A 114,988-nucleotide genomic window follows, 5' to 3' on the forward strand; every position below is an offset into this window, starting at 1 on the left:
GACAGTGGAAAATATGGCTCAATCCGCCGCATCTGCGCCGGCGACAACCAAAACAAATCACTCATAGCAACGCCTCCTGACGTCGCCATTGAATCAACTCACCACTCGTCATGCAACCAATTTAATAGGTCCTGAGCCTAGATAGTTTTACAAAATATAATAGATACAACAAATTTTTAACCTGCAGTATAAATGACAGAGAATTTAAAAATTTAAACTTTTTTTTCGCTCAATAAATATTATCGGATGTGGTTTATCAACACTAACCCCGCCCTCTGCATTTATAGCAACAATTATAACATCTATTTGTTATGTTACAAATTATTACAAAGACAAAGATTCTAAAAATATTGAAAATACCAATGTAGCAATAGAAATTTTTAAAATACCATTATTTATTATTTCCTTGATTATAGTCATCTTAGGAACAATATATGATAAATGTTCGTCTTATTACAAAAATGCGGCTGCTAAAGTCGAAAAACATACCGATTTATTGATAAGCCTGATAGAAGAGCGATTAAAATTAATAAAAGAAATAAGCGAATTGAGAAAAAAATTAACTAAAAACGATAAACTTTACCAAAATTCTCGTGGAAACAATCTGATAAAGAGTTTTTTTGAAAGAATAAAAAGCCTGTCAAATTACAACTCCATAAAACTTCCAAATTTAAAAGATATAAATAAGGATCACTGTAGCCACGATTATCTTAATATACCGTGGCAACTTGCCGGCCAAATTGAAGATATTTGCAATGACTTTGTAAATCACAGCAATGACTTTGTAGATCACGCTGGAAGTTCACACACATTAGAACATAAGCCTTTACGGCGAAGGCGAGGATCCTGGTAATGAAAAAACTTGCCGGAAAACCGGATGCTTTTATTTGCGCAGGCTTTTCGCCTGATCAATCAGCCGCACAGCATCCTGGCCTGCCCAATCCGCAGGGCCATTCATCGCGGCAATCTGGCAACCGGTTTCATCAATCAACAAGGTCACAGGCAGGCCGAATGCCAGATTTTTGCGTTTCAAGGCATTGAAAACACCCATGGTTGCATCACGGTAATAGCTTAAATTCTTCACCCCGATTTCCTGCAGAAAACCTTTGGGTTTTGCATCATCGCCCGTATCAATATTAATGGCGATAACTTCAAAATCATTACTGCCCTGTGCAGCCTGCAATTGATCCAGTGCCGGCATTTCCTCGCGGCAAGGCGCACACCAGCTTGCCCAGAGATTTACCAGCAAGGTCTTGCCCTTTTTATCGCCAAGGCTGATTTTACTGCCATCAGGCGCATTAAACTGCAATCCGGAAAGCAACAAAGGGCTGTCTGCAGGCTGCATGGCAGCCACTGCCCCCGTTGCTGCCTGGCTGAGCGCGGCCAATTGCTCTTTATTCAAAGCGCATTGCCCGCTGCCTGTATTGTCGGAATTGGCTGTTTGTGGCGCAACCACATTGCCAGAAGGCGGTTCCATCACGTATACCGCAACAGCACCGGCCAGAAGTCCGGCGACACCGGCAAACAAAATCATCTTACGACTGATTGCACTTTCCGGTTTTGTCTTCTTATTATCTTCGGCCATAATATCGTTCTTTTTACTCAAAGTTCCGGCTCAGGTATGCGCGCATGACAACAGAAAAATCCAGCAACCAGATGTGGGGCGGCCGCTTCGCCTCAGGCCCCTCTGCCATCATGGAAGAAATTAATGCCTCAATCGGCTATGACCGCAAGCTTTACGCACAGGATATAGCCGGATCGCTGGCGCATGCTGCGATGCTCGCCAAAACCGGCATCATCTCTGCCGACGATCATAAGCAGATCTCCGATGGTCTCAATACCATATTAGCCGAGATCGAAAATGGCAAATTTACTTTCTCGCGCAAGCTTGAAGATATTCATATGAATGTTGAGGCACGCCTTGCCGAACTGATCGGCGCCGCTGCCGGCCGTCTGCACACCGCACGTTCGCGCAATGATCAGGTGGCGCTGGACTTCCGTCTCTGGGTAAAGAATGAACTGGAAAAAACCGCTGCGGCGCTGAAAATCCTGATTGAGGCTTTTCTCACCCGCGCAGAGGAGCATGCTTCCACCGTAATGCCGGGCTTCACCCATTTGCAAACCGCACAGCCGGTCACTTTCGGCCATCATTGCATGGCCTATGTGGAAATGTTCGGCCGCGATCTCTCCCGCGTGCGTGATGCGATTGAACGCATGAATGAAAGCCCGCTCGGTGCTGCCGCCCTTGCCGGCACCGGCTTCCCGATTGACCGCCACATGACAGCAACAGCACTTGGCTTTCGTGAACCGACCCGCAATTCAATCGACAGTGTTTCCGACCGCGATTATGCGCTGGAATTCCTGTCGCTGGCGGCTATTTGCGCCACGCATCTGTCACGTCTGGCTGAAGAAATTGTGATCTGGTCAACCTCGCAATTCAACTTCATCCGCCTGTCTGATTCTTTTTCCACCGGCTCATCCATCATGCCGCAGAAGAAAAACCCCGATGCCGCAGAACTGGTACGTGCCAAATCCGGCCGCATCACCGGCTCGCTTGTCGGCCTGCTCACCGTGATGAAAGGGCTGCCGCTGGCCTATTCCAAAGATATGCAGGAAGACAAGGAAGCGGTGTTTGACGCGGCAGAGACTCTGGAACTGGCATTGGCAGCCATGAGCGGCATGATTGCAGATATGACAATTAATGAAACCGCAATGAAAAAAGCAGCCGGCTCCGGCTATTCCACGGCAACAGATCTTGCCGACTGGCTGGTGCGTGAACTGGGCCTGCCGTTCCGCGAGGCACATCATGTTACAGGCCGCGCCGTGGCTCTGGCAGAATCAAAAAAGCTTGATCTCTCCAAACTGACTTTGGAAGATTTACAATCCATCCATCCGCAGATCAATGATGCGGTTTTCGGTTTTCTCACAGTGGATAAATCCGTAAAAAGCCGCCAGTCTTACGGTGGCACAGCACCGCAGGAAGTGCGCCGTCAGATAAGATATTGGAAAAAACGCCTGATCAAAGCCTGATCATTCAAATCAGGCCGGCGCAACAATGGCTCCGGCCTGTTCATATTTAAAAAAGATGTTTGCAATAGTGCATTTGCGTTACCGTATATTTCAGCTAGAACTGTCAGCGGATATTCCCGCATAATTTATGCGGTGCATCAGGCTCAAACCAGTTTCAGGATATTATTTTATGAATAGCCGCCTGTTCATGACTTCTGTAATCATGCTTGTTGCCATTGGCAGTATTGTATCCGGCTGCGGCCGCCGCGGCGCACTGGAAGCTCCGCCCAATGCTACAGTGCATGATGACTGGCGCAAGCCAGATAAAAAATCCGTCGAAGAAAAGCCATTTATTCTGGATAAGCTTATTTAGAGCATTTCATCGCATTTATAAAAGCTGAAATGCTCCGCAAGTGCAGTTTTTGCTGTTGAGATGGCTCTTGCCCGTTAACTGTGCGGCAAATGTTCCGCCATTTATTTGCGCCTTACCTGACGGGAGCCTTTGCAGATTTTGCATAGAATGCTCCCAGATTTTACCAGTAACAGCCGGGTCTTTTATGCCAGAAGCTGATATCAAAACTGCCCGTCACAAAAACAGCAAGCTCTTGCGCCTGCGTGTCAAAGCGGCATTGATATTATGTTTCGAAAATCTGTGGCCGCTGTTGCTGCCGGTTCTTCTGCTGGCAGCCCTGCTTGCCAGCATGGCCTGGCTCGGGCTGTTTCCGCTCATGCCACGCTGGCTGCATCTTGGCATCAACAGCGCATTTGCATTGGCGCTGTGCTGTGCGCTGTGGCGTTTCCGGCATTTCAGACTGCCGGATAACCACAGCGTTAACAGCCGCATCGAGCGTGAAAACGGCCTGCAGCACAATCCGCTGCAAGTTTCAGATGATAAGATTGCCGGTAACAGCACGGATCCGCTGGCGCAGGCACTATGGCAGGAACACCGCAACCGTATGGCAGCCATAACCGGCAGCTTGCGCGGTTTCCTGCCCCATCCCGATATTCCCCGCCGCGATCCTTACGGCCTGCGTGCGGTTATCATTTTGCTTTTTACCGCAACTGCCGCCTATTCAGTCAGCCCGTCATCGGGAGCAATCAGGGATATCTGGACAATTGCACCGGCCTATACCGGACCCAAAGGACGCATTGATGCATGGATTACCCCGCCGGCCTATACCGGAAAAGCACCTCTCTTCCTGACCTTTGCAACCGGTCAGGAGGTAAAAACCATCAATGTGCCGCAGGGCAGTCTTTTAAATATCCGGATCAATGGCAGCAGCAAGAACCGCCTCACTTTAAAAACAACAGGCCAAAAGGCTGAGACCATCACAGCCGCCCCTACCGGAAATACTGCGGATGACGGCGCATATTATGAACTGCTTCTGGTCAGAAATGCCGAGGCGCAGTTACAGGCCGGCGCATATTATCAGACATGGCAGCTCAATGTCATTCCTGATCAGCCGCCTGTTGTGGAACTGACCGGAAATCCAACCTATGCCCTTAATGGCACGCTGGAACTTCACTATAAAATTGCCGATGATTACGGCATCGCCAAACTGCAGGCCATTCTCACACTTCTGGAAAAGCCTGCCAATGCGGCAGCAGCAAAATCATTGGCAGATGCGCCGAAACTGCGCCTTCCTTTGCCAAAACGCGGGCAAAAAGAAGCTGACGAAATTACCGCGCTGCAGGATCTCACCATGCATCCATGGGCAGGCAGATATGTCGCCCTGCAATTAAAGGTAACCGATGATGCCGGCCAGACAACACAAAGCAAGGAAATTCGCTTTGTGCTGCCGCAACGCCCTTTTATTAACCCTCTGGCACGCGCACTTGTTGAACAGCGCCAGATATTGGCTCTGGACAAAACACAGAAAAACACCGTCTTGCAGATGCTGGATGCGCTGACCATGCATCCGCAAACAACAATTGCCAATGTCAGCCATTTTCTTGGCATGCGTTCTGTGCGTGAACGGTTGAAACTGGCGCGCAATGATGATGATCTGCGCAATATTGTGGATTATATGTGGAATGTAGCGCGCGGTATTGAGGACGGCCGGCTTTCTGATGCGGAAAAAGCCCTGCGCGCAGCACAGGAGGCACTCAATCAGGCGTTGCAGAATAATGCCTCGCCGGATGAGATTGCCCGGCTGACAAAAGAACTGCGTGAAGCCATGAACCGCTATTTACAGGAAATGGCACGCCGTCAGCAGACCAGCCCCGCCCCCAATAGCCGTAATAATGCGAATGTTCGCGTGCTCAGCCAGCGCGATATTGAGCGGATGATGCAGCAGATTGAAGATCTTGCACGCTCCGGCAATCACGCGCAGGCGCAGCAAATGCTGGCACAATTGCAGGAAATGCTCAATAATCTGCAACCCGGGCAAAGAGCAAATCAAGGGCAAGGCCAGGGGCAGGGTCAAGGTCAGGGCAATAATCCACAGCAACAGCTGAACCAGCTTGGCGATTTGATGCGCCGCCAGCAGGAACTGATGAATGAGACCTACAAGCTGGATCAGAAGCTGCAGCAACAGACCGATGATTTTAACTATAATGACGACGGTGATGGCAGCGCACCGCAAAACGGGCAGTCAACACAGGAAACCGAACAGGCGCTGAAAGATCTGGGGCAGCAGCAGCGTGATTTGCAAAATGAGTTGAGCAGGCTCACAGATCAGTTAAAAAAACAGGGGCTTGAAGCCCCGAAAGATATGGAACAGGCACAGAATTTTATGGATCGTGCCGGACGCCTGCTCGGGCACGGGGAAAGCGGCTCTGCAACAGACCGGCAGGCAGAGGCGCTGGATGCCCTGCGCCGCGGTGCCCGTGAAATGATGAAACAAATGCAGCAGGCGCAAGGTCAGGCTGATGGGCAGGGACAGCAAAATGGCGAGGGGCGCGATCCGTTGGGGCGTGAATCCGGTCAGGGCAGCTCTGAAGGCGCCGGCAACCAGTTGCCAAACCAGATTGATATTCAGAAAGCCCGCCGGATTCTTGATGAAATTCGCAAAAAACTTGGCGATGCCTTAAGCCCGCAACAGGAAAAAGACTATCTGGAGCGTCTGTTAAAAAACGAGCCTTAGACCATTTTCCGCAACGCAGCCTGCGCAACTGACACATCTGTGCATTGCAGGCAGAAATTACTCTTCTGCATCCAGAACACGTGCCACATAAGGCAATTGGCGGAACGAATGCGCCACATCCATGCCATAGCCCACCACAAAATAATCCGGACATTCAAAAGCGGTGAAATCGGCATTCAAATCCAGCTTGCGATGGCCTGGCTTGTCCAGAAGCACGGCAATGCTCACACTGCGCGCCCCGCGCGACAGCATCAGTTCACGGACAAAATTAAGAGTCTTTCCGGATTCAAGAATATCATCAATCAGCAAGATATCGCGTCCGGCCACATCACTGTCAATATCGCGCACCAAACGGATATCACCGCCTTTGGTGCCTGATCCATAGCTTGATACGGTAATAAATTCCACATCAGGCTCTATTCCGGCATCATGCATGGCGCGGATCAGATCTGCCGCAAAGATAAACGATCCCTTGAGGATAGAAACCGCCAGCGGGCGCTCCAGATGGCGGGCAGCAATTTGCTGCGCCAATTCACGGTTACGCCTGGCAATCTCTTCGGCGCTGAACAAAATTTCAAGATTTCTGCCACCAATATAAGGCATAAATACATCTCCGCTTCTCATCCGCTCCCAGCCCTCAAAGAATCTGCAACGAAAACGTAGCTGTTACAGTACTCCGTCTTTTCCGGAAAGGGCAGTTTTTCATTATTTGTATCTGCCTGCCCGCAAACTTATATTTTCTGTGGCTGGTATCTCTCCTTCCCGCAATAATCTGCAAAAAAATCCTGTTCTTTTTTCAACCTCAAAATGCCAAACTTATATGCAGGTTAACGCAAGATTAACCACATAGGGCAATGTTCGGCAGACACAGGAAAACCGGCCGGTAACAAGCAGGAAAATAACCAGTGATTCGTTTTGAAAATGTAGGTTTGCGTTACGGTATGGGATCGGAAATCCTGCGGGATGTCTCCTTTCACATACCACCGCGCTCCTTTCAGTTTCTCACCGGGCCTTCAGGAGCCGGTAAAACAACGCTGATGCGCCTTCTTTTCATGGCCTTGAAACCAACACGCGGGCTGATTACCATTTTCGGCAGGGATATTTCCACCATGGAGCGCAGTGAGATTCCGCTGCTGCGCCGCCGTATCGGCATTGTGTTTCAGGATTTCCGCCTGCTTGATCATATGACAACCTATGAAAATGTGGCGCTGCCCTTGCGCGTGCGCGGCAAGGAAGAGGCAACATACCGCCATGAAGTGCAGGAATTATTGCACTGGGTCGGACTTGGTGATCGCATGCATGTACTGCCGCCGGTGCTCTCCGGCGGTGAAAAACAACGTGCCGCCATTGCCCGCTCGCTGATAGATCAGCCGGAAATCCTGCTTGCCGACGAACCGACCGGTAATGTCGATCCGCCGCTGGCGCGCCGCCTGTTGCGGTTATTTGCAGAGCTCAACCGCTCAGGCACAGCCGTTATCATTGCCACCCATGATCTGACTTTGATGGATCAGGTGGATGCGCGCCGTATGATACTTGATCAGGGGAGGCTGGATATTTATGGCTGACCTGCGCGCAACACTTGACCATTATCACGGGATTTTTCTGGAGCTTATCGGCAAGCGCAAGCGTGAACAACGCGGGCCGACGCCAATTGTGCCGCCTGTCAGCGTTGCCGGCACCACGCTGATCACCGTTATCGCCATTATGACCTTTCTTGCCTGTCTCACCATTGGCGGCGTCAGCCTTGTGCGCGCCTCTGCGGCGCAGTGGCAAAGCCAGATTTCCCGCGAGGCGACAATCCAGATCCGCCCTGTGGACGGGCAGGATATGGAAGCCGCCCTTGCGCAGGCTGAAAAGATTGCCCGCGGCTTTGCCGGCGTGAACAGCACACATATTATTGACCGCGCAGCCACCGCCCGCCTGCTGGAACCATGGCTTGGCACCGGACTGGATATTGATGAACTGCCCGTGCCCCGCCTTGTGGTTGTGACTATTGATGAGAAAAATCCGCCGGATTTTGCAGCATTACGCGCTCAATTGCAGCAAAATATTCCTGGTGCCAGTTTTGATGATCACCGCACATGGGTTGATCGTCTGGTCTCCATGGCACATACAACGGTGCTGATCGGCATGGGGGTGCTGTTTCTGATGCTCTCGGCAACGGTTCTCACGGTTATTTTCGCCACACGCGGTGCAATGTCCGGAAACAGCCATATTATTGAAGTGCTGCATTTTATCGGCGCGGAAGCCCGTTTTGTCGCCCGTGAATTTGAATGGCATTTCTTCCGCACAGCGCTCAAGGGCGCCTGTTTCGGCGGTGCGGCTGCTCTTCTGGTCTTTTTGCTTGTCTCCTGGTGGACAAGCCGTAATCTTGCCACACCTGAAGGCGATCAGGCAGCAGCATTATTCGGTGATTTTGCAATCGGCAAAGATGGCTATATCGGTATCGGCATCACAATCATTACCGTTAGTATTCTGACCATGCTTACCAGCCGGCTGACAGTTATCCGCCAGTTAAAAACCATGGACAGTATCAGCGGCAGTCAGGACTAAACAAAAATAAGATTGAGGGTGAAACAACAAGCTCCGTTTTGCACTGAACGAAAGCTTATACTAATATACATAAACTCTCAAATCGGAATGACATCCGATAAAGCGATGACAAATCAACCTGAATGTACAATTTTATAAATCTGTACTGAAACCTGAACAGGCCAAATGGCAATGCATGTGCAAGACAATGCTTCTGATCCTGCTAAAAACCAGCGGCAGGACAATGCACAACCGGCAAAGCATGCCAGTGCGCAGGCTTGTGAAACTGCGCGCGCAGAGGGTTTTATCCGCCATTGGCTGAAACGTCTGCGCCGCCGCATTCCGCCTGTTGCGGTTGCCCTTTTTGCACTGATTATTGCCCTTGGTGTCGGCTTTATCATTTTCAGCGAACATATCAGCAATATGCAAAAACCGGCTGCTACTGAAAAAGCCGATGCGATTATTGTGCTCACCGGCGGCAAATCCCGTATTGAGATGGCTGTAGAATTGCTGGCTGCAAGACGCGGTGAACGTTTGCTGATCAGTGGCGTGCATCCTTCCACCAAACGCGAGGCACTGCAACGCATCACCGGCACGGATCCTGTATTATTTAACTGTTGTGTTGATCTTGACCGCTCTGCCCTCAACACAATCGGCAATGCGGTTGAGAGCGCCAAATGGATCCGTGCACATCAATATAAACGTATCTTCATTGTCACCAATAATTATCATATGCCGCGCAGTATTCTTGAACTGTCGCGTCAGGTCTCTGATGTGGAGCTGATCCCCTATCCGGTGATTAATACAGATCTGAAAAACAAGAACTGGATTCGCCAGAGCGATACGCTGCGTGTGCTTTTGACCGAATATATCAAATATATCGGTGCGCTCGCCCATATCAATCTCGATCATATTACACAAAAATGGCACGATTTTTTTCCGGATCTGTCTTGAAAAACAGGATAAACAATAATCTTTTGGCTTTGCGCACCTTCTCTGATCACCGGACGTTTACAACTTTACCCGTGACCTGAATTGATAAGCGTTTAAAATTCTTCTATTTGAGAAATCATTCCGGTTTTAACCGCAAATATTCAATCCGTATCGTGCTTTTAAAAGGCTGACACCTATTATGCTCACAGTCATCCGGTCAGTGCTGTTCAATCTGGCTTTCTATATCAGCCTGATCATCCAGATGATCCTGTTTTTACCCCTCACATTATCATTGCCACGCAAGAAGGCATGGATTGTGCCCAAATTCTGGGCGCGCACCAATCTTTTTCTGCAAAAACATATTGCCGGCACGGATTTTATTGTTGAGGGCGCTGAGAATCTGCCCGAAGGCGCTTATATCTGCGCGCCCAAACATCAGTCTTTCTGGGATGTTTATGCCTTCCTGTCCTATACGCCGGATCCTGTCTATATTCTCAAGCGCGATCTTATGCGTATTCCGCTCTTTGGCTGGTATCTGAAGAAAATGCAGATGATTCCTGTTGACCGCGGCACCGGTATCAAGGCTTTAAACTCAATCTCGGGCGGCACCAGACAGGCGATTGCGGATGAACGCCAGATCATGATCTATCCGGAGGGCACACGCCGCGCGCCGGGGGCAGCACCGGCTTATAAATATGGTGTTGTACATCTTTACATGAATCTCGGCCTGCCTGTTGTACCCATTGCCCATAATGCCGGTCTTTATTGGCCGCGCCGGAAATTCATGCGCTATCCCGGCACTATCCGCTGCCGCATTCTGCCACCAATCCAGCCCGGCCTTGAAAAGGAAGCTTTCCTGAAAAAGCTTATTGAGGTGACCGAAACAGCCTGTGATGAATTGCTGCTGCAGGCTGCAGAAGACAAGAACCCGCCGCCAATGCCGCCCACAGCCAGACAACGCCTTGCCGAACTGCGTGAAGCTGAAAAATCTCCCGCATGACAATAAGCCGCTTTATCTGAAATTGCGTTTTTGTTGCGCAGGTTTGTGAAAACCGTTATCAGACGCCAAATGAAAGGACACGCCCATGAATATTGATGCTATTTCCATCGGCTCCAACCCTCCTGAAGATGTCAATGTAATCATTGAAGTACCGGTTGGCGGACATCCGATTAAATATGAGATGGACAAAGAGGCCGGCGCGCTGATGGTAGACCGCTTCCTCTATACACCAATGACCTATCCAGGCAATTACGGCTTTGTTCCGCATACCTTGTCTGAAGATGGTGACCCGATTGACGTTCTCGTTTGCAATACCCGTCCGCTTATTCCGGGCTGCGTGATCAATGTCCGCCCTATCGGCGTGCTGATTATGGAAGACAATGCCGGCAAGGATGAGAAAATCATTGCGGTTCCGTCTCCGAAGCTGACGCGCCGTTATGAAAAAGTTCATAATTACACAGATCTTCCCGAAATCACGCTGCAGCAAATCGCACATTTCTTTGAACATTACAAAGATCTGGAACCTGGCAAATGGGTCAAGGTCGGCGACTGGGGTGATGAAGATTACGCCCGCAAATTCATCGTTGAAGCGATTGAGCGCGCTAAAAACGCCAAATAATCCGCAAACCTTGAATAATCCCCCAAGCCTTGAATAATCATTAAGGCTGCGGCCAGTCTCCCAAGTGGTTTTGCAGTCTTGTTATAAAAGGTTTTTTTAAATACGCTTTTTGACCTCTCAAAACATTTACGGCCAAAAGCATGAGACGGTTTTGCGCGCCAATAAAGCGATAAAACCAATAGTGAGAACGGTTCCGGTGATTCTGTTTTAACCGGAACCGCTCTTAAACCGGATCAATATCCGGTTTAAGATATACAGCGCATGCCGGGCTTTATTGCCATTTTACCCGAGCAATAAAGGCGCCAAAGTCGTCCATATAAATTGACGAATAAAGAAAATAATCAGCAGAAGAATAACCGGCGAAATATCGATACCGCCAAAATCCGGTAAGATCCGGCGGATCGGCCGCAAAGCAGGCTCTGTTACTTTATACAAGAACTCACCAATAGAGGCCACAAAACTATTGCGGGAATTGACCACATTAAAAGCATAAAGCCAGGAGAATACTGCACTGGCAATAATAATCCAGGTATAAATATCCAGCGCCAGATCAACGGTACGCAAAATTGCGAGCATATATGTCTCCTCATCAACCGGATGTCCGCTGTTCCGGCAGCATCAATGCACACCGGCAAACAGGATGAGTCTCATTTAAACAGCAGCATGACCATTCACAAGATCAAAGCGCGGAAAAAACACGATTTTACGCCAGCACGTTATAAGATTTGTGCAGATAGAATCAATATGGCTATTGGCCAAGCAATCGCACAATAGTATCGAGACGTTCATCACGTATATTCATCGCCTGCAAATGATGCACGGTATTGATCACATAATCACGATTTGCGCCGGCCTGCCCGCAGGCAAGGCCAACCATTCTGGCCTTTGCCTGTTCACTTAAAAAACCCGCATATTGCTCATGTGCCGGATCAGCCACATAGACCAGCGCCTCAACCTGACGGCCGTCAATGAGCTCCACAGTAAGATATTTCTCAATATAAACGCCGGTCACCTGCTCGCGCTCACGCAAATAATCCAGCACCGGCTCTTTATACATACCGGCAACACGAAAAGCCTGCCCGTGGCAAAAACCGCCGCGATCAAGCCCCAGCACCAGACCGGGCTTCTCCGGCGTGCCACGGTAAATATGAGAATAGATGCACAAGGATCTTTTATAACCGCGCAGCAAGGCCGGCAGGCTTTCCTCGCTTTCAAAGCCGGGACGCCACATCAGCGATCCATAGCCAAATACCCATAAATCCGCCTGCGCATCTGCCAGCCTTTGCTGTGGGGCAGTATTTCCGAAGCTGTGGTTAACTGTAGTCATGTGTTTGCTTTTGCTTATGATGTGAAATTCGTATAGTGCATTATCCGGTTAAATATACAGATTACCGATGATATGCAGAATAACCAAACAGCAGCATATTTTTTTCACTCTCAGACTGAGAAAAAACATGCTTTGATTTTGCTGTTTTTCAGAAACTATATGCTATGAAAATTATTTTACATTCATCGGAATGCGTAAAATAAACGCTTTGGTCTGAAATTTCATCTGCAAATGCTTTGTCAATCAAGAGGCCTGTTCATGACGGCAAAACCACACCGCTCTTCACAAAATGCAAAACGCATGCAGAAGGGCATATTCATCTTTCTGATTATTGTGGTTTTATACACGACTGGCTGGTTTTATCTCGCCTCCCTTGCCAAAGATCGCGTACGTAATGAACTGGCACAACAGGGCGATACTATCACATGCCAGAACTTATCTGCCCGCGGCTATCCGTTTTCCCTCTATATCAGCTGTCAGGGCATAACTTACAGCGCGCCGCAACATCTGATTAATTTTGCAGCCAATACGCTGGATATCGGTACATCCATATTCTCACCACACAGAGTGCAAGCCCGTCTGACCAGCCCTGCCACACTGGCCGCAGGCAATTCAGGTGCGCTCAAGGCTGAATGGAAGCAGCTTCACACCTCTGCCCGCATAAACGGCCACTCTGCCCGCAATATCAGCCTGAAAGCTGAAGACCTGCATATTCAGGAAATAATCAGCGGTGATGACACTCGCATGGCTTCCGGTATTGATCTTGCCGGCCTGCAATTTGACCTCAATGCTATTGAAGAACCATTGCAGATAAAAACCACATTCGACAAATTGCGCCTGACAGGCAACACGCCCCTCACCGCCATTCCTGAACTGGATGGCCTGATTGATATCAGCTCGCCGTTCAGCCTTGCCTCTTTCAGCAAAGATAATGATCAGGACAGCCGTTTGCGCGGTAAATCCATACAGCTTAACCAGTTGCTGCTGCTTCTGCCAACAGGTGCCAATATCAGCATCAGCGGCCCGTTATCGGTTGATGAACAGGGGCTGGCCAATGCAGACTTAAAAATCCGCCTCACCAATCCGGCTGCCATTGGTGCGGTTTTGCAGGCTGCCTTTCCTGATCAGGGAAAAAATATCAATACAGCGGTTTTTGCCCTCGCTTCCATGCCCAAGGATGAAGCCGGAGCAACCATCGTGCCCGTCATTATCAAAAACGGTAAAATCAGTGCAGGCTTTATCCCTTTGGGGCGCCTGCCACGTCTTTAAAGCCTTTGCGAGCCAAAATGGCAAAACGGTTTTGGCTCGCACATATAACCGGTCAAAATTGCGACCTGCCTGCAACTTCGCTTTATTTAACTTGCTTGCTTGCAGCTTCGCGGCCGAAATTCGGCACATCCACTTCCTGACCAGCCTCAATAATACCACGGCGAATTGCACGCGTACGGGTAAACAAATCAAATAACGCATCCCCGTCACTCCAGCGGATTGCCCGCTGAAGCGAAGCCAGATCTTCTGAAAAACGCCCCAGCATTTCCAGAATAGCATCCTTGTTATGCAGGCACACATCACGCCACATAGTCGGATCAGAAGCCGCCAAACGGGTAAAATCACGAAAACCGGAAGCAGAATATTTGATGACTTCCGATTCCGTCACCTTTTCCAGATCATTGGCCGTACCAACAATATTATAGGCGATAATATGTGGCAGATGCGAAACAATAGCCAGCACCAGATCATGATGTTGCGGATCCATCTGGTCTGTTTTGGAGCCACAGGCCTCCCAGAAGGCGTTAAGCTTTGCCAAAGCGCCGGCATCAGTGCCGGCAAGAGGCGTTAAAATACACCAGCGGTTGATAAACAAATCAGCAAAGCCCGCATCAGGGCCAGAATATTCGGTACCGGCAATCGGATGGCCAGGAATAAAATGCACATGATCCGGCAATTCCGGCTGCATTTGTGCAATAACCGATGCTTTGGTGGAACCCACATCCGTCACGATCGCACCGGCTTTAAGATTGCCTGCAATCTGGCGCGCAACAAGACCCGATGAGCCAACCGGAACCGACACAATCACCAGATCCGCATCGCGCACCGCTTCAGCATTATCGGTAGTATAGCTGTCCCCAAGCCCCAGTTCCCGTGCACGTTCAAGCGTCTTTGCACTGCGTGTGGCAATTGCAATATGATCTGCCAGTTTTTCACGGCGGATCACACGGGCCAGCGACGAGCCAATCAGGCCGATACCGATCAGCGCGACTTTTTTAAAATGATTATCTGACATGTTACGACTTCAAAAATTCCGTTAGGGCGGCAACCACACCGCGATTGGCTTCTTCCGAACCGACGCTCATCCGCAAAGCTTCAGGAAAGCCATAGGATGTTACCCGGCGCAAAATATAACCTCTGGCCTGCAAATATTCGTCTGCTTTTGCGGCAGATTTATTCTGTGTATCCGGAAAATGCACCAGAAGAAAATTGGTCACAGACGGTGTCACTTTCAGCCCAAGTCTGGTGAATTCTTCCGTCAGCCAGGCAACCCATTGCGCATTAAATTCACAGGCAACGCGCACATGATCACGATCGCGGATAGCTGCACTCCCTGCAGCAATTGCCGCACTGTTCATATTAAACGGCCCGCGTATACGGTTTACCGCATCTGTCACATGCAAAGGCGCATACATCCAGCCAATGCGCAGCGCAGGCAAGCCGTAAATTTTCGAGAAAGTGCGGGTCATCACCACATTTTCATTATTGGAAACCAGCGCCACACCGGCATCATAATCATTTTTTCGCACATATTCTGCATAGGCTGCATCCAGCACCAAAAGCACGTTTTTAGGCAGGCCGGCATGCAGGCGCTTTACCTCATCAAAAGGCAGATAAGTGCCGGTTGGATTGCCCGGATTGGTAATAAAAACAATTCTGGTTTTTTCTGTTACTGCGGCAAGCACCGCATCCACATCAATCACCGTGTCATTTTCTTTCACAATCACCGGTTTTGCACCGGCAGCAAGTGTCTGGATTTTATAGACCAGAAAACCATGATCCGTTAAAATTGCCTCATCCCCCGGTGCCAGATAAGTCTGGCACAACAGGCCGAGCAATTCATCAGAACCATTGCCGCACAAAATATTTTCAATATTCAGCCCTTGCGTTTCAGCAATAGCCTGACGCAGCGCCCTGACATCACCATCAGGATAGATGCTCAAATGATGACCGGTTGCACGATAAGCTTCAACAGCATGCGGGCTTGCACCCAGCGGGCTTTCATTTGCAGACAACTTATATACTTTGCTGACACCGGCAACACTGGCCTTGCCAGGTACATAAGCGGCAATATCCATAACACCTGCTTTAGGTGTCGGGCGTTGAGCTTTCGCGAAATCGTTCATCATGATGATCCAATATTCAAGAGCCTGTCTTTATGTTGAGAAAAACTGTCTTTGAAATCAGCCTTCCGGAATATCCGGCCGGTCTGATCCGGACAGAGACTCCCAAAAAACACTGAATAACCAAAGCGGCATAAACCGCATTGCACAACAAGTCGAGAGAAACCTTGACTTTAAACCCCTATAGCCCCTAGCTACTATAAAAATTCAGAAACATATATAGTTTATGACAACATCATCCGACACTGACTTCCTCACCGACAGCCGTATTCAGGAAGCTGTTAATCCCAGCAGTCCTGTGCTGCATTTTGGTGCGGATAAACCATTGCAACTAGATAGCGGTTCGGTTCTGAGCCCGTTTCAGATTGCCTATCAGGCTTATGGCACGCTCAATCATGACAAAAGCAATGCCATACTCATCTGCCATGCCCTCACCGGCGATCAGCATGTTGCCAATACCAATCCGATTACCGGTAAAGACGGCTGGTGGTCAACGCTGGTGGGCCCCGGCAAACCGATTGATACAGACCGCTTTTTTGTACTCTGTTCCAATGTGATCGGCAGTTGCATGGGGTCAACAGGGCCAGCCTCCATCAATCCGGTAAGCGGCAAACCCTATGCGCTTGATCTGCCAATTATCACAATCGCTGATATGGTACGCGCACAGGCCATGCTTGTTGAGCATTTCGGGATTGAAAAATTGCTGGCCGTTGTCGGCGGTTCGGTTGGCGGCATGCAGGTGCTGCAATGGGCATCAAGCTATCCGGACAAGGTATTTTCCGCGGTTGTATTAGCAAGCGGCGCACGTTTATCGGCGCAGAATATCGCCTTTAACGAAGTTGGCCGCCAGGCTGTAATGGCCGATCCCAATTGGCTGAATGGCCAATATCTCACCCGCTCCGATAAAGTGCCGCGCAAGGGGTTATCAGTTGCGCGTATGGCCGCCCATATCACCTATCTGTCAGAAGCCGCATTGCACCGTAAATTCGGCCGCAATCTGCAGGATCGCGCCAATATTACTTTTGGTTTTGAAGCCGATTTTCAGATTGAGAGCTATCTGCGCTATCAGGGCAACAGCTTTGTTGACCGTTTTGATGCCAATTCCTATCTCTATCTTACCCGCGCCATGGATTATTTCGATATGGCCGCAGAACATGACGGCTTGCTGGCATCCGCATTTGCCGGCACAAAAACCCGCTTTTTTGTCGCCTCTTTCTCCAGCGACTGGCTGTTTCCAACTTCTGAAAGCCGGCTGGTTGTTCATGCGCTTAATGCAGCCGGAGCCTCGGTTTCCTTTGTCGAGATTGAAACAGATCGCGGCCATGATGCGTTCCTGCTGGATGAGCCGGTTTTGTCTTCAACAATCGATGGCTTTATCCGTTCAGCGGCACGGGCAAGAGGTCTTTAATCAATGAATGACACCAAACCCGCTTTTTCTTCTCATGAGCAAACCAAGCTGCATATTCATAATCGTGTCGATTTTGACATAATCGCCTCGCTGGTGCGTCCCGGAACACGGGTGCTTGATGTGGGATGCAGTGATGGTGAATTGCTGCAATTGCTGCGCGATACCCGCAATGTGGATGGCCGCGGTGTGGAATTATCGCAAGGCGGCGTCAACCAGTGCCTGATGCGCGGCCTGTCGGTTATTCAGGGCGATGCCGATCGCGATCTGGTCTATTATCCGGATTCAAGTTTTGATTATGTGGTGCTGTCGCAAACATTGCAGGCCACACAAAACCCGAAAAAAGTTTTAAGTGAATTGCTGCGTATTGGCGAACGCGCCATCGTTTCCATTCCCAATTTCGGCTATTGGCGGGTGCGTGGCTCCCTGCTGTTTCACGGGCGTATGCCAGTGACCAAAGAACTGCCTTTCAGCTGGTATGACACACCGAATATCCATTTCTGCACCATTCGCGATTTTGTGGATATGACAAAGGAAATCGGAGCAACCGTTGAAGATGCGGTGGCACTCAACCGCAATGGCGAGCGCATGTCCTTCAATCTGCCATGGGGGTTCTGGAATCTGCTTGGTCAGCAGGCGGTTTTTCTGCTCAAACGCTGAAATAAACAGGTCTTCCCGGCCACTCACAAAAAGCCGGTATCCTCCTTGTGGCGTGCCGTTCCCTGCGGTGTTAATACCGGCACGAAAACCCGCCGCGATGCACGTTTGAGCACCGGCAGCCCCTGATACAGGCGTTTATACGCCTCCCCGATCACCACCCCGCCAAAAAGCGGCCACATACGGTTGCCAAGACTTTCCATCAATCCGGCTGATTGCTGCAACCAGCGCCAGCGTGTGGGCGGCACATGCAAGGCATTTACAATTCTGCCCGGCGTAAAATTTGCCTCGCGAAAGGCCTGCAAAAGCTGCCCGCGGCTAAACGGCCGGCCACTGCCAAAAGGCGTGTGTTCCATACGCGCCCAAACACCGCGCCTGTTCGGTGCCACGACAATCAATTGCCCGTTCGGCGATAAAACACGCCACATTTCTTTAAGTGTTTCAGAGCTGCTTTCTGAAAATTCCAGCGCATGAACCAGCAAAATACGGTCAACCGAACTATCCGGTAACGGCAGTTCTTCATCATAGACCAAGGCCGTGCTCAATGCCTCATCACAAGGCCAGCCTGTCGCCCCCTGCCGCGCGGGCATGAATGCAAATGTGCGCTCAGCCCGCGGAGCATAATGATCAAGATAAGGCAGGGTATAGCCAATACCAACCAGCCGCTCTTGCGGCATTGGCAACCAAAGCGGATCCAGAGCCGCAGATATAGAGGAGACTGCCAGCCTGCCAAGTACGGTTGAATAAAATGACTGCAGCTCAATAATATCCAGATGCATCATTTATCCTGAACAGGTCTTGCCCTGCATGAAGCACACCACCAAACCAGCCTTGCAAAGAACCCGATTATTCCCAACAGCCAAGATTTTTGCCCTTGAGATTATGGGAATCGATTTCCATAATCAGCGCCGGATCCTGACGCATCAAAGCATAATAAGAACGTTGCTTAAGATTGATTTTCTGCCAACCGGCACATTCCTTGGGCAATTCGACTTTTTCAATCGTTACTTTTTCAGTCCAGGCTGCTGCTGTTCCTGTGCAGCCGGCTATCACAGCCAGCAATGGTAAAGACAGAAATCTGCAATGCAGGAACTTACGATTCTTAATCATATCCATCAATGCCGACACCCCGAAAACCTTAAAGCAAAGCCAGATATTATGACCGCGCTATGACCTGTTTATAAAGACAAGGCTACAATAGTTTAAAACATAGCAACAGCCTGAAAATTGGTTACAATTGTAAACCTGCCTGTTTCACACATAAATCACAAATTCACCTGCCAGAAAAAAGCAACAAACCGCTGCTTTTCTGTTACATCAGCAAAACAGGTTTTCCCCACGAATAATACCCGTTTTTCACGTCGGGAAAAACGTCTGTTTTCGCAGGCGGAATAAAAAACACGCGCTTTTCCTGAAAATAAAAACCCTGTCCATTGTGCGCTAATTGTAATTCCAAACAGAATATTTCTTTTTAAGACAAATATTTACATAAATTGTGTTCAAAAAAAGACTATCAAATCTTATAAAATATGCCCATAGTCATGATGCAGTATACCCCTCACTCAGACTTTCATTTTATTTAAGAATTCAGGAGCATAACATGAAAGACACTCCTTCCACATTAAATAAATTATCAGCAGAATGTTTTGGAACATTCTGGCTGGTATTTGGCGGTTGCGGCAGTGCTGTTCTCGCAGCAGCCTATCCTGAACTGGGCATCGGCTTTGCCGGTGTTGCGCTTGCTTTTGGTCTGACAGTGCTGACCATGGCTTATGCGGTTGGCGGAATTTCCGGCGGGCATTTCAACCCTGCTGTTACACTGGGTCTCACCCTTGGCGGCCGCTTTGAAGCCAAAAACCTGATCCCTTACTGGATTGCACAACTTATCGGAGGTATTGTTGCTGCGGCCGTGCTGTATTTTATCGCCAGCGGTAAGGCAGATTTCAGTGCCGGCGGCTTTGCCTCCAATGGCTATGGTGAGTTATCTCCCGGCAAATACAGCCTTGGCGCGGCATTGGTGATTGAAATTGTGCTGACGGCCTTTTTCCTTATCATCATTCTCGGCTCCACCTCATCAAGCGCACCGGCAGGTTTTGGCCCGCTTGCCATTGGTCTGGGGCTTACCCTTATCCACCTGATCTCCATCCCGGTCACCAACACATCCGTCAACCCTGCCCGCTCCACCGCAGCAGCCCTGTTTGCTGATACTGCTGCCCTCAGCCAATTGTGGCTGTTCTGGGTTGCTCCGTTGATTGGTGCAGCTCTTGGCGCAATCATCTGGAAAGGCCTGATCGGCAAGGACTAAAAATCCGCATAAATAACTAAAGGCCGTCAAAGACGGCCTTTAGCCGATTTGCAAATTTGCAAACCGAACCATATCAGTTTTTTCACTTAATCAATGCACCCGACAAATGCTCAGGCCTGCCGCAGCTGTTCTGCCCTGTTAAAAGCTACTCTGCCTTGCCGCATTTGATATTCTGCTTTGCAACAGCCTGCGAAAGCGGCACGGCCTCACAATTTTGTACACGCGCGGCAACCCGCAATTTAAGCCCGATACGTTGCTGCTGCTCCACACCAATCAGCTCTGCAATACGCCACATAATATTATCTTCAATCTCGCCGACTTCACCATCGGCATAGACCATTTCCCACATCAGCTCGATAAAGCGCAAACGGGCCGGCATATCAAGATGCCGCTTCAAAACACTGGTAAAACGATAAAGATCAATTGATTCCTGATCTGCAATTTCTGCAGCCTTAATCAGTGCCTGCAGGGCTTCTCCCTGCAGATCATAGGCCTGCGACAGCAATTCAGACAAGCGCGCCCGTTCTTTTTCATGCTGTTCACCGTCAGCCTCAATAATATGAAACATCAAGGCTGCCGCAGCAAGACGCGGATCTTCGTCAGAAAATGCCTGTTTTTTCCTGACTGATTCCAGCCCCGGCAATTCTTTGAAAAAACTGAAAAGACGCTCAAACATATATGCTCCAGTGCTTTTTACAGCTTTTGACAGGCTATCATAATCAACCTGTATTTATCGGCAGGGCACAATTCATAATCCGCTATAAACCGGCAGCCAGACACATGAGACTTTTTGATTTTTCCCCCATAAGACTGCAACAAAAAACAGTTTCAAAATAATTTAAAACCGCTGTTTTTCGTCGTCTTTTCATCAGTGTCAGCCACAACACCCGGATCATCAACAATAAACTGATAGTGTTCAGCTTCCTTTTGCTTTGTTTGAGCTGCTTTTTCATTATCGGCAAGGTGCAGAGGATTATCACCGGTTTCCGGCAGGATACGAACCTTTGCCCTGTCAGCTGAGGTCCTGTCTTGCCTTGCCGGCTCTGTCTCTGCCTTTGTTACGTTTCTTGCTGCTGGCGTCACAGTTTCCGCATCTTCAATGTCACCATCATCTGCGGTTTTATGAATTGCAGGCAATTCCAGTGTCCGGCTGTTCTCGCCGTGCTCCGGCACAACCGAGAACAAATCATCAGCCACATCCTCACTTTCAAGAACCGGCGCTCCGTTCAATGCCATATCAGCCAGCGGCACTTTCCATTCAAAGGCATTCAGCTTTCCGCTCACAGGCGATACCGGCGCCCATTGGCTGGAAACCATACCATCTGCGGTCCATGCCGGATCACGCGGTGCTTTCACTGCACGCGCCAGCCATTCGCGCACACGCCCCTGATCGCCGGTTTGTGCCTCTTCAATATCGGCCATCAGCAGATAGGTACTTTCACGCGGGTCAAGCTTAAGCGCTGCTTCCGCCTGATTGCGCGCCAGCGTCAATTCACCCGCTTCCAGTGCCGCACGCGCCACAATAGCGCAAGACAGGGCATTATTGCTGCGCAATGCAGCAAGATGGCGCGCCTTTTTCAACCGGTCGAGCGCCGTATCACCACTGCGGCCATGAAGATAAATATCCGCAATCTCTTGATGTGGCTCACGTTTCCACGCTGCTTCAAGAATACGATTGGCTTTGCGGATATGGCCGTCCCGCAACAGGCAGCGGGCGGCAATCATAGCCGCAGGTATCATTTCCGGTTCCAGTTTCAACGCTTCCATCGCAGCTGTGCGGGATGCAGCGGCATCCTTTTCAAAACCGGCCATCGCCTGTGCCGTCAACAGCACGGCACGATTGGTCTTTAATGCATCACGTGCAGCCCTGCCATCCTTGCCAAAAGGAATCACAGCTTTACGTGCCTCAAGCACCTGCAATGCAGCCGGAATATCCCCCTCAAGCACTTTATGGCCAAGAACCGCATTGGTTGCCCATTCCAGCTGTGGTGCCATTGTGCTGGCTTCCTGCGCATATTGAAAAGCCGCTTCCCGCGCACCTTCGCGTGTTGCCTCCAGATAAAGCCCGCGCAACCCCAGCAATTTAGTTTCCGGATCAGCAATCATCGCCTCAAAATGCCGGTGCACATCATGTTTGCGCCCTTCCAGCAGCGCGGTCTGCACATCAAGAAGATGAAGAAGCGGCTCCTGATCCGCCCGCAGTAATTTGGCAGCCTGTTTGCTCATCCGGCGGGCAGCTTCCGCATCCCCTGCACCGGCAGCAATCAAACCGGTTGAAAGCGACTGATAGCCACGATCACGCTTACGCGCGCGAAAATGGCGCTGCAGGATATAGGGGGAACGGATCAGGTTTTTAACAAACCACCATACCAGCATCACTGCTGCAATGGCCGCAACAATCATACTGGCGGCAACCATAACTGAAATATTGTGCCGCTCTCCGGCAAAGGTAAACACCAGATCACCCGGACGGTCTGCAAGCCAGCCAAAACCCAGCGCCAATGCCCCGACCACAACAACAAACAGGATTACCCGTATCATACCGTTCTCCCTTCCTGCCTGTTATTGTGCAGCCGGTTCTGGCTGTGCAGGCGCATCCTGCAATGTCGCGGCAATCAAGCGGGTCAAAAGCGCATCAGCGTCCCGCCTTGCAACCAGCGCCTGATAAAAATGCTGCCCCACCTGTTTTGCCGTTTCCGGCAATTGCGCCCATTCCGTAACAGCACGCTGCACATCGCCATTTTGCAATGCAAATTCAATCCGCGCCGTTACTGCACCCGCATCAGAACCGGCAACATCACCAACCGGACGGGAGCGGATCAGCCCTTTGGCGCTGCCCGTCAGCTGCGCCCAGATTCCCGCATCCGCCGCAGGCCTGTTCACAGCTGCAACCATATCATCCGCAAGCGATGAAAACTGCGTATTCATCTGGCTCAGTGTCGGCACACCCTTTGCCGCCAGCGCCTCAAGGCCGCTGGCCACCCCTTTTTGCTGCGGGGCAAGCGACAAATAAGTCTGCAACTCATTTTTAAAAGAGCCGCCGCGATCGACAGCTGTTTTCAAAGCATTGGCAGCAATAATAGCAGCCATATCCGGCTGTGTTGCCTGCTTGTCCACTTTTGTCTGCATAGCAGCAAGCTGCTGTTTAAGGCTGCGGATCATATCTGTATCATTATTTGCGGCTGCGGCAGTCTGTTCAGCCTGCGAACCTATCGTCTTAAGCCGCTCCTCCAAACGATCCAGACGTTCACCCACATCATCAGGCAATGCGGCAGCTGCAGATGGTGCACGGCTTTCAAGCGCCTTCAACTGCTCCTGCAAGGCAGCCATTTCAGCACGCAAACCACGATCATCAGACGCTGTTTGCGCTGTGCCTGCCTGCACCAGTTCAGCAAGCTGCTGTTGTGCCTGTGTTGCCGCCTTCTCCGCATTTTCCAGCCGCGTCAGCAATTCCGCATCGGGCTTTGCCGGTGCTGTTTTTATTGCCGCAATCTGTTGCTGCAAATTAGCAATCTGTGCGGCTGAAGCCTGCAAGGCACCGGTATCAGAAGCAGGTTGTGGCGCAAAAGGCAAAAAGCCGGACCATTGCAAGGCTGCGGCACCAAGCAGGGCAATCACGCCGCCTGCAATGCCGGAAAGCCACGCAGAGCCTGTGTTTTTTGGTTGTGAAACAGTCCCGCCGGCAGTATTCATGGTTTTTCCCGATGCATAAGGATTTGGCCCGGATCGGCCGGAAGACGATGCAGCCTGTGATGAAGATTGCGATCCTGCCTGAAATGGTGCCTGAGATCCGGATTGCGGCTTATCGGCCTTTTCACCCTGTGGCTTTTCACCCTGTGACTTTACGGGCGAAGCTGTACCAGTTTCTAGTGACGGCTTGACATAATCCCCCACCGGCTCGGCATCCGGTACAGATTTTGCCGCTGATTTTTGTATTTTGGGATGCGCAGTCCTGCCGGCCGGTTTTACTTCCGATGCCTCAAGGTCAATCATCGCGGGTTTGCGGGGTGTCTTGCTATGCCTCGTTACGGTGGATTTAGCCATAAGTCCTCTCGCCGAAATTTCTATGCCTCACAGGGTAAATCACGGAATTGAACAAATCGTTGCATCTATACCGCAAAATCCCAGCCTGAACCGCTTGCGCCGGTTTTGCCCTCAAACCTATCCGTTATCCGCAAACAAACGCAATAAAGCCTCTTCATCCGGTGTTTCGCTGATACGCAGCTTTGCTGCACAAGCTTCCGGCAATTCTGCAGCAATACGGCGTGAAAGACAAAAAATATATTTTGCGCCCTGAAGAAAAGCCCCCTGAATCTGTGCATCAAGCGCCATAAACTGTCTGGCAGCCACAGCAGAATATAACAAGATAACCTCTGGCGCCCCACCGGATAATATGCTGCTTAATTGCGTCTGATCATAGCTGACAGGGCATGTATCATAGGTTTCTGCCACAGTCAGGTGAATATCGGCAGCGTTTAATTGTGCCTCAAAATCCGGACGCCTGACCTTTCCAGTCAGATAAAGCACGTGGCTGCCTGCCTGCAAATCAGCGGCAACATAGCGCCCCAGATGCAAACCCCAGCCATCACCGGCATAGATTTTTTCAAAGCCTGCCTGCCTCGCAGCGGCGGCCGTTTTATCGCCCACCGCATAAAGCTGCAAATGCCGGTAAGGGGCAAGTTTCTCGTGCCCGATATGGCGCAGGGCATTGGCACTGGTCACCGCTACGGCATCAAAATCACCGTATGGCAGGGCAATATTTGTAGCAACAGTTTCACTCACCGGCAGGCAAACAGGCCAACAGCCTGCAGACTCAAGCCTTGCAGCAGTCAAAGCGGCATCAGGTTGCGGGCGTGTGACCAGAACCTTGCGCATTTTCAGACCCAGCTTTTGAAAAAATCAGCACCGGCTTCTGCGCGGATTTTTGCTGCAGCTTCTGCGCCGAGCGCACTTGCATCACCCGCAGCGCCCTCACTGAACACGCGATGCAAACGTGAACCATCAGGTGTTAAAATCATGCCGGAAAACCGCAACTTTCCATCCTCAACCTCGGCCAAAGCGGCAATCGGCGTGCGACAGGAGCCATCAAGGCGCGCCAGAAATGCCCGTTCGCAGGCCAGACGAACAAATGTTTCCTCATGATTAAGCGGCTTGAGCAGCGCATCCACACGCGCATCTCCCACACGGCTTTCAATTGTGATTGCTCCCTGCCCCGGTGCCGGCAAAAACCGCTCGGTATCCATAAGCTCCGTCACCACATGGGCTAGGCCGAGGCGCTTCAACCCCGCATAAGCCAGAAATGTACCATCCACCTGACCTTCCTCAAGCTTGCGCAAACGCGAATTCACATTACCGCGAAAGGTAATAACATTGAGATCCGGCCGGATATTGCGGATCTGCGCCTGCCGCCGCAAGCTGGAAGAACCAACAATTGCCCCTTGCGGCAAATCCGTCAGTCTGGCGCTGGTTTTGCCCACAAAGGCATCCCGCGGGTCTTCCCGCTCCAGATAAGTTGAAAGATGCAGCCCTTCCGGCAAAATTGTTGGCATATCCTTGGTGGAATGAACGGCAATATCAATACGCCCCTGCAGCAATGCATCTTCAATTTCCTGAGTAAACAGGCCTTTGCCGCCAATTTCCGACAAGGCACGATCCTGAATACGATCGCCCTGTGTGGACATAGGTACAATTTCAATATCCGCTTCGCTCAAATCATGGGCTGCCATAAGACGGGTTCGTGTTTCAACCGCCTGCGCCATGGCTAAGGCGCTGGAACGTGTTCCGATTTTTAAACGTGGTGTTTGCATCTGGCTCTGTCCGTGATACGCGAATTCATGAGCTTTTCTAACTGTCTTTCACTTGCAGGGCAAATTCATGACTGTCATATCATGAAGATTATGCCTATATCCGGTGCAGGACAAAAAGATCAGCACACAATGTTTATTGGATAAATTGCGTGATGCAAAACCGTTCTGAACTTTTGCCGGCAATGTTTATATACGGGTCTAATCGCTTATGCGCGTGCTTGGAATAGAGACAAGTTGCGACGAAACAGCCGCAGCCATTATTGAACGCACTGAAAATGATCAGGGTGATATATCCTCACGCATCCTTTCCAATGTTGTTCTAAGCCAGATTGCCGAGCATGAACCCTATGGCGGGGTGGTGCCGGAAATTGCCGCCCGCGCCCATGTGACAGCGCTGGACAGCCTTATCGCCAAAGCCCTTGATGATGCGGATATGGAAATTGCTGATGTCGATGCCATTGCCGCAACCGCAGGCCCCGGCCTGATCGGCGGCCTGATTGTCGGCTTAATGACCGCCAAGGCCATAGCCTTTGCCGCCGGCAAACCCTTTTATGCAATCAACCATCTGGAGGGGCACGCCCTCACAGCCCGCCTGACCAACGGGCTGGCTTTTCCCTATTTGCTGCTTCTGGTATCCGGCGGGCATACGCAGGTTATTCTTGTTCATGATCTTGGAAATTATCAGCGCCTTGGCACTACAATTGACGATGCGCTGGGTGAAGCCTTTGACAAGACAGCAAAACTTCTGGGTTTGCCTTATCCCGGCGGCCCTGCGGTTGAGCAGGCCGCACGCAACGGCAATGCCGCACGGTTTGATCTGCCCCGCCCGCTCAAGGGTGAGGCGCGGCTTGATTTCTCCTTTTCCGGCCTTAAAACAGCCGTGCGCCAGACTGCAACCGCATTGGTGCCGCTTACTGATCAGGATGTGGCTGATATCTGCGCCTCCTTTCAGGCCGCAGTTGCTGATACATTGAATGACCGTGTCAAACGCTCCCTGCAGAAATTTCTTGAAACCTATCCGGAAAAAAACAATCCGGCGCTGGTGGTTGCCGGCGGCGTTGCCGCCAATAAAGTGCTGCGGCAAGGGCTGGAGCAATTATGCGTGCAACATGGTTTCAGCTTTATTGCGCCGCCGCATATTCTGTGCACCGATAATGCAGCAATGATTGCATGGGCAGGTGCGGAACATGCGGCCCGCAAAGCACCCGATAAACTTGATTTTGCGCCACGCTCGCGCTGGCCGCTTGACAGCAGCGCCGCACCGCTGATCGGTTCCGGACGCAGGGGAGCAAAAGCATGAATAAAAAAATTGCTGTTCTTGGCTCTTCCGATCAAAACGCCGGTCTCAGCAATTCTAAGAAAATTGCTGTTCTTGGCGGGGGAGCCTGGGGCACGGCATTGGGCTGTATGGCGGCACAGAAAAACCATCAGGTTGTGCTTTATGCCCGCGATCAGGCAACGGTTGATGATATTAATCACAACCACACAAACCGCCGCTATCTGGGTGATATTTTGCTGCATCACAAGTTGTGCGCCACTACAAATGCTGCCGAAGCGTTACGTGATGCCGATACGGTGCTGGCAGTGATTCCGGCGCAATCCATGGCGGCTGCCTTGCAAAATCTTAAATCCCTTATCCCCGGTCAATGCCCTGTTGTTCTTTGCGCCAAAGGTATAGAGCGCTCCACCGGAAGGCTGATGTCGCAGATTATTGCCGATATTCTGCCCGATCATCCGATTGCCGCTTTATCAGGCCCGAGTTTTGCCAGCGATGTGGCGCGCGGCCTGCCGACAGCGGTAACAATCGCCTGTAAAAATCTTGCCATTGCCGATAATCTGGCCGCACAATTTTCTGGCAGCACATTCCGTTGCTATTCCACCGATGACCTGACCGGTGTTGAAATTGGCGGCGCGTTAAAAAATGTGGTGGCTGTAGCCGCCGGTGCCACTATTGGCAAGGGGTTGGGCGCATCGGCACAGGCAGCCCTTGTAACCCGCGCCTTTGCTGAATTGCGCCGTATTGCCGTTGCTTTTGGCGGCAGGCCTGAGACCCTGATGGGGCTGTCTGGTCTGGGTGATCTGATGCTCTCATGCTCTTCACCACAATCACGCAATTACTCTTATGGCCTTGCACTCGGTCGTGGCGCTTCTCTGGAGGGATTATTATTGGCAGAAGGTGTGGCCACCGCACCGATTATAGCTGAAATCTGTGCCGAGCGGCAGATTTATGCACCGGTCATCACCACAATTGCGGCACTGCTCAATGGCAGCATTACCATTGATGCGGCCGTTGCAGGCCTCTTATCCCGTCCTTTGAAAAATGAAGACTGAACAATCATAATCACCGCACAGCTTTTATAAAAACCGCTTACTGATACTGCAACACACTCTGAAACAGGAACTTGAACTTATGCTGTTCGCCATTCTCTGCAATGACAAAGCCGATCATTTGCAACTGCGTCTTGATACCCGCCCCGCCCATCTCGATTATTTAAAAAGCCTTGGCGGCAAGATCAAATTCGGTGGCCCGTTTCTGGCAGATGCCGGTCAAAAACCTGTGGGGAGCATGCTGGTTGTTGAGGCTGAAACAATTGAAGAAGCCAGAGCCATTGCTGCAGCAGATCCTTATGCGCTCGCAGGCCTGTTTGAGACGGTCAGCGTGCGCCCGTGGAACTGGGTGATTAATAAACCTGCTGAATAAATAATTTTCCTTATAAATCTGATCCGGAGGTTTCAGTGGCATATTGGCTGTTTAAATCCGAACCGTTCAAATGGTCGTGGGAAATGCAGAAGGCAAAAGGCGCTGCCGGTGAACAATGGGACGGTGTGCGCAATTATCAGGCGCGCAACAATATGCGTGCCATGCAGCTCGGCGATAAAGGCTTTTTCTATCATTCCAATGAAGGGCTGGAAGTGGTTGGCATTGTGGAAGTCTGCGCACTTGCCCACCCCGACAGCACCACTGATGATCCGCGCTGGGAATGTGTGGATATTCGCGCTGTCTGCGATATGCCAAAACCGGTCACGCTCAAAGCTGTTAAGGCCAATCCGCTTTTGAGTGATATGGCACTGGTCACCTCCATGCGTCTTTCCGTGCAACCGGTCAGGGAAGATGAGTGGATTGAGGTATGCCGCATGGGCGGACTGGATCATACAAAAATCTAAAGACAGATAAATGCAGAACGCAACACAATATAACATGGAAAAGCGTTCTGCTTTTGCAATCGCTTATCCTTTGCTTGATCCGGAGCGCCTATGCCCTTCCTGATCACCGACACACAACGCGCGACAGATTTTATCCTCGCCAATACCGGCCTGCATCATCCGCCCCATGTGCCGGAAATAAGCCTGTATCTTGCCGATGAAGCGCATGAACTGTGGCATAAAACCGAGGAAGAACTTGCAAAAATCGGGTTGCCGCCACCTTACTGGGCCTTTGCCTGGGCTGGCGGGCAAGGTGTTGCCCGTTATATTCTCGACCATCCGCACTTGGTAAAAAACAAGCATGTGCTGGATTTTGCCTCAGGTTCGGGACTGGTCGCCATTGCCGCAGCCATGAGTGGCGCAACCAGCGTTACCGCCAATGATATTGACCCCTTTGCCCGCCACGCTATTAAGCTCAACAGTGATTTGAACAATATATGCTGTCTCTTCAGCGATGCTGATCTTATTGGTCAGGATATCAGCAGCACAACAGACATAGTGCTTGCCGGTGATGTCTTTTATGACAAGTCCATGGCCGGCCGGCTGATCCCGTGGTTTGATGATCTTACAGCCAAAGGCGTGCAGATTATCACCGGAGATCCGGGGCGCTCCTATCTGCCGCGTCATCGCCTGAGCGAGCTGGAGGTCTATAGCGTAGCCGTCACCCGCGCATTGGAAGATGCGGATGTAAAACGCACCACTGTCTGGCATTACGGTTCTGCAAATCAGCTATAATATTTCCCTGTCCGTGAAAAACTGAAGTTCCGGATAAAAGATAACCTGCCCTGCGATAAACTTTGTTTCATCAGACCGCTCTTTTGTTTTTGATCGTTAAATGTCATAAATCAGCTATCTTGCTGATATTCAGCTCCAGTTTATGAAACCGCATGAGGCAGAGATGATCGCCCATACTATTTTGATCGTTGATGATGATGAAGATCTTCGCTCAATCCTGATCGACCAGTTGTCCCTTCACCCTGAATTTCAGATTCTTCAGGAAGACACGGCTGAAAAGGCTATCCAGACAGCAAGGGCAAATAATATCAGCCTGCTCATCATGGATGTCGGCTTACCGGATATGGATGGCCGTCAGGCTGTCAGGCAATTGCGGGCAGGCGGCTTTACCGCACCAATCATTATGCTGACCGGCCATGATACCGACAGCGATACTATTCTTGGTTTTGAATCGGGCGCCAATGATTACGTGACCAAGCCATTCCGTTTTGCGGTGTTACTCGCGCGCATCCGTGCACAATTACGCCAGCATGAACAAAGCGAGGATGCTACCTTTATCGTTGGCCCCTACACTTTCAAACCAAGCCAGAAACTGCTGCTTGACCAGAAGGGGGATAAAATCCGGCTGACAGAAAAAGAAGCCGCAATTATCAAATTCCTCTATCGCGCCGGCAGTGTTGTTGGCCGTGATGTGTTGCTGGAGGAGGTTTGGGGCTATAATTCCGGTGTCACCACCCACACTTTGGAGACCCATGTCTACCGCCTGCGGCAAAAGATTGAACCGGATCCTTCCAATGCCAGCTTACTTATCACCGAAAGCGGCGGCTACAGGCTGGTTCCCTGAACAATATCCTGCAAACGGCCGGGATAAATATCCTGGCCGTTCTGTCTTTTAAATATCTTATATTTTCAATGATCGTGCGGCTTCACTTGCCGATATGAAAATGATCATGCACTGAATAAAGCGGTATCTTATCGAAAATTTTATATATTTTTTGGTAATTTGGTCTACAGCATAAGATTCCGGGGTAAACCCCTCCGGCAGCAAAATTATGCAGAAGAAAGAGGCAAATGGCACTCGACGATGATATTCAGTTCCTGAGCACAATCAGTCTTTTTAAGGCTTTTTCAGCTCAGCACCTGCGGCTGCTCGCTTTTGGCGCAGAGCGCATGGTACTGCGCCGCGGCAGGGAGCTGTTTCAGGAAGGGCAAAGTGCCGATTGCGCCTATATTATCGTTAGCGGCACCATCACCCTGTTTCATCACAGCAAACAAGGGCGGATTAACCTGCGCAGCATTGGCAGCGGCGCTATTCTTGGTGAAATGGCGCTGATTTCCCAGACCAACCGCCCCACCGGCGCGGTTGCCGATACTGAAACGGAAGTAATCCGCCTCAGCCGTGCTATTTTCCATCGTATTCTGGAGGAATATCCGGAGCTTGCCGCCGCTCTCTACCAACATATCAGCCATAATCTGAATGAGATGGTAGAAGAGATCGACAAAATTTCCGGCCAGTTTAAAACTTAATCCGGCCGGCAAAATTATTTCCACCTGATTCGTTTTAGCAAATTCCGGCTTTTGCCCTCAAAAACAGGGCTTCATACAAGATCAAAACGGGCAATAACCGGCACATGATCAGACGGACGCTCCCAGCCACGGGCATCGCGCAGAATCTGCAACTCTTTCATATGCGGCTCCAGATCTTTGGAGCCCCAGATATGATCAAGACGGCGGCCACGATCCGATAAATCCCAATCCTTGGCGCGATAACTCCACCAGGTATAGATTTTTTGATCTGCTGAAATCATTTGCCGCATCAAATCGCTCCAGCCGCCTTTAATACGCAGATCTTCCAGTGTTTCGGTTTCCACCGGCGTATGGCTGACAATTTTCAGCATTTGTTTATGCGACCATACGTCATTTTCCAGCGGTGCAATATTAAGATCTCCCACCAGAAGAGAGGAACAACCATCACCACGATCAGCGGTTACCGCGCGCATTTCTTCAAGAAATGCCAGTTTATGTGCAAATTTCGGGTTAATGGCGGCATCCGGCTCATCGCCACCGGCAGGCACATAAAAATTATGGATGCGAATGGATTTTCCGCCAGCCTGCACTACGCTGCTTAAATGGCGGCAATCGCCCATATCACAGAAACCGATCACTTCCCTCTGTTCCAGCGGCCGGCGCGACAAGGTCGCCACACCATGATAGCCCTTCTGCCCGCTCACAGCGATATGTTCATAACCGGCCTTGCGCAGCTCCTTCACAGGGAACTGGTTATCCGGACATTTGGTCTCCTGCAGGCACAGGACATCAGGCGCATATTGATCAAGGAAATCCAGTACCAGCGGCAAGCGCAGACGGACAGAATTGATGTTCCAGGTAGCGACAGAAAAACTCATAAAACGGCTCAACAGGCTGGGAAATAATCAGGCTTGCACAGCATATGCCCTGCAATGTGCCACACCATAAGCTCCCTTGGCAGGATGTGCAAATACAGAACTCAAAAAAATACCACGCAGATTATTGCGTGGTATTTTAATTATAATGATCAAAACTCAATGATTTTTACGTTTCATCGCCATGCGCTGATAGTCGATTTTAAACATATTATCGGTAAAGCGCACATTCTGACGTATGTTGAAAATCATCACGGTTGTATCTTTGCGCTGTGCATCGGTAATTGTCCATTGTTTCAGCTCGGCATTGGCCGGATCAAACATCAGGGAAATTGTGGCATCAGCAAAAACCGATTTGTCACCCAAAACCATTGTTATTGCATCCGGCTCATTTTTCAAACCACGCAGACGCCCGCCACCAAGATCCACATGATCACTCAAAAGCAGCTTCAGCGGGGTCTTCGACAACGGATACAAATCCCATGTATCAAGCTTTTTATTATTCACCACCACGGATTCACCGTCTGAAATCACTGTGATTGGTGATTTGTCATAATTGAAGCGGATTTTACCCGGGCGCTCAATATAGAATTTTCCGCCTGTCTGATCACCTTTGGGGCCGAATTGCACAAATTCGCCGGTCATGGTTTTCACGCTGGTAAATTGATTGGCAATCGCCTGCGCCTGAGCCACATTATTGGCGGTTTGTGCCTGCGCCAAAGTTGCAGACAATAAAACAGCCAGAGCAAGACCTGCAGCCGTAAGATATTTTGCAGCCATAAATGGCAATTTCAGTTTCATCAAAGAAATAGGCTCCATATCCGTCCCGCGGTTTTTAACCCTGTTAATCTAAATCTTGTATAATCATGCAGTTTGGCCTGACTATGGCAGAGAACAATCAGTATTCATCATCCTGTGTCGGCACCAGAATTTCGCGTTTTCCGGCATGATTGGCAGGGCTCACAATTCCTTCTTCTTCCATGCGCTCAATAATCGAGGCGGCGCGGTTATAACCAATGCCAAGCCGGCGCTGAATATAGCTGGTTGATGCTTTTTTATCGCGCAGCACAACAGCCACAGCCTGATCATAAGGATCATCAGAATTTTCCAGACCGGAGGTGCCTGATGATGCTAAGCCCCCCTCATCCTCGTCATCTTCGGTAATGGCATCCAGATATTCAGGCACACCCTGACTTTTAAGATGCTGCACCACCTGTTCCACCTCATCATCACCGACAAAAGGCCCGTGAACACGCTGTATGCGGCCGCCACCAGCCATAAACAACATATCCCCCATGCCAAGCAATTGTTCTGCGCCCTGCTCGCCAAGCACAGTACGGCTGTCGATTTTGGAAGTGACCTGAAAGGAGATACGGGTCGGGAAATTGGCCTTGATCGTACCGGTAATCACATCCACCGACGGGCGCTGCGTGGCCATAATCACATGAATACCCGCCGCACGCGCCATCTGTGCCAGACGCTGCACCGCTCCTTCAATATCCTTGCCGGCCACCATCATCAAATCGGCCATTTCATCAATAATCACGACAATATATGGCATCGGAGCAAGATCCAGCTCTTCGGTTTCATAAACCGCCTCACCGGTATTGCGGTCAAAACCGGTCTGTACCGTACGTGAAATCTGCTCGCCTTTTTTCTCGGCCTGAGCGATACGGGCATTAAATCCGTCAATATTACGCACACCGACTTTCGACATTTTGCGATAGCGGTCTTCCATTTCACGCACCGCCCATTTCAGCGCCACCACCGCTTTTTTCGGATCGGTAACAACAGGGGTGAGCAAATGCGGAATCCCGTCATAAACGGAAAGTTCCAGCATTTTCGGATCAATCATGATCAACCGGCATTCCTGCGGCGTCATACGATAAACCAGTGACAGGATCATGGTATTGATCGCCACAGATTTACCGGAACCGGTGGTGCCGGCCACCAGAACATGCGGCATTTTTGCCAGATCAGCAATCACCGGCTCGCCGTTAATGGTTTTGCCCAATGCCAGCGCCAGTTTTGTTTTGGTTTGCATAAAATCGCGGCTTGCCAGCATTTCGCGCAAAAATACCATTTCCCGCTTGGGATTAGGCAGCTCTATGCCTATTGCATTGCGCCCGGGCACCACAGCCACACGGGCAGAAATGGCACTCATGGAACGGGCAATATCATCAGCCAGACCAATAACGCGGGAGGATTTAATGCCGGGGGCAGGCTCCAGTTCATACAAGGTCACAACAGGCCCGGGTTTTACCTGAATAATCTCGCCGCGCACGCCAAAATCTTCCAGAACACCTTCCAGAACACGGGCATTCTGCTCCAGCGCCTCCTTGGAAAGGGAAGGATCACGTGCCATCACCTTAGGCTCGCTCAGATAGTTCAGATCGGGCAACAAAAAGCGGCCATTATTTTGAACCGGACGACTTGTTTGAGCCGCATGATTTGGCGCGCGCATTTTCTTGCGTGCTGCCGGCATTTGCGCCGCATAGTGTGCCTGCCGGTCATCAAAACCGTCATCAAAATCTGCATTATCCCCGACCGGTTCTGCATGATCAAAGCCCGGTTCAAAACGCATATCCGCCTGTCTGTTACGCTTTGGAAGGCTGATATCTGCAAACGGATCATCATCACGGTTCCGTTTGTGCCGGGAAGAAGAGTTGATGCCCGATAAACGCCGCAGCCATGCCCTGATGCTGAGCATCCAATGCGAAACAGCGCCCAGAGTTGTGGCACTGAATCTGGACAGGAAGCCAATATTATTTTCCGCATCCTCATCAAAATCTTCGTCAGGATTGCGCGGTCTTGCAACAACCGGACGGCTGGTTTTCTCCCGCCCGATCAGACCGCAGGCAAAGGCGCCCAGCCACAAAGCCGGAACAGACAGAAAAATCGCAATACCAAGGGCAATGATACCGGTTGGAAACTCACCCAAAAAAACCCCCGGCACTTTCAGCATCATATCGCCCAGCACGCCACCAAGCCCGATAGGTAACGGCCAGCCTTGCTGCATTGGGATACAACCGGCAATTGCGGCAAAAAGCAGTGCGGCAAAAAACCATGCAAACAGACGCCGCGCCAGACGGTCAATACGGCCGCGAGCGACCAGAAAAACGCCCCAAAACACCAGCGGCAACAGCGCAACAACACTGGCAAGACCATAAAACTGCATGGCGAGATCGGCAAAAACCGCACCCGGATAACCTGCAGCATTGGTCACTTCATTGGCGGTTGCATGGCTGAAACTTGGATCAGCCACATTCCATGTGGCAAGCGCAGCCACGGCACAAGCAACCAGAACCAACAGCAACAGGCCGGAAAGAATATCAATCTGACGGCGCAGCAAAGTGCCAAGCCGCAGGCGCTCTCCGCGCATTTCCTGATTTTCAGAGCCATAGGAGGGTGAATAGCCTTGCCGCATAAAACTGCCTCAGTTTTTTCACCTGCCTGCATTGCGCAAAATTATGCCGGAACAGGTAAATTTTATGAATCGCGTCCGATCATAGAATAGGGGTAGTTAAGACAGCATTAACCATGCCGGACATACTTTTTGCAAAAGGCCAAAAATAAAAAACGCGCCTGCTATCAGGCGCGTTCGCAGAAATTTTCATACAAATAACTCAGTTAAATGCCTCAGTCACGCACGCGGATGAGCCCTTCCTGTGCGGTTGAAGCAACCAGCAAACCATCGCGGGTAAAAATCGAGCCACGGTTAAAACCACGTGCACCGGTGGCCATCGGGCTGTCCTGGCTATAAAGCAGCCAATCATCCAGCCGGCACGGATGATGAAACCACATCGAATGATCAAGACTTGCCACCTGCATGCCCGGATCAAATACCGCGCGTCCATGCGCATGAAGCGAAGTATCCAGCAATGTCATATCCGAGAGATAGGCCAGAATGGCTGCTTGCACGGCACGGTCATCAGGCACCTTGCCGCAGGCGCGCACCCATACATTCTGTTCCGGCGGCAACGGATCTTTGGTAAGATAATGATTAAGGGAAACCGGCTTCATATCAATTGGCTGCTCACGCTCCAGATATTTGCGCACCGGTGCAGGAGCAAGCTGCATATATTGCTCCTTCATATCCTTGATACTGATCAGTTTTTCCGGCATCGGCACATGAAGCGGCATCGGCATCTGATGTTTAAGCCCCGGTTCATCTATCTGGAAAGAAGCCGAAAGTGTAAAAATCGCCTTGCCATGCTGTATGGCAACAACCTGACGGGTTGAGAAACTGGAACCGTCTCGCAGCCGGTCAACACGGTAAATTATGGGAATGGAGGGATCGCCAGGCCGCATAAAATACCCATGAAGGGAGTGCACATAACGCCCCTCCTCCACAGTGCGCTGCGCTGCCACCAGCGCCTGACCGATCACCTGCCCGCCAAAAACCCGCTGCCAGCCCACTTGCGGGCTGCGGCCGCGAAACAAATTATGCTCCAGCGGCTCCAGATCAAGGATCGACAATAGTTCCTGCATCGCATCAGACATAGACAACTCATTTTCTGCCAGTGTTTCCCTATGGCTACAACCAGCAGAAGGCTGGTGCAAGTGACAAATGTTGCAACGCGCCCTGCGGCATTTGCACTTGAGACAAATCTGGTGAAGGTCTATCTGTAGCTATATGCTATAAAACATGGATGCTTGCAGAATATTCTGAAAAATGTGAAATGTTATTCAGGCAAGATATATATTTATTCAAAATGTTAGAGCATATTCCGCTCTCCTGATCTGGACGGAAACTGCTTTGACAAAAACCGGCACCTCCGGCAGTCTGTTGCGCAGAAAAGGAAACCCTTATGGCCAGATCGTCCTCAAAATCCCGTGAAGCCGCTGATACCCCCCTTCAAACGGATATTGTGATTGCTGGGGCGGGCTATGTGGGCATGACCACAGCTGTTGCCATAAAAACCGGTGCCCCGCAGCTTGATGTCACCATTATTGATGCCGCACCTGCCGGCCAGTGGAAAAAAGACCCGCGCGCATCTGCCATTGCTGCTGCGGCTACCCGTATGCTGCAACAATTGGACTGCTGGGAAGCAATCCGGCCGGATGCACAGGCCATCAATGATATGGTGATCACCGATTCCCGCGTTTCTGATCCTGTGCGCCCAGTGTTTCTCACCTTTTCCGGCGAGGTAAACCCGGGCGAGCCCTTTGCTCATATGGTTGAAAACAAGGTATTGAACGCTTCTCTCCATGCCAGGGCGGCAGAACTTGGCATTCATGTGATTGAAGGCTGCGGTGTGGATCAGTTCAATACAAAGCCCAATTCTGTAACCGTCACACTGGCTGATAAGCGCATTCTTGAAACCAGATTGCTGATAGGTGCTGACGGGGTGCGCTCGCGCATGCGCGATCAGGCGGGGATAAAAACCGTACACTGGAGCTATGGTCAATCAGGTATTGTCTGCAATGTTTCCCATGAACGCCCGCATCAGGGGCGCGCTATTGAGCATTTTCTGCCCGCAGGGCCTTTTGCCATTTTGCCGCTTAAAGGCAACCGCTCATCACTTGTCTGGGCAGAACGCACAGAAGATGCAAACCGGCTGATTGCGCAAGATGATTTTGTATTTGAAGCTGAGCTTGAGCAGCGTTTTGGCCATCATCTGGGTGAAATCCGCGTAGAAGGCAATAAACGCGCTTTTCCTTTAGGGCTGACACTGGCACGGGAATTTGTAAAGCCACGTTTTGCATTGGTTGGCGATGCTGCCCATGGCATTCATCCCATTGCCGGACAGGGGCTTAATCTTGGCTTTCGTGATGCGGCAACACTAGCACAGGTCATTGTTGAAACCGAACGTCTTGGCCTTGATATCGGCTCTTTTGCAGCATTGGAAAAATACCAGATATGGCGCCGTTTCGACACGCTGCAAATGGGGATCAGCACCGATATTCTGACCAGGCTGTTCTCCAATGACAATCTGGCACTGCGCACTATGCGCGATATCGGCCTTGGGCTTGTAGACAGGCTGCCACCCCTCAAAAATTACTTCATCAAACAGGCGGCAGGCTTTGGCAAAGAAATTCCGCGCCTGTTACAAGGGCAGGCAATCTGATCTTAAAGCAGATATTTTTAAGTCCGGCACTGGATAAACGGCTTTCGAGGCCTAATTTCCTCATAGAGAATCCGGATGCAAACAGAATGTGACCGGCATCAATATCTCCGCCGGTCTGTTCTGTCTGTTTCACATATTTTATTTTGGCAACAGAGCATTTCAGCGGCTCCTGTGAAAAACTGAAATGTTCCGGTCTGCCCTTCGGGATGCCTGATGAGGAGATGAGCGATGAACAGAACGGCCACAGCAATCTGGAACGGCGATCTGAAAACCGGTTCAGGCAAATTATCCACGCAAAGCACGGCTTTGAATGAAACAGCCTATAGCTTCAAATCCCGCACGGAAGATATTCAGGGCAATGCAGGCACCAATCCTGAAGAGCTGATTGCTGCAGCCCATGCCGGTTGTTTTGCCATGATGCTGTCATCCCTGCTTTCCGCAAACGGCACGCCGCCCCAGGAACTGCAGGCAACCGCAAAAATCAGCACTGCACCGAATGAGGGCGGCGGCTTTTCCATTGCAAAAAGTGAACTGAGCCTGCGTGCCCGTGTTGCCAATATTTCGGAAAATGATTTTCAGAAACTTGCCAGACAGGCAAAGGATGATTGTCCGGTCTCACGTGCATTGAATGCGCTGGATATCAGCCTCACGGCCACCCTGCTCTAGGCCCTCTGCTCTAGGCAGCAATGCACAATCAGCCGGTTTAAACGCAATTATACGGGCATATGGCAGATAACCTCGATAATATGCCCGTCAGGATCTTTTACCATCGCGCTGAAATAATCGGCATGATAATCCGGCCGCAGCACAGGCGCGCTATGCCCCTGCCCGCCGGCATTTGTTGCTGCCTGATAAAAACGCTCAACCTCACTGCGGGTACCGGCGACAAAAGCCAGATGCATATGGCCTTTATAGGCCGAGCCTTTTTGTGAACCGATCCAGAATTCCGGCTTGCCGTGGCGGCCATAGCCCTGCCAGTTACCAAATTCTGTCACTGCATCAATACCAAGCGGTGCCAGTGCGGCCGAATAAAAAGCGCGTGCTTTATCTTTATTGGTGACCATAAATCCGATCTGATCAAGCATAGCGACACCTGCCTTCAGTCATACAATGCATGCAAACACAAAACGCAGGCAACGCGCAAGAGTTGCAAAATAAATCCTGTTCACAACATTTGCATGACTTCAGCTGTTTTACGAAGGCAATAAAAAAGGCACCCTTTAAGGTGCCTTTCTGATGTAAAATTCTGATTGCGCTTATACAGGGCAATCAAGAGGCGTAGAGCGCCTTAAGGCGCGACCGGGAAAGAAAAAATCAAGAGGCGCGGAGTGCCTAAGGCACGACTGGGATATAAAAAAATCAAGTGCCGCGTTTACACGCGGCGCTCAACCATCATTTTCTTGATTTCGGCAATCGCTTTCGCAGGGTTCAGCCCCTTGGGGCAGGTCTGCGCACAATTCATGATTGTGTGGCAACGATAAAGACGGAACGGATCTTCCAGATTATCCAGACGTTCGCCTTTTGCCTCATCACGGCTGTCGATCAACCAGCGATAAGCCTGCAACAACACAGCAGGCCCCAAATAGCGGTCACCATTCCACCAATAGCTTGGGCAGGATGTCGAGCAGCAAGCGCACAAAATACACTCATACAAGCCGTCAAGCTTGGCGCGGTCTTCATGGCTTTGCAACCATTCCTTTGCCGGCTCCGGCGAAACCGTTTTCAGCCATGGCTCGATCGAGCGGTGCTGGGCATAAAAATGGCTCAGATCAGGCACCAGATCCTTAACCACCGGCATATGCGGCAGCGGGTAGATCTTCACTGTGCCTTTGATGTCATCCATGCCCTTGGTGCAGGCAAGTGTATTGGAGCCATCAATATTCATTGCGCAGGAGCCGCAAATACCTTCACGGCAGGAACGGCGCAGCGTCAATGTCGGATCAATCTTGTTCTTGATATATAACAGCGCATCAAGAACCATCGGCCCGCAATCGTCAAGATCGACATAAAATGTGTCAAGGCGTGGATTTTCGCCATCATCCGGCGACCAGCGATAAATCTTGAACTCACGTAAGTTCGTTGCACCCGCAGGTTTGTCCCAGACCTTGCCGGGACGAATCTGCGAATTTTTGGGAAGTGCCAGTTCAACCATTGCTCTTTCCCCTGTCCTTAGTAAACGCGCGCTTTAGGCGCAATTTTGGCCAGACTGATGCCGCCATCTTCTTCCTTGACCAGCGGCTCCAGATGAACCGGACGATAATCAAGTGTTACCTTGCCATCCTGAGACAGCCAGGCCAGCGAGTGCTTGCGCCAGTTAACATCATCACGATTAGGGAAATCCTCATGAGCATGGGCGCCGCGGCTTTCCTTACGGGCTTCAGCGGCCACAACAGTGGTCATCGCATTGGCCATCAGGTTTTCAAGCTCCAATGTTTCCATCAAATCGGAATTCCAGATCAGCGAACGGTCTGTCACTTTGATATCCGGCAGCTCCTGCCAGATTTTTGCCATGCGCTCACAGCCCTGTTTAAGCGATTCTGACGTGCGGAACACCGCTGCATCTTCCTGCATGGTGCGTTGCATTTTTTCACGCAATACCGCTGTCGGCGTGCTGCCATTGGCAAAACGCAACCGGTCAAAGCGTTCCATGATCTTATCGCAGGCCGCAATATTCAGATCAGGAATTTTTGCTTCACGGTCAATCACCTCACCGGCGCGGATTGCAGCCGCACGGCCAAATACCACCAGGTCAATCAGTGAGTTGGAACCAAGACGGTTTGCACCGTGAACCGAGGCACAGCCGGCTTCACCCACAGCCATCAAACCGGGCTGCACACGATCAGGATTGTCCTTTGTCGGGTTGAGCACCTCACCCCAATAATTGGTTGGCACACCGCCCATATTGTAGTGAACGGTCGGCAAAACCGGTATCGGCTCCTTGGTCAGGTCAACACCGGCAAAAATCCTGGCGCTTTCCGAAATACCCGGCAAACGCTCATGCAAAATTGCCGGATCCAGATGATCAAGATGCAGATAGATGTGATCCTTGTTTTTGCCAACACCGCGGCCTTCACGGATCTCAATAGTCATGCAACGGGAAACCACGTCACGTGAGGCCAGATCCTTGGCGGAAGGCGCATAACGCTCCATAAAGCGTTCGCCTTCGGAATTAACAAGATAGCCGCCCTCACCACGTGCACCTTCGGTAATCAGGCAGCCTGCACCATAAATACCGGTTGGGTGGAACTGCACAAATTCCATATCCTGCAAGGGCAGACCGGCACGTGCCACCATACCGCCGCCATCACCGGTGCAGGTATGAGCGGAAGTGGCCGAGAAATAGGCGCGGCCATAGCCGCCTGTTGCCAGCACAACCATCTTTGCAGAGAAGCGATGGATGGTGCCGTCATCCAGATTCCATGCCACAACACCGGTGCACACACCATCAGTCATGATCAGATCAAGCGCAAAATATTCAATAAAGAACTGCGCATTATTCTTCAGCGACTGGCCATAAAGCGTGTGCAAAATCGCGTGTCCGGTGCGGTCAGCCGCCGCACAGGTACGCTGCACCGGCGGGCCGTCACCAAAATTCTGCATATGGCCGCCAAACGGCCTTTGATAAATCTTGCCCTCTTCAGTGCGCGAGAACGGCACACCATAATGTTCCAGCTCATAAACGGCAGCAGGCGCTTCACGGGCCAGATATTCCATGGCATCGGTATCACCAAGCCAGTCCGACCCCTTGACGGTGTCATACATATGCCACTGCCAGTTGTCAGGCCCCATATTGGAGAGCGAGGCCGCAATGCCGCCCTGTGCGGCAACCGTGTGGGAGCGTGTTGGAAACACCTTTGTGATACAGGCTGTTTTAAAACCTTGTTCCGCCATGCCAAGTGTTGCACGCAGGCCGGCACCGCCGGCACCAACAACCACAACATCAAATTTGTGATCGACATAGGTATATTTGCCGCTATTTGCAGCTTTATCTTTAGTTGTTGCCATCGGGCCTATCAACCTCCGAAGCTGAGCTTGAGAATTGCAAACAAACTTGCGCCGCCCACTACGATTGCAAAAAACGTATTGAGCATGACACAGGCAATCTTCAGGCCCTCGCCATGAATATAATCTTCAATAATGACCTGCATGCCAAGACGCATGTGATAAACACCGGCCACAACAAACAGCGCCATTACCAAAGCATTGAAAGGATGCGCAAGTGTTGCCTTGACCTGCGCATAATCAGCGCCGTTCAGGCAAATAATCAGCCCCACAAAATAAATAACCAGCGGCACCAGCGCCACCGCGCTCATACGCTGTGTCCAGAAATGTGCGGTGCCATCCTTGGCAGAGCCAAGACCGCGAACCTTACCCAAAGGCGTACGCATATCGTGCATGAAATCTGTCCTCTCAGCGCAGGCTAAAAGCCACAACCCAGATCAGGATTGTCGCAACCACTGAAAATACCACCGTTGCCCAGGCAAGCTTGCTGGCAGTGTGTTTTTCAAGCCCTGCACCCATATCCCAGATGAAATGACGGATACCACCGGCCAGATGCTGCATCAGCGCCCATGTATAACCAAAAAGCACCAGCAAACCCAACCAGGAACCAAACAGGCCATTAATGAAATTGAAGCAATCTTCACTGACTGCGGCAGAAATCAGCCATGCGGCAATCAGCAATGTACCGAAATAAAGCGCACCACCGGTAATACGGTGAATAATCGACGTTGTCATAGTAATTGCCGGTTTGTAAATCGACAAATGCGGAGACAGCGGGCGCTGGCTTTTGACTATAGGTCTTGTTGTCATAGCTATCCTGGTAAAAGTTACCGATAAACAGATTGTAGAAAACAAACCGAAATCCGGAAAATCCACAAGCTGTTCATGCCCAACAGAGTTCTCTTGCATGCTGTACCGCTTTGCACGGCATGCAAGAAAACTCTGTCATTTTAACATGCTGCGCAATTTAAAGACCGTTGAAGGATCAAAAACTGAGCAGTAGAGCGAATACGGCCAAGATCGTTTAAAGGACGACCATGTCAGGGTCTATCTACTGCGCTTTTATCATCACGTCAAAGTCACAACAATGCGACCGGCCATGCAATTGGTCGCACCCGTATAGCGAGACAGGATTTAAAACGTTTTACAGGCCATAAAACCGCTATCCGGCAACAGGACAAGATTCTTCCCGTTGCATAACTACACCAGTAATCGCGCTAATTGCGCTTTTTTTACTGCAGATGCGGGGTGAAGCGAATCACAAAACTGCTCCAGTCAGCTGTTATCGCCATCTGTTCATAGAGCTTGCGGCCATCTTCAGGCTGGCGCGGTGCATTCAGCACCAGCTTGCTCCATGAACGCTCCTCAGCCTTATCGGCCAGCACATCAATCAATGCTTTGGCAATGCCTTTCTTGCGATGCTCATGATGCACATAAATATGATCCACCTGCCCGGCACGCATACCGGAAACCGGCTCCGGCAAATCATAGAAAATCACAAAGCCAACCAGCGCACCATCAAGCCGCGCGCCAAGCAATTCTGCACTGCGATCCTGCAGCAGTTTTTCTGCATAATATTCGTCAGGACGGCGCGGCGCACCACGCTTTAAAGCTTGCGCATAATCCGCAAGCAGCGGGGCAAGCTCACGGGCATCGCGCAAATGCAACAAGGAAATATCAATAGCGTGATCCTGTGTCATATAAATATCCTTATCCGAACAACCGTCAGAGTAGCGGCTTCCTGAAAAAACACCAGAGCCTTTCATATTTCTCTATCGAAAAAGAAAAGCCCGCCCATTGATCCTGCGCAATGAGCGGGTTTTTCCATGATCTTTTCAGCAAAAACCGTGAGCTTTATTTCCAGTCGCGGATATCAACAAAATGACCGGCAATTGCCGCCGCAGCCGCCATGGCAGGTGATACCAGATGTGTGCGGCCTCTGAAGCCCTGACGGCCTTCAAAATTGCGGTTAGAGGTTGATGCACAACGCTCACCCGGCTTCAGACGGTCATCATTCATCGCCAGACACATCGAACAGCCCGGTTCGCGCCAGTCAAAGCCTGCTTCAATAAAGATCTTATCCAGCCCTTCAGCCTCTGCCATTTCTTTTACCAAGCCTGAGCCCGGCACGATCATGGCATTCACCGTAGGCGCAACTTTTTTACCCTCAACCATGCGGGCAGCATCGCGCAGATCCTCAATACGGCCATTGGTGCAGGAGCCGATAAACACACGGTCAATCGCAATATCGGTAATTTTTGTGCCCGGTTTCAGATCCATATACTCCAGCGCGCGCCATTTGGATGAACGCTTGGTATCATCCTCAATCTCATCAGGATTTGGCACCACATCGGTAACAAACACCACATCTTCCGGTGAAGAGCCCCAGGTTACCACTGGTGAGATTTCCGCCGCATCAAGGGTTACAATTTTATCATAATGCGCACCCTCATCCGAGCGCAGCGTCTTCCAATAGGCAATAGCCTGTTCAAGCTGCTCAGCCTTAGGCGCGCGCGGTTTGCCGCGAATATAATCAAAAGTCTTTTCATCCGGTGCGATGAGACCGGCGCGGGCACCGCCCTCAATCGACATATTGCAAACTGTCATCCGGCCTTCCATGCTCAGTGACATAATTGCATCGCCGGCATATTCAATCACATAGCCGGTACCGCCGGCCGTGCCGATCTTGCCGATAATTGCCAATGTGATGTCTTTGGCGGTTACACCCGGTGCCAATTTGCCATCCACACGCACCAGCATGTTTTTGGCCTTTTTCTGGATCAGGGTCTGGGTGGCCAGCACATGTTCCACTTCCGATGTGCCAATGCCATGTGCAAGAGAGCCGAAAGCGCCATGGGTCGAAGTATGGCTGTCGCCGCACACAATGGTCATGCCCGGCAGAGTAAAACCCTGTTCAGGCCCCACAATATGCACAATACCCTGACGCTTGTCGCGTTCGGAATAATATTCCACACCGAAATCAGCCGCATTTTTAGCCAGTGCCTCAACCTGAATACGGCTTTCTTCGTTTTTGATACCATTGATACGGTCAGGCGATGTTGGCACATTATGATCAACCACCGCCAATGTGCGCTCCGGATGACGCACCTTGCGCCCTGCCATACGCAGCCCCTCAAAAGCCTGCGGGCTTGTCACTTCATGTACAAGATGGCGATCAATATAGATAAGGCAGGTACCATCATCCTGCTGATCCACCAGATGATCGTCCCAGATCTTGTCATAAAGTGTACGCGGCGCGCTCATAGGTCTGTTATCCCTTGATAAGATTTGCAGCAGTTTCCCTCATTGGGCTCAAAGCCCGCTGCATGACTAAATGATTATGGTTCATATGCACCCGCCACAGCTTTTCGTCAAGAAATGACAAGCGTAACAGGGTGTCGCAGCAAGATTGTTACCAAAGCTGCATTTAATTTTTGCAAAACGAAAAGGGCGACTTTTGCAAGCCGCCCTGATCATTGAAAATTTTAAATCGCTTTTTCCGGAACTCTACCGGTACCGGCAGGTTATTCTGCAGCTGCAGCCTTGGCGGCGGCATCACGCTCGGCAGCGCGTTTGTCTGCTTCACGTTCAGCCTTGGAGCGATTATCTTTTTTCTCAACGATACGGGCAGCCTTACCGGTAAGGCCGCGAAGGTAATAAAGCTTTGCACGGCGAACCTTACCGCGACGAACAACTTCAACACCCTCAACCAGCGGAGAATAAACCGGGAAAACGCGTTCCACGCCTTCGCCGTAAGAAATTTTACGAACAGTGAAGCTTTCCTGCAGACCGGCACCGGAGCGGGCAATGCAAACGCCTTCATAAGCCTGAACACGGGTACGAGTACCTTCAGTTACGCGTACGAGAACACGAACAGTGTCACCGGCATCAAAATCAGGCAGGACGCGCTTTTCAGCAATCTTTGCCATCTGTTCAGCTTCAAGCTGCTTGATAATGTTCATTTGTTTAATCCTTCTGATTCTTCTCGAACAGTCAGAGCGCTCAAAACACTTGCAAAACGGTCTTTGCCATCATGCTATGCCGGAAAAGCAGGAGCGGTTTCACTACTCTTTGATTTCAGGTCAATGAAAAAAGTATCAGGAAAATCCTGAAATGTGAGGCGGCAATACACTATTTCCCCCCGTGAATCAACTCCGTTGACACAATCATGATGATTTACGGCCGATGCGCCCCAGATGAGTATCCTGAAAGGCGGTTGCATATTTCAGTCCGTAACCCATCATCCGGTCAAAAGCGATATGTGCCGCCCAGATCAGCACATAAGGCCACAACCAGTCCTGAGCGGCAAACTGCATAATCGCCGCCAGCATCGCAACCCCCAGAAAACTATGACCGAGATTATAAACCAGCGCACCAATGCGATTGCCGGATATATAGCCGGCCATTGTCAGATCCGGCACCAGAAACAGCAGCGCAAACCACCACCAGCCTGCACCGCTTTGGCCATAAAGCCAGAGCACAATCAAAAAAACAGCCGCATATTCCGCACGTCTCAGAACCGGCATTATTTTTTCCTGCTTAGATAGGCCTGCCACAAATCCGGCCGGCGCTCGCGGGTAATGCGCTTTGCCTCTTCCAGCCGCCACGCATCAACTGCCTTATGATTGCCGGAGGTTAATATTGCGGGAATAGAGCGCCCCTCCCATTCCTGCGGGCGGGTATAATGAGGATGCTCCAGAAGACCGGTCTCAAAACTTTCCGTTTCACCGGATTCATGATTACCCATCACACCGGGAATCAGACGGATAATTGCATCAAGCAGCACAATCGCGCCGGTCTCCCCGCCGGAGAGAATATAATCCCCCACAGAGATTTCCGTCAGATTGCGCGCCTCAATCACCCGCTCATCCACACCTTCAAAGCGGCCGCAGAGAATCACCGCGCCTTCCCCTGCCGCCAGCTCCCGCACCAATGGCTGTGTCAGCGGTCTGCCGCGCGGGCTCATCAAAATGCGCGGCCGGCTATCCTGCTCCAGACTGTCAAGTGCCCTGGCTACCACATCCGGTTTCATCACCATACCCGCGCTGCCACCGGCCGGCGTGTCATCCACCATGCGATGTTTATCAAGTGCAAAATCCCTGATCTGCACGGTTTCAAGCTGCCATTTGCCATCACGCAGCGCGCGTCCTGCAAGGGCGGCTCCAAGAGGCCCGGGAAACATTTCAGGATAAAGAGTGAGCACAGATGCTTTAAACGCCATCAGCGCACCCATCCGTCATCATCGGTTTCAGGCATATCGGGCATCTCACCGTCTTCATCAGGCGAGCCTGAACCATCATCAATAAGACCGGCTGCCAGCGGATCAATCACCACAACCCCTTCTGCTATAAGAATTTGCGGCACCGAGGCTTGCGTAAACGGGATTAAAGCCGGTTTTTTGCCGCTCTCCTTGATCTCCAGCACATCACCGCCCCCAAAATTAAACACGGCAGAAACCCTGCCATAAGAAGCGCCTTCACCATCACGCACGGCAAGGCCGATCAGATCCGTATAATAAAATTCATCCTCTTCCAAATCCTGCGGCAATTGTGCGTGGTCCACATATAATTCTTTACCATTCAGAGCCTCAGCGGCATTTCGGTCATCAATACCGGCAAAACGCACAACAACAACATTTTTGGCCGGACGGATTGCCAGAACCTCATACGCCCTGCCCGTTGCATCATAAAGCAGACCGTAAGATCCCAGATCCATCGGATCGCCCGTATAGGTTTTAACCCGCACTTCCCCCTTGATGCCATGCGCCGCACCAATCACCGCGAGTTGAACCGGATTATCAAGATGTGCAACCTGCATATGGCTGCCTTTTTTCTGAGGCGACATAAAAGACCTTAAATTTGAGCGGCAACGCTTCCGTAACCTGACTATGGGAAACTATGGTTTATTAAGATAACAGAATGTCAGATTCAATCCATGCAAACTGCTTCTCCAAAAACAGAATTTCTGGTCATTGCCGCCCCTGATCTTGCCAGGGCCCGTCAGGATTGGCTTGGCAGTTTAAGCAACAGCCGCCGTCTTGCCGCCCATACACTTAATGCCTATGAGCGCGATACCCGCCAGTTCCTGCAGTTTATGACCGGTCATCTTGGCACCCCGCCTTCCCTGAAAGATGTCTCAGATCTGCGCATTGCCGATTTGCGCTCCTATCTTGCCGCACGGCGCAATGATGGCGCAGGAGCACGCACACTTGGGCGCGGCCTTGCCGGCGTGCGCTCCCTGCTGCGCTATCTGGAAAAGCAAGGGCTTGCCAATGCCGCAGGCGCAGCCGCCATCCGTGCACCGCGCCAACCAAAATCCCTGCCAAAACCCTTAACCGCTGATGCGGCTTTGCGCGTGGTTGATTCTAAACAACAACTGGCAGAAGAACCATGGATTGCAGCACGTAATGCTGCGGTTCTCACCCTGCTTTACGGTTGCGGCCTGCGTATATCCGAAGCACTTTCACTGACACCGGATATGCTGGCTGATCCATCAGCGCGTTCCCTGACAATTCTGGGGAAAGGCGGCAAAAGCCGCCTTATCCCGCTTTTGCCGGCTGTGTATCAGGCAATTGCTGAATATCGCCGCCTTTGCCCATATCATTTGGGAAACAATGCCCCGCTGTTTCGCGGTGCCAGGGGCGGTGCCTTGCAGGCCGGTATTATCCAGCGGGAAATGCAGAAAATGCGTGCCGCCCTTGATCTTCCGGAAACGGCAACTCCCCATGCGCTGCGGCATTCTTTTGCCACCCATCTTTTAAGCAAGGGCGGGGATCTTCGCACCATTCAGGAGCTGCTCGGCCATGCCAGCCTGTCCACCACTCAGGTCTATACCGGCGTGGATACAGCGCGTCTTCTGGAAATTTACGATAAAACACATCCACGCGCACAAACATAATCGTCAAAGCAAGAAAATCATCAATCTTTCTTGACAAGCATGTGAACAGCGGCGATTGACTGATTAAAGTGTTTCAAACGGAAGCACCGTCATGAGAAGAAGACGATGCCGAACCAAAATAAAAAAGCTGACCAGATCAATCTGCGTCAACAGGCCGAAGAAGTTAAATCCCTTCTGGGTAAGCGCCCCGTGGTGCTGGTAGGGCTTATGGGAGCAGGCAAATCCACAATCGGCAAAAAAATGGCCGCTATGCTGGATTTATCTTTTTTCGATCTTGATACGGAGATTGAAAATGTTTCCCGTATGAGCATTTCTGAATTATTTGCCTCTTATGGTGAGCCGGAATTCCGTGATCTTGAACGCCGGGTCATGCAGCGCCTTCTTGAGGGAGGGCCGATGATTCTGGCAACCGGCGGCGGCGCTTTCATGAATGAACAAACCCGCAAGAATATTGCTGCCTCCGGTATTTCTGTCTGGCTTAATGCCGAGCTTGATGTGCTGATGGAGCGGGTTTTGCGCCGTCAGGATCGCCCTTTGCTGAAAAATCCTGATCCGCGCGGCGTGATGCAAAAACTGATGACTGAGCGCTATCCTATCTATGCTACGGCTGATCTCAGCATCATGTCACGCGATGAAAAACGCGAGGTCATTGCACAGGAGGTGATCACCTTGTTACTTAATCATCTGCGTGATACGGAAACCGTTCAAAACTGACGATCAATCACGAGTATCTTCCATGACATCTGCCGGACACATCACAACCGAAACCGTTCATGTCTCACTGGGAGACCGCTCTTATGATATTCTCATCAGCGGCGGTCTTGTCCAGCATGCCGGTTCAGCCATTGCCAAACGCCTGCCAGGCATTCGCGCCGCCATTGTAACAGATGAGAATCTTGCCGCCCTGCATTTGCAGCCATTGCTGGCCTCATTGGCACAGGCAGGTATTGCGGCAACTGCAATAACAGTTGCCGCCGGTGAAAAATCCAAAAGCTTTGCCACGCTTGAATTCGTAACCAATGCCATCCTTGAGGCGCGATTGGAGCGCGGTGATGCGGTTATTGCCTTTGGCGGCGGTGTGATTGGCGATCTTGCGGGTTTTGTTGCCGGTATTGTGCGCCGCGGCATGAATTTTATCCAGATACCAACCTCGCTGCTGGCACAGGTGGATTCCTCCGTTGGTGGCAAAACCGGCATTAACACAGCCTATGGCAAAAATCTTGCCGGTATTTTCAACCAGCCGCAACTGGTGCTTGCCGATACGGATATACTCAATACTCTGAGCAGGCGGGAATTTGCCGCCGGCTATGCGGAAATTGTTAAATACGGCCTAATTGACCAGCCGGATTTTTTCATATGGCTGGAAAATAACTGGCAGGATGTTTTTGCAGGCGGCACCGCACGCCAACAGGCCATTGCCACAGCCTGCCGCGCAAAGGCAGCTGTTGTCGCCCGCGATGAACGTGAATCCGGTGACCGCGCCCTGCTTAATCTTGGCCACACATTCGGCCATGCACTGGAAACGGCAACCGGTTATGATTCTGCACGTCTTGTACATGGCGAGGCAGTGGCTATCGGCATGGTGCTGGCACACCAGTTTTCTGCCCGCCTTGGTCTTGTTTCTGAAACGGTTGCCGCGCGCGTTGAGGCGCATTTAAAAACTGTTGGCTTGCCGGTTTCCATGCAGGAGATTGCCGGTCTGCCATCTGCGGATGTGCTGATGTCCTATATTGCACAGGATAAAAAAGTTTCACGCGGGTCGTTAACTTTCATACTGACCCGCGGTCTTGGCCGGTCCTTTATCGCCAAAGATATCAATGCAGCGGATGTACAGGCTTTCCTGCAAGACAAGCTCTCCGCATCCTGATAAAGGCAGCACAAAAATTTTTAAACAAGATTGGTGTGACAAACAGGGTATTTATCATCGAATACCCTGTTATTGATCAGTTTTCCTAATTGCGGCTGCGCCGCTGCGGCTCTCCCGGTGCACTCGGTTCCAATGCCAGCGCATGCAGGCCGGAATGCAATTCCTCATGCATCAGGGCATTGATCGCCCGATGGCGTTCCACACGGCTTAAACCGGTAAATGCATCTGCTACAATTATAACGCGGTAATGTGTTTCCCCCTTACCGTCAAACACTTCCTCATGGCCGCCATCCGTGTGATGATGCCCGGCATGAAGGTGGCTTTCATTGATGACATCAAGCAACACCGGTTGAAAAGCATCGCGCAATTTTACAGTAATCCGCTCTTGTCGCGTCAAAGGAATAGACATTCTCATCTCCTGCCCCCATATAGGGGTCATGTTATGCACATTGGGTTGCCAGAATTGTAACAATTCATGGTACACAAAATGTAGCTAAATCCCAATTTCACATTTTCTCCGGTTCTCCGGCCTTTCGGGTCCGGCTCCGCATAGTGTGAATTACCAATTCTTGTATCATCAGATCCGACCTCGTAATATTGATATCATGACAATCAATTCAAAATATTTTGACAGTATCCGCATCCGCCCCCGTAAGGAGGAGAAAAAAGCTGCCGGCCCGCAGTGTCAGTGGGAAGGATGCGAAGAGATAGGTACGCACAAAGCCCCCGCCGGCGGTGCGCGTGAAGGGCTTTATCTGCATTTCTGCCTTGACCATGTTCGGGAATATAATAAAAACTTCAATGCTTTTGAAGGATTGAGCGATGCGGAAATCGCCAAATTCCAGAAAAATGCAGCCGTCGGCGATCGCCCGACATGGGCTACAAGCAAAAATGCCACAGCCAGGAAGTCAGCCCCGCAATTTGCCCGTATGCGTTCAGGCACAGCAGCCTATCATAATAAAATCCGCGATCCGTTAAATCTTTTTGAACAGGCACGCGCCCGCGCCGAGGCCGCAACACCATCCCGCCGCCCGCGCCCGCTCGAATCCAAAGCCTTTGCCACATTGGGCATTGCGGCCAATTCCAGCAGCGATGCCATCAAATCGCGCTATAAGGAACTGGTCAAACAGCATCACCCCGATGCCAATGGCGGTGACCGCGGCTCGGAAGAGCGTTTTCGTGAGGTTGTCCAGGCTTATCAATTGCTGAAAACCGCAGGCTTCTGTTAAGCAGAAAACAGAATGATGCGACAAATTAAAGAATATTGGACAAGCGGGGGAAGTATTACTAAGAACAGCACGGTCAGTTAAATTACGGACAGAGCCGTCCGGAATTGTAAATGATGTGCCCAAATAAGTGATATGCGGCATTTCCTGATCATTCGGATGACGCAGGAAATGCTCCGGAGCAAAATACCGGCACAGTCATTTCAGCCATTTCAGGAAAAACCGGAACTGGCTGTATGAAAAAAACTGAGCCAAACATCCGGCCGGAACAGCTGACCGGAATACGCGAAAAGAAGGGGGGAACCGGTTGAGAAACAAAAACCCTTCAAAACTATGGTGACAAGGCAGCCTGCGAAGCTGCAAGAGGTGATATGATGAGCAAGGTTGATCTCGACATAAACAATATGCCGGACACAACTGTATCGGTGCGTGAAGTGTTCGGGATTGATTCCGATATGGTCGTGCCGGCATATAGCAAGAAAACCAGCCATGTGCCGGATACGGATCCGGATTATATTTTTGACCGTCAGACAACACTGGCCATTCTCGCAGGCTTTGCCTATAACCGCCGTGTTATGGTGTCCGGCTATCACGGCACCGGTAAATCCACCCATATTGAACAGGTCGCCGCCCGCCTGAACTGGCCATGTGTGCGTGTCAATCTTGACAGCCATGTTTCCCGTATTGATCTTGTTGGCAAGGATGCAATTGTTGTCAAGGACGGCATGCAGGTTACTGAGTTTAAAGACGGGATTTTGCCTTGGGCTTATCAGAACAATGTAGCCCTGGTTTTTGATGAATATGATGCCGGCCGTCCGGATGTAATGTTTGTTATCCAGCGCGTTCTGGAAACTTCCGGCCGCCTCACCCTTCTTGATCAGAGCCGCGTCATCAACCCCCATCCCGCATTCCGCCTGTTTGCCACAGCCAATACGGTTGGACTTGGTGATACAACCGGCCTTTATCACGGCACCCAGCAGATTAATCAGGCGCAGATGGATCGCTGGTCAATCGTTACCACACTCAACTATCTGCCCCATGATAATGAAGTTGACATTATTCTGGCCAAATCTCCTCATTATCAGAATGATGAAGGACGTGACATCGTCTCCAAAATGGTGCGTGTTGCCGATATGACCCGTCAGGCTTTCATCAATGGTGACCTGTCAACGGTTATGAGCCCGCGTACTGTGATTACATGGTCTGAAAATGCCAATATTTTTAAAGATATCGGCTTTGCATTCCGCTTAACCTTCCTCAACAAATGTGACGAGCTGGAACGCTCTATTGTGGCAGAGTTTTACCAGCGCGCTTTCGGGCAGGAATTGCCGGAATCCGCAGTTAATGTGGTTCTTGCATAATAACAAATATCAACGCCTCCATGCGCGGGGGCGTTCCGCTTATATTGCGAGAGCAATATCAAGGTTAAGTTTTTGATATAAGGCAGTTTAATCATGGCAGGCCCTGGCGATAACATACGTGAACGCCCACATGGTCCGGTCGATACCGAACCTTTCAAACGGGCGGTAACCGCCTGTGTGCGCGCCATTGCCGGCAGCAATGAGTTTGAAGTTGGCTTCAGCCATGATCGTCCGGCATTAACCGGCAATCATGCGCGCTTGCCGGATCTGCCCAAACGCCCGACAGCCGGCGATATTGCTGTTATCCGTGGGATCGGGGATTCTATGGCGCTGCGTCATGCCCGCCATGATCCGCGCATTCATGCACAGCTTGCCCCGCAAGGGAACCAGGCGCGCGCAATCTTTGATGCGGTTGAACAGGCACGCGTTGAAGCCATCGGATCATTGGCAATGGAAGGTGTTGCGGCCAATATTTCTTCCATGCTGGCAGATAAATACAGCCGCGCCAATTATTCTGCCATAACCTCACGCGATGATGCGCCGATAGAAGAAGCCATTTCTTTGCTGGTGCGTGAAAAGCTGACCGGCTACCGCCCGCCTGTACAGGCCGGCAATGTGGTTGAGCTGTGGCGCGACTGGATTGAGGAGAAAGCCGGCACACAGCTGGAAACACTTGGCGAAAGGCTGAACAGCCAGCAGGATTATGCGCGTTTGGTGCGCGATATGCTGGTGGCTCTGGATATGGCAGAAGAGCTTGCCGAACAATCAGATGATAATGATGAAGAGAATCAGCCGGAAGAACAGGCTGACAGCGAGGAATCGCAAGAAGGTGCATCCGAGGAGGATGCCGAAAACCAGACCGGTGACGGCGATAGTTCTGAAGACACCGGTGATGAGCGCGAACGCGGTGATCTGGAGGCTGAGGATGCAGCCTATGAAGATGCTGATGATGGCGAGGAAGACGAGGCGGAAACACCGGGCGAAGCCCGCCGCTCCAACCAGCCTTTTGCCGATTTTGACAAGCAGCATGATTATAAAGTGTTCACCCGCGAATTTGATGAGATCGTAGAGGCAACCGATCTTTGCGATGATGCGGAACTGGAACGTCTGCGCGGGTTTCTCGATAAACAACTGGCCAATTTGCAAGGTGTTGTCGGACGTCTTGCCAACCGCCTGCAGCGCCGGCTGATGGCGCAGCAAAACCGCTCATGGCTGTTTGATCTGGAAGAAGGACACCTGGACAGCGCGCGTCTTGTGCGCGTGGTCATTGATCCAACCCAGCCGCTTTCTTTCAAAATCGAACGCGACACCAATTTCCGCGATACGGTTGTCAGCCTGATTATTGATAATTCCGGCTCCATGCGCGGCCGCCCTATTACAGTGGCTGCAACTTGTGCCGATATTTTGGCGCGTACGCTGGAGCGTTGCGGTGTAAAGGTTGAGATTCTCGGTTTTACCACCAAAGCCTGGAAAGGCGGCCAGTCACGCGAAGCATGGCTGGATCGCGGCAAACCGGCGCAGCCCGGGCGCCTTAATGATCTGCGTCATATTATTTATAAAAGTGCGGATGCCCCATGGCGGCGTGCGCGGCGCAATCTTGGCCTGATGATGCGTGAAGGCCTGCTCAAGGAGAATATTGATGGGGAAGCATTGATGTGGGCGCATAACCGCCTGCTCGGCCGCCCTGAACAACGCAGAATTTTGATGGTCATTTCTGACGGCGCACCGGTTGATGATTCAACCCTGTCAGTCAATCCCGGCAATTATCTGGAGCGCCATTTGCGCGCGGTTATTGATGAGATTGAAAACCGTTCACCGGTCGAGCTGATCGCCATTGGTATCGGCCATGATGTGACCCGCTATTATCAGCGCGCTGTCACCATTGTTGACGCGGAAGAACTGGCCGGCGCCATGACAGAACAGCTCGCCTCGCTGTTTGATGATCAGGATCAGTCAAAATCACGCGGCAAACGCTGATCTTTTAAAAATTACGCACTAAACTGCCAGGTAATTTTTCATAGCAGTAATATAAAAAATAACAGGATCAGGGCATTTCAGCATTCTTGTTAAAACTGACAAGCCCTGATCCGGCCAGATTTAACCAAACAAATTATTTGGCCGTTTCAGCCCTGCCGGCATCATAAATTGACGGTGCAAACAGTGCCAGAATTGCCCCGTAAGGCACCAGCATCACCACACTCATCAACACCTTAATGCCAAAATCACCAAATGCCAGAGACAACCACAGCGGCATTGTGAGGCCAAACCATTGCACCTGATCTGTCATAGAGCTGTCAGCTAGGCCAAAAGCGGTATCCAATGCGCCGAATGGTGCGGCAAAGGCGAGCGAGAAAAACAATATCGTATCCAGCACCGAACCGCATAATGCCGCCGCTAAAGGCGCCTTCCACCAGCGCAAACGCCGCAACCGGCTGAAAACGATAATATCCAGCAATTGCGCAAACAAAAATGCGCTTCCTGAAGCCACAGCAAGGCGTGGGCTTGCAAGCCAGATCGACATGACCACACCCAGCGCAAAGCCGGCATAAACCACTTGGCGGGCGCGCTGCGGGCCAAAACGGCGATTGGTCAGATCATTGACAAGAAAGGCAAAAGGATAGGTGAATGCACCATAGGTGAGAATTTCCTGCAAACCCAGATAATGCACCGGATATTGCACAAGGATATTGGAAGCGGCAACAGCCGCACACATGGCCAGAACGGGAAAAATCAACGCTTTAAAAGCGGAATCAGAATGCATGGGCATTTTTTTATCCTGGGTTATGGAACCAGCAAAAAGGCCGGTAAACCGGCCCTTAGCAATCCGGGCAATTTCACCATAAAGCGATTGTCGCATTTATCTGGCTGAAATTGCATTAAACAAACAAGCGCGGCAGGCCGGCCTTGTGATTAATTGGCTATCAGGCAGCAGTTTCTGCCAGTTTCTTGGCAACCTGACGCTTTAGCAAACGTGCACGCTGTGACAATTCATTGTCAGAAGCTTTTACAAGGAATGCATCCAGACCGCCACGATGCTCAACAGAGCGCAGCGCATGTGCAGAAACACGCAGACGATAGCTCTGGCCCATAGCATCAGACATCAGGGTTACATTGCAAAGATTTGGCAAATAACGGCGACGCGACTTGTTATTCGCATGGCTTACATTATTGCCGTAGAGAACCGCTTTACCGGTCAGTTCACAAGCGCGGGACATTGGTCTCACCTTCAAAATTCTGTTTCAGGCCCCGGCACATATATCCGATATCGTCTTCGCTACAGACATTGCAAATATTAACCTTGCAGGACAAATATTAAAATTGCAGATGCCGCGGCGCGCAAGATCAGATAGCGCCCATTGGGAAAGTCGGGTTTCTATAGTGAACCCAGCCCCTTCCGTCAAGCCACTTTCAGCCTGCATTGCCGCCGATTACGGCAAATGACAGCAAATTGACAGTCCTTGACCCCATTTTGCCGCTTTTATCATAAAAATAGCGGGCATGAAAGCAAGTTAGCCATGGGCAGACAGCATAAAAGCCTAACAGCTATATGGGTGAGTCTCAGGAGAAAAGAATGCGGATTATCGGCAGGACCGGCATCAAACAGAAAAAATCCATGGCAAAATATTATGGATTTTGCACCCTGATCCTGAGCCTGTCCGCAATGCCGGCCAGCGCCATTGCCGCTGATTCCCGCTACCGCACGGAATACAGAATATCGGTTCTGGGTCTTACCATTGCCCGTTCTGAAATGGATACTGCGATCAACGACAAGAATTACACATTTTCCGGCAATTTTCACAGCTCCGGCATTGCCCGTATCTTTGACAAGACCAACGGCTCCATCACCATTAACGGACAAATGCGTCCGCAAGGCACAATTGCAGCTGTGCAGCCGGTTTCTTATGTCACCACCTATCGCAGCGGTAAAAAACACAAGCGTACCGCCATCAATTTTAAAAATGGCTCGGTCAGCAGCTATAATAACCAACCACCGGTTCATAAGGTTGATCCTTGGGAGGAACTGCGTGCGGCACATCTTAAATCGGTATTTGATCCGATCAGCGCCATGATTATTACCAGCCCTTCAGCCGATGCTGTATGCCGGCGCACTTTACAGGTATTTGACGGCCAGACACGGGCGCAAATCCACCTGACGCCTGCAGGCAGCGAAAAATTTGCCACACAGGGTTTTAACGGTACTGCGATCATCTGCAATGCCCGTTTTGTGCCGGTTGCCGGTTATGAGAAAGACAAAAAATCAATACGTTATCTGGCCGATAAAAGTAAAATCACCATCGGCTTTGCTTCCCTCAATACCGACAGGCAAGGTGCAGGCATTTACGCTCCGGTCAGCGCCAGTGTCGGCACGCAGATTGGCACGGTCAAAGTATATGCCACGCGTTTTGAACAAATAAAATAATTAAGATTTATTCGCCCAGCAATTTATGGATGCGCTCAAAATATTGCTTGCCAAAAGCAATATGTGCAGGGTTTATGCCTTTCAGCTCATCAACAATCTGCTCTTCATTTTCCGCCTCAACCGCACTCACACTGCTGACCAGCGCAAAATAGCCAAAAATATAATCCTGCGCTGTCAGCCCGTGCTTTTCAAGCACTGCCCTCACTTTTGGCTGGCGCTCAATTCTTGCAGCCAGTGCTTTGGGAGAATGATCGCCGGTGCCCGCATCATCATCACTGTCACCGGACATATCCATTCCGTTCAGCTCAATCTGCGCCGCTTCCATACGGCTGAGGAATTTTTCATCCAGCGGATAATTATTCACCTCATCCGGCACTTCCGGCTTTGCAACTTCAAAAAAGCTTTGCGCTGCCGCTTTATTTACTGTCAAAGCCAGAGCGTAAAAAGATGTAACGGCTAAAAAACAACCGGCTGTAAAGGCAAAAACCGGACGGCGGATCAGACAAACCATAATTATAACCTTATTAGAAATGATCCTTGCGTTTGCGCAATTCCGTGAAAATCTGCAGCGGGTCTGCATTTTCCATATTTAACCGTCTGGCAATAGCTGCATCATGCACCCGCAAAAACGGATTGGTTGCCATTTCAAGTCCTATGGTTGTCGGCAAGGTTGGCAAGCCTTCCGCCCGTAACCGTTCAATCTCGCGGCCACGTTCTTTCAAGGCCGGATTATTGCCATCCACATCCAGTGCAAACCGCAGATTACTCAGCGTATATTCATGCCCGCAATAAACCTGTGTATCCACAGGCAACAGGGCAAGCTTCTGCAAGGAGGCAAACATATCCGCCGGCGTACCCTCAAACAAGCGCCCGCAGCCAAGTGCAAACAAGGTATCGCCGGTAAAAACAACCCTGGCCTGCGGCAAATAATAACAAACCTCTCCTGCCGTATGGCCGGGCGTGGCAATGACCTGCACTTCAAAAGAGCCGAATGAAAACCGGTCACCATCCTTGACCCCATGATCCAGCGCCGGAATTTTTTCTGAAGACGGCCCTGTAATCCTGGCGCCGAATAAATGTTTAAGCGCCTCATTAGCCGCCACATGATCAAAATGATGATGCGTGGTAAAAATAAAATCCAGTTTCCAGCCACGACGTGCCAGAGCTGAACGAATTGCCAGTTCTTCCGGGGCATCAATCGCTGCTGTCAATCCGGTTTCAGGATCATGAATCAGCACGCCAAAATTATCTTCGCGGCAATAAAATTGCTCAATTTCCAAATGCGCCATTTATATGCCCCCTGTTATTTTTTATCTGCCGGTGCCGCACTATCTGCCGCTCCCCAGGGAATCAGGGAGTGTTTCTTGATCAATGGCAATTGCAGCATTGTAAAGATGATTGTAATCGGCATAACACCCCACACCTTAAACGCAACCCAGGCATCGGTTGAGAAATTGCGCCATACAATCTCATTAAGCCCCGCCAACACAAAGAAAAACAGCCCCCAGCGCAATGTCAGCTTGCGCCAGCCTTCTGCATCCAGTTTAAAAGCCTGGTCAAACACATAGCCAAGAAGCGCCTTGCCGAATAAAAGCCCCCCAAGCAGGATGCCGCCAAACAGGCAGTTAACAATGGTTGGTTTCATTTTTATGAAAGTATCATTGTGCAGCCACAAGGTCAGCGCACCAAAAACCAGCACTACAATTCCCGATACCAAAGGCATAACCGGCAGGCTGCGTGTCATAATCCAGGAAACAGCAAGCGCCAGCACTGTTGCTGCCATAAACAAGGCGGTAGCAATAAAAATCGGCTGGCCGATCTGTGCCAGAGCCGGCAAACGCTCTGCCAGCCACTCACCGCGCGAATTGGCAAAAAAGAACACCAGTAAAGGGCCAAGTTCCAATGCCAGCTTTAACAGCGGCGGCACTTCCCTGCGCTGCTGATCAGACGGATCGCGTTCAAAAATCGAATGGTTCATCACGCTTCTCCCGCAATTGCACTGGCAAAATCCTGTGCCGTAAACGGCTCAAGATCATCAATCTGCTCACCCACACCAATAAAATAGACCGGCAATTTATGTTTGGCCGCAATAGCGACCAGAATACCCCCGCGAGCGGAACCATCGAGTTTTGTCATCACCAACCCGTTCACACCGGCAATATTCTTGAAAATTTCAACCTGATTAAGCGCATTCTGCCCTGTAGTGGCATCAAGCGTTTGCAAAACGGTATGGGGCGCATCCGGATCATGTTTGCCAAGTACACGCACAATTTTTGCCAGTTCGTCCATCAATTCAGCTTTGTTTTGCAAACGCCCGGCCGTATCAATAATCAGCACATCACTGCCGGCATCCCTGGCCTTTTGCCATGCATCATAGGCAAGCCCTGCAGCATCTGCACCAAGTTTAGAGGATACAACCGGCGAGCCGGTACGCTCACCCCAGATATGTAACTGCTCAATTGCAGCGGCGCGGAATGTGTCACCGGCGGCCAGCATCACTTTCAGCCCGCCTGCGGTCAGTTTGGCCGCAAGCTTGCCAATAGTGGTGGTTTTGCCTGTGCCATTGACACCAACCACAAGTATGACATGCGGCTTATGGGACAAATCAAGTTCCAGCGGCTTTGCTACCGGCACCAGTACTTTTTCAATTTCACTGCGCATGATTTTGCGCACTTCATCGGTTGAAATATCCTTGCCATAACGCCCTGAAGCCAAATTATCAGTAATACGCATGGCAGTCTCCAGACCAAGATCGGCCTGAATCAGCACATCTTCCAGTTCCTGCAGCGTTTCTTCATCCAGCTTGCGCTTGGTGAAAATACTGCCGATTGAATCGCCAAGCTGCTGGGATGAGCGCGACAAGCCGCTGCGCAGCCGCTCAAACCACGACCGTTTTGGCTCTGCCGCCGGTTCTGCAACCGGTTCCGGCTCCTGTCTGACTTCAACAGCCTTGCTGACTGTCACTTTTACAGGTTTTGGCGCATCGGCAGAATTTGGCGCGGGAACAATGACCGGATCAGAGCTGATCATTGTTTCCGGCACCATCTCCGTATCAGAAGTTTCCGGCTCTGTTTCAGGATAAACCGGTGCAATTTCAATTGTGGCCGGATCAGCAATCACTGGCTCCTGAAGCAGATCCTCAACTTTTTCCAGTAAGGTTTCATGTGGCTCAGCGGCAACAGGCTGCGCGTCAGCCTCAACACCTTCCTGCTTTTTCGGCAGCAAGACCTCCTCAGACGGCTCAGAAGAGGCTTGCTCTTTTTGGCCGAAAGAAAAAATCTTTTTTATAAAACCCATAGCCATGAATATCGTGCTTCTTGATCTTGAATAACAATCAGAACATTCTCGGCCTAACCGCAATCAGAAAAAATGCTCTGTCTTTATATTTTTTACACCTGTTTATTCTTTTTAGGTGCTTTACCGGTTCCAAAACAGCCTTAGATATGACCGGCAGCCGCAAGCAGCTTGTCCTTATCATGGCCGGAGATTCTGGCTCTGACAATCTGCCCTGCTGTCAGCTTATCCGTATCCAGTCCTGCCAGGGTAAAACCTTCCGTTCGGCCAAGCCCGTCTCTTTCTATCAGAATATTCTGCACGGTGCCCTTGAGTTTATCCAGATGCAGGCGATAAGCCGCATCACCGGCTGCACGCAGACGCGCCGCCCGCTCTTTAATAACCTCACGGCGCAATTGCGGCATACGGGCGGCAGGCGTGCCTTCACGCGGGCTATAGGGAAACACATGCAAATGTGTCAGCCCGCATTCTTCAACAATGCGAATGGAGTTTTCAAACATTTCTTCTGTTTCGGTGGGAAAACCGGCAATAATATCCGCGCCAAAAACAATATCGGGGCGCAATGCGCGCACAGTTTCACAAAACCGGATGGAATCATCACGCAAATGACGGCGCTTCATGCGTTTTAAAATCATATTATCCCCCGATTGCAAGGAGAGATGCAAATGCGGCATCAGGCGGCTTTGTGTGGCCAGCGCATCCATCAAATCCTCATCGGCTTCAATCGAATCAATGGAGGAAAGGCGCAAACGCTGCAAATCCGGCACCTGATTGAGAACGGTTTTAACCAGTTTGCCAAGGCGTAAATTGCCTGGCAGATCAGGCCCGTAAGAGGTCATATCCACGCCGGTCAGCACCACTTCCGCATAGCCGTTATCCACCAAGCGTTTGACCTGCTCAACCACACCGCCCATCGGCACTGAGCGGGAATTGCCGCGACCATAGGGAATAATGCAAAATGTGCAACGGTGATCACAACCATTTTGCACCTGCACAAAGGCGCGGGCGCGCCCTTCAATGGCATCCACCATATGGCTGGCGGTTTCACGCACTTCCATAATGTCGTTAACGCGCACTTTTTCAAACTGGTTGACACCAAAATCCGGCAGCATGCGGTAAGAATTGGCTTTCAGCTTTTCTTCATTGCCAAGAACAAGGTCAACCTCATCCATTGCCGCAAAATCATCTGCACCGGTTTGTGCGGCACAACCGGTGACGATAATGCGCGCTTGCGGATTTTCACGGCGTGCCTTGCGGATTGCCTGACGTGCCTGACGCACCGCTTCCGCAGTGACTGCGCAGGTGTTGAAAATAATCGCACCGTCTTTAAGCGTGCCAAGGCCGGCTTCATCTGCCTCGCGTTTCATCACTTCAGATTCATAAGTGTTCAGCCGGCAGCCAAATGTTACAACCTCAACCGCCATTCTCAGGCACCTTCTGCTATTATGTCTTTTGTCCAGAGACCTGTTGCCGGATCAAACCGCCCTGAAAACTCCCATTCCGCAGGCCCTGTCATCAAAACATGATCATCCTCACGCCAGTCAATCTGCAAAACCCCGCCCGGAACAATCACACGGACATGTCGCCCTGTACGATGTGTTCGTGCGGCACAAACCGCACTCGCGCAGGCCGCCGAGCCGCAGGCGCGCGTCAAGCCCGCACCACGCTCCCATGTGCGGATGGTCAATTCATTCTCACCACTTAATTGTGCGATAGAAATATTGGCTTTTTCCGGAAAAACCGGATGATTTTCCAGCAAGGGGCCCGATTTATCCAACGCATAGGACCAGACATCCTGCTCCACCCAGAAAATCGCATGGGGATTGCCCATAGAGACCACAGAGGGGGAATGGAGTGACTGCGCAATATCCGCGCTCAAACCTGCTTCCATGCGCAATTCGATCATCCGCGTATCAGCAAACTCTTCTGCCAGCGGTATATCCCGCCAGTCAAAACGCGGTTTGCCCATATCCACGCAAATCAACCCATCCGGCAGTTCTTCAGCCTGCAGCAAACCGGCTGCGGTCTCAAAGATAAATTTTGTTTTGCCTGTTTGCATAGCCAGAGCCTGCACCACACAGCGTGTTCCGTTGCCACAGGCCTGCGCTTCACTGCCATCGCAATTGATGATGCGGATATAATAATCCGTATCGGCGGTTTCGGGGTCATGAATTGCCATAATCTGGTCAAAACCGGTTTGCGCATCAGCATTAAGCGCAAGTGCAGCTTGCGGCGTAATCCGGTCAGACCGGCCGCGCATATCCGCAACAATAATTTGGTTGCCAAGGCCGTTCATCTTGGCAAAAGCTGCATTGGCTGACATAGATACCGACATAAGTTTCACGATTTTCAAACCTGTTCCGCCAGAAGGCATTTTGCCTGTCTGCAGCGCAACAAAGCCAAATTTCAGTCCGGATGCGTGAAAAACAAGACAGCATCCACAAAAATTGCCTTAAACCGGCTCGCAACAGGTTTAAAGGCTTAAAATATATTATATGGCGGAACTTGAGCAAAATTGCCAGTATTTGCGCTCATATTTCAAAAAGGCACAACACATTAATTGCGCATGCCAAGCCCAGGGCACAGGGCACAGGGCACAGCCTTTAGCACAATAATATGATAAATTTTTAATATAATAAAATTTACGCAGCAATTGCAGATCATGCCTTGGCCGGAATATAAAATATGTTAATCCTTTTATATAGAATATGCGCAAATTGCACAGACAGCCGGAATTTTTAATCTGAATAGTCAGAAAAATCACATATTCTGCCTGTTTGCTTTTTGCTCAATGATTCCTTTTGAATACAAAATGGTCTAAGCTGCGCCATATTGTGCTTTAAGATTCACCTTATGCGGGATTGCCGCCGTGATTCCGTATTAAATACACGACCTAAGGAGATGGGTATGGGAGTTTCTAAGATTGGCCTGCTCGGACTTGCAGCTGCCACCATTCTCGCCGGCTGCCAGAGTTCGCGCTTTGATACAATGGCCGGCAACACTCCCCCGAATGCGCAACGCCCCGCGCGCGCCGCACCCTTGCGCCCTGCACCAACCACCGCGGTGCAATCCGCCACACTCAATGATGTGAATGCAGCACAATATCCGGCAAATCCCGGTGATATGAACACGGGCACACAGGTTGCCAGCCTGCCGCCTTCATCATCGGTTGATCTGACACCGGGCAAGGTTGCCGGTGTATGGAGTGCAAGCCTTGCTGGTCAGAATTGTAAAGTGGCAACGCCGCAGACCAAATTTGGTCAGGGTTACAGGGCAGGTCCGCTGCGTTGCCCGGGTGAACTTGCCAACCTGTCCTCATGGGCGGTTAACGGCAAGCAGCTGGTGCTTTATGATGCCAATGGCGGCACAATTGCCTCGCTCTATTCATCCGCCGACGGCCGTTTCGATGGTCAGACTTCAGGCGGCCAGCCAATCAGCCTGTCACGTTAAGAGGCTGTAACTCTATTTGAAGAAAAGCTGCGGAACATTCCGCAGCTTTTCCTATGTCAGAGGTTTAAATGTCTTTCGATAAAGCACTTAAAGCCTATCCCAGCCTGTCTGAACGGTATGATTCTCTGGCTGCCTCCGGCGATATTGAGGCCGATCCCCAGCAAAGACTTCTGGCAAAACGCTTTGACAGCCTGATTGAAGCTATTTGTACCAAACGCCTTACCCGCAAATCCAGCGCCCTTGGCTGGTTATTTGGCAAATCAAAACAGGCTGCAGAACCGGTTAAAGGCCTTTACATTCATGGTGAGGTCGGCCGCGGCAAAACCATGCTGATGGATATGTTCTTTGAGCTTTTGCCGGTTGAGCGCAAACGCCGCGCCCATTTCAATGATTTCATGGCCGATGTGCATGAGCGCATCCATGCCCATCGTCAGGCCTTTAAAAACGGCAAAACAAAAATTGAAGATCCTATCCCGCCTGTGGCCGATGCTCTGGAAAAACAAGCCTGGATCCTGTGTTTTGATGAATTTACCGTAACCGATATTGCCGATGCGATGATCTTGTCGCGGTTGTTTTCCGCATTATTTGAGCGCGGTGTGGTATTGGTGGCCACCTCCAATGTGGCGCCGGATAATCTCTATCCAAACGGATTGAACCGGCAATTATTCCTGCCTTTTGTCAGTATTCTCAAAGCGCGTGTTGAAGTGATCAATCTGGATTCACGCACTGATTACCGCCTTGAAAAGCTCGATCGTCAGCCGGTCTATCTCACACCGCTCGGCGCTGACAGTGATGCAAAAATGGATGCGGCATGGCATGATCTTACAAAAGGGCATGAGAGGGAAGAAACAATCAGGGTAAAAGGCCGCAGCATTCATTTAAACCGCACATCGGGGGATTCGGTACGTGTTACCTTTGATGAACTTTGCGCTAGGCCGCTTGCTGCCGCCGATTATCTGGCCATCATGGCGCGGTTTCGTACCATGTTTATTGACCATGTTCCGGTGCTGGAACTTTCAAGACGCAATGAAGCCAAACGCTTCATCCTGCTTGTAGATACGCTTTATGATCACCATGCCCGCGTTGTGATTTCTGCCGCAGCCACTCCGGACAAGCTCTATAGCGCGCCAAGCGGCACCGAAGCCTTTGAATTTGACCGCACTGCCTCGCGCCTGTTTGAGATGCAGAGTGCAGAATATCTGGAAACATTTGAAAATGGCGATCCGCGCCAGAAAAACATTGCCTGAGCCGGAAAATATTACCCGAATTTGAAAAAATCGCTTTTAGCGCCTGTCAGGCCGTCGTCACAATATCGTGACGATTCTGATTTAAGGATTTTTGCGAAAAAAGAATCATTTGCTGTCTAATATAAGCTGTAACCCTGTATTTCACCTGTCACTGAGCCTGAAAACAAGCCGGCCTCCCCGGAGGCTCGCCCTGTTTTCAAACCAAGATACGCATAAAAACAAAGAGATAAGGCACAAACCCGCCTTGCAACAAACCAAAACTGCCTGAAAAAACAGAACAGATCATACAATGGCAGGGATAAAAACCAGCTTGAATTCCTGCTCTCTTTTGCCACAGCGAAAGGGTAAGTACGGAGGTTTTTGTCAAAATTGATTTACGTTTACGTAAGAACTTATTTAGCTAAACGATTGAAATCTTTAAATACAAATTTATTAGTTGAGTTATTTTGAAAACGGGAATATCGACCATACAGCGTAATGGCCTCTGCGGATAAGCCGAACGGAAAATCTGAACAGGGGTCTGGCTGTTTTAAATAGATTTTAGATCAGGGAAGAAACCAGCATGGCTCGCAATAAAATTGCCCTCATCGGTTCAGGCATGATCGGCGGAACACTCGCCCATCTGGCCGGCCTTAAAGAGCTCGGCGACATTGTGTTGTTCGATATCGCCGAAGGTATCCCGCAAGGCAAGGGTCTCGATATCGCAGAATCATCACCGGTTGACGGTTTTGATGCGAAACTGACCGGTGCCAATGATTATGCGGCCATTGAAGGCGCAGATGTTGTCATCGTCACCGCCGGTGTACCACGCAAACCTGGCATGAGCCGTGATGACCTTCTGGGCATCAACCTCAAGGTTATGGAGCAGGTCGGTGCCGGTATTGCCAAATATGCGCCGGATGCTTTCGTGATCTGCATCACCAATCCTCTGGATGCCATGGTCTGGGCATTGCAGAAATTCTCCGGTCTGCCGGCCAACAAGGTTGTTGGTATGGCCGGTGTGCTGGATAGCGCACGTTTCCGCTATTTCCTCGCCGAAGAATTCAATGTCTCGGTTGAAGATGTCACTGCTTTCGTTCTTGGCGGCCACGGCGATACCATGGTTCCTTCCAGCCGCTACTCAACCGTTGCCGGTATTCCTCTGCCAGATCTGGTCAAAATGGGCTGGACCACACAGGAAAAGCTCGACCAGATCATTCAGCGCACTCGTGACGGCGGTGCAGAAATTGTCGGTCTTCTTAAAACCGGCTCGGCTTATTATGCGCCCGCCTCTTCCGCAATTTTAATGGCTGAATCCTATCTTAAGGATAAGCGCCGCGTTCTGCCTGTTGCAGCGCATCTGAGCGGCCAATATGGCGTAAAAGACATGTATGTCGGCGTGCCGACCATTATTGGTGCAAACGGTGTTGAACAGGTTATCGAAATCCAGCTCGATAAGAACGAACAGGCCGCATTTGAGAAGTCTGTTGCTGCTGTCAAGGGGCTTTGCGATGCCTGCATCGCCATTGCGCCTAATCTGAAATAAGCTGCCACAACAAAGAATTCCGGATCATTCGGGGCACTTTTTCCCAAAGTGGCCCCGAACTGGTCTCTGAACTTCATATAAAAATCACGGAGCCTGTTTATCAACACAAGTTGCAAACACAGGTTTCAGGGCGCCTTAACAAAGGACAACCAGATGAATATTCATGAATATCAGGCCAAGCGCCTGCTCCACTCCTACGGCGCACCGATTGCCAATGGCGTGGCTGTTTACTCCGCTGAACAGGCTGAAGAATGGGCAAAGACCCTGCCAGGTCCGCTTTATGTGGTCAAAAGCCAGATCCATGCCGGCGGCCGTGGTAAGGGTAAGTTTAAAGAACTGCCGGAAGATGCCAAGGGCGGTGTGCGCCTTGCCAAATCCATTGAGGAAGTTGTTGCTAATGTTAAAGAAATGCTCGGCAACACGCTGGTAACCAAGCAGACCGGCCCTGCCGGCAAGCAGGTCAACCGTCTTTACATCGAAGATGGTGCAGATATTGAGCGCGAGCTTTATCTCTCAATTCTGATTGACCGCACTGTTGGCCGTCCGGCTTTTGTTGTTTCCACCGAAGGCGGTATGGATATTGAAGCGGTTGCGGAAGAAACACCGGAAAAAATCGTAACCCTGGCCATTGATCCTGCCAAGGGTGTGACCGATGAGGATGCTGCCAAGCTTGCCGATGCGCTGAAGCTTGAAGGCGAAGCCCGTGAGGATGGTCTCAAACTCTTCCCGATCCTCTATAAGGCATTCACCGAGAAGGATATGAGCCTTCTCGAAATTAACCCGCTGATCGTCATGACCAATGGCCGCCTGCGCGTGCTGGATGCCAAAGTATCGTTTGATGGCAATGCTCTGTTCCGTCATCCAGATATTGTGGAACTGCGCGATACAACGGAAGAAGACGAGAAAGAAATCGAAGCTTCCAAGCATGATCTGGCTTATGTTGCCCTTGATGGCAATATCGGCTGCATGGTCAATGGTGCCGGCCTTGCCATGGCAACCATGGATATTATCAAGCTTTATGGCGCGGAGCCTGCCAACTTCCTCGATGTCGGCGGCGGCGCTTCCAAGGAAAAAGTAACGGCTGCTTTCAAGATCATCACTGCTGATCCGGCTGTTGAAGGTATTCTGGTCAATATTTTCGGCGGCATCATGAAATGTGATGTGATTGCTGAAGGTGTGATTGCCGCCGTTAAGGAAGTCGGCCTTAAAGTTCCGCTGGTGGTTCGTCTGGAAGGCACCAATGTTGAGCTTGGCAAGAAAATCATCAACGAGAGCGGCCTGAATGTTATTTCGGCTGACGATCTCGACGATGCGGCGCAGAAAATCGTCGCAGCAGTGAAGGGAAATTGATCCATGTCCATTCTTGTAAACAAGGACACCAAGATTCTCGTTCAGGGTCTGACCGGCAAGACAGGTACTTTCCACACTGAGCAGGCACTTGGCTATTACGGCACCCAGATGGTTGGCGGTATCCACCCTAAAAAGGGCGGCGAAACCTGGCAAGGCGCCAAAGGCGAAACCCTGCCGATCTTCTCAACCGTGGCTGAAGGTAAAGAGCGCACCGGTGCCAATGCATCTGTGATCTATGTGCCGCCGGCAGGTGCCGCTGATGCGATTATTGAAGCTATTGAAGCGGAAATCGGCTTTATCGTCTGCATCACCGAAGGTATTCCGGTAATGGATATGGTGCGCGTGAAAGAACGTCTGGAGCGTTCCAAATCACGTTTGCTCGGCCCGAACTGCCCGGGTATCCTGACCCCTGAAGAATGCAAGATCGGCATTATGCCGGGCAATATCTTCAAAAAAGGTTCGGTCGGCGTTGTTTCGCGCTCCGGCACATTGACCTATGAAGCTGTGTTCCAGACCTCCAATGAAGGACTTGGCCAAACCACCGCTGTGGGTATTGGCGGCGACCCTGTCAAAGGCACCGAATTCATTGACGTTTTGGAAATGTTCCTGGCCGATGATGAAACCAAGTCGATCGTTATGATCGGTGAGATCGGCGGCTCGGCTGAAGAAGATGCAGCCCAGTTCCTGAAAGATGAAGCCAAGCGCGGCCGTAAAAAGCCAATGGTTGGCTTTATTGCCGGCCGCACCGCACCGGAAGGCCGCACCATGGGGCATGCCGGCGCGGTTATCTCCGGCGGCAAGGGCGGCGCTGAAGACAAGATTGCAGCAATGGAAGAAGCCGGTATTCGCGTTTCTCCGTCACCTGCACAGCTCGGCAAGACACTTGTGGATGTTCTCAAAGGGTAATTTGCCCTTTGAGAACATGATCACAGGGCAGTTTGTCCGGACTGAAAATGACAAGGCAGGCGCATAAAACACCCTGCCTCTAAAAAGCCCGGTTCGTAGCCCATGCCCCGAACCGGGCACTTTGAAATAAACTTATGCCCGTTTTTGTCAGAAAAACAGCTGCAAAGCGCAGCGTCTGACAAGAGCAACAGACCAGTAACTTAAAACGGGACCGGAAATCTTCCGGTATGGCCGGTATAAGGAGACGGAGTGGATACTCCGGCAAGGACAATGGCACGGCAAGAAGAAGCCAATGACGTTTTCGCCCTGACCTCGTTTCTCTATGGCGGCAATGCCGACTATATTGAGGAACTCTATGCTGCATATGAAACCGATCCGAATTCGGTGAATGCAGAATGGCGCGATTTTTTTGCAAATCTCGGTGATAACCGGCAGGATGTAATTGAAAACGCCCGTGGCGCATCCTGGGAAAAAAGCAACTGGCCTGTAACACCAAATGATGAGCTCACATCGGCTCTCGACGGAAACTGGGCAGAAGTTGAAAAACACATCACCGACAAGCTGAAAGGCAAAAGCAGCAAGGCCGGCGCAGCGCCAGCCCTGTCAGAAGCCGAGATCACACAGGCAGCCCGCGACAGCGTGCGCGCGATTATGATGATCCGCGCCTATCGTATGCGCGGCCATTTGCATGCCAATCTTGATCCGCTTGGCCTTTCTGAAAAACCAAATGATTATAATGAGCTGGCACCGGAAACCTATGGTTTCACACCGGCTGATTATGACCGCAAGATCTTTCTCGATAATGTGCTCGGCCTTGAATATGCAACCGTGCGCGAAATGCTTGATATTCTCAAGCGCACTTATTGTTCAACACTAGGTGTTGAATTCATGCATATTTCCGATCCGGCAGAAAAGGCCTGGATTCAGGAGCGCATTGAAGGAGCCAATAAAAGCATTGCTTTCACACCAGAAGGCAAAAAAGCCATTATGTCCAAACTGATTGAGGCGGAGGGCTTTGAACAGTTTATTGACGTAAAATATAAAGGTACCAAACGCTTCGGCCTTGATGGCGGGGAATCGCTAATTCCGGCGCTGGAACAGATCGTCAAGCGCGGCGGCTCCATGGGTGTCAAGGAAATCATTCTGGGCATGGCGCATCGCGGCCGTCTCAATGTGCTTTCTCAGGTTATGGGCAAGCCGCATCGCGCTATTTTCCACGAATTTAAAGGCGGTTCTTACGCACCCGATGATGTGGAGGGTTCAGGCGATGTTAAATATCACCTCGGCGCTTCGTCTGACCGTGAATTCGACGGTAATGAAGTGCATCTGTCGCTGACAGCAAACCCTTCTCATCTGGAAATTGTCAACCCTGTTGTCATGGGTAAGGCGCGCGCCAAGCAGGATCTTCTTGCCGGCCGCACCCGTGATGAGATAGTGCCGCTTTCCGAACGTGCCAAGGTGCTGCCATTGCTGCTTCACGGTGATGCGGCTTTTGCCGGTCAGGGCGTTGTGGCGGAATGTCTGGGGCTTTCCGGTCTGCGCGGCCACCGCGTTGCCGGTACGGTTCATTTCATCATCAATAACCAGATCGGCTTTACCACCAATCCGGCCTTCTCACGCTCGTCGCCTTATCCTTCCGATGTTGCCAAGATGATTGAAGCGCCGATTTTCCACGTCAATGGCGATGATCCGGAAGCGGTGGTTTTTGCGGCGAAAGTCGCAACTGAATTCCGTCAGACCTTCCACAAACCGGTTGTTGTAGACATGTTCTGCTACCGCCGCTTTGGCCATAATGAGGGCGATGAGCCTGCATTCACCCAGCCTTTGATGTATAAGGAAATCCGCAAGCACAAAACCACCGTTCAGATTTACGGGGAAAAACTGATTGCAGAAGGCCTTCTGACACAGGCTGATATTGACCGGATGAAAGCCGACTGGCGTGATAAGCTGGAAAAGGAATTTGAAGCCGGACAGAATTACAAGCCAAACAAGGCTGACTGGCTGGATGGTGCATGGTCAGGCTTGCGCACGGCAGATAATGCTGATGAACAGCGCCGCGGTAAAACCGGTGTGCCGTTAAAAACCCTCAAGGAAATCGGTAAGAAACTCACTGAAGTTCCGGCTGGTTTTAATGTTCACCGCACCATTCAGCGTTTCCTTGATAACCGTGCCAAAATGATCGACAGTGGTGAGGGTATTGACTGGGCAACGGCTGAATCACTGGCTTTCGGCTCTCTCGCCCTGGAAGGTCACCCAATCCGCCTGTCCGGTCAGGATGTGGAGCGCGGCACCTTCTCGCAGCGTCATACGGTTTTGTATGATCAGGAAAATCAGAGCCGCTATATCCCGCTGAATAATCTGCAAAAAGGACAGGCAATTTACGAAGCCATCAATTCGATGCTCTCGGAAGAAGCTGTACTTGGCTATGAATATGGCTATTCGCTGTCCGATCCGCGCGCGCTTGTGATGTGGGAAGCCCAGTTTGGTGATTTTGCCAATGGTGCGCAGGTTGTGTTTGACCAGTTCATCTCATCGGGTGAGCGTAAATGGTTGCGCATGTCCGGTCTGGTTTGCCTGCTGCCGCACGGTTTTGAAGGTCAGGGTCCTGAACATTCATCGGCGCGTCTGGAGCGTTATCTGCAGCTTTGTGCGGAAGATAATATGCAAGTGGCCAATGTCACCACACCGGCAAATTATTTCCACATTCTGCGCCGTCAGATGAAACGTGACTTCCGCAAGCCGCTGATCATGATGACGCCAAAATCCCTGCTGCGTCACAAACGTGCCGTTTCATCACTAAACGAACTGTCAGGAGACAGCACATTCCACCGCCTGTTGTGGGATGATGCGCAATATCTGAAAGATCAGCCGATCAAGCTGCAGAAAGATGCCAAGATCCGCCGCGTTGTCCTGTGCTCGGGTAAAGTCTATTACGATCTTTACGAAGAGCGTGAAAAACGCGGTATTGATGATATTTATCTATTGCGTGTGGAACAGCTCTATCCGTTCCCGGCCAAGGCACTGATCAATGAATTGTCCCGTTTCCGTGGTGCGGAAATGGTATGGTGTCAGGAAGAGCCTAAAAATATGGGCGCATGGTCGTTCATTGAGCCTTATCTGGAATGGGTTCTGGCACATATTGATGCAAAATATCCGCGCGCCCGCTATGCTGGCCGTCCGGCTGCCGCATCGCCAGCAACAGGGCTGATGTCCAAGCATCTTGAACAGCTTGCAGCTTTCCTTGAAGATGCACTCGGTTCCTGAAGTTCCAATTCTGTGCCCTGCTGAAAAGGCAGGGCACACCAACCTTAAAATTTACGCCGGAAATATAAAATATTAACGGCTAGGATAAATGAAATTAACTGCGTATCAGCGCCGTTCCATCTGACAAGATTAAAGACCCAGGGAAGATAAAACCATGGCCACCGAAATCCGCGTTCCCACCCTCGGGGAATCCGTCACAGAGGCAACCATCGGCAAATGGCTCAAAAAAGTCGGCGACACTGTTGCCGCTGACGAACCATTGGTTGAACTGGAAACCGACAAGGTTTCCATTGAAGTTCCATCACCTGTTTCCGGCGTTCTTACCGAAATTGCCGCTCAGGAAGGCGACAATGTCGGCCTTGATGCCCTGCTCGGCCAGATTGATGCTGCAGGCGCCGCTGCAACGCCTGCACCGGCCGCTCCTGCCGCACCGGCTGAAGCACCAAAAGCTGCAGCCCCTGTTGCAGCGCCTGCGGCTAGCTCCTCCATGCCGGCAGCACCTGCTGCGGCTAAACTTCTTGCAGAAGCCGGCCTGAATAATGATCAGGTTGAAGGCTCTGGCAAGCGTGGTCAGGTTCTCAAGGGTGATGTGCTGGCTGCCCTTGCCAAAGGTACGGCTCCTGCATCAGCCGCACCCGCGCCGGCAGCTCGTCCGGCTTCTTCCGGCGATGATGCATCCCGTGAAGAACGCGTGAAAATGACCCGTCTGCGGCAAACCATTGCCCGCCGCCTGAAAGATGCACAAAACACCGCCGCCATGCTGACCACTTACAATGAAGTGGATATGAGCGCGGTGATGGATCTGCGTAAGCGTTACAAGGATATTTTTGAGAAGAAACATGGCGTCAAGCTCGGTTTCATGGGTTTCTTCACCAAAGCTGTCACCCATGCCCTGAAAGAAATTCCTGCTGTTAATGCTGAAATTGACGGTACTGACATCATTTACAAGAATTTTGCCCATGTCGGCGTTGCCGTTGGTACAGACAAGGGGCTTGTGGTTCCTGTCGTGCGTGATGCCGACCAGATGTCAATTGCCGAGATTGAAAAGGAAATCGGCCGTCTGGGGCGCGCTGCCCGTGACGGACAGCTTTCCATGGCGGATATGCAGGGCGGCACTTTCACCATCTCTAATGGCGGTGTTTACGGCTCGCTGATGTCTTCGCCGATTCTGAATGCGCCGCAATCGGGTATTCTCGGCATGCACAAGATTCAGGAGCGTCCGGTTGTTGTTGGCGGTCAGATTGTTATCCGCCCGATGATGTATCTGGCTCTGTCCTATGATCACCGCATTGTTGACGGTAAAGAGGCGGTAACCTTCCTCGTACGCGTGAAGGAAAGCCTGGAAGATCCGGAACGTCTGGTTCTCGACCTGTAAACAACAGAAGAAAAGCGCTGCCTTATGGCGGCGCTCTTTTCTGCTCTATTCTTTTCGGGCCTCAGGGCTCTTTCTTTTCATAATATCGCGGAGCCTCTCATGCAGTATGTGATCGAGTTTGCCGGTCTTATGGCAGTATTCGTGATCCTGCTCATAGCGCCCGGTGCTGATTTTGCATTGATCGTGCGTCAGAGCATTGTGCATGGACGCCGTGCAGCCTTTATCACCAGTCTGGGCATTGGCACTTCGCTGATGTTCCATATTTCCTATACAATTCTGGGTATTGGCCTGATTGTTTCCCAGTCGCTGTTTTTATTTTCATTGATCAAATGGGCTGGTGCAGCCTATCTGTTTTATTTGGGTGTAAAAGCCCTGCGTGAAAAACCGCTCAAAGCTGCCGATGCAGAACAAGCCCTGCAAACCGGTGAAGCAGAAGCGGCCATATCAGCCAATATTCATACAACGGCAATTTCAGCAAAACGCTGTTATACAATGGGCTTCATCACCAATGCGCTGAACCCGAAAGCGGTTTTGTTCTTTCTCTCTTTGTTTTCATCACTTGTCAGCCATGAAACACCGGCACTTATTCAGGTTATTTACGGTCTGCTGATGACTGTTATTGTGCTTGGCTGGTTTGCTGTTGTTTCTCTGTTTTTTACCTTTGAACCGGTGCGCAAACGTTTTTTTGCATTGGGCAGCTGGTTTAATCGCGTAACTGGTATGGTATTTATCGGATTAGGAATTAAACTTGTCAGCCAGCAGGCACATTAAGCCTTGAATAATGTGTTGCTTCAGTCAGAGTTTAACCGCCCGCAAAAGGGAAACAATGATTACCGGAACAATCATGCTGAAACAGACCATTGCCTGCCTCGCCGCCTGTGTTTTTCTGACAGGCCCAATCGCGGTTGCCAGTGCAGCCTGCATGCAGAACCGCGCTGTCTATACGGATAGTAATCAGAATTACACACTCACCTTCAGCCCCTCACAAAAGGAAGATGAGCTTTCTTCCAGCAGTTTTGTCATTGTTTCCAATCAGACACCGGAATTTAAATTACAAGGCAATGTGCAATGGAGTGAGGGTTCTTCCCGCCCTACTGCCATGATCACCTATAATTGCGCCGGAGATGAAAATGCGGAAGAGGAAATAGATGATTGTACCATCTGGCAGGGTATTGTTTATGCTCTCAAAGATGGCGCTGATGCAGAATTATTGCCGCACAATGATGAGCCGGCTGCTGCTGCCATCCTGTTTCCTGATTTTGTCAGCATGCTTGACAGTTACGATTTTGGTCAGGCCACCCCGGCCGAACCCCTGAACTGGGACGTGTTTCGCTTTAAGGCCTGCACACCCGAAGAATGAAATATCAGCCCTGCCCGTCATGCAGAAATCCCCCCTGTCTGACCGGATAAATAAGCGTTAAAAGGATTAAGTAATGTCTTATGATGTCGTTGTCATCGGTACCGGCCCCGGCGGTTATGTTGCCGCTATCAAAGCTGCCCAGCTTGGCCTGAAAGTGGCAGTCATTGAAAAACGCAGCACATTTGGCGGCACCTGCCTCAATGTCGGCTGTATCCCTTCAAAAGCCCTGCTTCATGCTTCTGAAGTCTTTGCTGAAAGCCAGCATTCTTTTGACGCGCTCGGTGTTGAAATCGGCACACCCAAACTCAACCTGGAAAAAATGCTGGAGCATAAGCTCACCACCGTTAAAGCCAATACTGCCGGTGTTGAATTTCTGTTCAAGAAAAACAAGATCGAAGCTTTCATCGGCACTGGTAAAATCCTTGCTGCCGGCAAGGTTGCGGTAACGGCCGAAGACGGCTCGGTTAAAGAGCTGGAAACCAAAAATATTATTATTGCAACCGGATCGGATATTGCCGGTATCCCGGGCGTTCAGGTGGATATTGATGAAAAAGTCATCGTTTCTTCCACCGGCGCACTGGAATTTACCAAAGTGCCTGAAAAACTGATCGTTGTTGGCGGCGGCGTGATCGGTCTGGAACTTGGTTCCGTATGGTCGCGTCTTGGTTCAAAAGTAACTGTCATCGAATATCTCGACAAGATTCTCGGACAAATGGACGGCGAGGTTTCCAAACAATTCCAGCGTATGCTGACCAAGCAGGGTATGGATTTCAAACTGAGTGCCAAAGTAACAGCCGTTGAAAAATCCGGTAATGGTGCCAAAGTAACTTTTGAACCTGTCAAGGGTGGCGAAGCCGTTACTCTTGAAGCCGATGCCGTGCTGATTTCAACCGGCCGCCGCCCTTACACCGATGGTCTGGGTCTTCAGGAAGCCGGCATTGCGCTTGATGAGCGCGGCCGTGTTGCCATTAACGATCATTGGCAGACCAATATTGCTGGTATCTATGCCATCGGCGATGTGGTGAAAGGCTCGATGCTTGCCCATAAAGCCGAAGATGAAGGCGTTGCTGTTGCAGAAATTATTGCCGGCCAGAAAGGTCATGTCAATTTTGATGTGATCCCAAGCGTTGTCTACACCCAGCCGGAAGTGGCTTCTGTCGGCAAAACCGAAGAAGAGCTGAAAGCTGCCGGAATTGAATATAAGGTTGGCAAATTTCCCTTCACCGCCAATGGCCGTGCACGTGCCATGCAGCACACAGATGGTTTTGTGAAAATTCTTGCAGACAAGACCACAGACAAGGTTCTGGGCGCTCATATTCTTGGCTACAATGCCGGTGAAATGATCCATGAACTGACTGTTCTGATGGAATTTGGCGGCTCTTCAGAAGATCTGGCCCGCACCTGCCACGCTCATCCGACCATGTCTGAAGCTGTTAGGGAATCGGCTATGGCTACCTATGATAAGCCAATTCATATGTGATAAATTTATGATCCGTGATTGATATGATCGAAAGACCCGGTTTTAACCGGGTCTTTTACTTTGAAAAAACATAAATTTCTCTTGGCAGATCCGGTTAGGCTTTATTGAGAATATCAGGGCACAATAGCGGATAAGAAGTTTTTCTGAACAAGCAAGAGCACGATTGAAAAAATGCCGACCCTTAGCCGCCTCATTCTTATTCTGGCTATAACAGCCGCTTGCATATATGGCGCAATGCTGGCGCTTGTGAAAACTGTCACGCCGGTAACATCAGAAATTATTGTGCGGGTTCCCGCCCAGAAAATGCTGAAACAACCAGATAATAATATTCCTGTCAGCGCAGCCCCTGCACCAACACCCTATACAGACGGAGAACCGGAGGCAGAAGATGCAGAATAATCTTTCCGGCCATGCGGCAATTGATGCATTTCTGGAAATGATGAGCGCGGAACGCGGAGCGGCAGAAAACACCCTGGAATCCTATCGCCATGATCTGGAAACTGCTGCGCAATTCTTAGCGCAGCGCAACAAAACTTTGGTAACAGCCCAATCGGAAGATATTAAAGCCTGCCTTGATGATATGAATATTCAGGGTTTTGCCTCTGCCTCGCAGGCGCGTCGTCTTTCATCATTACGTCAGTTTTTCCGCTTTCTCTATACAGAAGGCATGCGCAAAGATGATCCGACCGGTATTGTTGACGCACCGAAGAAAAAACAGGCACTGCCCAAAATCATGAGTGAAGACGCAGTTTCAAAACTGCTGAAACAGGCAGAGGCAGAAGCCCGGCCACAAGATGATATGAGCAGCTATTTTAATGCTGTACGGCTGCATGCGCTGCTTGAACTGCTCTATGCCACGGGTATGCGGGTGAGTGAGCTGGTCAGCCTTCCAGATAAGACTGTGCGCAGCAATCAGCGTTTTTTGCTGGTGCGCGGTAAGGGCGCAAAGGAGCGTATGGTGCCGTTATCTGTCAAGGCGCAGAATATATTGCAGCTTTATCTGAATTTACGCGACAGGGTTCCCGAATGGCAGGATAATCCGTGGGTGTTTCCTGCACGATCAGAAAGCGGCCATTTGGCGCGGCAGGTCTTTGCGCGTGATCTGAAGGCTCTGGCAGCACGTGCGGGCATTCCGTCATCTGCTGTATCGCCCCATGTGTTACGCCACGCTTTTGCCAGCCATCTTTTGCAAAATGGTGCGGATTTACGTGCAGTGCAGCAATTATTGGGCCATTCGGACATTTCTACAACACAAATCTATACGCATGTGCTAGAAGAACGGCTGCATCAGCTGGTTACAATGCATCACCCGCTTGCCCAATGATGCTATGCCGTTTAAGAGAAATATATTCGGCAGATAGATTTTTCTGTCAGACAATCTATATAGGACAGATAAAACCATTTCACAGGCTTTACGGTCTGATGGTTTAAGTCTCCGGAGCGTAATAGTCAGGTCATATGTATAATTACCTTGATTTCGAAAAACCCGTCGCCGATCTTGATGGTCAGATTCTCGAACTGAAAAAACTGTCGCAGGAAAGCGGCAGTGTTGAAATGAGCGATGAAATACGCCGGCTTGAAAAGCGATCAAGTGATGCGCTGAAGGATATTTACCGCAAACTCACCCCCTGGCAGAAAGTGCAGATTGCCCGCCATCCGGATCGCCCGCATTGCCTGGACTATGTGAACCGCCTGTTCACGGATTTTACACCTCTTGCCGGCGACCGTAATTTTGCTGAAGATCAGGCTATTCAGGCTGGTTTTGCCCGTTTTAATGGCATGCCCGTTGCCATTCTCGGCCAGGAAAAGGGCAATGATACCAAAACCCGTCTGAAACATAATTTCGGCTCTCCCCGCCCTGAAGGCTACCGCAAAGCCATCCGCATCATGGAACTGGCTGATCGCTTCAAGCTACCGGTCATCACTTTTGTGGATACTGCCGGCGCCTATCCCGGTGTCAGCGCCGAGGAGCGCGGTCAGGCCGAGGCTATTGCCCGTGCGCTGGAAGCCAGCATGAAATTGCGGGTACCGGTTATTGCCATTATCATCGGTGAAGGCGGATCGGGCGGCGCTATTGCCATTGCGGTCGCCAACCGTGTTTATATGCTGGAACATGCTATCTATTCGGTTATTTCACCGGAAGGCGCAGCCTCGATTTTGTGGCGTGATTCGACCCGTGCCAAAGATGCGGCCACCAATATGCGTATTACGGCACAGGATCTGCTTGAACTGAAAATTATCGACAATATCATTCCTGAACCGCTTGGCGGTGCGCATCGCGGCAAAAATGCTATAATTGACGCAACCGGTGAAATTATCGCCTCTGCCTTGAAGTCATTGGAAAATATTGACGGTGACACATTGCGGCAGGAACGCCGCCAGAAATATCTGGCGATGGGGCGCAATCTCTAGATTTAAAAACAAACTGTAAAACCAAAAGCCGCATTAATATGCGGCTTTTTTCTTAAAATATTTCCGGTTCAGGCTAATGGAAGAATTTTTCAAAACAGGCCTCATCCGCGATATGGCCAGACCTGATCAAATATGTAAATATTATCCCGCACTATCTATCAACACTTTATCAATCATAACCAACGATACTGTCAGGCAAACGACCTGCTGCAAAAAAATTGCCTTTTTGCTATTTCAGGGTAATTTATTCCAACTCTTGCGTAATTGTACCGGTGGCATGCATGAAACTGAGAACTGCAATTTTTGCTTCACTGATCGCAACCGTGGCTTTGGCCGGTTGTCAGGGTTCTGTTTTTGATGGTGTTAATGCAAAAGCCGAACGTGAATTACCCGCCAAAATTCAGGCAAAAATCAAAGCCAAGGGCATGAACAAGAATGCACCGGTTATGGCGCGTATCTTCAAGGAAGAAGGCGTGCTGGAAATCTGGAAGCAAAAAACCAACGGCCGTTACGATATTGTTGCCACATATGATATTTGCAAATGGTCAGGCAAGCTTGGCCCTAAATATGTTGAGGGTGATCGTCAGGCGCCAGAAGGCTTCTATTCGGTGACGGCCGCGCAAATGAACCCGAATTCACAATATTACCTGTCTTTTAACCTTGGTTTTCCCAATGCCTATGACCGTGCCAATGGCCGCACCGGCCAGCATTTGATGGTGCATGGTGCCTGCTCTTCCGCCGGTTGCTATTCCATGACCGATGAAAGCATGTCGGAAATCTATGCTTTTGGCCGTGATGCCTTTAAAGGCGGACAGCGTGAATTTCAGGTTCAGGCTTTTCCTTTCCGTATGACGGCAGCCAATATGGCACGCTATAAAAATGACCCGAATTATGAATTCTGGGCCATGCTCAAACAAGGTTATGACCAGTTTGAAATTACCAAGGTACCGCCAAAAGTTGATGTTTGCGGCAAACGCTATGTCTTTAACCAGAACTTCCCCGGACAGCAAAATCTTTCCCCAACAGCGGCCTGTCCGCCAATGTCACAGCCGGAATCCATCCAGTCTGCCTATTCTGATTACAAGAAAACCTATGATGCCGCTTTTTCAAGCGCATTGATCAAGACATCTCAAAAGAAACCCGCACCATCAATCATGGGCATCAATGAAGCCAGGCTGGTATCTGACTGGAGTGCACGCCGCGCCCGTGGCGAGAAAGTCTCCCGCACACCACCGTCATTGAGCCCGGCATCAAGTGAAACACCAGGCGCGCCTGATATTGCGGCACCAAGTGCGCTTGCGCAAAATGCACCGAAAGCCGCAAGTCAGCCTGTGGTTGATCATAATGCAACAGCCTCAATCAACACATCTGTGCCTGTGCCCCAGGCACAGCCCAATGCTGCAAATAGCGCACCACTTGCCACAGAATCCACAGTTGCAGAGAAAAAAACCCTCTGGAACAGAATGACCGGTCAGTAATGCCACAGTCTGATACAATATTGTTTTTTGATTTCAAGGGGCTGCAATGCCCCTTACCTGTTTTGAAAACACGGAAAAAACTGCAGAGTTTAAACACAGGTGCCTTAATAAGGGTAGAAACCACAGATCCGCTCTCGCCGCTTGATATTGCCCATTTCTGCCAGAGCGAAGGCCATGATTTGCTGGAGCATAACACGCAAGGGCGCATCTTCCGGTTTCTGATCCGCAAGGGGAAAACCTCTCCTGAAAAGCCCAATTTTCCTGCAAATCTCAGCATCTGAGATAGAGTATTTCAGTCTTTTACCGTGAAACCCGGAATAACCAGCGGATTATCTGTCAAAGCCTGTGCATCGGGCTGATCTATATGTGGTTTGCCTAAAAAACTGTCAAATAAAGCCCGCACATAGGCTTCATCCATATCCTTAGTAATCAGCACCAGCTGTGTCTGATATTTCGTATCCTGCAATTCCGCAGGCCAAGACTTTAAACGCAATGGCGGATGCAGAATTTGCTGCACACCATGAATAACCAGCGGATGTTCAGCATCTTCCGCAACAGCAATAATGCCTTTCATGCGCAACAATTTTTCGCCATGGGCAGAGCGCAACAAATCCAGAAACATCTCAATCGAGGCAAACGGCACCGGCGCATCATGACGCAGCGAGAAAGACCGTATTGCTGAATCATGGTGATGATGATGCTCATGATGATGACCGGAACAACCAGCACCGTGAATTTCACATATATGATCATCATGTATATGATCATCATAATGCTCTGCCTTGAGCCATTTCTGTACATCAGGTGTTTTGCCGGACGGATCATAAAGGCCACAATTAAACAGGGCGGCATAGCCCAAAGCTGTATCAACAGCCTCATAAATTTCAGCTGCCGGATTAAGCCCCTTGATGCGGGCTTTCAAAACGGCAACAGTATCAGCCCCTGCAAGATCCGTCTTGGTGATCACAATCCTATCAGCAACAGCAATCTGTTTAACAGCCTCAATATGGGCATCAAGCGTTGCCATACCATTCACCGCATCCAGTGTTGCAATCACACCATCAAGCCTGAGCACCTGCATCAAAACAGGGTGGCCTGTAAGAGCCTGCAAAACCGGCACCGGATCAGCAAGGCCGGTTGTCTCAATCACAATACGCTGCAATGCCTTGATTTTTCCAAGCTGAACACGTTCGATCAGATCTGCCAGCGTATCCACCAGCTCACCACGCACAGTGCAGCACAGGCAGCCATCTGCCAGCTGGATAACACCATCTGTTGCCTGTTCCACCAGCAAATGATCAATGCTCACATCACCAAATTCATTGATAATAACCGCTGTATCCTGCAAGGCAGGATCTTTCAGCAACCTGTTGAGCAAGGTTGTTTTGCCGGAGCCAAGAAAGCCCGTGAGAACAGAAATGCTGATCGGCTTGAAAGACATATGTTTCTCTCTGAATTATACCCTGAAACAGACACAAGCCTTTCAGGATAGGCTGGGTATTGAATATTAAAAATGCCGGCCTGTTTATCAGACCGGCAGATATTTTTCAAAGCCGCAATAACCGCCGGCAACAATATGATCAATTAACCGCGGTTTTGATATTGCCGCGCATCGGCCGCTGCAACGGAATTGGCACCTGCGAAATATGCAATGCCTTGCCTGCCTGCACATCCGGCGCTTTGGAAATAAGCCCGACGGATACAGCAATCGGATCACGGGTCATGGCTGTAATATAAGGCGAATTAATCTTCAGCCGTCCTTCAACATCGCGGCCGTCCCAACGGTCAGACATTGCCTGCTGGCTGCATATCTGTGCCCGCAAATCCGTAACCTGATTATTATTGCTGCCATAAGGGGCAAGGCTTGCAAGCGTAGCGCCGCCACCGCCGCGTGTGGCAAAGCCGTTATTCAAAAGTTCTGCCGCCTGCACTGCGCGGTCTTCCTGACGGGCCGCACCAAGAACAACCGCCACAATTGTCCGGCCGTTGCGTGTTGCCGATCCGGCAAGATTAAAACCTGAAGCACAGACAAAGCCTGTTTTCATACCGTCAGCACCGTTAAAACGGCCAAGAAGAATATTATAATTGGCCTGAATTTTTTTACCCTCACCCGGGTCAATTGCTTCCGTACTGAAATAATGAGCATATTCCGGAAATTCACGGCGCAATTGTGCGGCCAGCAAGGCCATATCCCGCGCAGTGGAATAATTATTCGGATCCGGCAAACCATGCGGATTGGCAAAATGTGAACCAAACATGCCAATACGACGCGCCTCAGCATTCATCATTGCCACAAAACGGGCCTTGCTGCCGCCAATCGTTTCCGCAACTGCCACTGACACATCATTGGCAGATTTTACAAGCATAATTTTCAAGGCTGTATCCAGTGTCATCACCGAGCCGGCTTTATAGCCCATTTTACTCGGCGGCTCTTTGGTGGCGGCAACCGACATGCGAACCGGTGTTTCCAACGTTTTCTGACCGGAGCGCAAAGCCCTGAACACCACATAGGCCGTCATCATTTTGGTGAGCGAGGCCGGATACCAGCGTTTAAACGCATCATTATGTGCCAGTACTTTACCTGTTGCGACATCAACCGCCATATAAGGATTGGCTTCAACCTGCGAAACAGACTGAGAAACCGCAAGGCATGCTGCGGTCAAAGCCAGAACAGATTGTTTTAACAAGGTCGGGATCATAGAGTGACCACCTTTCAAGGCGTAATATTCAGAAGAAAAACATCCGGAATCCTATCCGCATTTTCACAGCTCAGAACCTGAACACATTAATCAGGTGTTCAAACGGTATAAAACGGCAAAAATCCGGCTGTCAGAAAATTAACTGAAACAAATTTTCTCTGCTGCCCTTTTCTACCCCAGTCCGGGTATAAAAGGCAAAGTCCGAATAGCGAATTTTTAGAAATCACATTATGTTGTCATAAGAGCGTTGTGTTTTACCCACACAGGCTTACAAGAAATAATCTTATTGCATAAGTTTTCCGGCAGAATTTCTGCAGAATTACATTATGCACAGACCGCCTCGGAGGAGAGGCAACCAAGGTTCGGAGAACAGGAAATGCCGCTTTCAGACCGCGCTATACAATTAAAACAGGAAGTCAGCCTGTGGCGCAGATATTTGCACAGCAAACCGGAACTACTTTATGACGTTTATGAGACTGCGGCATTTGTAGAACAGAAACTGCGGGAATTTGGTTGTGATGAAGTTGTCACCGGCCTTGGAAAAACCGGTATTGTCGGTGTTATCAAGGGCAAAAAAGGTGCAGGTCAGGCCATTGGTTTGCGTGCTGATATGGATGCCCTGCCCCTGACCGAAACCGGCACACCGGAATGGGTTTCACAAAATCCGGGCAAGGCACATTCCTGCGGCCATGATGGCCATACATCCATGCTTTTGGGCGCTGCAAAAATTCTTTGTGAAACACGTGATTTTTACGGAAAAGCCATTGTGATTTTTCAGCCCGCTGAGGAAGGCGGCGCTGGCGGCCTTGCCATGGTCAATGACGGGTTGATGGAACGCTTTAACATTGTTGAAGTTTACGGCATGCATAATATGCCGGGCATTGCCACGGGGGAACTGGCTGTGTGCAAAGGCCCGATCATGGCGGCAACAGATGAATTCACCATCACCATTAACGGCAAGGGCGGCCATGCAGCACAGCCAAACCGCAATATAGATCCTATCGTAATCGGCTCACAGCTTGTCACAGCCTTACAGGCTATTGTTTCACGTGGAGCAAATCCGCTTGATTCGCTGGTAATATCCGTTACCAAATTCAACGCCGGCGAGGCTTACAATATTATTCCTGAAAAAGCGGTTTTGGCCGGCACAGTGCGCAGCCTCACCAAAACAACCCGTGCTTTTGCAGAACAACGCATCCGCGCACATTGTGAGGCGTTTGCAGTTTTGAACAATATTACCATCGACCTTAATTTCAAAAACAACTATCCGGTCACCTTCAATCATTCAGAACAAACTGAAATTGCCGCAACAGTTGCTGATAAGGTGAGCATTAACGGGCCGATTAACCGCGAGGTTGAGCCGATGATGGGCGGGGAGGATTTTTCCTATATGCTCGAAGCCCGGCCGGGCTGCTATATTTTCATCGGCAACGGAGACAGCGCCAATCTGCATCATCCGGCTTATGATTTTAATGATGATGCCCTGCCCTATGGCATGAGTTACTGGGTTGAGCTTGTGCAGCATCGCCTTAAAACAGCACAACTCTTTGCTGATAAAGCGGCAGCCTGATACAAAATAATGCGGAAAAGCCTTCTCTGCTTTTCCGCATTTTATGCTTTAATCATTATCATAAAAAATTTTCCGGCCGGCTACCCTTGGCGAATAGCCAAAAAATCAGTATGTGTGCATGCGGTTTGCATATTTCATGGCTTCTGTGAGCCACTGAAATATTCTAAAGAGAATTATTCGGTCCCGTAGCTCAGTAGGATAGAGCGACAGATTCCTAATCTGTAGGCCACTGGTTCGAATCCAGTCGGGATCACCAATCTTTTTTTGAAACCTATTTAACAACAATTTTGCCCTTAAAAATCGTATTAATCATTCAGTAACCACAATGATTCACGTGAAACAACTATGCTTTTAGCGCCACGCTTCAAGCCAAGAATGGCAATTAATTGCCAGACACAACACGATCCTTTGTGATGCGCGTTGACCTCTTTCATAGAACTGATTATTCGTTTTAACCGGGACGTGGAACAGAGGGAGATTTTCATGCGTACACTTATCCTGGCATTGCTGTCGACAGCTATGGCCACCACAATTATTTCTGCACCGGTACAGGCCAAAGATGTCAGTGTTGCCGTAACAGCAATTGTTGAGCATCCGGCTCTTGATGCTGCCCGTGATGGCGTTAAGGATGCGCTTGCAGCTGCCGGTTATAAAGAAGGTGAAAACCTTAAATTCACCTATCAGTCTGCTCAGGGTAATCCTGCAACCGCAGCACAGATTGCACGCCAGTTTATTGGTGAGGCACCGGATGTCATTGTTCCGATCTCAACACCTTCCGCTCAGGCTGTTGTTTCCGGAACGCGTGATATTCCAATTGTGTTTACCGCTGTTTCCGATCCTGTTGGTGCACAACTCGTCAAGGATATGCAAAAACCGGGCGGCAATGTCACCGGTCTTTCCGATCTTTCACCGGTTGCCGATCACGTAAAGCTGATCCGGGAAGTTGCGCCTGATGTAAAGACAATCGGTTTTCTCTATAATTCCGGTGAGGCCAATTCGCTTTCCCTTCTGGAGGGGCTCAAAGCTGCGGCCAAGGAAAGCGGGCTGGAAGTTGTGGAATCTGCGGCAACCAAATCCGCTGAAGTTCAGGGCGCTGCCCGCGCGCTGATCGGCAAGGCAGATCTTATTTATATTCCAACAGACAATACCATTATTTCTGCACTTGAGGCTGCGGTCAGTGTTGCCGAAGAAGCAAAAATACCCCTCATGACCGCTGACACGGATTCTGTCAGCCGTGGTGCATTTATTGCTCTTGGTTTTAACTATTATGATGTTGGCAAACAAACAGGTGATGTGGTTGTTCGTATTCTTAAAGGTGAGAAGCCAGGCGACATTCCGGTAAATGTTGCAGCCGGCACAGACCTTGTGGTCAATCTTGTTGCGGCTAAAAAAATGGGTATTGAAATCCCGCAGGCTGTAATTGACCGTGCAAGCAAAGTCATCAGGGAATAATCAGCACAAATGCCGGTAAAGCAATTTACCGGCATATTGCCAAATGGCATTCCGGCTGCAAAAAAACTCGTCTGACTGCCGCATTTATCTTTTGTATAATTTTTGATCTCACATCAAAGAGCAAAAATTATTATCCTATTTCAACAAGCAGGCTGCCCCGTATTTTCAGACAGGTCAGAGCAAATTTGTTTTTGATCCGTATGAGATGCCGGCCGTCTGCACAAGCCGAAGGAACATTATTTTGAGTCTGATCGCTTTTTGGGGCGCGGTCGAATTAGGTCTTGTATTTTCATTTGTCGCTCTCGGTGTTTATCTGTCGTTCCGCGTGCTTGATTTTCCGGACCTGACTGTAGATGGTTCTTTTCCGCTCGGTGCCGCTGTTACTGCTGTTCTTATTATTGCCGGAATTAATCCGTGGCTTGCAGCCGTAATTGCCATGCTAGCCGGCGCGATTGCCGGTTTGGTAACCGCAACTTTGAACCTGCGTTTTGGCATTCTTAACCTGCTGGCCTCCATTCTTACCATGACAGCGCTGTTTTCCATCAATCTGCGTGTCATGGGTAAGCCAAATGTTGCATTAATTAATCAGGATACGATGATCTCTCCGTTTTTTGGACATGGTATTCCGGAATATTATATTCGTCCGCTTTTTGTCGCTGTGCTTGTTATTATTGCTGCGCTGCTTGTTTGGCGTTTTCTTGAAAGCAATATCGGTCTTGCGATGCGGGCAACAGGTGCAAATCCGCGTATGGCGCGCGCTCAGGGCGTTAAAACCGATCGTCAGATTTATCTCGGCATGGCGCTTTCCAATGCTTTGGTTGCACTTGGGGGCGCGCTTTTTGCCCAGACAAATGGTTTTGCTGATGTGACTTCCGGTGTCGGCACCATTGTTGTTGGCCTTGCTGCTGTTATTATCGGAGAAACCTTATTCCGCACCCGTCTGTTGCTGCTTGCGCTGATCGGCTGTGTAATCGGCTCAATTTTATATCGTATTGCCATTCAACTGGCATTGAGCAGCGATTTTATCGGCCTTAAAGCCTCTGATCTTAATCTTGCAACCGCTGTTCTTGTTACAATAGCCCTGGTACTGCCACGCTTGCGTCGCGGAGGTCTCTCCAAATGATTGAAGTATCCAATCTCGGTGTTATTTTCGGCCGTGGCACGCCTTTGCAAAAGCAAGCATTGTCAAACATCAACCTGAAAATTGAAGAAGGCACATTTGTCACGGTTATCGGCTCCAACGGCGCCGGAAAATCAACCCTGCTCGGTGCCCTTGCCGGCGATGTAATTGCCACTGAAGGCAAAATCCTGATTGGCAACAAAGATGTTACCAAACAATCTACCGCCGATCGTGCTTCTATGGTGGCGCGTGTGTTTCAGGATCCTTTAACCGGCAGTTGCGGAGCCCTTTCAATTGAAGAAAATCTGGCACTGGCTGCCATGCGCGGTCAGAAACGCGGTCTTTCCCATGCGCTTAACCACAGCCGCCGCGCCTTATTTCATGAGCGGGTGGCCGGTCTTAATCTTGGGCTTGAAAACCGCATGCAAGATCGTATGGATTTGTTATCCGGCGGGCAGCGTCAGGCACTTTCCCTGATTATGGCCACCCTGACAAGATCCGAGGTTTTACTGCTTGATGAACATACAGCCGCGCTTGATCCGGGTATGGCTGAATTCATTATGAAACTAACCGCCAAGCTTGTGAATGAAAACAAGCTCACAACCTTGATGGTCACACATTCCATGCAGCAAGCCCTGGATTATGGCACACGTACCATCATGCTTCATGGCGGCAATATCATTCTCGATGTTTCCGGCGAAGAGCGTAAAAATCTCACTATTAAAGATCTGATTGATATGTTCAAAAAAGTTCGTGGTGAAACACTGGATGATGATGCTCTCCTCATCCAGTAAACTGTCACATGTTATTTTATCAATGCCGCGCCTAGAGCGCGGCATTTTTCATTTTAAACAATGACAGAATTTCATCCGTATCATAAAGCCGGATTCCCCTTTGACCGGCTTTGTTGTAAACAGACTTATGGCACAGAAAAAAGCACATGAAGTTGATAATTTTCTCACGCGTCCCGCACAGACCGGCACGATCATTCTGATCTATGGGCCTGATAAAGGCATGGTCAGTGAACGAGCAGCAAAATATGCCAGATTGACAGGCCTGCCATTGGACGATCCTTTTGCTGTTTTACGCATTGAAGCAGATGAAATAGACAAGGATCCTGCCCGGCTGATAGATGAAGCAAGAACGATCCCCATGTTTGGCGGAAACCGGCTGATCTGGGTAAAAAATGCAGCTGCCCAAAAGAATATTGCTGATGCGGTTAAAGAACTAATTTCAGAACCGCCACAGGATAGTTATATTCTTATTGAAGCAGGTGATCTTAAAAAAGGTGCCGGCTTGCGCAGTGCTGTGGAGAGTGGTTCTGCAGCCATGGCCTTGCCATGCTATGCTGATGATGCACGCGGCATTGACGGTTTGATTGATGATATTTTACTGGCTAATAAATTACAAATTTCTTCCGATGCACGCCAGCTGTTGCGCATGAGCCTAGGTGCAGACCGGCTGGCCACACGCGGTGAACTGGAAAAACTTTGCCTTTATGCACATGGCAAACAACGCATTGAAATAGATGATGTGCGTGAATCTGTCGGCGATGTTGCAGCCCTTTCTCAAGATGAAGTAATCGATGCTGTGATGATTGGTGATCTTGCTAAATTCAACGCAGCTTTTGACCGTATAATTCACACGGGCACCCATCCTTTTCTGCTCATCAACACCGCAATCCGTCAATTCAACCAATTACATGCAATGCGTTTTATTATGGAAACAGAAAACAAACCGGCAGCTATGGTTGTTAATACGGCAAAACCACCGGTTTTCTTTGCCCGTAAAAGATTAATCGAAACAGCCTTGAATCTCTGGAATGTCCAATCGCTCAACCGTGTTGCAGACAGACTTCAAAGAACCGTTCTTGAGAGCCGGAAAAACACCGTACTTTCAACTGCAATTATAAGACAGTCATTTATTGCTTTAGCTGTTGAAGCTTTACGTAATAAACAAAGGCGATAAGATAATTTATTGTATAAAATAATTAAAGTGGTTCCAATGATAATATTTTAAATCGGAACCACTTAATAATACTTATATCAGCTTTGCAAACGGCGACAAATTTCATCCAATTGTTCAAGAGAACTATAACGGATACGCACTTCCCCGCCCCTGTCGCGATGATTAATTTCAACTTTCATGCCGGTTACATCAGAGAGCAGCTTTTCCAATGCGCGTGTATCCGCATCTTTCTCAACAGGCGTGCGCTCCGGCTTAACGGCAGGAATTCCCTTACTTTCAGCCTGAGATAAAGCTTCAACCTGACGTACAGACAAACCCTCTTTAACAATGCGTTCCGCAACAGCCTTAGGGTTATCCATCGTAACAAGCGTGCGTGCGTGCCCGGCTGTTAAAGCGCCGTCATTGATAAATTGCTGCACTTCCGCAGGAAGCTTTAAAAGACGCAAAGTATTAGCCACATGGCTGCGGCTTTTACCAATAACCTGTGCCAGATCAGCTTGCGTATAATCATGCTCATCAATCAGCAACTGATATCCCATTGCTTCTTCAACTGGGTTAAGATCAGCACGCTGAACATTTTCAATAATAGCCAGTTCAAGCGCCACACGGTCATCAACATCACGGATGATAACCGGAATTTCTGCCAAACCCGCACGCTGAGAAGCGCGCCAGCGGCGCTCACCGGCTATAAGTTCAAAATGTTCACGATTTTCAGGTGACGGACGCACAACAACAGGCTGAACAATCCCGTGTTCACGGATCGATTGCGCAAGATCTTCCAGCTCTGTTTCTGTAAAAACACGACGCGGGTTACGCGGATTGCGATTTACAAATTCGATAGGCACATAACGCTCAAGCGGCACCGGCACTTTACGCTCTTCAACAGGCCGGTCGATATCCCCAATCAGAGCTGCCAGACCGCGACCAAGACGCTTTTTTGAAGGATCATCACTCATAAGTTGAATGCTTTCTGCAATTGTTACGTATTCGAATCAAATTTGAATGTCAGGCTGCGCTGCGTAATTGTCGTTCACGCTGGATAACCTCAGACGCCAGCTGCAAATAAGCCTGACTTCCGGCACATTTCAGATCATATAAAATAGCCGGTTTACCATGAGATGGTGCCTCAGAAACCCGCACATTACGAGGAATAACAGTACGATATACTTTTTCCCCCATAAAGGCGCGTACATCATCAACCACCTGATTAGCCAAATTATTACGGCTGTCATACATAGTAAGCACAACACCTTGAATTGTAAGATCAGGATTTAGAGAACTGCGCACCTGATTTACAGTTTCAAGCAACTGGCTTAATCCTTCAAGAGCAAAAAACTCACACTGCAAAGGTACAAGCACGGAATCTGCTGCAGCCATAGCATTCAAAGTCAAAAGATTGAGCGAAGGCGGGCAATCAATCAAAATATAGGTAAATTGCTCAGAAATGGCGGAATCAAAACGCAAGGCATCGCGTAATCTGCGGGTTCTGTCCGGTGCGTTGGAAATTTCCATTTCAATGCCAAGCAAATCAAGCGTTGATGCCACAAGAAACAAATTAGGCACATCAGTGGCAATGGCAGCTTCTGGCACCGAGGCATTTTGTGTCAGCACATCATAGGATGATAAAGGCCGGTTTTTACGATCAACACCTAACCCTGTACTGGCATTGCCTTGCGGATCGAGATCAACAATCAATACATTTTCACCGATTGCAGCCAATGCAGTCGCCAGATTAATTGCCGTTGTGGTTTTTCCCACACCGCCTTTCTGGTTTGCGATCGTTATAATCCGTGTTCTGTTATTCATAATTATTGTCCCGAATAACTTTTGTTACTTTGCGGCTTTCATGCATATATATCAGCGCCGCTGCAAATTACTGATTTCAAGAATGACAGAACCGGCCTCAATCGCGCTTTCATGTTTTATGAGATCAAATTTCCAGCTTGTCAGGCTTTCATCAATTTCTCGCTGGTAATCACGCCCTTTTTGAAACAAAGCCCTTGCTCCTTTCGCCATCCATGGTTCAGTTAACTCAAATAACCTGGCCAATGATGCCAAAGCTCTGGCGGTTATAATATCCGGAACCGCAATTTGCTCATAACAATTTTCAATTCTTGCATTTACAACCTGCCCCGGCACCTTGAATTGAGCAAGTGCATTACGTAAAAACGCAGATTTTTTACTGTTACTCTCCACCAAACTTATAGTTCCACCCGTTTGTTTGAGCATAATCCCCAGAACCATACCTGGAAAGCCGCCACCTGATCCCAGATCCAGCCATTTTTTTACCTGTGGTGCCAAATTAAAAACCTGAACACTATCAAGAATATGCCGTTCCCAGAGTGTTTCCAATGTATTTGGCGAAGCCAGATTAATTGCCTTAGACCATTTTTTAAACAAAATCTCAAAGCCAATCAGGTCTTCCGCTGTTTCACGTGAAACAAATGGGTATAACGCTCTTAGTGAATCAAAATATTTATCTTTTGTCATGCCGGTTTTGCCAAATCACCCGAAATATTCTGTGTAATACCGTGTTTACGGATATGCGTTATCAACAAGGCGATAGCAGCCGGTGTCATTCCTTCAATTCTTTGAGCTTCAGCAATATTCGAAGGTTGTCGTTTTTCTAATTTTTGCCTGAGTTCAAGAGATAAACCAGGAATAAAAGAAAATTGCACTGAAGCAGGTATAATTAATTGCTCTTCCCGTTCCATAGCAGCAATATCTGCATTTTGCCGATCCAGATAGACAGAATATTGCGCTTCAATCTCCAATGCTTCCTTAGTGACCGGTGATAAAGCTTCAAACTCCGGCCAGATTTTAGCAAGTTGCTCAATAGTTACATCCGGATAAGACAAGAGATCATAAGCTGTACGGCGCACACCATCTTTATTCAGCGTTAAACCATAAGCCGCAGCTGCATTTGGTGTAATTGAAAAACTACGAGCCAGATTTCTGGCATGGTCCAAATCTTGTTTTCTATCATTGAAGCGTTTTTGCCGCTCAAGACCAACAAGACCCAATAGCTCACCCAAAGGTGTCAGACGATTATCGGCATTATCAGCACGAAGCGAAAGCCTGAATTCCGCTCTTGAAGTAAACATGCGATAAGGCTCACTGACACCGCGCGATGTCAAATCATCAATCATCACACCAATATAAGCTTCAGTACGCTGAATAATCACCGGATCGCTGCCACCTGCGCGCCTTGCAGCATTAAGGCCAGCCAGCAAACCTTGTGCACCTGCTTCTTCATAACCGGTTGTGCCATTAATTTGCCCTGCTAAAAACAAACCTTTAACACGGCGTGTCTCAAGGCTGCGCTGTAATTCCCGCGGATCAATAAAATCATATTCAATCGCATAGCCTGGTTGCAGCATTTTTGCATATTCCAGTCCGGGAATTGTTTTTAATATTTCAAGCTGCACATCTTCCGGTAAGCTGGTTGAAATACCATTTGGATAAACTGTATCATCATCCAGACCTTCCGGTTCAAGAAATATCTGATGACCGTCACGATCACCAAACTTGACAATTTTATCCTCTATTGATGGACAATAACGCGGACCAATACCCTCAATATTACCGGAATACATCGCTGAACGATGAATATTTTCACGAATTATCTTATGCGTCGCATCTGTAGTTCGGGTAATACCGCAATCAATTTGCGGAACTGTAATCTTATCCGTCATCATTGAAAACGGTACAGGATCTTTATCCGCAGATTGTTTATCCAAACCCGCCCAATCAATCGTTTTGGTATCAATCCGGCATGGCGTACCGGTTTTTAAACGCCCCAAACCAAAACCCAAAGCATGTAAACGCTCAGAAAGACCAAGCGCAGGTTTCTCACCCATACGGCCTGCAGGGATCGTCTTCTCGCCAATATGAATCAGGCCATTAAGAAATGTTCCGCTCGTTAACACGACAGAGGCACAATTGATAACAGTTCCATCCATCAACTGAACGGCATTTACAGCACCATTTTCAACCAGAATATCCGCAGCACCACCTTCTACAACGGTGAGATTGGCCTGTTCCTTAATAAGAGCCTGAACAGCGAGACGATATAATTTACGATCAGCCTGTGTTCGCGGTCCTCGTACCGCAGGGCCTTTACGGCGATTTAAAAGACGAAATTGTATACCTGCCTGATCAGCGGCTCTGCCCATCAAACCATCCAGCGCATCAATTTCACGAACAAGCTGCCCCTTACCCAATCCGCCAATTGCAGGATTGCAAGACATCACTCCTATTGTATCAAAGCGATGCGTTACTAAGGCAGTTTTTGCACCTGTTCTGGCTGAAGCCGCAGCAGCTTCCGTACCGGCGTGACCACCACCAATAACAATGACATCGTAAAAACTTGTCATAATCATATCCAAAACTTGTTTGGTTTCACGTGAATCATCCATCTCATGTTCTCATCAAAAATGGAACAGCTAACAAAATAATGAACAGAGATTTCATCAAAAGGAATCTGTGACCCAGAATAAGCCTGTTGAGTCAATCCTTATATTTTGATTCCACAGAATGTTTCACGTGAAACATATTTGATTGTTGGATAGTCTATATCATGAAATTTGTTTCACGTGAATCATTTTCCAATACAGAATTGTGAGAAAATGACATCAAGAATATCCTCAACATCGACATCACCGGTGATTTTACCTAAATATTGTGATGCGTGACGCAGATTTTCTGCCCTTAGTTCAAGAGGTAAATTCTCTTGTTTATAGGCTTTTTCAATTTCTGATTTGCATTGGCTTAGCAAATCAATATGTCTGCGTCGCGTTGGTACAATATCATTCTGTAAGCTGGTTTTTTCAGTGATAAACTTTGTGAGATTTTCAAGAAGAAAATTAATTCCAGTGCTGTTTTTAGTGGAAATTATAAAATTATAGTCCGTTTTTGTATCTGTAATTAAATCCGCTTTATTGCCAATTTTCCAAATTTCGGTTTTAAAATCCGACATGTCCAATTTTATTGGAGCAGATAAATCTTCAATATATAAAATTAAATCAGCTTCAGCAGCTTTATCCCATGCGCGTTGAATTCCTATTTGTTCAACTTTTCCTGCGCTTTCTCTTATGCCCGCAGTATCAGTGATATAAGTAGCTACACCATTAAGATTTAACTTTACTTCCAGTAAATCGCGCGTTGTTCCCGCTTCATCAGAAATAATTGCAACATCCCGTGCTGCAAGTAAATTCATCAGGCTGGATTTTCCGGCATTCGGAGCACCAATAATCACAATATGAAAACCGTCTCGCAGCATTGTTCCGCGTTTGCCATCTGCAATATGCTTTTCAATTGTCTGGCTTAAGACTTTCATCTCTTGCCAAACCTTTTCCGAAACAGAACCCGGAACATCATCCTCATCAGCAAAATCAAGTTCAGCTTCAATAAACGCCCGCGCTTGAATTAATTTTTTGCGCCAATTCATATAAAGATCACGTTGTGCTCCGGATGCAACAAGCTGTGCAAGACGTCTTTGGCTTTCGGTTTCAGCGGAAATAAGATCTGCCAGGCCTTCGGCCATAGTAATATCCATTTTTCCATTTGCAAATGCCCGCCTGGTAAATTCGCCGGCTTCTGCTAAACGGCAATTTTCAAATTCAGCTAAGGCTTCAAGAAAATTTTCTACAACCGCAATACCACCATGAATGTGAAATTCCACGCAATCTTCACCGGTAAAGCTTTTTGGCCCTTCAAAGAACAACGTCAATCCGCTGTCCAGAACTTCATGTTTCCGGTTTTTCAACAGACCATATCTGGCTTTGCGCGGTATTGGCACTTGATCTGAAATGGTTTCGGTAATGAATCGAGTTTGTGGGCCGGATACTCGGATAATAGCAACACCGGATGGCAAGCGTCCGCTGGAAAGTGCAAAAATAGTATCTTGATGAAAAGGCTGCATTGGCATTGAAAATCCGTTATAATGTAGCAAAGAATTGCCGTTTTATCTGTTAAAACCTGTTGCGGAAAGGGTGAAATATTTTACACGTAGAAATCAATCTGCAGACTGGTTTTATAAGAAATAATAACGGCGTTTGGCTTAACTGCTTTACATATCGAAAAATCCGGCATTTTGCATCCTGAAAGGTAAAACCATGAATCCGATGCCCGGTAATGCCAATATAAATCGCCTTGATACTGCACAAAGCACATATTTAAAGCAGCATAGCAACAATCCTGTACATTGGCAGCCATGGGACAAAGAAGCACTGGATCAGGCTGTTTATTTTGACAAGCCAATTCTGCTTTCTATCGGTTATTCTGCCTGCCACTGGTGCCACGTCATGGCACATGAATGTTTTGAAGATGAAGAAGTGGCTCAATTGATGAATGAGAATTTCATCAATATTAAAGTTGACCGTGAAGAGCGGCCGGATATAGACCAGATTTACATGACTGCCCTTAACGCTATGGGAGAGCAAGGCGGCTGGCCATTGACGATTTTTTTAACGCCGCATGGTGATGCTTTCTGGGGCGGCACTTATTTTCCAAAATATGCAAATGATCATCTTCCTGGCTTTACGGATGTTCTTAAAACCCTGTCTGGCATATGGAAAAATGACCGCAGCCGTATTACCGGCAATATTACCGCATTGAAAAACCATCTGGAAAAAACATTTCAGCCACCGGTCAATATCGCAAAAAATGATGAGGCTTTTTTTCAAAATTATGCCGATACAATAGCACGGCGGATAGATAATACTTATGGCGGCATCAGCGGACAGCCAAAATTCCCCAATTTTCCGCTTATGACAATGCTCTGGACTTCATGGAAAATCAGCCAGCAGCAGCAACATCGTGACTATTTTATTCTCAGCACTGAAAAAATGCTCAATGGCGGAATTTATGATCATCTGGCAGGTGGTCTTGCCCGCTATAGTACAGATCAATTCTGGCTCGTCCCGCATTTTGAAAAAATGCTTTATGATAATGCTCAGACAATCCGCCAAAGCCTATGGGCATGGAGTGCCAGCCAGAATAATTTACACAAAAAGAATTTGTTTCGTAAGCGAATCGAAGAGATAATTAACTGGTTGAACACAGAAATGACACTGCCTGATGGTGGTTTTGCCTCCGGTCTGGACGCTGATAGCGAAAATATCGAGGGTAAATTCTACATTTGGGATGCAAGTGAAATTAAAAAAATTCTCGGTACAGAAGCCGAAATTTTCCTGCAAAAATATAATGTGTGTGAACAGGGAAATTGGGAAGGTAAAACCATTCTGCATCGCCTTGATATGGCTGAATATGATGAACAGGAAGAGGCCATTTTACAGCCATTACGCAATAAATTGCTTAATGTCAGGAATCAGAGAATTCACCCTGGTCGCGATGAAAAATGCCTGACAGACTGGAATGCCTATTTAATCCGTGCTTTAGCAGAGGCGGCGCGTGTTTTTAATCGTGCGGATTGGCTTACCTTGGCACAAAAGACCTATCATTTTCTGCTACCCGCCAAAAACGCAGGGCTTTCCCATATAATCTCAAAATCTGCAATAAAATTCCCTGCTTTATCATCCGATTATGCGGCACTCATCAATGCTGCGCTTTCACTTTATCAGGCTGATCCCAAACAGGATTATATTGATGATGCGCTGCGTCTCATGCAGCAATTAAATCAGCATCATCGTGATCAAAACAGAGATTACCGTCTGACCGCTCTCGATAATGATGATGTTATTTTTTATCTTTATGGCGATCAGGACGAAGCAATACCAAGTGCTACCAGTCAGATTATTGAAGCATTTATGCGCTTGTCATTAATTACAGGAGATGAAAATCTTCTGCAGATAACCAATGATCTGGCAAAACGTGCACTTGGCCGTGCTGTACAAATGACCTACGGACAGGCATCTATTCTCAATTCTGCAATACATCTGCTTGATCCTGTTAAACTGGTGCTGATTGTTGAAAATACAGAAAATGAACTTTATCGCTGTGCATCCCGCCACGCTGATCCCTGCCGTACAGATATTATTTTAAGCCATAAACAAGCAGCTCAGTTGCCGCAATGGGCCGCGATAGCAGCAAATGCCGGAAAACGCGCCTGCGCTATTTTATGCCGCAATCATATATGTTTACCACCGGTTTATAATGTTCGTGATCTGGAAAATTTACTCTGAAACCGGAAGAAATAAAAACGCCGCCCTTTTGAGGCGGCGTTTTCATCAGCAATTTTAATTTGCAAAATTATGTATTCATTGAATCAAAGAATTCAGCATTATTCTTTGTCTGTTTCAGCTTGTCGATCAGGAATTCAATCGCATCCGTTGTTCCCATCGGCGAAAGAATACGACGCAGAACAAAGATTTTCTGCAAATCCTGACGCGGCACCAACAGATCTTCCTTACGCGTGCCGGATTTAAGAATATCCATAGCAGGGAAGATGCGCTTATCAGCAACCTTGCGATCAAGCACGATTTCCGAGTTACCTGTACCCTTGAATTCTTCAAAGATAACTTCATCCATACGCGAACCGGTATCAATCAGCGCGGTTGCGATAATAGTCAATGAGCCGCCTTCCTCAATATTACGCGCAGCACCAAAAAAGCGTTTAGGCCGCTGCAACGCATTAGCATCCACACCACCGGTGAGAACCTTACCTGAAGACGGAATAACAGTATTATAAGCACGGCCAAGGCGGGTGATTGAATCCAGCAGAATAACCACATCACGGCCATGCTCAACAAGACGTTTTGCTTTTTCAATCACCATTTCAGCAACCTGAACATGGCGTGAAGCCGGTTCATCAAAGGTTGAGGATACAACCTCACCTTTTACCGAGCGCTGCATATCGGTTACTTCTTCAGGGCGCTCATCAATCAATAGCACAATAAGATAACATTCCGGATGATTAGCCGTAATAGAATGTGCAATATTTTGCAGCAAAACCGTTTTACCGGTACGTGGTGGTGCCACAATCAAACCACGCTGACCTTTACCAAGCGGAGCAACCAGATCAATCACACGGGCTGAATTATCCTTATTGGTTGGATTATCCAGCTCCATTTTGAAACGCTCATTTGGATAAAGCGGTGTCAAATTATCAAAATGAATTTTATGACGGATCTTTTCCGGATCTTCAAAATTAATTGTATTAACTTTTAAAAGTGCGAAATAGCGTTCGCCTTCTTTCGGGCTGCGGATCGGCCCTTCAACCGTATCACCGGTCTTCAATGAAAAGCGGCGGATCTGAGAAGGAGAAATATAAATATCATCCGGTCCCGGAAGATAATTGGCATTTGCCGAGCGCAAAAAGCCAAATCCGTCGGGAAGTAATTCAACAACACCTTCACCGATAATTTCAACTTCCTGAGAGGCAAGACTCTTCAGAATAGCAAACATCAATTCCTGTTTGCGCATGACGCTGGCATTTTCAACCTGCAGCTCTTCGGCAAGCGCCAGCAAATCGACAGGTGTCTTGTTTTTAAGATCTTGTAGTTTCATTTCCTGCATGGGTGCGGAACTCATATTATAAAAGATTGAAAAAAGAAAAATGCAGTTATGCGCTCAGAATGGTCATGAGAGGCATGACCGGCATTAAAAACCTGCTATTCTTAAAGGAAGGCGCATATCCAATAGCTGGTTCTGAAGATTTGGGCAAGAGGCTGATTACGTAACTTTATCAGAAAAATAATGGCTGATATTAAAACCGCGCAAAAAAACGCGGTTTTAACAGAACCAGACAATTCAAAATGGTTTTACAACCACCAGAATAACAATGAAAATCATCAATAGGGTCGGAATTTCATTCACAATCCGCCAATGTTTGGTGGATTTGGTGTTTTTATCCTGCGCAAACATCCGCACGCTTTTTGAAAGATAGCCATGGACAGCAGACAAAAGCACAACCAGAAAAATTTTGCCATGCAACCAGCCGCCATGAAAACCGAATATTTTCCATGCCATCCATAGGCCTAAAACCCAGCTCACAATCATTGCCGGATTGATAATATAACGCAGCAACCGATGTTCCATGATTTTAAAGGTTTCAGAAGCATGAGAACCCGGCTTTTCCTGACTGTGATATACAAACAGCCGCGGCAAATATAACATCCCGGCCATCCAGGAGATAATAGCAATAATATGGAATGCCTTTATCCAGGGATAGGCTGCATCTGTTGCCGTAAAAAACAATGCATAAGCGGCAATTCCTGTTATTAATAACGCAATAATTGCCCTTATTGCCGGATTAGTTCCATTTGTAGTGGCTTTTTCCATTATGTCCCTGCCTGACGAATATGATTGACCATTTGTGTAACATGTTCAACTGGCACCAAAGGGGTAATACCATGGCCAAGATTAAAGATCAGCGGCCCCTGCCCCAGTTTTTGCAAAATTATATCAATGCCTTCATCAAGAGCCTTCCCGCCTGCAAGAAGGCGTAACGGATCGAGATTGCCTTGTACTGCACCTTGTTGCTGCAATTCCTGTGCAAATGTCAGGGGAACAGACCAATCAAGCCCCAGCGCATTCACTCCGGTTTTGGCACGGTAATCGCGATAAAGCATCCCCGCCCCTTTCGGAAAACCGATAATTAATGCATCCGGATGAATTTCACGTACTTTCTGAACAATGCGCGCAACCGGCTTGATACAAAAATCCTCAAAGCAGTTTTCATCCAATACACCAGCCCATGAATCAAAAATCTGCACTGCATCTGCACCGCAATTAATTTGTTCAATAAGATAGTCAGCTGAAATATCGGCAAGATCATTCAGAAGCTTGATAAAAACCTCACGGTGCTGATAGGCAAATAAACGCGCCGGTGCCTGATCCGGTGTGCCATGGCCGGCAATCATATAGGTGGCAACTGTCCACGGGGCGCCGCAAAAACCAAGCAATGTTGTTTCATTTGGTAATTGTTCCCGCAATCGGCTGACAGTTTCATAAACAGCAGCAAGTTTTTTTGCCTTATCTGTGATGTCGAGATTTTTAATCTCATTAACAGTCACAGGTGTCATCAAAGGCCCTTTTCCTTCTTCAAAGCGAAGATCCCGTCCAAGAATATGCGGAATAACCAGAATATCTGAAAAGAGAATGGCTGCATCAAAACCATAACGGCGGATAGGCTGAAGTGTCACTTCAGTAGCAAGTTCAGGATTATAGCAAAGATCCAGAAAGCTTCCGGCTTTTTCTCGTGTTGCACGATATTCAGGAAGATAACGTCCTGCTTGTCTCATCATCCAGATTGGTGGAGGAAATACAGTTTCACCTTTGAGTACGTTTAAAACTTTACGTGTCATGTCATTTACCCACACCGGTTTTCCCCGGTTCTTGTTTTAAAAAAGTGATGATTTTGGATTCTTATGATTCTTAGAGTCTGTTGATAACGGGGATTAAATTTTTTCCTGAAATTTTCCACAGGCGGATCATATAAACCAAGCGATGTGGATAAAATGCCTATCAAGTGGGAAAAAGCAATGCGACTAAAAATTATTCAATTAAAATATATATTTAAATAAATTTTCCGATGTATCATTCTGTGGAAAACCATTGAATGATTTTTATATAAGTTTGAATTGCTCCTGTTACACACAGCCTTTATGGTCACAAATATACAGGCAGGCGCATTGTGGATGAATCCTGTTTTAGTCAACAGGGAAAAAAGTTGTCCGTGAGCCGGTTATTTTTACGCACAATGATCAACAGGGATATGAGAAATTTGTGACAAAAACTCTTTCCTACTTCCATCTTCATCTGATTTCTGATGCAACCGGAGAGACTCTCCTTGCGGCAGGCCGGGCAGCGGCTGCCCAATACAGCCATGCGCGGGCAATTGAGCATATGTATCCGCTGATCCGCACGGAAAAACAGCTGGCAAAGGTTCTTGGTAATATTGATGCCGAGCCTGGTATTGTTCTCTACACTGTGGTTGATCAGAAACTGGCTGCAAAAATTGATGAAGCCTGTGCACGAATGGGAATTCCGAGTGTTTCTGTGCTGGAACCGGTATTGGCAACATTTCAGTCATATCTTGGAGCGCCTGCTCATCGGCGTGCCAGCGCGCAGCATGTGCTCAATGCCGATTATTTTCGCCGGATTGATGCCCTGAATTTTACCATGGAGCATGATGACGGCCAATTGCCGGCAGATCTTGAAGAAGCGGATATTATTCTTATTGGTATTTCCCGCACGTCCAAAACCCCGACGAGTATTTATCTTGCCAATCGTGGTATTAAAACCGCCAATATTCCGCTTGTATTAGGTATCCCCCTGCCGGAAGTTTTATATCATGTTAAAAAACCGCTGATTGTAGGTTTGATAGCCAGCGCCGAGCGTATTTCTCATATCCGGCAAAACAGAATGCTTGGAACATCACCGGGCGTCGATATGGCAAGCTATACGGATCGTATTAATATTGCACAGGAACTTGCCTATGCACGCAATATTTGTGAGCGTAATAACTGGCCGCTGATTGATGTGACACGGCGCTCGATTGAAGAGACTGCTGCAGCTATTTTAGCTTTGCGCCCGCGTATCCGGCCGGAAGATTGACGAATGTTTTAACCGGGATTTTTCCTGCTTATCAGTTTTGACAAACAGTATTATTATACAAATAAACAGTATAATGCGCAAAATAGATATTTACCGGAGTTTTTAAGATGACGCTGCCTTTAATTCTTGCTTCACAAAGCCCGTTTCGGGCGGCGCTTTTAAAAAATGCCGGTATTCAGTTTACTTCACAAAAAGCACATATTGATGAACGTGCCGTTGAAGCACCGCTTTATGAAACTGGTGCAACACCGGAAGATGTGGCATTGATCCTTGCTGAAGCCAAAGCTGAAGAAGTAAGCGAACGCTTTTCTCATTCCCTGATTATTGGTTGTGATCAGACCTTATCACTGGGGAATGAAATTTTTCATAAGCCTGAAAATATGGATGGCGCACGGCGTCATTTACTGGCACTTTCGGGAAAAACCCATCAGCTGAACAGTGCTGTTGTTTTAGTACAGAACGGGCAGACTTTATGGCGTCATATTTCTGTGGCGCATATGACAATGCGTCAACTGGAACCGGGCTTTATCGGCCGTCATCTGGCACGGGTGGGTGATATTGCGCTTTCCAGTGTAGGTGCCTATCAGATTGAAGGTGAAGGCGTGCAGCTTTTTGAAAAAATCGATGGTGATTATTTTACAATTGTTGGCTTGCCGCTCTTGCCATTGCTGAAAGAATTGCGCGCCAGGGGAATTATTGATGGCTGATGTAAGACATGCCTTTGTAACCGGTTTTCCGATTAAACATTCACGCTCACCTTTAATCCATAATTACTGGCTGCAATATTATGGCTTGCAGGGCTCTTATAAGGCTATTGAAAACAGCCCTGAACAATTTCCGTATTTTATTAAAACACTGGGTGAAAAAGGCTTGCGCGGAGGTAATGTTACACTGCCGCATAAAGAGGCAGCCTTTGCTTTATGTGTTAAATATGATGAGGCTGCCAAGGCTATCGGCGCGGTAAATACGCTGTGGCTGGATGATAAGAATATTCTTAATGGCAGTAATACAGATGCTTATGGTTTTGCTGCCAATCTTGATGCACAGATTGCGGGCTGGGATCAGGCAAAAACAGCTTTGGTTTTGGGAGCAGGCGGTGCAAGCCGTGCAATTCTCTATGCATTATTGATGCGCGGTTTTGAAAAAATCATAATTGTAAATCGCACAGAACAACGGGCAAAAGCACTGGCTGATCATTTTGGTTCAAGAATAACAGCTGCGGGCTGGAATCAGGCACAAAACCTTATTCGTGTCGCTGATATAATTATTAATACAACCTCTCTTGGCATGAGTGGTCACGGAGATATGCAAGCTTTTCCTCTTGATTTTTCAGAGGCAAAAACCGGTACAATTGCTACGGATATTGTTTATATTCCGTTGGAAACACCATTTTTGCGCCAGGCAAGGGAAGCCGGATTGCGTTGTTCAGATGGTCTTGGCATGTTGCTGCATCAGGCTGTACCAGGGTTTGAACACTGGTTTGGTATCCGTCCGGATGTGACAGAGGAGCTGCGCAACATCATTCTTGATGATATTCTGAAAGCTTGAATGATATGATCAGGATCGGACTGACAGGCTCTATCGGTATGGGAAAAACCACCACAGCAAAGCTTTTTGCTGAAGCCGGCATACCGGTTTATGATGCTGATGCCGTGGTTCATGAGCTTTACCAGTCAGAGGCAGTGCCGCTCATTGCCAAGGCTTTTCCTGAAGCTGTTATTGATGGCCGTATTGATCGGAAAATCTTATCAGGTCTGGTGTTAAACCAGCCACAACGCCTTCAGCAGCTGGAGGCGATTGTGCATCCTCTGGTTCATGAAAAGGAAAAGCAATTTTTACAACAGGCTGAAGCAGATGGCGCTGCGGTTGTGGTGCTTGATATTCCATTGCTTTTTGAAACCGGCGGCACAAAGCGTGTTGATAAAATACTTGTTGTCAGTGCGCCTTATGAAATTCAGCGTCAGCGTGTTTTATCACGCGATAATATGACCGAAGAAAAATTTCAGTCTATCCTTGCCCGGCAATTGCCCGATGCGGAAAAACGGGCAAAAGCAGATTTTATTGTTGATACGGGCAAGGATAAGGATTTTGCCCGCCAACAGGTGGCCGCTATTTTGCGAAAATTGCAAAATAGCGCCGCATAATTGATGACAGGATAATGCTTATGCGCGAGATTGTTTTTGATACGGAGACCACCGGTCTTGATAAGAATGAAGACCGCGTGATTGAAATCGGCTGCATCGAAATGGTGAATAAATTTATCACCGGCAAAACATTTCATGTCTATATCAATCCGCAGGGTAAAAAAGTTCATCCGGATGCTTTGGCGGTACATGGTATTACCGATGAAAGCCTGCTGGATAAGCCAATATTTGCAGATATTGCCGATGAATTTCTTACCTTTATCGAAGGCGCTAAAATGGTGGCGCATAATGCGATGTTCGATATTGGTTTTTTGAATGCCGAGCTTGAGCGCATCAATCTGCCGCAAATTTCAACGGATATTGTGATTGATACATTGGCTCTGGCGCGGCGTAAGCATCCTATGGGGCCGAATACGCTGGATGCGCTTTGTAAACGCTACGGCGTTGATAATGCGCATCGTAAACTTCATGGTGCATTGCTGGATACGGAATTGCTGGCCGAAGTTTATATTGAGCTTCTCGGCGGCAGGCAGACATCTTTGGGGCTGAGTGTTGAAACAGCCGGACAAAATAAAAATAATGCTGATCAGCATGTTGAAATTATTTTGAAATCGCGCCCGCAGCTCCTGCCCCCGCGGCTGACGCAATCTGATATTGAAGCGCATCAAAAACTGGTTGCCAAAATGGGTGATAAGGCAATCTGGAAACACTATCTGAATTAAAATTAAAGTATTGCAGTTTTTTATATTAAAAAAACCGCCATGTCTTGCAACATAGCGGTTTTTGACAACACAAAATAAAAAATCAGTTTTTAACCTGAGCCTTTGCCTGTTCTTCAGCCATACGCTGCTGGAACATCTGGGCAAAATCAATCGGGTCAATCATCAGTGGCGGGAAACCGCCATTGCGTGTTGCATCGGCAATGATCTGACGCGCAAAGGGAAACAGCAGGCGCGGACATTCGATGAACAGGATCGGCAGCATGTGCTCCTGCGGGATATTCTGAATACGGAATACGCCGCCATATACCAGTTCGGTGTTAAACAGCACATCCTTGCCCTCACCGGCCTGAGCGGTCAGTGTCAGCACAACATCAAAGTCGCCCTCGGCAATAGGATTGGCATTAACATTGACATTGATGTTGATATTTGGAGCTTTTTCACGCGGGCGCAGTGAAAGCGGAGCTCCCGGGCTCTCAAAAGATAAATCTTTCACATATTGAGCGAGAATATTGAGTGATGGCTGCTGTGCGCTACCGTTCTGTGCTTCGTTTGGCGTTTCTGCCATTATCATATACCTTTTTGTTAAGATGATCGACAGACCGTCGAACAGTATGGCAACACATTTTTAATGTGCTGAATCACTTTTAAAACTGTACAATTCCAGGTTTAAACCACCTCGAATATATCAGGGTCGTTTAACATTCAAACAGGCTCCATATGGTTTTCATGTCAAAACAGGCTGACAACTATATATGGGGTTAATTGAACAGTCTGATTTCAGAAAATACTGATTTGCCTGTCATTTTCTGAAACATGTTTCATTTGGCTAGCATATGTGTGTTTTACAGGCAATAACTGGCATAAGATGCAGGCATATTTCGTTGTTTATGCATCATTATCGCGCTGATCTTTTATCCATGGTGAGTTTTTACCTGTTTTATCCTTTTCAGAAGAGCTGGAATAATCTTCGGGATCCAGATCAATAATAACCTCTTCCTCACTGTAATAATGGCGGTTATAGGCATTATGATTGCCTCTGAAATTACCGGTCATAATGATGCGCTTGCGCAAAATATGGTTCCATATCCACTCACGTATCAATGGAATGAATAATAAGAGGCCAATAATATCTGTGAAAAATCCGGGAATAATCAGCAAAATTCCGGCAAAGATCAGTAAAGTTCCATGAATTATCTCTTTTTGTGGCATGCGTCCGGCAGCACTTTCAGCTTTCATCTGATTGAGAAGGCTGAGCCCTTGCCGCCGCAATAAGGAAAAGCCCAGAATTGCAGTTAAAATAACCAGTCCCAATGTTGGCAGCACACCTATTTCCTGGCCAACAATAACAAAACCGGCAATCTCAATAAATGGCAGGGCTAAAAACAGGAGAAGGCTGATCGGACCAAGCATTTTTATCACGGGTGCTTAACCTTTTGATTGGAGAGCGGTTGCAACGGAAACCCCGTACAAAACGCCATATGCTGATATTTGATAAATTAAAGATAAGAATGCATTTCAGGTATTTGAATGACAGTTCATAGTGAACTATATATTTTTTAAAATGAACCTGTTTTATGTTATATTCAGGCTGTTTATAATTTGAGCATGGTGCAGCTGGTGTAAAGTCCGGCAGACAGTTCCGGAGATGGTTGGCGAGCGGTATGAATTTTTTCAGTTTTGGCACATTTTTTTTCTTTATCGTTGCAGTGATTATTTTTCTGCAATTGCGTAGTGTTTTGGGAAAACGTACCGGTAATGAGCGCCCGCCTTTCGACCCCTACAGCCCGCGTGAGGGCGATGCTGCCGTTGCAGCGCAGCAAAAGGATAATGTTGTTGCCTTGCCGCAGCGCCGCAAGGCTGAAATTCAGGCGCCTGATTTCACTTCTATAGATGAGACAGCACCTGTTGGTTCTGAATTGAATAATGGTTTGCGCAATATTCGTGCCCATGATTTGAATTTTGATCCGAAAGAATTTCTCGACGGCGCTAAAATGGCCTATGAGATGATCGTGCTCTCTTATGCGCATGGTGATCGCAAGACATTGAAAAACCTGCTTTCCAAAGATGTTTATGAAGGTTTTGATGCTGCAATCAAACAGCGTGAAACCCGTGGTGAAAAAATAAATTCAACCTTTATCGGTATTAATCAGGCAAAAATCATTGCTGCGGATATGAAGGATAAAGATGCACAGATAACAGTGCGTATTGTCAGTGAAATGATATCTGCCACCCAGGATAAACAGGGCAATATTATTGACGGTGATCTGGAAACAGTTGCTGAAATTCGTGATGTCTGGACCTTTGCCCGCAATACCACTGTGCGTGATCCGAACTGGAAACTGATTGCAACGGAAGCTGAGGACTGAGCTTTTTCAGCATCTGTGATGAAGCTGAACCGCTCTGAATGACCGGAGGAACAGTATCTTGTCAGATTTGTCTGCTGCATACTGTTCCCTTGAGCCTGTTGATTTCAGTGATTGTGAAGGCTGGTATGAGGATGATCATAGTGCTGCTTTGGCAGCATTTCTTAAATCTGCAGCCTATGCTCAAAATCATGATTACAAGAGCGGAATTCTGGGCCCGAAATTTGAAGAATTGCGCCCTGTTTTTGCGCAGGCACTTCATTTGTCAGCGCAAAAACGTCTTGAAAAGCAAATAGCCCGTCAGTTTTTTGAGCATTTTTTCCGACCCGTCAGAATTCTTCCCCGTGATCGGAAAACTGGTTTTGTAACCGGTTTCTATGAGCCGGAAATTACGGCTTCACGAGTAAAAACAGCTGAATTTACAGTGCCTTTTTTGCGCAAGCCTGCCGATCTTATCAAGCTTGATGCCAATAACCGTCCGGCGCATCTGCCAGAAAACACGGCTTTTGGTCGTTTGATTGGCAATCATATTTGCAGTTATTTTGACAGGAGCCAGATTGATCAGGGCGCACTTGCAGGCAAAGGGCTGGAAATTGCCTATATCGCAGATAAGGTCGATGCCTATTTTGCACATGTTCAGGGGGCTGTACGCCTTAATTTTGCTGATGGCAGCCAGATGCGGTTGACCTATGCGGCAAAATCTGGCCATGAATTTACTGGAGCCGGACATGTGCTGATAGAAAAAGGCGAGCTTGAGGCCGCACAAGTGACAATGCAAAGCATAAGACATTGGCTGGCGCAGCATCCTGATCGTGTTGATGAGATTTTGTGGCAAAACCGTTCTTATATATTTTTCCGTGAGGCTCCGGCGGATGACCCCTGCTCCGGCCCTGTTGCGGCAGCCAAGGTTGCGCTGAGTGCAAGGCGTTCTCTGGCGGTGGATCGCAAATTTCATTGCTTTGGCACGCCGTTTTTCATAAATGTGCATCAGTTTAGCGACAATGGTCATGCTTTCCGGCATTTGATGATTGCGCAGGATACCGGATCAGCAATTATCGGGCCTGCCCGCGGTGACCTGTTTTTAGGTTCCGGTGAGGCTGCAGGTGCAATTGCCGGAAGGATAAAGCACAATGCTGATTTTATAATGCTCATTCCTCGTAATATTTCGGGTCTGCCCCGTAATATTTTGGGAGGGCATTGATGATAAAAAACGACAGGAAAAATGACGCGCATAAGCGTGTTTCGGATAAAAATACCATGAAAATACCTAAAAATCCGGAACATCATGCTGTTATAACAAAAAAGCTTGCCGAAAAGCCCCGGTTTTTTTTGAAAGAGGAGGACCGGATTCTCTGGGAAGCGGTGGCACGCAGTACACGTCCTTTACACCCTGAAAACAAACCGTGCATCATGACTGATGATCTGTATTTGTGGGATATTGAAAATGGCCTCAATAGCCCCGAACGGATCAGGACAGAACCGGTTCGGGCTTCCCTTGCGCAGGGAATCGGAGAAACTTCACTTAAAACACGGCAAAAACAGATTGAGCCTGTTAATCCGCTGCATGATATTGACCGGCCGACAATCCGTAAAATCGCCAGGGGGCGCGTTGAAATTCAGGCACGGATTGATCTTCACGGTTTGCGCCAGCGCGAGGCACATGACCTGCTTTACAGTTTTCTTGCCGATGCATGGCATCGTGGCTTGCGCTTTGTGCTGGTTATTACCGGCAAAGGTGCCTCTTACGGCAGTGAAGGGGTGCTGAAACAGGCTGTGCCGCAATGGTTTTCAACGCCCTTGTTTCGCATTTATGTCAGCGCCTATGAAGATGCTGCACGCCATCACGGCGGACAGGGGGCGCTTTATGTGCGTTTGCGTAAAACCCCTGCTGAAAAACTTGCCGAGAACCATAGGCAGCTTTATTTTAAACGGTCTATGAAATGACACCATTCGGGCAGCGTCTGCGGGAATTGCGCGAAGAGCGCGGTGTAACCCAAAAACAAATGGCTGAGGCCATACGTGTTTCTGCGGCCTATCTTTCGGCTCTGGAGCATGGGCGGCGCGGTCAGCCTACATGGGATTTGCTGCAGCGTATTATCGGCTATTTCAATATTATCTGGGATGAGGCGGAGGCGTTGCAAAAACTGGCAATGATTTCGCATCCGCGTGTTACAATTGATACGTCAGGCCTGTCGCCGGAGGCCACAGAACTTGCCAATCTTCTGGCCAGTCAGATCCGCTCTCTGGACAATTCCACAATTGCAGCCATCAGCACCTTGTTGTTGCAGGCAGAAAAACAACGCAAAAATCAGCGATGAAATTTACCATTCACTGTTTCAAAACAGCGATCGTAAATCTTCTATTTTGGAATTGACCAGCCAGCCATAATAATTTTCCTGCGGCAGTTTTATATCCTTGCGTCCGGCATTGGCTGCAGCGAGCGCACGGGCGCGGGTATCAGCCCCGCCTGTATTATAGAGGGTTGCGGTAATGCCCGGATTGTTTGAAATATCAAAATTCGCATATTTTTTATATGCATTGATGGAATGTTTGATGGTTGCCGCCATATATGGCAGCGTCAGATCAGGATCCATGATGGTTTTATAAACCTGTGCCCCGTCATCAGCACTGAGTTTTGGCAGGCCGGATATACGATTGACCATATCTGACATTTGCAAAGCTGTCAGCGGGCTGATCTGACCAAGGCCGAATGTCTGTCCAGCATAAAAGGGCTGAAAAAAAACGGCCGCAAAACGATTATCCGGATAGGAAATATCACCGGTTTTTTTACCGCGAAAATGGCTGTTCCAGATATTTTCGCGGCAATTCCACAGGCTGTAACTATCAGTTAAACCTGAGCATTTTTCAAATTCCGGCCGTTTGACAAAGTCGCTGACAGATTGGCCTTTATAATTAAAGCTCACGCCTTGTCTCACATAGGAAATGGCTTTTACATAATAGGTTTGCAATTGATCATAGGCATCAACATTATATGTGTGTTCGCCAATAATAGCGCCGGCAATATGAACCGGATCAATATTATAGGCTGCAGCCACAGATTTAATCTTGGCACGCAAAGCGCGGTCTGATTTTAACAAACCATAAATTTTCTGATATTTGGCTTCATATGTCGTGCGCATTTTTTTGGTGCGCCTTGCAGAGGCACCGGGAATGGGGGGTTGTTCGATATTGCGGTTTCCCGGCGGCACAATGGTGAGTGCCTGCGCGGCTGAAAGAAATGTAAAAGCCAAAATACCGGTTCCGGCAGCTATTGCTATCTGCTTGAAATAATTGCCGAAACTCATAAATTTTCTCCATAGGCATTTGTTCTGAAACCAAATCATTTCAGAAAATCATGCATTTCATATTGCGCGGAAAATAAGAAACCCTCACGCACAAGTCGAGAGGGTTTTCTAAACTAAAATATAAATGATGTGTGAATGTCACACTGCCATTTACAAAATAAATCTGGATAGATCTGTATTCCTGGCAAGGTCACCTATATTCTTGCGCACATAATCAGCATCAATCGTGAAAACCGTGCCGCTTTTATCCGGTGCATTGAATGATATTTCATCCAATACTTTTTCCATTACCGTTTGCAGGCGGCGGGCACCGATATTTTCTATGCTGGAATTAAGATCAACAGCAATATCGGCCAGCGCATCAATTGCATCATCGGTAATTTCCAGCGTTACATTTTCCGTCGCCATCAGCGCCACATATTGTTTGAGCAGGCTGGCTTCGGTCTCAGTGAGAATTGAGCGGAAATCCTCCCGTGTCAGTGCGTTAAGCTCCACGCGGATTGGCAGGCGGCCCTGCAGTTCCGGCAAAAGGTCAGATGGCTTGGAAACATGAAATGCACCCGAAGCGATAAACAGGATATGATCTGTTTTTACCGGTCCGTATTTGGTGGCAACGGTTGTGCCCTCAACAAGCGGCAGCAAATCGCGCTGCACGCCCTCACGGGATACCCCTGCCCCCATGCCGCCTTCACGCGCGGCAATCTTGTCAATCTCATCAAGAAAAACAATGCCCTCATTTTGGGTAACTTCCAGTGCTTCCTGTGTTACCTGATCCTGATCAAGCAGCTTGTCGGATTCGTCATTTATCAAAAGACTGTAGGATTCTTTGACAGTGGTTTTACGCGGCTTGGTGCGTCCGCCCATAGCCTTGCCCAGCATATCGCTTAAATTGATCATGCCGATATTGGCGCCAGGCATACCGGGAATTTCAAAACTTGGCATGCCGGAGCTGTTATCAGCCACTTCAATTTCAATTTCCTTGTCATCCAGTTCGCCTTCACGCAGTTTTTTGCGAAAACTATCCCGCGTGGCAGGGCTGGCTGTTTTGCCAACAAGTGCATCCAGCACACGTTCTTCTGCATTGATATGGGCTTTGGCCTTCACGTCTTCACGTTTTTTCTCACGAACCAGACCAATAGCAATTTCAACCAGATCGCGAATGATCTGTTCCACATCACGGCCGACATAGCCAACTTCAGTGAATTTTGTGGCTTCAACCTTGATGAAGGGAGCGCCGGCAAGTTTTGCAAGACGGCGGGAAATTTCGGTTTTACCAACGCCTGTAGGCCCGATCATCAGGATATTTTTGGGCATTACCTCTTCACGCATAGTGCCTTCCAGTTGCTGGCGGCGCCAGCGATTGCGCAAGGCAATGGCAACGGCCCGTTTGGCGGCATTCTGCCCGATAATATAACGATCAAGCTCGGAAACGATCTCGCGCGGGGAAAATGTAGTCATATTTTTCAAGATCCATTTTGCTGTTGCCCGATTAATCAGACAAGGCAGCAGTATGATGCTGCTAATTGGTGTTTTTATAAAAACAGCCAGTTTTTAAATTTAAAACGGGGATATTTAAGCGCAATCGAGGCTCTCGATTGTGAAATTATTATTGGTATAGACACAGATTTCCGAAGCAATAGTCATTGCCTTGCGGGCAATGGTTTCCGCATCAAGGTCGGTGTCGATCAGCGCGCGTGCGGCAGACAAGGCATAATTACCACCGGAGCCGATTGCCATCACGCCGTTTTCCGGTTCAAGAACATCGCCAAGGCCGGTAATGGCCAGCGTAATATTTTTGTCGGCCACCAGCATCATGGCTTCAAGTTTGCGCAAATAGCGGTCTGTGCGCCAGTCTTTTGCCAGCTCAACCGAGGCGCGCATTAATTGATCGGGATATTGTTCCAGTTTTGCCTCCAGCCGTTCCAGCAGGGTAAAAGCATCGGCAGTGGCGCCTGCAAAACCGGTAATCACGCTGCCGCCTTTGCCGATACGGCGCACTTTGCGGGCATTGCCCTTCATAATGGTTTGGCCAAGGGATACTTGCCCGTCACCGGCAATCACCACTTTATTGCCCTTGCGCACGGTGACAATGGTGGTACCGTAAATTGTATTCGGATTATGTTCGATCATCCGCGCAACTCCGCTTAACTGCTATTCATCAAATTGATTTGCTGTATTTATGTTCTCATACGCAAATTACAACGGACAATGATGCATCTCCCGTGATCAGGGCTTTTACAAAAGCCGGATATGATCCTCTTATTTTAGTTATGAGAATTTGCAAATCATCTGCCTTTTTTGAATTAAAACATATCTTACCTCAAAACAGCTTCACAGTTTTTGCTATGTGCTCTACAACAGGGGCGGAGAAGAACAGGATTGGGTTATCATTATGAGCAATCAGCGCACAGCAACAATCAGCCGCAGCACCAAAGAAACCAGCATTGAGGTGCAGCTGTCTCTGGATGGTACGGGTCAGTTTGATATTGCAACCGGTGTCGGCTTTTTTGATCATATGCTGGAGCAGCTCTCCCGCCATTCGCTGATTGATATGAAAATCACCACCAAGGGTGATACACATATTGATGATCATCATACGGTTGAAGATACCGGTATTGCGATTGGCAAGGCTGTTGCGCAGGCTCTGGGTGAGCGCCGCGGCATCATGCGCTATGCCAGTGTTGATCTGGCGATGGATGAAACCCTGACTTCCGCAGCACTTGATGTGTCAGGCCGCCCGTTTCTGGTGTGGAATGTTGCGTTTAATGCGCCAAAAATCGGCACATTTGATACTGAGCTGGTGCGGGAATTTTTCCAGGCCTTGGCACAAAATGCCGGTATTACCCTGCATGTGAATATGCATTACGGTGTTAATAATCATCATATTGCCGAAACCTGTTTCAAGGCTGTAGCGCGTGCATTGCGCATGGCGATTGAAACCGATCCACGGCAAAAGGATGCTATTCCTTCAACAAAAGGCACACTGAAAGGCTGATAATGGCCAGCTATATCGTTCTGGAACCGACTGATGTAGTTCAGCTTAAACCTGCTTTTTCTGCGAGCGCCGGCAGAAATGGTGCCGGCGATCATACGGTTTTTGTGCGCGATGAATTTACGGTTTTTGCATTGATTTTGCCGTTTTTCTGGCTTTTGGCGCATCGCTTATGGTGGCAGGCTTTGATGATTGCCCTGATCAGCTGGGGGCTGGCCAATATATTGGGGGCGTATATATCGTCAGCTCTGGCGCTATCGGTTTTATCGCTTTTATTATCTGTGTTTGTTGCGCTTGAAGGGCGTAACTGGTATCTCGCCAAACTCAGGCGCAAGGGATATGAGGAAGTGGCGCTGATCAATGCCGATAGCCTTTATGATGCGGAGATTCTCTATTTTTACGGCGCTGCACATGTGGTTGATCGCACAGATCCCGAAGGAGGGGTTGCAACGGGTGCGGGCAGCACGGTTTCAATTCCTGCGCCTGAAGGCGGCAATCCTGCTGCCGCAGACATGATAGGTCTGGTTGAATATCGCGGAAGGTCGTGACATGCGTGTCGCAATTATTGATTATGGTTCCGGCAATCTTAAATCGGTAGCCAAAGCCTTTGAACATGCAGCACTTGAAACGGGCGAAGCCACGCATGTGGATGTTACCAACGATGCAAAAAAGGTTTTAACGGCAGATCATATTGTTTTGCCCGGTGTCGGCGCCTATGCTGATTGCCGCCGCGGTC

112 protein-coding genes, 1 tRNA gene and 1 pseudogene (1 of these 114 cut by a window edge) are annotated in these 114,988 nt (G+C 49.1%); 62 read left to right on the top strand and 52 right to left on the bottom strand.

Annotated features, from left to right (window positions below):
* Positions 1–883: 883 nt before the first annotated feature.
* The gene (gene tlpA, locus ACSTTO_RS09095; protein ID WP_439273249.1) at positions 884–1,585 is read right to left on the bottom strand and encodes a thiol:disulfide interchange protein TlpA; all 702 of its coding nucleotides are present in this window, start codon (positions 1,583–1,585) and stop codon (positions 884–886) included.
* Positions 1,586–1,629: 44 nt separating this feature from the next.
* Here tlpA and argH point away from each other — a divergent pair, with 44 nt between their 5' ends.
* The 3 genes from argH (at position 1,630) to ACSTTO_RS09110 (ending at position 6,095) form a co-directional block, all read left to right on the top strand.
* Positions 1,630–3,030, top strand: a complete 1,401-nt coding sequence (gene argH, locus ACSTTO_RS09100; RefSeq protein WP_439272871.1) for an argininosuccinate lyase — start codon at positions 1,630–1,632, stop codon at positions 3,028–3,030.
* A gap of 169 nt (positions 3,031–3,199) precedes the next feature.
* Positions 3,200–3,382: a lipoprotein gene (locus tag ACSTTO_RS09105; RefSeq protein WP_439272872.1), complete on the top strand. Its 183-nt coding sequence runs from the start codon at positions 3,200–3,202 to the stop codon at positions 3,380–3,382.
* Between the two features lie 184 nt (positions 3,383–3,566).
* Positions 3,567–6,095: a TIGR02302 family protein gene (locus tag ACSTTO_RS09110; protein WP_439272873.1), complete on the top strand. Its 2,529-nt coding sequence runs from the start codon at positions 3,567–3,569 to the stop codon at positions 6,093–6,095.
* 57 nt (positions 6,096–6,152) lie between these two features.
* On the opposite strand, the gene hpt is transcribed toward ACSTTO_RS09110, so the two are convergent.
* Positions 6,153–6,698, bottom strand: a complete 546-nt coding sequence (gene hpt, locus ACSTTO_RS09115; RefSeq protein ID WP_439272874.1) for a hypoxanthine phosphoribosyltransferase — start codon at positions 6,696–6,698, stop codon at positions 6,153–6,155.
* Positions 6,699–7,000: 302 nt separating this feature from the next.
* Between hpt and ftsE the strand changes: the two genes are divergently transcribed.
* The 5 genes from ftsE to ppa all read left to right on the top strand — a co-directional run bounded on the left by ftsE (position 7,001) and on the right by ppa (position 11,179).
* Positions 7,001–7,660, top strand: coding sequence for a cell division ATP-binding protein FtsE (gene ftsE, locus ACSTTO_RS09120; protein WP_439272876.1), 660 nt, complete (start codon positions 7,001–7,003; stop codon positions 7,658–7,660).
* Positions 7,653–8,648: a cell division protein FtsX gene (locus ACSTTO_RS09125; RefSeq protein WP_439272877.1), complete on the top strand. Its 996-nt coding sequence runs from the start codon at positions 7,653–7,655 to the stop codon at positions 8,646–8,648. The genes ftsE and ACSTTO_RS09125 overlap by 8 nt, the downstream gene beginning before the upstream one ends.
* Before the next feature lie 165 nt (positions 8,649–8,813).
* A complete protein-coding gene (locus tag ACSTTO_RS09130; protein ID WP_439272878.1) occupies positions 8,814–9,581 on the top strand; it encodes a YdcF family protein in 768 nt (255 codons plus the stop codon).
* A 178-nt stretch (positions 9,582–9,759) separates the two neighbouring features.
* Entirely contained in the window at positions 9,760–10,560 is an 801-nt protein-coding gene (locus tag ACSTTO_RS09135) for a lysophospholipid acyltransferase family protein (protein WP_439272879.1), read from the top strand.
* Positions 10,561–10,645: 85 nt separating this feature from the next.
* The gene (gene ppa / locus ACSTTO_RS09140) at positions 10,646–11,179 is read left to right on the top strand and encodes an inorganic diphosphatase (RefSeq protein ID WP_439272880.1); all 534 of its coding nucleotides are present in this window, start codon (positions 10,646–10,648) and stop codon (positions 11,177–11,179) included.
* 282 nt (positions 11,180–11,461) lie between these two features.
* On the opposite strand, the gene ACSTTO_RS09145 is transcribed toward ppa, so the two are convergent.
* On the bottom strand, positions 11,462–11,755 hold the full coding sequence (locus ACSTTO_RS09145) for a YggT family protein (protein WP_439272881.1): 294 nt from the start codon (positions 11,753–11,755) through the stop codon (positions 11,462–11,464).
* Between the two features lie 172 nt (positions 11,756–11,927).
* A complete protein-coding gene (locus tag ACSTTO_RS09150) occupies positions 11,928–12,506 on the bottom strand; it encodes a gamma-glutamylcyclotransferase (protein ID WP_439272882.1) in 579 nt (192 codons plus the stop codon).
* Positions 12,507–12,764: 258 nt separating this feature from the next.
* On the opposite strand from ACSTTO_RS09150, the gene ACSTTO_RS09155 reads away from it, so the two are divergent.
* A complete protein-coding gene (locus tag ACSTTO_RS09155; protein ID WP_439272883.1) occupies positions 12,765–13,775 on the top strand; it encodes a DUF2125 domain-containing protein in 1,011 nt (336 codons plus the stop codon).
* A gap of 82 nt (positions 13,776–13,857) precedes the next feature.
* Here ACSTTO_RS09155 and ACSTTO_RS09160 read toward each other — a convergent pair whose 3' ends face one another.
* Both ACSTTO_RS09160 and ACSTTO_RS09165 read right to left on the bottom strand, forming a co-directional pair.
* Positions 13,858–14,790 carry a prephenate/arogenate dehydrogenase family protein gene (locus ACSTTO_RS09160; protein ID WP_439272884.1) on the bottom strand — a complete coding sequence of 311 codons (933 nt, stop codon included), beginning with the start codon at positions 14,788–14,790 and terminating at the stop codon, positions 13,858–13,860.
* Between the two features lies 1 nt (position 14,791).
* Positions 14,792–15,901, bottom strand: a complete 1,110-nt coding sequence (locus ACSTTO_RS09165) for a pyridoxal phosphate-dependent aminotransferase (RefSeq protein ID WP_439273250.1) — start codon at positions 15,899–15,901, stop codon at positions 14,792–14,794.
* Between the two features lie 223 nt (positions 15,902–16,124).
* Between ACSTTO_RS09165 and metX the strand changes: the two genes are divergently transcribed.
* The gene (metX, locus tag ACSTTO_RS09170; protein ID WP_439272885.1) at positions 16,125–17,306 is read left to right on the top strand and encodes a homoserine O-acetyltransferase MetX; all 1,182 of its coding nucleotides are present in this window, start codon (positions 16,125–16,127) and stop codon (positions 17,304–17,306) included.
* A 3-nt stretch (positions 17,307–17,309) separates the two neighbouring features.
* Positions 17,310–17,963, top strand: coding sequence for a methionine biosynthesis protein MetW (gene metW, locus ACSTTO_RS09175; RefSeq protein ID WP_439272886.1), 654 nt, complete (start codon positions 17,310–17,312; stop codon positions 17,961–17,963).
* Positions 17,964–17,986: 23 nt separating this feature from the next.
* On the opposite strand, the gene ACSTTO_RS09180 is transcribed toward metW, so the two are convergent.
* The gene (locus ACSTTO_RS09180; RefSeq protein WP_439273251.1) at positions 17,987–18,739 is read right to left on the bottom strand and encodes a methyltransferase domain-containing protein; all 753 of its coding nucleotides are present in this window, start codon (positions 18,737–18,739) and stop codon (positions 17,987–17,989) included.
* Positions 18,740–18,806: 67 nt separating this feature from the next.
* Positions 18,807–19,070 carry a hypothetical protein gene (locus tag ACSTTO_RS09185; protein WP_439273252.1) on the bottom strand — a complete coding sequence of 88 codons (264 nt, stop codon included), beginning with the start codon at positions 19,068–19,070 and terminating at the stop codon, positions 18,807–18,809.
* Between the two features lie 490 nt (positions 19,071–19,560).
* Between ACSTTO_RS09185 and aqpZ the strand changes: the two genes are divergently transcribed.
* Positions 19,561–20,265 carry an aquaporin Z gene (gene aqpZ / locus ACSTTO_RS09190; protein WP_439272887.1) on the top strand — a complete coding sequence of 235 codons (705 nt, stop codon included), beginning with the start codon at positions 19,561–19,563 and terminating at the stop codon, positions 20,263–20,265.
* A 145-nt stretch (positions 20,266–20,410) separates the two neighbouring features.
* On the opposite strand, the gene ACSTTO_RS09195 is transcribed toward aqpZ, so the two are convergent.
* The 5 genes from ACSTTO_RS09195 to hemC form a co-directional block, all read right to left on the bottom strand.
* The gene (locus tag ACSTTO_RS09195) at positions 20,411–20,941 is read right to left on the bottom strand and encodes a tellurite resistance TerB family protein (protein ID WP_439272889.1); all 531 of its coding nucleotides are present in this window, start codon (positions 20,939–20,941) and stop codon (positions 20,411–20,413) included.
* A gap of 152 nt (positions 20,942–21,093) precedes the next feature.
* Positions 21,094–22,806, bottom strand: coding sequence for a heme biosynthesis protein HemY (locus ACSTTO_RS09200; protein ID WP_439272891.1), 1,713 nt, complete (start codon positions 22,804–22,806; stop codon positions 21,094–21,096).
* 21 nt (positions 22,807–22,827) lie between these two features.
* Complete coding sequence (locus ACSTTO_RS09205; RefSeq protein ID WP_439272892.1) at positions 22,828–24,309, bottom strand: COG4223 family protein; 1,482 nt, start codon at positions 24,307–24,309, stop codon at positions 22,828–22,830.
* 117 nt (positions 24,310–24,426) lie between these two features.
* Complete coding sequence (locus ACSTTO_RS09210; RefSeq protein WP_439272893.1) at positions 24,427–25,140, bottom strand: uroporphyrinogen-III synthase; 714 nt, start codon at positions 25,138–25,140, stop codon at positions 24,427–24,429.
* 2 nt (positions 25,141–25,142) lie between these two features.
* Entirely contained in the window at positions 25,143–26,072 is a 930-nt protein-coding gene (hemC, locus tag ACSTTO_RS09215; protein WP_439272894.1) for a hydroxymethylbilane synthase, read from the bottom strand.
* A 208-nt stretch (positions 26,073–26,280) separates the two neighbouring features.
* Here hemC and tsaD point away from each other — a divergent pair, with 208 nt between their 5' ends.
* The 7 genes from tsaD to ACSTTO_RS09250 all read left to right on the top strand — a co-directional run bounded on the left by tsaD (position 26,281) and on the right by ACSTTO_RS09250 (position 31,538).
* Positions 26,281–27,372, top strand: a complete 1,092-nt coding sequence (gene tsaD / locus ACSTTO_RS09220; RefSeq protein WP_439272896.1) for a tRNA (adenosine(37)-N6)-threonylcarbamoyltransferase complex transferase subunit TsaD — start codon at positions 26,281–26,283, stop codon at positions 27,370–27,372.
* Positions 27,369–28,403, top strand: a complete 1,035-nt coding sequence (locus ACSTTO_RS09225) for an NAD(P)H-dependent glycerol-3-phosphate dehydrogenase (RefSeq protein WP_439272898.1) — start codon at positions 27,369–27,371, stop codon at positions 28,401–28,403. The genes tsaD and ACSTTO_RS09225 overlap by 4 nt, the downstream gene beginning before the upstream one ends.
* Positions 28,404–28,482: 79 nt before the next feature.
* Positions 28,483–28,773: a YciI-like protein gene (locus ACSTTO_RS09230; RefSeq protein ID WP_439272899.1), complete on the top strand. Its 291-nt coding sequence runs from the start codon at positions 28,483–28,485 to the stop codon at positions 28,771–28,773.
* Positions 28,774–28,808: 35 nt separating this feature from the next.
* Complete coding sequence (locus ACSTTO_RS09235) at positions 28,809–29,237, top strand: EVE domain-containing protein (RefSeq protein ID WP_439272900.1); 429 nt, start codon at positions 28,809–28,811, stop codon at positions 29,235–29,237.
* A gap of 90 nt (positions 29,238–29,327) precedes the next feature.
* Entirely contained in the window at positions 29,328–30,011 is a 684-nt protein-coding gene (locus tag ACSTTO_RS09240) for a class I SAM-dependent methyltransferase (RefSeq protein ID WP_439272901.1), read from the top strand.
* 163 nt (positions 30,012–30,174) lie between these two features.
* A complete protein-coding gene (locus tag ACSTTO_RS09245; protein WP_439272902.1) occupies positions 30,175–30,855 on the top strand; it encodes a response regulator transcription factor in 681 nt (226 codons plus the stop codon).
* A 227-nt stretch (positions 30,856–31,082) separates the two neighbouring features.
* Entirely contained in the window at positions 31,083–31,538 is a 456-nt protein-coding gene (locus ACSTTO_RS09250) for a Crp/Fnr family transcriptional regulator (protein ID WP_439272904.1), read from the top strand.
* Positions 31,539–31,609: 71 nt separating this feature from the next.
* On the opposite strand, the gene ACSTTO_RS09255 is transcribed toward ACSTTO_RS09250, so the two are convergent.
* The 4 genes from ACSTTO_RS09255 to tesB form a co-directional block, all read right to left on the bottom strand.
* Positions 31,610–32,416: an exodeoxyribonuclease III gene (locus ACSTTO_RS09255; RefSeq protein ID WP_439272905.1), complete on the bottom strand. Its 807-nt coding sequence runs from the start codon at positions 32,414–32,416 to the stop codon at positions 31,610–31,612.
* A gap of 156 nt (positions 32,417–32,572) precedes the next feature.
* Positions 32,573–33,232: an outer membrane lipoprotein carrier protein LolA gene (locus ACSTTO_RS09260; RefSeq protein ID WP_439272906.1), complete on the bottom strand. Its 660-nt coding sequence runs from the start codon at positions 33,230–33,232 to the stop codon at positions 32,573–32,575.
* A gap of 79 nt (positions 33,233–33,311) precedes the next feature.
* Complete coding sequence (locus tag ACSTTO_RS09265) at positions 33,312–35,840, bottom strand: FtsK/SpoIIIE family DNA translocase (protein ID WP_439272907.1); 2,529 nt, start codon at positions 35,838–35,840, stop codon at positions 33,312–33,314.
* A 212-nt stretch (positions 35,841–36,052) separates the two neighbouring features.
* Positions 36,053–36,916, bottom strand: coding sequence for an acyl-CoA thioesterase II (gene tesB, locus ACSTTO_RS09270; RefSeq protein WP_439272908.1), 864 nt, complete (start codon positions 36,914–36,916; stop codon positions 36,053–36,055).
* Between the two features lie 308 nt (positions 36,917–37,224).
* Here tesB and ACSTTO_RS09275 point away from each other — a divergent pair, with 308 nt between their 5' ends.
* Positions 37,225–38,484: a ubiquinone biosynthesis hydroxylase gene (locus ACSTTO_RS09275; protein ID WP_439272909.1), complete on the top strand. Its 1,260-nt coding sequence runs from the start codon at positions 37,225–37,227 to the stop codon at positions 38,482–38,484.
* Between the two features lie 228 nt (positions 38,485–38,712).
* Positions 38,713–39,150 (top strand): OsmC family protein, encoded by a 438-nt coding sequence (locus ACSTTO_RS09280; RefSeq protein ID WP_439272910.1) that lies wholly within the window; start codon positions 38,713–38,715, stop codon positions 39,148–39,150.
* Positions 39,151–39,197: 47 nt separating this feature from the next.
* On the opposite strand, the gene ACSTTO_RS09285 is transcribed toward ACSTTO_RS09280, so the two are convergent.
* The 11 genes from ACSTTO_RS09285 to rimM all read right to left on the bottom strand — a co-directional run bounded on the left by ACSTTO_RS09285 (position 39,198) and on the right by rimM (position 48,330).
* Positions 39,198–39,569, bottom strand: a complete 372-nt coding sequence (locus ACSTTO_RS09285) for a VOC family protein (protein WP_439272911.1) — start codon at positions 39,567–39,569, stop codon at positions 39,198–39,200.
* Between the two features lie 287 nt (positions 39,570–39,856).
* Complete coding sequence (locus ACSTTO_RS09290; RefSeq protein ID WP_439272912.1) at positions 39,857–40,636, bottom strand: succinate dehydrogenase iron-sulfur subunit; 780 nt, start codon at positions 40,634–40,636, stop codon at positions 39,857–39,859.
* Positions 40,637–40,653: 17 nt separating this feature from the next.
* The gene (gene sdhA / locus ACSTTO_RS09295) at positions 40,654–42,489 is read right to left on the bottom strand and encodes a succinate dehydrogenase flavoprotein subunit (protein WP_439272913.1); all 1,836 of its coding nucleotides are present in this window, start codon (positions 42,487–42,489) and stop codon (positions 40,654–40,656) included.
* Between the two features lie 8 nt (positions 42,490–42,497).
* Positions 42,498–42,881, bottom strand: a complete 384-nt coding sequence (gene sdhD, locus ACSTTO_RS09300; RefSeq protein WP_439272914.1) for a succinate dehydrogenase, hydrophobic membrane anchor protein — start codon at positions 42,879–42,881, stop codon at positions 42,498–42,500.
* 13 nt (positions 42,882–42,894) lie between these two features.
* Positions 42,895–43,296: a succinate dehydrogenase, cytochrome b556 subunit gene (gene sdhC, locus ACSTTO_RS09305; RefSeq protein ID WP_439272915.1), complete on the bottom strand. Its 402-nt coding sequence runs from the start codon at positions 43,294–43,296 to the stop codon at positions 42,895–42,897.
* Positions 43,297–43,718: 422 nt separating this feature from the next.
* On the bottom strand, positions 43,719–44,186 hold the full coding sequence (locus ACSTTO_RS09310) for a GNAT family N-acetyltransferase (RefSeq protein ID WP_439272916.1): 468 nt from the start codon (positions 44,184–44,186) through the stop codon (positions 43,719–43,721).
* A 154-nt stretch (positions 44,187–44,340) separates the two neighbouring features.
* A complete protein-coding gene (gene leuC / locus ACSTTO_RS09315; RefSeq protein WP_439272917.1) occupies positions 44,341–45,750 on the bottom strand; it encodes a 3-isopropylmalate dehydratase large subunit in 1,410 nt (469 codons plus the stop codon).
* Between the two features lie 260 nt (positions 45,751–46,010).
* A complete protein-coding gene (gene rplS, locus ACSTTO_RS09320) occupies positions 46,011–46,448 on the bottom strand; it encodes a 50S ribosomal protein L19 (RefSeq protein ID WP_439272918.1) in 438 nt (145 codons plus the stop codon).
* A gap of 204 nt (positions 46,449–46,652) precedes the next feature.
* Positions 46,653–47,012, bottom strand: coding sequence for a DUF4260 domain-containing protein (locus ACSTTO_RS09325; protein WP_439272919.1), 360 nt, complete (start codon positions 47,010–47,012; stop codon positions 46,653–46,655).
* Positions 47,012–47,707, bottom strand: coding sequence for a tRNA (guanosine(37)-N1)-methyltransferase TrmD (gene trmD / locus ACSTTO_RS09330; protein WP_439272920.1), 696 nt, complete (start codon positions 47,705–47,707; stop codon positions 47,012–47,014). The genes ACSTTO_RS09325 and trmD overlap by 1 nt, the downstream gene beginning before the upstream one ends.
* Positions 47,707–48,330, bottom strand: coding sequence for a ribosome maturation factor RimM (gene rimM, locus ACSTTO_RS09335; protein ID WP_439272921.1), 624 nt, complete (start codon positions 48,328–48,330; stop codon positions 47,707–47,709). The genes trmD and rimM overlap by 1 nt, the downstream gene beginning before the upstream one ends.
* A 90-nt stretch (positions 48,331–48,420) precedes the next feature.
* Between rimM and ACSTTO_RS09340 the strand changes: the two genes are divergently transcribed.
* The 3 genes from ACSTTO_RS09340 to aroB all read left to right on the top strand — a co-directional run bounded on the left by ACSTTO_RS09340 (position 48,421) and on the right by aroB (position 51,250).
* Entirely contained in the window at positions 48,421–49,383 is a 963-nt protein-coding gene (locus tag ACSTTO_RS09340) for a tyrosine recombinase XerC (protein WP_439272922.1), read from the top strand.
* Positions 49,384–49,488: 105 nt separating this feature from the next.
* Complete coding sequence (locus ACSTTO_RS09345; protein ID WP_439272923.1) at positions 49,489–50,097, top strand: shikimate kinase; 609 nt, start codon at positions 49,489–49,491, stop codon at positions 50,095–50,097.
* Positions 50,098–50,119: 22 nt separating this feature from the next.
* Entirely contained in the window at positions 50,120–51,250 is a 1,131-nt protein-coding gene (aroB, locus tag ACSTTO_RS09350; RefSeq protein ID WP_439272924.1) for a 3-dehydroquinate synthase, read from the top strand.
* A gap of 85 nt (positions 51,251–51,335) precedes the next feature.
* On the opposite strand, the gene ACSTTO_RS09355 is transcribed toward aroB, so the two are convergent.
* On the bottom strand, positions 51,336–51,659 hold the full coding sequence (locus ACSTTO_RS09355; RefSeq protein ID WP_439272925.1) for a BolA family protein: 324 nt from the start codon (positions 51,657–51,659) through the stop codon (positions 51,336–51,338).
* Between the two features lie 196 nt (positions 51,660–51,855).
* On the opposite strand from ACSTTO_RS09355, the gene ACSTTO_RS09360 reads away from it, so the two are divergent.
* From ACSTTO_RS09360 to cobT, 3 genes are all read left to right on the top strand, one after another.
* Positions 51,856–52,479, top strand: a complete 624-nt coding sequence (locus tag ACSTTO_RS09360; RefSeq protein WP_439272926.1) for a J domain-containing protein — start codon at positions 51,856–51,858, stop codon at positions 52,477–52,479.
* A 371-nt stretch (positions 52,480–52,850) separates the two neighbouring features.
* Positions 52,851–53,837, top strand: coding sequence for a cobaltochelatase subunit CobS (cobS, locus tag ACSTTO_RS09365; protein ID WP_439273253.1), 987 nt, complete (start codon positions 52,851–52,853; stop codon positions 53,835–53,837).
* A 93-nt stretch (positions 53,838–53,930) separates the two neighbouring features.
* A complete protein-coding gene (gene cobT / locus ACSTTO_RS09370) occupies positions 53,931–55,814 on the top strand; it encodes a cobaltochelatase subunit CobT (RefSeq protein ID WP_439272927.1) in 1,884 nt (627 codons plus the stop codon).
* 133 nt (positions 55,815–55,947) lie between these two features.
* Here the strand turns inward: cobT and ACSTTO_RS09375 are convergent, their stop codons facing one another.
* Together ACSTTO_RS09375 and rpmB are read right to left on the bottom strand one after the other, a co-directional pair.
* A complete protein-coding gene (locus ACSTTO_RS09375) occupies positions 55,948–56,604 on the bottom strand; it encodes a VUT family protein (protein WP_439272928.1) in 657 nt (218 codons plus the stop codon).
* Positions 56,605–56,758: 154 nt separating this feature from the next.
* Positions 56,759–57,052: a 50S ribosomal protein L28 gene (gene rpmB, locus ACSTTO_RS09380; protein WP_439272929.1), complete on the bottom strand. Its 294-nt coding sequence runs from the start codon at positions 57,050–57,052 to the stop codon at positions 56,759–56,761.
* Positions 57,053–57,408: 356 nt separating this feature from the next.
* On the opposite strand from rpmB, the gene ACSTTO_RS09385 reads away from it, so the two are divergent.
* A complete protein-coding gene (locus ACSTTO_RS09385) occupies positions 57,409–58,257 on the top strand; it encodes a DUF3108 domain-containing protein (RefSeq protein ID WP_439272930.1) in 849 nt (282 codons plus the stop codon).
* A gap of 7 nt (positions 58,258–58,264) precedes the next feature.
* Here the strand turns inward: ACSTTO_RS09385 and ACSTTO_RS09390 are convergent, their stop codons facing one another.
* From ACSTTO_RS09390 to dapF, 6 genes and pseudogenes are all read right to left on the bottom strand, one after another.
* Positions 58,265–58,768, bottom strand: coding sequence for a hypothetical protein (locus ACSTTO_RS09390; protein WP_439272931.1), 504 nt, complete (start codon positions 58,766–58,768; stop codon positions 58,265–58,267).
* Between the two features lie 13 nt (positions 58,769–58,781).
* A complete protein-coding gene (gloB, locus tag ACSTTO_RS09395; protein ID WP_439272932.1) occupies positions 58,782–59,546 on the bottom strand; it encodes a hydroxyacylglutathione hydrolase in 765 nt (254 codons plus the stop codon).
* A gap of 14 nt (positions 59,547–59,560) precedes the next feature.
* Positions 59,561–60,235: a septation protein A gene (locus ACSTTO_RS09400; protein ID WP_439272933.1), complete on the bottom strand. Its 675-nt coding sequence runs from the start codon at positions 60,233–60,235 to the stop codon at positions 59,561–59,563.
* Positions 60,235–61,233, bottom strand: a pseudogene (ftsY, locus tag ACSTTO_RS09405) (signal recognition particle-docking protein FtsY); the annotation flags it as partial. The pseudogene ftsY and the gene ACSTTO_RS09400, both read right to left, overlap by 1 nt.
* A gap of 461 nt (positions 61,234–61,694) precedes the next feature.
* Positions 61,695–62,975, bottom strand: coding sequence for a tRNA (N(6)-L-threonylcarbamoyladenosine(37)-C(2))-methylthiotransferase MtaB (mtaB, locus tag ACSTTO_RS09410; protein ID WP_439272934.1), 1,281 nt, complete (start codon positions 62,973–62,975; stop codon positions 61,695–61,697).
* Between the two features lie 2 nt (positions 62,976–62,977).
* Entirely contained in the window at positions 62,978–63,874 is an 897-nt protein-coding gene (gene dapF / locus ACSTTO_RS09415) for a diaminopimelate epimerase (protein ID WP_439273254.1), read from the bottom strand.
* A gap of 584 nt (positions 63,875–64,458) precedes the next feature.
* Here dapF and ACSTTO_RS09420 point away from each other — a divergent pair.
* From ACSTTO_RS09420 to ACSTTO_RS09490, 15 genes are all read left to right on the top strand, one after another.
* Entirely contained in the window at positions 64,459–65,001 is a 543-nt protein-coding gene (locus tag ACSTTO_RS09420) for a protease inhibitor Inh/omp19 family protein (protein WP_439272935.1), read from the top strand.
* A gap of 68 nt (positions 65,002–65,069) precedes the next feature.
* Positions 65,070–66,248: a cell division protein ZapE gene (gene zapE / locus ACSTTO_RS09425; RefSeq protein WP_439272936.1), complete on the top strand. Its 1,179-nt coding sequence runs from the start codon at positions 65,070–65,072 to the stop codon at positions 66,246–66,248.
* A gap of 562 nt (positions 66,249–66,810) precedes the next feature.
* Positions 66,811–67,773, top strand: a complete 963-nt coding sequence (gene mdh, locus ACSTTO_RS09430; RefSeq protein WP_439272937.1) for a malate dehydrogenase — start codon at positions 66,811–66,813, stop codon at positions 67,771–67,773.
* 153 nt (positions 67,774–67,926) lie between these two features.
* Positions 67,927–69,123, top strand: coding sequence for an ADP-forming succinate--CoA ligase subunit beta (gene sucC / locus ACSTTO_RS09435; RefSeq protein ID WP_439272938.1), 1,197 nt, complete (start codon positions 67,927–67,929; stop codon positions 69,121–69,123).
* Positions 69,124–69,126: 3 nt separating this feature from the next.
* Positions 69,127–70,029 carry a succinate--CoA ligase subunit alpha gene (gene sucD, locus ACSTTO_RS09440; protein ID WP_439272939.1) on the top strand — a complete coding sequence of 301 codons (903 nt, stop codon included), beginning with the start codon at positions 69,127–69,129 and terminating at the stop codon, positions 70,027–70,029.
* Positions 70,030–70,299: 270 nt separating this feature from the next.
* Positions 70,300–73,293 carry a 2-oxoglutarate dehydrogenase E1 component gene (locus tag ACSTTO_RS09445; protein ID WP_439272940.1) on the top strand — a complete coding sequence of 998 codons (2,994 nt, stop codon included), beginning with the start codon at positions 70,300–70,302 and terminating at the stop codon, positions 73,291–73,293.
* 154 nt (positions 73,294–73,447) lie between these two features.
* A complete protein-coding gene (gene odhB / locus ACSTTO_RS09450) occupies positions 73,448–74,668 on the top strand; it encodes a 2-oxoglutarate dehydrogenase complex dihydrolipoyllysine-residue succinyltransferase (RefSeq protein ID WP_439272941.1) in 1,221 nt (406 codons plus the stop codon).
* A 99-nt stretch (positions 74,669–74,767) separates the two neighbouring features.
* Complete coding sequence (locus tag ACSTTO_RS09455) at positions 74,768–75,439, top strand: LysE family translocator (RefSeq protein WP_439272942.1); 672 nt, start codon at positions 74,768–74,770, stop codon at positions 75,437–75,439.
* A gap of 73 nt (positions 75,440–75,512) precedes the next feature.
* Positions 75,513–76,028: a hypothetical protein gene (locus tag ACSTTO_RS09460; protein WP_439272943.1), complete on the top strand. Its 516-nt coding sequence runs from the start codon at positions 75,513–75,515 to the stop codon at positions 76,026–76,028.
* Positions 76,029–76,101: 73 nt separating this feature from the next.
* The gene (gene lpdA / locus ACSTTO_RS09465) at positions 76,102–77,508 is read left to right on the top strand and encodes a dihydrolipoyl dehydrogenase (protein WP_439272944.1); all 1,407 of its coding nucleotides are present in this window, start codon (positions 76,102–76,104) and stop codon (positions 77,506–77,508) included.
* Positions 77,509–77,679: 171 nt separating this feature from the next.
* Positions 77,680–77,907, top strand: coding sequence for a hypothetical protein (locus ACSTTO_RS09470; protein ID WP_439272945.1), 228 nt, complete (start codon positions 77,680–77,682; stop codon positions 77,905–77,907).
* Positions 77,897–78,832: a site-specific tyrosine recombinase XerD gene (gene xerD / locus ACSTTO_RS09475; protein ID WP_439272946.1), complete on the top strand. Its 936-nt coding sequence runs from the start codon at positions 77,897–77,899 to the stop codon at positions 78,830–78,832. The genes ACSTTO_RS09470 and xerD overlap by 11 nt, the downstream gene beginning before the upstream one ends.
* 134 nt (positions 78,833–78,966) lie before the next feature.
* Positions 78,967–79,920, top strand: a complete 954-nt coding sequence (locus tag ACSTTO_RS09480) for an acetyl-CoA carboxylase carboxyltransferase subunit alpha (RefSeq protein ID WP_439272947.1) — start codon at positions 78,967–78,969, stop codon at positions 79,918–79,920.
* Between the two features lie 281 nt (positions 79,921–80,201).
* Positions 80,202–81,398, top strand: a complete 1,197-nt coding sequence (locus tag ACSTTO_RS09485) for a hypothetical protein (protein WP_439272948.1) — start codon at positions 80,202–80,204, stop codon at positions 81,396–81,398.
* The gene (locus tag ACSTTO_RS09490; protein WP_439272950.1) at positions 81,398–81,679 is read left to right on the top strand and encodes a sulfurtransferase TusA family protein; all 282 of its coding nucleotides are present in this window, start codon (positions 81,398–81,400) and stop codon (positions 81,677–81,679) included. Before ACSTTO_RS09485 ends, ACSTTO_RS09490 begins: the two co-directional genes overlap by 1 nt.
* 11 nt (positions 81,680–81,690) lie before the next feature.
* Here the strand turns inward: ACSTTO_RS09490 and ACSTTO_RS09495 are convergent, their stop codons facing one another.
* Positions 81,691–82,839 (bottom strand): CobW family GTP-binding protein, encoded by a 1,149-nt coding sequence (locus tag ACSTTO_RS09495; protein WP_439272952.1) that lies wholly within the window; start codon positions 82,837–82,839, stop codon positions 81,691–81,693.
* 139 nt (positions 82,840–82,978) lie between these two features.
* Entirely contained in the window at positions 82,979–84,085 is a 1,107-nt protein-coding gene (locus tag ACSTTO_RS09500) for a D-alanyl-D-alanine carboxypeptidase family protein (protein ID WP_439273255.1), read from the bottom strand.
* 388 nt (positions 84,086–84,473) lie between these two features.
* Here ACSTTO_RS09500 and ACSTTO_RS09505 point away from each other — a divergent pair, with 388 nt between their 5' ends.
* The 6 genes from ACSTTO_RS09505 (at position 84,474) to holA (ending at position 90,207) form a co-directional block, all read left to right on the top strand.
* A complete protein-coding gene (locus ACSTTO_RS09505; protein WP_439272953.1) occupies positions 84,474–85,667 on the top strand; it encodes a M20 aminoacylase family protein in 1,194 nt (397 codons plus the stop codon).
* A gap of 179 nt (positions 85,668–85,846) precedes the next feature.
* A tRNA-Arg gene (locus ACSTTO_RS09510) sits at positions 85,847–85,923 on the top strand.
* Positions 85,924–86,150: 227 nt separating this feature from the next.
* Complete coding sequence (locus tag ACSTTO_RS09515) at positions 86,151–87,119, top strand: ABC transporter substrate-binding protein (RefSeq protein ID WP_439272954.1); 969 nt, start codon at positions 86,151–86,153, stop codon at positions 87,117–87,119.
* A gap of 241 nt (positions 87,120–87,360) precedes the next feature.
* A complete protein-coding gene (locus ACSTTO_RS09520) occupies positions 87,361–88,242 on the top strand; it encodes an ABC transporter permease (RefSeq protein ID WP_439272956.1) in 882 nt (293 codons plus the stop codon).
* Positions 88,239–89,033, top strand: coding sequence for an ABC transporter ATP-binding protein (locus ACSTTO_RS09525; RefSeq protein WP_439272958.1), 795 nt, complete (start codon positions 88,239–88,241; stop codon positions 89,031–89,033). The genes ACSTTO_RS09520 and ACSTTO_RS09525 overlap by 4 nt, the downstream gene beginning before the upstream one ends.
* A gap of 127 nt (positions 89,034–89,160) precedes the next feature.
* Positions 89,161–90,207: a DNA polymerase III subunit delta gene (holA, locus tag ACSTTO_RS09530; RefSeq protein ID WP_439272960.1), complete on the top strand. Its 1,047-nt coding sequence runs from the start codon at positions 89,161–89,163 to the stop codon at positions 90,205–90,207.
* Between the two features lie 77 nt (positions 90,208–90,284).
* On the opposite strand, the gene ACSTTO_RS09535 is transcribed toward holA, so the two are convergent.
* The 5 genes from ACSTTO_RS09535 to mnmE form a co-directional block, all read right to left on the bottom strand.
* Positions 90,285–91,163, bottom strand: coding sequence for a ParB/RepB/Spo0J family partition protein (locus tag ACSTTO_RS09535; RefSeq protein WP_439272962.1), 879 nt, complete (start codon positions 91,161–91,163; stop codon positions 90,285–90,287).
* Positions 91,164–91,212: 49 nt separating this feature from the next.
* Entirely contained in the window at positions 91,213–92,013 is an 801-nt protein-coding gene (locus ACSTTO_RS09540) for a ParA family protein (protein WP_439272964.1), read from the bottom strand.
* Between the two features lie 51 nt (positions 92,014–92,064).
* On the bottom strand, positions 92,065–92,697 hold the full coding sequence (gene rsmG / locus ACSTTO_RS09545; RefSeq protein ID WP_439272966.1) for a 16S rRNA (guanine(527)-N(7))-methyltransferase RsmG: 633 nt from the start codon (positions 92,695–92,697) through the stop codon (positions 92,065–92,067).
* Positions 92,694–94,625 (bottom strand): tRNA uridine-5-carboxymethylaminomethyl(34) synthesis enzyme MnmG, encoded by a 1,932-nt coding sequence (gene mnmG, locus ACSTTO_RS09550; RefSeq protein WP_439272968.1) that lies wholly within the window; start codon positions 94,623–94,625, stop codon positions 92,694–92,696. The genes rsmG and mnmG overlap by 4 nt, the downstream gene beginning before the upstream one ends.
* Positions 94,626–94,807: 182 nt before the next feature.
* Positions 94,808–96,130, bottom strand: a complete 1,323-nt coding sequence (gene mnmE, locus ACSTTO_RS09555; protein WP_439273256.1) for a tRNA uridine-5-carboxymethylaminomethyl(34) synthesis GTPase MnmE — start codon at positions 96,128–96,130, stop codon at positions 94,808–94,810.
* Positions 96,131–96,323: 193 nt separating this feature from the next.
* Here mnmE and ACSTTO_RS09560 point away from each other — a divergent pair, with 193 nt between their 5' ends.
* Positions 96,324–98,351 (top strand): thioredoxin domain-containing protein, encoded by a 2,028-nt coding sequence (locus ACSTTO_RS09560; RefSeq protein ID WP_439272969.1) that lies wholly within the window; start codon positions 96,324–96,326, stop codon positions 98,349–98,351.
* A gap of 67 nt (positions 98,352–98,418) precedes the next feature.
* On the opposite strand, the gene rho is transcribed toward ACSTTO_RS09560, so the two are convergent.
* The 3 genes from rho to hemE form a co-directional block, all read right to left on the bottom strand.
* Positions 98,419–99,684, bottom strand: a complete 1,266-nt coding sequence (gene rho / locus ACSTTO_RS09565; RefSeq protein ID WP_439273257.1) for a transcription termination factor Rho — start codon at positions 99,682–99,684, stop codon at positions 98,419–98,421.
* A 234-nt stretch (positions 99,685–99,918) separates the two neighbouring features.
* Positions 99,919–100,449 carry a protoporphyrinogen oxidase HemJ gene (hemJ, locus tag ACSTTO_RS09570; RefSeq protein ID WP_439272971.1) on the bottom strand — a complete coding sequence of 177 codons (531 nt, stop codon included), beginning with the start codon at positions 100,447–100,449 and terminating at the stop codon, positions 99,919–99,921.
* Complete coding sequence (gene hemE, locus ACSTTO_RS09575; RefSeq protein WP_439272973.1) at positions 100,449–101,474, bottom strand: uroporphyrinogen decarboxylase; 1,026 nt, start codon at positions 101,472–101,474, stop codon at positions 100,449–100,451. Before hemE ends, hemJ begins: the two co-directional genes overlap by 1 nt.
* A gap of 421 nt (positions 101,475–101,895) precedes the next feature.
* Between hemE and ACSTTO_RS09580 the strand changes: the two genes are divergently transcribed.
* The 5 genes from ACSTTO_RS09580 to dnaQ all read left to right on the top strand — a co-directional run bounded on the left by ACSTTO_RS09580 (position 101,896) and on the right by dnaQ (position 105,592).
* Entirely contained in the window at positions 101,896–102,726 is an 831-nt protein-coding gene (locus tag ACSTTO_RS09580; RefSeq protein ID WP_439272975.1) for a pyruvate, water dikinase regulatory protein, read from the top strand.
* 107 nt (positions 102,727–102,833) lie between these two features.
* Positions 102,834–103,433: a Maf-like protein gene (locus ACSTTO_RS09585; protein ID WP_439272977.1), complete on the top strand. Its 600-nt coding sequence runs from the start codon at positions 102,834–102,836 to the stop codon at positions 103,431–103,433.
* The gene (locus tag ACSTTO_RS09590; RefSeq protein WP_439272978.1) at positions 103,426–104,274 is read left to right on the top strand and encodes a shikimate dehydrogenase; all 849 of its coding nucleotides are present in this window, start codon (positions 103,426–103,428) and stop codon (positions 104,272–104,274) included. Before ACSTTO_RS09585 ends, ACSTTO_RS09590 begins: the two co-directional genes overlap by 8 nt.
* Before the next feature lie 5 nt (positions 104,275–104,279).
* On the top strand, positions 104,280–104,870 hold the full coding sequence (coaE, locus tag ACSTTO_RS09595) for a dephospho-CoA kinase (RefSeq protein ID WP_439272979.1): 591 nt from the start codon (positions 104,280–104,282) through the stop codon (positions 104,868–104,870).
* A 20-nt stretch (positions 104,871–104,890) separates the two neighbouring features.
* Positions 104,891–105,592, top strand: coding sequence for a DNA polymerase III subunit epsilon (gene dnaQ, locus ACSTTO_RS09600; protein WP_439272980.1), 702 nt, complete (start codon positions 104,891–104,893; stop codon positions 105,590–105,592).
* Positions 105,593–105,674: 82 nt separating this feature from the next.
* Here dnaQ and secB read toward each other — a convergent pair whose 3' ends face one another.
* Positions 105,675–106,163, bottom strand: coding sequence for a protein-export chaperone SecB (gene secB / locus ACSTTO_RS09605; protein WP_439272981.1), 489 nt, complete (start codon positions 106,161–106,163; stop codon positions 105,675–105,677).
* Positions 106,164–106,477: 314 nt separating this feature from the next.
* Positions 106,478–107,002 (bottom strand): FxsA family protein, encoded by a 525-nt coding sequence (locus ACSTTO_RS09610; RefSeq protein ID WP_439273258.1) that lies wholly within the window; start codon positions 107,000–107,002, stop codon positions 106,478–106,480.
* Positions 107,003–107,253: 251 nt separating this feature from the next.
* Here ACSTTO_RS09610 and ACSTTO_RS09615 point away from each other — a divergent pair, with 251 nt between their 5' ends.
* From ACSTTO_RS09615 to ACSTTO_RS09630, 4 genes are all read left to right on the top strand, one after another.
* The gene (locus tag ACSTTO_RS09615; protein WP_439272982.1) at positions 107,254–107,958 is read left to right on the top strand and encodes a Tim44/TimA family putative adaptor protein; all 705 of its coding nucleotides are present in this window, start codon (positions 107,254–107,256) and stop codon (positions 107,956–107,958) included.
* A 58-nt stretch (positions 107,959–108,016) separates the two neighbouring features.
* Positions 108,017–109,156, top strand: coding sequence for a murein transglycosylase A (gene mltA / locus ACSTTO_RS09620; RefSeq protein ID WP_439272983.1), 1,140 nt, complete (start codon positions 108,017–108,019; stop codon positions 109,154–109,156).
* A 209-nt stretch (positions 109,157–109,365) separates the two neighbouring features.
* Positions 109,366–109,899, top strand: a complete 534-nt coding sequence (locus tag ACSTTO_RS09625; protein WP_439272984.1) for a Smr/MutS family protein — start codon at positions 109,366–109,368, stop codon at positions 109,897–109,899.
* A complete protein-coding gene (locus tag ACSTTO_RS09630) occupies positions 109,896–110,273 on the top strand; it encodes a helix-turn-helix domain-containing protein (RefSeq protein WP_439272985.1) in 378 nt (125 codons plus the stop codon). Before ACSTTO_RS09625 ends, ACSTTO_RS09630 begins: the two co-directional genes overlap by 4 nt.
* Positions 110,274–110,291: 18 nt before the next feature.
* On the opposite strand, the gene ACSTTO_RS09635 is transcribed toward ACSTTO_RS09630, so the two are convergent.
* From ACSTTO_RS09635 to hslV, 3 genes are all read right to left on the bottom strand, one after another.
* Complete coding sequence (locus tag ACSTTO_RS09635) at positions 110,292–111,260, bottom strand: DUF1402 family protein (protein WP_439272986.1); 969 nt, start codon at positions 111,258–111,260, stop codon at positions 110,292–110,294.
* Between the two features lie 150 nt (positions 111,261–111,410).
* Complete coding sequence (hslU, locus tag ACSTTO_RS09640; protein ID WP_439272987.1) at positions 111,411–112,718, bottom strand: ATP-dependent protease ATPase subunit HslU; 1,308 nt, start codon at positions 112,716–112,718, stop codon at positions 111,411–111,413.
* Positions 112,719–112,832: 114 nt separating this feature from the next.
* A complete protein-coding gene (hslV, locus tag ACSTTO_RS09645) occupies positions 112,833–113,390 on the bottom strand; it encodes an ATP-dependent protease subunit HslV (RefSeq protein WP_439272988.1) in 558 nt (185 codons plus the stop codon).
* A gap of 262 nt (positions 113,391–113,652) precedes the next feature.
* On the opposite strand from hslV, the gene hisB reads away from it, so the two are divergent.
* The 3 genes in view from hisB to hisH are tightly spaced (at most 2 nt apart) and all read left to right on the top strand, a layout consistent with a single transcriptional unit that may run on beyond the window.
* Positions 113,653–114,255, top strand: coding sequence for an imidazoleglycerol-phosphate dehydratase HisB (gene hisB, locus ACSTTO_RS09650; RefSeq protein ID WP_439272989.1), 603 nt, complete (start codon positions 113,653–113,655; stop codon positions 114,253–114,255).
* A 2-nt stretch (positions 114,256–114,257) separates the two neighbouring features.
* On the top strand, positions 114,258–114,800 hold the full coding sequence (locus ACSTTO_RS09655; protein WP_439272990.1) for a DUF2628 domain-containing protein: 543 nt from the start codon (positions 114,258–114,260) through the stop codon (positions 114,798–114,800).
* 1 nt (position 114,801) lies between these two features.
* A protein-coding gene (gene hisH / locus ACSTTO_RS09660) for an imidazole glycerol phosphate synthase subunit HisH (RefSeq protein WP_439272991.1) crosses the window boundary here: on the top strand, positions 114,802–114,988 show its start. 464 nt of this gene lie beyond the right edge of the window; only the first 187 of its 651 coding nucleotides appear in the window; it begins with the start codon at positions 114,802–114,804; its stop codon lies off the right edge, out of view.

Origin of the sequence: Pseudochrobactrum albidum (assembly GCF_051851455.1) — a bacterium.
Lineage (GTDB): Bacteria > Pseudomonadota > Alphaproteobacteria > Rhizobiales > Rhizobiaceae > Pseudochrobactrum.

Bases quoted from the DNA above. Each gene is read 5' to 3' on its own strand.
- ACSTTO_RS09250 (WP_439272904.1), top strand. From the start codon at position 31,083: ATGGCACTCGACGATGATATTCAGTTCCTGAGCACAATCAGTCTTTTT.
- ACSTTO_RS09200 (WP_439272891.1), bottom strand. From the start codon at position 22,806: ATGATACGGGTAATCCTGTTTGTTGTTGTGGTCGGGGCATTGGCGCTG.
- tlpA (WP_439273249.1), bottom strand. From the start codon at position 1,585: ATGGCCGAAGATAATAAGAAGACAAAACCGGAAAGTGCAATCAGTCGT.
- sdhC (WP_439272915.1), bottom strand. From the start codon at position 43,296: ATGACAACAAGACCTATAGTCAAAAGCCAGCGCCCGCTGTCTCCGCAT.
- ACSTTO_RS09130 (WP_439272878.1), top strand. From the start codon at position 8,814: ATGGCAATGCATGTGCAAGACAATGCTTCTGATCCTGCTAAAAACCAG.
- ACSTTO_RS09275 (WP_439272909.1), top strand. From the start codon at position 37,225: ATGGCCAGATCGTCCTCAAAATCCCGTGAAGCCGCTGATACCCCCCTT.
- ACSTTO_RS09390 (WP_439272931.1), bottom strand. From the start codon at position 58,768: ATGGTTTGTCTGATCCGCCGTCCGGTTTTTGCCTTTACAGCCGGTTGT.
- tsaD (WP_439272896.1), top strand. From the start codon at position 26,281: ATGCGCGTGCTTGGAATAGAGACAAGTTGCGACGAAACAGCCGCAGCC.
- metW (WP_439272886.1), top strand. From the start codon at position 17,310: ATGAATGACACCAAACCCGCTTTTTCTTCTCATGAGCAAACCAAGCTG.
- ACSTTO_RS09165 (WP_439273250.1), bottom strand. From the start codon at position 15,901: ATGAACGATTTCGCGAAAGCTCAACGCCCGACACCTAAAGCAGGTGTT.
- ACSTTO_RS09245 (WP_439272902.1), top strand. From the start codon at position 30,175: ATGATCGCCCATACTATTTTGATCGTTGATGATGATGAAGATCTTCGC.
- ACSTTO_RS09400 (WP_439272933.1), bottom strand. From the start codon at position 60,235: ATGAACCATTCGATTTTTGAACGCGATCCGTCTGATCAGCAGCGCAGG.
- ACSTTO_RS09585 (WP_439272977.1), top strand. From the start codon at position 102,834: ATGACGCTGCCTTTAATTCTTGCTTCACAAAGCCCGTTTCGGGCGGCG.
- ACSTTO_RS09195 (WP_439272889.1), bottom strand. From the start codon at position 20,941: ATGTTTGAGCGTCTTTTCAGTTTTTTCAAAGAATTGCCGGGGCTGGAA.
- mnmG (WP_439272968.1), bottom strand. From the start codon at position 94,625: ATGGATGATTCACGTGAAACCAAACAAGTTTTGGATATGATTATGACA.
- ACSTTO_RS09280 (WP_439272910.1), top strand. From the start codon at position 38,713: ATGAACAGAACGGCCACAGCAATCTGGAACGGCGATCTGAAAACCGGT.
- ACSTTO_RS09355 (WP_439272925.1), bottom strand. From the start codon at position 51,659: ATGTCTATTCCTTTGACGCGACAAGAGCGGATTACTGTAAAATTGCGC.
- ACSTTO_RS09625 (WP_439272984.1), top strand. From the start codon at position 109,366: ATGACTGATGATCTGTATTTGTGGGATATTGAAAATGGCCTCAATAGC.
- ACSTTO_RS09255 (WP_439272905.1), bottom strand. From the start codon at position 32,416: ATGAGTTTTTCTGTCGCTACCTGGAACATCAATTCTGTCCGTCTGCGC.
- ACSTTO_RS09185 (WP_439273252.1), bottom strand. From the start codon at position 19,070: ATGATTAAGAATCGTAAGTTCCTGCATTGCAGATTTCTGTCTTTACCA.
- xerD (WP_439272946.1), top strand. From the start codon at position 77,897: ATGCAGAATAATCTTTCCGGCCATGCGGCAATTGATGCATTTCTGGAA.
- ACSTTO_RS09240 (WP_439272901.1), top strand. From the start codon at position 29,328: ATGCCCTTCCTGATCACCGACACACAACGCGCGACAGATTTTATCCTC.
- ACSTTO_RS09205 (WP_439272892.1), bottom strand. From the start codon at position 24,309: ATGGCTAAATCCACCGTAACGAGGCATAGCAAGACACCCCGCAAACCC.
- sdhA (WP_439272913.1), bottom strand. From the start codon at position 42,489: ATGGCAACAACTAAAGATAAAGCTGCAAATAGCGGCAAATATACCTAT.
- ppa (WP_439272880.1), top strand. From the start codon at position 10,646: ATGAATATTGATGCTATTTCCATCGGCTCCAACCCTCCTGAAGATGTC.
- rimM (WP_439272921.1), bottom strand. From the start codon at position 48,330: ATGTCGCCTCAGAAAAAAGGCAGCCATATGCAGGTTGCACATCTTGAT.
- mdh (WP_439272937.1), top strand. From the start codon at position 66,811: ATGGCTCGCAATAAAATTGCCCTCATCGGTTCAGGCATGATCGGCGGA.
- mnmE (WP_439273256.1), bottom strand. From the start codon at position 96,130: ATGCAGCCTTTTCATCAAGATACTATTTTTGCACTTTCCAGCGGACGC.
- rplS (WP_439272918.1), bottom strand. From the start codon at position 46,448: ATGAACATTATCAAGCAGCTTGAAGCTGAACAGATGGCAAAGATTGCT.
- ACSTTO_RS09310 (WP_439272916.1), bottom strand. From the start codon at position 44,186: ATGACACAGGATCACGCTATTGATATTTCCTTGTTGCATTTGCGCGAT.
- ACSTTO_RS09495 (WP_439272952.1), bottom strand. From the start codon at position 82,839: ATGTCTTTCAAGCCGATCAGCATTTCTGTTCTCACGGGCTTTCTTGGC.
- rsmG (WP_439272966.1), bottom strand. From the start codon at position 92,697: ATGACAAAAGATAAATATTTTGATTCACTAAGAGCGTTATACCCATTT.
- hslV (WP_439272988.1), bottom strand. From the start codon at position 113,390: ATGATCGAACATAATCCGAATACAATTTACGGTACCACCATTGTCACC.
- ACSTTO_RS09515 (WP_439272954.1), top strand. From the start codon at position 86,151: ATGCGTACACTTATCCTGGCATTGCTGTCGACAGCTATGGCCACCACA.
- ACSTTO_RS09635 (WP_439272986.1), bottom strand. From the start codon at position 111,260: ATGAGTTTCGGCAATTATTTCAAGCAGATAGCAATAGCTGCCGGAACC.
- ACSTTO_RS09525 (WP_439272958.1), top strand. From the start codon at position 88,239: ATGATTGAAGTATCCAATCTCGGTGTTATTTTCGGCCGTGGCACGCCT.
- ACSTTO_RS09150 (WP_439272882.1), bottom strand. From the start codon at position 12,506: ATGACTACAGTTAACCACAGCTTCGGAAATACTGCCCCACAGCAAAGG.
- ACSTTO_RS09285 (WP_439272911.1), bottom strand. From the start codon at position 39,569: ATGCTTGATCAGATCGGATTTATGGTCACCAATAAAGATAAAGCACGC.
- ACSTTO_RS09470 (WP_439272945.1), top strand. From the start codon at position 77,680: ATGCCGACCCTTAGCCGCCTCATTCTTATTCTGGCTATAACAGCCGCT.
- tesB (WP_439272908.1), bottom strand. From the start codon at position 36,916: ATGTCTGATGCGATGCAGGAACTATTGTCGATCCTTGATCTGGAGCCG.
- hemC (WP_439272894.1), bottom strand. From the start codon at position 26,072: ATGCAAACACCACGTTTAAAAATCGGAACACGTTCCAGCGCCTTAGCC.
- ACSTTO_RS09590 (WP_439272978.1), top strand. From the start codon at position 103,426: ATGGCTGATGTAAGACATGCCTTTGTAACCGGTTTTCCGATTAAACAT.
- rpmB (WP_439272929.1), bottom strand. From the start codon at position 57,052: ATGTCCCGCGCTTGTGAACTGACCGGTAAAGCGGTTCTCTACGGCAAT.
- ACSTTO_RS09610 (WP_439273258.1), bottom strand. From the start codon at position 107,002: ATGCTTGGTCCGATCAGCCTTCTCCTGTTTTTAGCCCTGCCATTTATT.
- gloB (WP_439272932.1), bottom strand. From the start codon at position 59,546: ATGGCGCATTTGGAAATTGAGCAATTTTATTGCCGCGAAGATAATTTT.
- ACSTTO_RS09125 (WP_439272877.1), top strand. From the start codon at position 7,653: ATGGCTGACCTGCGCGCAACACTTGACCATTATCACGGGATTTTTCTG.
- dapF (WP_439273254.1), bottom strand. From the start codon at position 63,874: ATGTCAGCCAATGCAGCTTTTGCCAAGATGAACGGCCTTGGCAACCAA.
- hemE (WP_439272973.1), bottom strand. From the start codon at position 101,474: ATGACACGTAAAGTTTTAAACGTACTCAAAGGTGAAACTGTATTTCCT.
- zapE (WP_439272936.1), top strand. From the start codon at position 65,070: ATGTCTTTCGATAAAGCACTTAAAGCCTATCCCAGCCTGTCTGAACGG.
- ACSTTO_RS09225 (WP_439272898.1), top strand. From the start codon at position 27,369: ATGAATAAAAAAATTGCTGTTCTTGGCTCTTCCGATCAAAACGCCGGT.
- ACSTTO_RS09540 (WP_439272964.1), bottom strand. From the start codon at position 92,013: ATGAATAACAGAACACGGATTATAACGATCGCAAACCAGAAAGGCGGT.
- ACSTTO_RS09145 (WP_439272881.1), bottom strand. From the start codon at position 11,755: ATGCTCGCAATTTTGCGTACCGTTGATCTGGCGCTGGATATTTATACC.
- mtaB (WP_439272934.1), bottom strand. From the start codon at position 62,975: ATGGCGGTTGAGGTTGTAACATTTGGCTGCCGGCTGAACACTTATGAA.
- ACSTTO_RS09455 (WP_439272942.1), top strand. From the start codon at position 74,768: ATGCAGTATGTGATCGAGTTTGCCGGTCTTATGGCAGTATTCGTGATC.
- coaE (WP_439272979.1), top strand. From the start codon at position 104,280: ATGATCAGGATCGGACTGACAGGCTCTATCGGTATGGGAAAAACCACC.
- cobT (WP_439272927.1), top strand. From the start codon at position 53,931: ATGGCAGGCCCTGGCGATAACATACGTGAACGCCCACATGGTCCGGTC.
- ACSTTO_RS09375 (WP_439272928.1), bottom strand. From the start codon at position 56,604: ATGCCCATGCATTCTGATTCCGCTTTTAAAGCGTTGATTTTTCCCGTT.
- ACSTTO_RS09135 (WP_439272879.1), top strand. From the start codon at position 9,760: ATGCTCACAGTCATCCGGTCAGTGCTGTTCAATCTGGCTTTCTATATC.
- ACSTTO_RS09385 (WP_439272930.1), top strand. From the start codon at position 57,409: ATGCGGATTATCGGCAGGACCGGCATCAAACAGAAAAAATCCATGGCA.
- ACSTTO_RS09560 (WP_439272969.1), top strand. From the start codon at position 96,324: ATGAATCCGATGCCCGGTAATGCCAATATAAATCGCCTTGATACTGCA.
- rho (WP_439273257.1), bottom strand. From the start codon at position 99,684: ATGCAGGAAATGAAACTACAAGATCTTAAAAACAAGACACCTGTCGAT.
- ACSTTO_RS09210 (WP_439272893.1), bottom strand. From the start codon at position 25,140: ATGCGCAAGGTTCTGGTCACACGCCCGCAACCTGATGCCGCTTTGACT.
- hpt (WP_439272874.1), bottom strand. From the start codon at position 6,698: ATGCCTTATATTGGTGGCAGAAATCTTGAAATTTTGTTCAGCGCCGAA.
- odhB (WP_439272941.1), top strand. From the start codon at position 73,448: ATGGCCACCGAAATCCGCGTTCCCACCCTCGGGGAATCCGTCACAGAG.
- argH (WP_439272871.1), top strand. From the start codon at position 1,630: ATGACAACAGAAAAATCCAGCAACCAGATGTGGGGCGGCCGCTTCGCC.
- ACSTTO_RS09505 (WP_439272953.1), top strand. From the start codon at position 84,474: ATGCCGCTTTCAGACCGCGCTATACAATTAAAACAGGAAGTCAGCCTG.
- trmD (WP_439272920.1), bottom strand. From the start codon at position 47,707: ATGGCGTTTAAAGCATCTGTGCTCACTCTTTATCCTGAAATGTTTCCC.
- ACSTTO_RS09460 (WP_439272943.1), top strand. From the start codon at position 75,513: ATGCTGAAACAGACCATTGCCTGCCTCGCCGCCTGTGTTTTTCTGACA.
- ACSTTO_RS09325 (WP_439272919.1), bottom strand. From the start codon at position 47,012: ATGCCGGTTCTGAGACGTGCGGAATATGCGGCTGTTTTTTTGATTGTG.
- hslU (WP_439272987.1), bottom strand. From the start codon at position 112,718: ATGACTACATTTTCCCCGCGCGAGATCGTTTCCGAGCTTGATCGTTAT.
- ACSTTO_RS09105 (WP_439272872.1), top strand. From the start codon at position 3,200: ATGAATAGCCGCCTGTTCATGACTTCTGTAATCATGCTTGTTGCCATT.
- lpdA (WP_439272944.1), top strand. From the start codon at position 76,102: ATGTCTTATGATGTCGTTGTCATCGGTACCGGCCCCGGCGGTTATGTT.
- ACSTTO_RS09155 (WP_439272883.1), top strand. From the start codon at position 12,765: ATGACGGCAAAACCACACCGCTCTTCACAAAATGCAAAACGCATGCAG.
- sucD (WP_439272939.1), top strand. From the start codon at position 69,127: ATGTCCATTCTTGTAAACAAGGACACCAAGATTCTCGTTCAGGGTCTG.
- ACSTTO_RS09445 (WP_439272940.1), top strand. From the start codon at position 70,300: ATGGCACGGCAAGAAGAAGCCAATGACGTTTTCGCCCTGACCTCGTTT.
- sdhD (WP_439272914.1), bottom strand. From the start codon at position 42,881: ATGCACGATATGCGTACGCCTTTGGGTAAGGTTCGCGGTCTTGGCTCT.
- ACSTTO_RS09110 (WP_439272873.1), top strand. From the start codon at position 3,567: ATGCCAGAAGCTGATATCAAAACTGCCCGTCACAAAAACAGCAAGCTC.
- ACSTTO_RS09180 (WP_439273251.1), bottom strand. From the start codon at position 18,739: ATGCATCTGGATATTATTGAGCTGCAGTCATTTTATTCAACCGTACTT.
- ACSTTO_RS09340 (WP_439272922.1), top strand. From the start codon at position 48,421: ATGCAAACTGCTTCTCCAAAAACAGAATTTCTGGTCATTGCCGCCCCT.
- ACSTTO_RS09160 (WP_439272884.1), bottom strand. From the start codon at position 14,790: ATGTCAGATAATCATTTTAAAAAAGTCGCGCTGATCGGTATCGGCCTG.
- metX (WP_439272885.1), top strand. From the start codon at position 16,125: ATGACAACATCATCCGACACTGACTTCCTCACCGACAGCCGTATTCAG.
- aroB (WP_439272924.1), top strand. From the start codon at position 50,120: ATGACATCTGCCGGACACATCACAACCGAAACCGTTCATGTCTCACTG.
- ACSTTO_RS09345 (WP_439272923.1), top strand. From the start codon at position 49,489: ATGCCGAACCAAAATAAAAAAGCTGACCAGATCAATCTGCGTCAACAG.
- dnaQ (WP_439272980.1), top strand. From the start codon at position 104,891: ATGCGCGAGATTGTTTTTGATACGGAGACCACCGGTCTTGATAAGAAT.
- ACSTTO_RS09630 (WP_439272985.1), top strand. From the start codon at position 109,896: ATGACACCATTCGGGCAGCGTCTGCGGGAATTGCGCGAAGAGCGCGGT.
- ACSTTO_RS09420 (WP_439272935.1), top strand. From the start codon at position 64,459: ATGGGAGTTTCTAAGATTGGCCTGCTCGGACTTGCAGCTGCCACCATT.
- ACSTTO_RS09490 (WP_439272950.1), top strand. From the start codon at position 81,398: ATGCCACAGTCTGATACAATATTGTTTTTTGATTTCAAGGGGCTGCAA.
- ACSTTO_RS09535 (WP_439272962.1), bottom strand. From the start codon at position 91,163: ATGAGTGATGATCCTTCAAAAAAGCGTCTTGGTCGCGGTCTGGCAGCT.
- ACSTTO_RS09480 (WP_439272947.1), top strand. From the start codon at position 78,967: ATGTATAATTACCTTGATTTCGAAAAACCCGTCGCCGATCTTGATGGT.
- cobS (WP_439273253.1), top strand. From the start codon at position 52,851: ATGAGCAAGGTTGATCTCGACATAAACAATATGCCGGACACAACTGTA.
- secB (WP_439272981.1), bottom strand. From the start codon at position 106,163: ATGATAATGGCAGAAACGCCAAACGAAGCACAGAACGGTAGCGCACAG.
- sucC (WP_439272938.1), top strand. From the start codon at position 67,927: ATGAATATTCATGAATATCAGGCCAAGCGCCTGCTCCACTCCTACGGC.
- ACSTTO_RS09260 (WP_439272906.1), bottom strand. From the start codon at position 33,232: ATGGAGCCTATTTCTTTGATGAAACTGAAATTGCCATTTATGGCTGCA.
- hemJ (WP_439272971.1), bottom strand. From the start codon at position 100,449: ATGGAAAAAGCCACTACAAATGGAACTAATCCGGCAATAAGGGCAATT.
- aqpZ (WP_439272887.1), top strand. From the start codon at position 19,561: ATGAAAGACACTCCTTCCACATTAAATAAATTATCAGCAGAATGTTTT.
- ACSTTO_RS09615 (WP_439272982.1), top strand. From the start codon at position 107,254: ATGAATTTTTTCAGTTTTGGCACATTTTTTTTCTTTATCGTTGCAGTG.
- ACSTTO_RS09230 (WP_439272899.1), top strand. From the start codon at position 28,483: ATGCTGTTCGCCATTCTCTGCAATGACAAAGCCGATCATTTGCAACTG.
- ACSTTO_RS09290 (WP_439272912.1), bottom strand. From the start codon at position 40,636: ATGGTTGAACTGGCACTTCCCAAAAATTCGCAGATTCGTCCCGGCAAG.
- ACSTTO_RS09655 (WP_439272990.1), top strand. From the start codon at position 114,258: ATGGCCAGCTATATCGTTCTGGAACCGACTGATGTAGTTCAGCTTAAA.
- leuC (WP_439272917.1), bottom strand. From the start codon at position 45,750: ATGAGCGCGCCGCGTACACTTTATGACAAGATCTGGGACGATCATCTG.
- holA (WP_439272960.1), top strand. From the start codon at position 89,161: ATGGCACAGAAAAAAGCACATGAAGTTGATAATTTTCTCACGCGTCCC.
- hisB (WP_439272989.1), top strand. From the start codon at position 113,653: ATGAGCAATCAGCGCACAGCAACAATCAGCCGCAGCACCAAAGAAACC.
- ACSTTO_RS09485 (WP_439272948.1), top strand. From the start codon at position 80,202: ATGAAACTGAGAACTGCAATTTTTGCTTCACTGATCGCAACCGTGGCT.
- ACSTTO_RS09360 (WP_439272926.1), top strand. From the start codon at position 51,856: ATGACAATCAATTCAAAATATTTTGACAGTATCCGCATCCGCCCCCGT.
- ACSTTO_RS09265 (WP_439272907.1), bottom strand. From the start codon at position 35,840: ATGCGGCAAGGCTATTCACCCTCCTATGGCTCTGAAAATCAGGAAATG.